Annotated in this window: 111 protein-coding genes, 1 tRNA gene and 1 pseudogene (2 of these 113 running past the window's edge); 58 read left to right on the top strand and 55 right to left on the bottom strand. The window is 68.4% G+C overall.

Annotated elements, in window-relative coordinates; all coding sequences use genetic code 11:
• The 8 genes from Q0V34_RS01360 to Q0V34_RS01325 all read right to left on the bottom strand — a co-directional run.
• A protein-coding gene (locus Q0V34_RS01360) for an alpha/beta hydrolase (RefSeq protein ID WP_297506720.1) crosses the window boundary here: on the bottom strand, nucleotides 1-768 show its 5' portion. It extends 78 nt beyond the left edge of the window; only the first 768 of its 846 coding nucleotides appear in the window; the start codon lies at nucleotides 766-768; its stop codon lies beyond the left edge, outside the window.
• 166 nt (nucleotides 769-934) lie between these two features.
• Nucleotides 935-1,837 (bottom strand): 5'-methylthioadenosine/S-adenosylhomocysteine nucleosidase, encoded by a 903-nt coding sequence (locus Q0V34_RS01355; protein ID WP_297506717.1) that lies wholly within the window; start codon nucleotides 1,835-1,837, stop codon nucleotides 935-937.
• 94 nt (nucleotides 1,838-1,931) lie between these two features.
• Nucleotides 1,932-2,579: a hypothetical protein gene (locus tag Q0V34_RS01350; RefSeq protein WP_297506715.1), complete on the bottom strand. Its 648-nt coding sequence runs from the start codon at nucleotides 2,577-2,579 to the stop codon at nucleotides 1,932-1,934.
• Nucleotides 2,576-3,853, bottom strand: coding sequence for an amidohydrolase family protein (locus tag Q0V34_RS01345; protein WP_297506713.1), 1,278 nt, complete (start codon nucleotides 3,851-3,853; stop codon nucleotides 2,576-2,578). Before Q0V34_RS01345 ends, Q0V34_RS01350 begins: the two co-directional genes overlap by 4 nt.
• 46 nt (nucleotides 3,854-3,899) lie before the next feature.
• Nucleotides 3,900-4,337 carry an acetyltransferase gene (locus tag Q0V34_RS01340; RefSeq protein WP_297506711.1) on the bottom strand — a complete coding sequence of 146 codons (438 nt, stop codon included), beginning with the start codon at nucleotides 4,335-4,337 and terminating at the stop codon, nucleotides 3,900-3,902.
• 113 nt (nucleotides 4,338-4,450) lie between these two features.
• Complete coding sequence (locus Q0V34_RS01335; protein WP_297506709.1) at nucleotides 4,451-5,947, bottom strand: phosphomannomutase/phosphoglucomutase; 1,497 nt, start codon at nucleotides 5,945-5,947, stop codon at nucleotides 4,451-4,453.
• A gap of 98 nt (nucleotides 5,948-6,045) precedes the next feature.
• Complete coding sequence (locus Q0V34_RS01330) at nucleotides 6,046-7,002, bottom strand: SIS domain-containing protein (protein WP_297506707.1); 957 nt, start codon at nucleotides 7,000-7,002, stop codon at nucleotides 6,046-6,048.
• Complete coding sequence (locus tag Q0V34_RS01325; RefSeq protein ID WP_297506980.1) at nucleotides 6,999-7,226, bottom strand: hypothetical protein; 228 nt, start codon at nucleotides 7,224-7,226, stop codon at nucleotides 6,999-7,001. Before Q0V34_RS01325 ends, Q0V34_RS01330 begins: the two co-directional genes overlap by 4 nt.
• A gap of 139 nt (nucleotides 7,227-7,365) precedes the next feature.
• On the opposite strand from Q0V34_RS01325, the gene gpmA reads away from it, so the two are divergent.
• From gpmA to Q0V34_RS01310, 3 genes are all read left to right on the top strand, one after another.
• Nucleotides 7,366-8,079, top strand: a complete 714-nt coding sequence (gene gpmA, locus Q0V34_RS01320; RefSeq protein WP_297506705.1) for a 2,3-diphosphoglycerate-dependent phosphoglycerate mutase — start codon at nucleotides 7,366-7,368, stop codon at nucleotides 8,077-8,079.
• Between the two features lie 91 nt (nucleotides 8,080-8,170).
• On the top strand, nucleotides 8,171-9,430 hold the full coding sequence (locus Q0V34_RS01315) for a pentapeptide repeat-containing protein (protein WP_297506703.1): 1,260 nt from the start codon (nucleotides 8,171-8,173) through the stop codon (nucleotides 9,428-9,430).
• A gap of 97 nt (nucleotides 9,431-9,527) precedes the next feature.
• Nucleotides 9,528-10,790, top strand: a complete 1,263-nt coding sequence (locus Q0V34_RS01310; protein WP_297506701.1) for a pentapeptide repeat-containing protein — start codon at nucleotides 9,528-9,530, stop codon at nucleotides 10,788-10,790.
• Nucleotides 10,791-10,861: 71 nt separating this feature from the next.
• On the opposite strand, the gene Q0V34_RS01305 is transcribed toward Q0V34_RS01310, so the two are convergent.
• A complete protein-coding gene (locus Q0V34_RS01305) occupies nucleotides 10,862-11,317 on the bottom strand; it encodes an Hsp20 family protein (protein WP_297506700.1) in 456 nt (151 codons plus the stop codon).
• A gap of 228 nt (nucleotides 11,318-11,545) precedes the next feature.
• Here Q0V34_RS01305 and Q0V34_RS01300 point away from each other — a divergent pair, with 228 nt between their 5' ends.
• From Q0V34_RS01300 to Q0V34_RS01280, 5 genes are all read left to right on the top strand, one after another.
• Entirely contained in the window at nucleotides 11,546-12,388 is an 843-nt protein-coding gene (locus tag Q0V34_RS01300) for a methyltransferase (protein WP_297506698.1), read from the top strand.
• Between the two features lie 59 nt (nucleotides 12,389-12,447).
• Complete coding sequence (locus Q0V34_RS01295) at nucleotides 12,448-13,326, top strand: methyltransferase (protein ID WP_297506696.1); 879 nt, start codon at nucleotides 12,448-12,450, stop codon at nucleotides 13,324-13,326.
• Entirely contained in the window at nucleotides 13,323-13,973 is a 651-nt protein-coding gene (locus tag Q0V34_RS01290) for a hypothetical protein (protein ID WP_297506694.1), read from the top strand. Before Q0V34_RS01295 ends, Q0V34_RS01290 begins: the two co-directional genes overlap by 4 nt.
• 90 nt (nucleotides 13,974-14,063) lie before the next feature.
• Nucleotides 14,064-14,372: an SCP2 sterol-binding domain-containing protein gene (locus tag Q0V34_RS01285; protein WP_297506692.1), complete on the top strand. Its 309-nt coding sequence runs from the start codon at nucleotides 14,064-14,066 to the stop codon at nucleotides 14,370-14,372.
• 7 nt (nucleotides 14,373-14,379) lie between these two features.
• Nucleotides 14,380-15,363: an alpha/beta fold hydrolase gene (locus Q0V34_RS01280; protein ID WP_297506690.1), complete on the top strand. Its 984-nt coding sequence runs from the start codon at nucleotides 14,380-14,382 to the stop codon at nucleotides 15,361-15,363.
• Here the strand turns inward: Q0V34_RS01280 and hisN are convergent.
• Both hisN and Q0V34_RS01270 read right to left on the bottom strand, forming a co-directional pair.
• Nucleotides 15,338-16,174 carry a histidinol-phosphatase gene (gene hisN / locus Q0V34_RS01275; protein WP_297506688.1) on the bottom strand — a complete coding sequence of 279 codons (837 nt, stop codon included), beginning with the start codon at nucleotides 16,172-16,174 and terminating at the stop codon, nucleotides 15,338-15,340. The two genes, Q0V34_RS01280 and hisN, sit on opposite strands and share 26 nt — an antisense overlap.
• A 44-nt stretch (nucleotides 16,175-16,218) precedes the next feature.
• Nucleotides 16,219-16,614 carry a helix-turn-helix domain-containing protein gene (locus tag Q0V34_RS01270; RefSeq protein ID WP_297506686.1) on the bottom strand — a complete coding sequence of 132 codons (396 nt, stop codon included), beginning with the start codon at nucleotides 16,612-16,614 and terminating at the stop codon, nucleotides 16,219-16,221.
• A 214-nt stretch (nucleotides 16,615-16,828) separates the two neighbouring features.
• Here Q0V34_RS01270 and Q0V34_RS01265 point away from each other — a divergent pair, with 214 nt between their 5' ends.
• Complete coding sequence (locus Q0V34_RS01265) at nucleotides 16,829-17,764, top strand: lysophospholipid acyltransferase family protein (protein ID WP_297506684.1); 936 nt, start codon at nucleotides 16,829-16,831, stop codon at nucleotides 17,762-17,764.
• Here the strand turns inward: Q0V34_RS01265 and Q0V34_RS01260 are convergent.
• The 5 genes from Q0V34_RS01260 to gcrA form a co-directional block, all read right to left on the bottom strand.
• Complete coding sequence (locus tag Q0V34_RS01260) at nucleotides 17,761-18,270, bottom strand: response regulator (protein WP_297506682.1); 510 nt, start codon at nucleotides 18,268-18,270, stop codon at nucleotides 17,761-17,763. The two genes, Q0V34_RS01265 and Q0V34_RS01260, sit on opposite strands and share 4 nt — an antisense overlap.
• 136 nt (nucleotides 18,271-18,406) lie before the next feature.
• Nucleotides 18,407-19,255: a M23 family metallopeptidase gene (locus tag Q0V34_RS01255; protein WP_297506680.1), complete on the bottom strand. Its 849-nt coding sequence runs from the start codon at nucleotides 19,253-19,255 to the stop codon at nucleotides 18,407-18,409.
• A complete protein-coding gene (locus Q0V34_RS01250) occupies nucleotides 19,240-19,452 on the bottom strand; it encodes a DUF2093 domain-containing protein (RefSeq protein ID WP_297506678.1) in 213 nt (70 codons plus the stop codon). Before Q0V34_RS01250 ends, Q0V34_RS01255 begins: the two co-directional genes overlap by 16 nt.
• Nucleotides 19,453-19,480: 28 nt before the next feature.
• Nucleotides 19,481-20,992, bottom strand: a complete 1,512-nt coding sequence (gene xseA / locus Q0V34_RS01245) for an exodeoxyribonuclease VII large subunit (protein ID WP_297506676.1) — start codon at nucleotides 20,990-20,992, stop codon at nucleotides 19,481-19,483.
• Nucleotides 20,993-21,244: 252 nt separating this feature from the next.
• Complete coding sequence (gene gcrA / locus Q0V34_RS01240) at nucleotides 21,245-21,766, bottom strand: cell cycle sigma 70 cofactor GcrA (RefSeq protein WP_297506674.1); 522 nt, start codon at nucleotides 21,764-21,766, stop codon at nucleotides 21,245-21,247.
• 233 nt (nucleotides 21,767-21,999) lie between these two features.
• Between gcrA and Q0V34_RS01235 the strand changes: the two genes are divergently transcribed.
• From Q0V34_RS01235 to Q0V34_RS01220, 4 genes are all read left to right on the top strand, one after another.
• Nucleotides 22,000-22,821, top strand: coding sequence for an ABC transporter permease (locus Q0V34_RS01235; protein WP_297506672.1), 822 nt, complete (start codon nucleotides 22,000-22,002; stop codon nucleotides 22,819-22,821).
• A 154-nt stretch (nucleotides 22,822-22,975) separates the two neighbouring features.
• Nucleotides 22,976-24,193 carry an aspartate aminotransferase family protein gene (locus tag Q0V34_RS01230; RefSeq protein ID WP_297506670.1) on the top strand — a complete coding sequence of 406 codons (1,218 nt, stop codon included), beginning with the start codon at nucleotides 22,976-22,978 and terminating at the stop codon, nucleotides 24,191-24,193.
• Nucleotides 24,194-24,307: 114 nt separating this feature from the next.
• A complete protein-coding gene (argF, locus tag Q0V34_RS01225; protein WP_297506668.1) occupies nucleotides 24,308-25,243 on the top strand; it encodes an ornithine carbamoyltransferase in 936 nt (311 codons plus the stop codon).
• 211 nt (nucleotides 25,244-25,454) lie between these two features.
• On the top strand, nucleotides 25,455-26,366 hold the full coding sequence (locus Q0V34_RS01220) for an Hsp33 family molecular chaperone (protein ID WP_297506665.1): 912 nt from the start codon (nucleotides 25,455-25,457) through the stop codon (nucleotides 26,364-26,366).
• A gap of 27 nt (nucleotides 26,367-26,393) precedes the next feature.
• On the opposite strand, the gene apaG is transcribed toward Q0V34_RS01220, so the two are convergent.
• Both apaG and metZ read right to left on the bottom strand, forming a co-directional pair.
• Nucleotides 26,394-26,858: a Co2+/Mg2+ efflux protein ApaG gene (gene apaG / locus Q0V34_RS01215; protein ID WP_297506663.1), complete on the bottom strand. Its 465-nt coding sequence runs from the start codon at nucleotides 26,856-26,858 to the stop codon at nucleotides 26,394-26,396.
• Nucleotides 26,839-28,023: an O-succinylhomoserine sulfhydrylase gene (gene metZ, locus Q0V34_RS01210; RefSeq protein ID WP_297506661.1), complete on the bottom strand. Its 1,185-nt coding sequence runs from the start codon at nucleotides 28,021-28,023 to the stop codon at nucleotides 26,839-26,841. The genes apaG and metZ overlap by 20 nt, the downstream gene beginning before the upstream one ends.
• A 175-nt stretch (nucleotides 28,024-28,198) precedes the next feature.
• On the opposite strand from metZ, the gene Q0V34_RS01205 reads away from it, so the two are divergent.
• From Q0V34_RS01205 to Q0V34_RS01175, 7 genes are all read left to right on the top strand, one after another.
• Nucleotides 28,199-29,224 (top strand): 2'-deoxycytidine 5'-triphosphate deaminase, encoded by a 1,026-nt coding sequence (locus Q0V34_RS01205; RefSeq protein ID WP_297506659.1) that lies wholly within the window; start codon nucleotides 28,199-28,201, stop codon nucleotides 29,222-29,224.
• 161 nt (nucleotides 29,225-29,385) lie between these two features.
• Entirely contained in the window at nucleotides 29,386-29,682 is a 297-nt protein-coding gene (locus Q0V34_RS01200) for a hypothetical protein (protein WP_297506657.1), read from the top strand.
• A 109-nt stretch (nucleotides 29,683-29,791) separates the two neighbouring features.
• On the top strand, nucleotides 29,792-30,367 hold the full coding sequence (locus Q0V34_RS01195; protein ID WP_297506654.1) for a hypothetical protein: 576 nt from the start codon (nucleotides 29,792-29,794) through the stop codon (nucleotides 30,365-30,367).
• Nucleotides 30,364-30,558 (top strand): helix-turn-helix transcriptional regulator, encoded by a 195-nt coding sequence (locus Q0V34_RS01190; protein ID WP_297506653.1) that lies wholly within the window; start codon nucleotides 30,364-30,366, stop codon nucleotides 30,556-30,558. The genes Q0V34_RS01195 and Q0V34_RS01190 overlap by 4 nt, the downstream gene beginning before the upstream one ends.
• Before the next feature lie 27 nt (nucleotides 30,559-30,585).
• Nucleotides 30,586-31,251: a hypothetical protein gene (locus tag Q0V34_RS01185; RefSeq protein ID WP_297506651.1), complete on the top strand. Its 666-nt coding sequence runs from the start codon at nucleotides 30,586-30,588 to the stop codon at nucleotides 31,249-31,251.
• Nucleotides 31,252-31,337: 86 nt separating this feature from the next.
• Nucleotides 31,338-32,225, top strand: coding sequence for an alpha/beta hydrolase (locus Q0V34_RS01180; protein ID WP_297506649.1), 888 nt, complete (start codon nucleotides 31,338-31,340; stop codon nucleotides 32,223-32,225).
• Between the two features lie 48 nt (nucleotides 32,226-32,273).
• Nucleotides 32,274-33,152 carry a TraB/GumN family protein gene (locus tag Q0V34_RS01175; protein WP_297506647.1) on the top strand — a complete coding sequence of 293 codons (879 nt, stop codon included), beginning with the start codon at nucleotides 32,274-32,276 and terminating at the stop codon, nucleotides 33,150-33,152.
• Nucleotides 33,153-33,287: 135 nt separating this feature from the next.
• On the opposite strand, the gene Q0V34_RS01170 is transcribed toward Q0V34_RS01175, so the two are convergent.
• From Q0V34_RS01170 to Q0V34_RS01160, 3 genes are all read right to left on the bottom strand, one after another.
• The gene (locus tag Q0V34_RS01170) at nucleotides 33,288-33,890 is read right to left on the bottom strand and encodes an HD domain-containing protein (RefSeq protein ID WP_297506645.1); all 603 of its coding nucleotides are present in this window, start codon (nucleotides 33,888-33,890) and stop codon (nucleotides 33,288-33,290) included.
• A 57-nt stretch (nucleotides 33,891-33,947) separates the two neighbouring features.
• On the bottom strand, nucleotides 33,948-34,610 hold the full coding sequence (locus tag Q0V34_RS01165; RefSeq protein WP_297506643.1) for a cyclopropane-fatty-acyl-phospholipid synthase family protein: 663 nt from the start codon (nucleotides 34,608-34,610) through the stop codon (nucleotides 33,948-33,950).
• Nucleotides 34,611-34,773: 163 nt separating this feature from the next.
• Nucleotides 34,774-34,848: transfer RNA gene (locus Q0V34_RS01160), tRNA-Gly, on the bottom strand.
• Nucleotides 34,849-35,436: 588 nt separating this feature from the next.
• Between Q0V34_RS01160 and Q0V34_RS01155 the strand changes: the two genes are divergently transcribed.
• From Q0V34_RS01155 to Q0V34_RS01140, 4 genes are all read left to right on the top strand, one after another.
• On the top strand, nucleotides 35,437-35,670 hold the full coding sequence (locus Q0V34_RS01155; protein WP_297506641.1) for a hypothetical protein: 234 nt from the start codon (nucleotides 35,437-35,439) through the stop codon (nucleotides 35,668-35,670).
• Between the two features lie 248 nt (nucleotides 35,671-35,918).
• A complete protein-coding gene (locus Q0V34_RS01150) occupies nucleotides 35,919-36,377 on the top strand; it encodes a recombinase family protein (protein WP_297506639.1) in 459 nt (152 codons plus the stop codon).
• 41 nt (nucleotides 36,378-36,418) lie between these two features.
• On the top strand, nucleotides 36,419-37,780 hold the full coding sequence (locus Q0V34_RS01145; RefSeq protein ID WP_297506637.1) for a S9 family peptidase: 1,362 nt from the start codon (nucleotides 36,419-36,421) through the stop codon (nucleotides 37,778-37,780).
• A gap of 83 nt (nucleotides 37,781-37,863) precedes the next feature.
• The gene (locus Q0V34_RS01140; RefSeq protein WP_297506635.1) at nucleotides 37,864-38,346 is read left to right on the top strand and encodes a winged helix-turn-helix domain-containing protein; all 483 of its coding nucleotides are present in this window, start codon (nucleotides 37,864-37,866) and stop codon (nucleotides 38,344-38,346) included.
• A 25-nt stretch (nucleotides 38,347-38,371) separates the two neighbouring features.
• On the opposite strand, the gene Q0V34_RS01135 is transcribed toward Q0V34_RS01140, so the two are convergent.
• From Q0V34_RS01135 to Q0V34_RS01095, 9 genes are all read right to left on the bottom strand, one after another.
• Nucleotides 38,372-40,129 (bottom strand): ATP-binding protein, encoded by a 1,758-nt coding sequence (locus Q0V34_RS01135; RefSeq protein WP_297506633.1) that lies wholly within the window; start codon nucleotides 40,127-40,129, stop codon nucleotides 38,372-38,374.
• A 323-nt stretch (nucleotides 40,130-40,452) separates the two neighbouring features.
• Entirely contained in the window at nucleotides 40,453-40,782 is a 330-nt protein-coding gene (locus Q0V34_RS01130) for an EF-hand domain-containing protein (protein ID WP_297506631.1), read from the bottom strand.
• A 99-nt stretch (nucleotides 40,783-40,881) separates the two neighbouring features.
• Nucleotides 40,882-42,135 carry a Xaa-Pro peptidase family protein gene (locus tag Q0V34_RS01125; RefSeq protein WP_297506629.1) on the bottom strand — a complete coding sequence of 418 codons (1,254 nt, stop codon included), beginning with the start codon at nucleotides 42,133-42,135 and terminating at the stop codon, nucleotides 40,882-40,884.
• A gap of 128 nt (nucleotides 42,136-42,263) precedes the next feature.
• Nucleotides 42,264-43,481 (bottom strand): RtcB family protein, encoded by a 1,218-nt coding sequence (locus Q0V34_RS01120; protein WP_297506627.1) that lies wholly within the window; start codon nucleotides 43,479-43,481, stop codon nucleotides 42,264-42,266.
• Between the two features lie 332 nt (nucleotides 43,482-43,813).
• Nucleotides 43,814-44,200 (bottom strand): biopolymer transporter ExbD, encoded by a 387-nt coding sequence (locus tag Q0V34_RS01115; RefSeq protein ID WP_297506624.1) that lies wholly within the window; start codon nucleotides 44,198-44,200, stop codon nucleotides 43,814-43,816.
• Nucleotides 44,201-44,203: 3 nt separating this feature from the next.
• Entirely contained in the window at nucleotides 44,204-45,142 is a 939-nt protein-coding gene (locus Q0V34_RS01110; RefSeq protein WP_297506622.1) for a prephenate/arogenate dehydrogenase family protein, read from the bottom strand.
• 162 nt (nucleotides 45,143-45,304) lie between these two features.
• Nucleotides 45,305-46,426: a histidinol-phosphate transaminase gene (hisC, locus tag Q0V34_RS01105; protein WP_297506620.1), complete on the bottom strand. Its 1,122-nt coding sequence runs from the start codon at nucleotides 46,424-46,426 to the stop codon at nucleotides 45,305-45,307.
• Between the two features lie 44 nt (nucleotides 46,427-46,470).
• A complete protein-coding gene (locus tag Q0V34_RS01100; protein ID WP_297506618.1) occupies nucleotides 46,471-47,271 on the bottom strand; it encodes a chorismate mutase in 801 nt (266 codons plus the stop codon).
• 102 nt (nucleotides 47,272-47,373) lie between these two features.
• The gene (locus tag Q0V34_RS01095; protein ID WP_297506616.1) at nucleotides 47,374-48,396 is read right to left on the bottom strand and encodes a DUF2125 domain-containing protein; all 1,023 of its coding nucleotides are present in this window, start codon (nucleotides 48,394-48,396) and stop codon (nucleotides 47,374-47,376) included.
• A 28-nt stretch (nucleotides 48,397-48,424) separates the two neighbouring features.
• Here Q0V34_RS01095 and Q0V34_RS01090 point away from each other — a divergent pair, with 28 nt between their 5' ends.
• Complete coding sequence (locus tag Q0V34_RS01090; protein ID WP_297506613.1) at nucleotides 48,425-48,973, top strand: gamma-glutamylcyclotransferase; 549 nt, start codon at nucleotides 48,425-48,427, stop codon at nucleotides 48,971-48,973.
• 126 nt (nucleotides 48,974-49,099) lie between these two features.
• On the opposite strand, the gene Q0V34_RS01085 is transcribed toward Q0V34_RS01090, so the two are convergent.
• The 4 genes from Q0V34_RS01085 to ftsE are packed head-to-tail and all read right to left on the bottom strand — an operon-like array spanning nucleotide 49,100 to nucleotide 52,047.
• Nucleotides 49,100-49,810, bottom strand: coding sequence for a 1-acyl-sn-glycerol-3-phosphate acyltransferase (locus Q0V34_RS01085; RefSeq protein WP_297506611.1), 711 nt, complete (start codon nucleotides 49,808-49,810; stop codon nucleotides 49,100-49,102).
• Nucleotides 49,807-50,424: a YdcF family protein gene (locus Q0V34_RS01080; protein WP_297506609.1), complete on the bottom strand. Its 618-nt coding sequence runs from the start codon at nucleotides 50,422-50,424 to the stop codon at nucleotides 49,807-49,809. The genes Q0V34_RS01085 and Q0V34_RS01080 overlap by 4 nt, the downstream gene beginning before the upstream one ends.
• A gap of 25 nt (nucleotides 50,425-50,449) precedes the next feature.
• Nucleotides 50,450-51,343 carry an FtsX-like permease family protein gene (locus Q0V34_RS01075; RefSeq protein WP_297506607.1) on the bottom strand — a complete coding sequence of 298 codons (894 nt, stop codon included), beginning with the start codon at nucleotides 51,341-51,343 and terminating at the stop codon, nucleotides 50,450-50,452.
• Nucleotides 51,340-52,047: a cell division ATP-binding protein FtsE gene (gene ftsE, locus Q0V34_RS01070; RefSeq protein WP_297506605.1), complete on the bottom strand. Its 708-nt coding sequence runs from the start codon at nucleotides 52,045-52,047 to the stop codon at nucleotides 51,340-51,342. Before ftsE ends, Q0V34_RS01075 begins: the two co-directional genes overlap by 4 nt.
• A 58-nt stretch (nucleotides 52,048-52,105) precedes the next feature.
• On the opposite strand from ftsE, the pseudogene Q0V34_RS01065 reads away from it, so the two are divergent.
• Together Q0V34_RS01065 and Q0V34_RS01060 are read left to right on the top strand one after the other, a co-directional pair.
• Nucleotides 52,106-53,057 (top strand): annotated as a pseudogene (locus Q0V34_RS01065) (MJ0042-type zinc finger domain-containing protein).
• Nucleotides 53,050-53,580, top strand: a complete 531-nt coding sequence (locus tag Q0V34_RS01060; protein WP_297506603.1) for a phosphoribosyltransferase — start codon at nucleotides 53,050-53,052, stop codon at nucleotides 53,578-53,580. Before Q0V34_RS01065 ends, Q0V34_RS01060 begins: the two are co-directional and overlap by 8 nt.
• A gap of 114 nt (nucleotides 53,581-53,694) precedes the next feature.
• Here the strand turns inward: Q0V34_RS01060 and Q0V34_RS01055 are convergent, their stop codons facing one another.
• The 4 genes from Q0V34_RS01055 to argH form a co-directional block, all read right to left on the bottom strand.
• Entirely contained in the window at nucleotides 53,695-55,302 is a 1,608-nt protein-coding gene (locus tag Q0V34_RS01055) for a methyl-accepting chemotaxis protein (protein ID WP_297506601.1), read from the bottom strand.
• A 122-nt stretch (nucleotides 55,303-55,424) separates the two neighbouring features.
• Nucleotides 55,425-56,690 carry a diaminopimelate decarboxylase gene (lysA, locus tag Q0V34_RS01050; RefSeq protein ID WP_297506599.1) on the bottom strand — a complete coding sequence of 422 codons (1,266 nt, stop codon included), beginning with the start codon at nucleotides 56,688-56,690 and terminating at the stop codon, nucleotides 55,425-55,427.
• 9 nt (nucleotides 56,691-56,699) lie between these two features.
• On the bottom strand, nucleotides 56,700-57,020 hold the full coding sequence (locus Q0V34_RS01045) for a hypothetical protein (protein WP_297506596.1): 321 nt from the start codon (nucleotides 57,018-57,020) through the stop codon (nucleotides 56,700-56,702).
• A complete protein-coding gene (argH, locus tag Q0V34_RS01040) occupies nucleotides 57,017-58,438 on the bottom strand; it encodes an argininosuccinate lyase (protein ID WP_297506594.1) in 1,422 nt (473 codons plus the stop codon). Before argH ends, Q0V34_RS01045 begins: the two co-directional genes overlap by 4 nt.
• Here argH and Q0V34_RS01035 point away from each other — a divergent pair, their 5' ends adjacent.
• From Q0V34_RS01035 to Q0V34_RS01000, 8 genes are all read left to right on the top strand, one after another.
• The gene (locus tag Q0V34_RS01035) at nucleotides 58,439-59,062 is read left to right on the top strand and encodes a TlpA disulfide reductase family protein (RefSeq protein ID WP_297506592.1); all 624 of its coding nucleotides are present in this window, start codon (nucleotides 58,439-58,441) and stop codon (nucleotides 59,060-59,062) included.
• Complete coding sequence (locus tag Q0V34_RS01030) at nucleotides 59,059-59,787, top strand: GNAT family N-acetyltransferase (RefSeq protein WP_297506589.1); 729 nt, start codon at nucleotides 59,059-59,061, stop codon at nucleotides 59,785-59,787. The genes Q0V34_RS01035 and Q0V34_RS01030 overlap by 4 nt, the downstream gene beginning before the upstream one ends.
• A gap of 154 nt (nucleotides 59,788-59,941) precedes the next feature.
• Nucleotides 59,942-60,250: a PepSY domain-containing protein gene (locus Q0V34_RS01025; protein ID WP_297506586.1), complete on the top strand. Its 309-nt coding sequence runs from the start codon at nucleotides 59,942-59,944 to the stop codon at nucleotides 60,248-60,250.
• A gap of 27 nt (nucleotides 60,251-60,277) precedes the next feature.
• A complete protein-coding gene (locus Q0V34_RS01020; protein ID WP_297506584.1) occupies nucleotides 60,278-60,955 on the top strand; it encodes a response regulator transcription factor in 678 nt (225 codons plus the stop codon).
• Nucleotides 60,955-62,274 carry a HAMP domain-containing sensor histidine kinase gene (locus Q0V34_RS01015; protein WP_297506582.1) on the top strand — a complete coding sequence of 440 codons (1,320 nt, stop codon included), beginning with the start codon at nucleotides 60,955-60,957 and terminating at the stop codon, nucleotides 62,272-62,274. The genes Q0V34_RS01020 and Q0V34_RS01015 overlap by 1 nt, the downstream gene beginning before the upstream one ends.
• A gap of 111 nt (nucleotides 62,275-62,385) precedes the next feature.
• Nucleotides 62,386-63,603: an acyltransferase gene (locus Q0V34_RS01010; protein ID WP_297506580.1), complete on the top strand. Its 1,218-nt coding sequence runs from the start codon at nucleotides 62,386-62,388 to the stop codon at nucleotides 63,601-63,603.
• A 17-nt stretch (nucleotides 63,604-63,620) separates the two neighbouring features.
• Nucleotides 63,621-64,268, top strand: coding sequence for a hypothetical protein (locus Q0V34_RS01005; RefSeq protein WP_297506978.1), 648 nt, complete (start codon nucleotides 63,621-63,623; stop codon nucleotides 64,266-64,268).
• 7 nt (nucleotides 64,269-64,275) lie between these two features.
• Complete coding sequence (locus Q0V34_RS01000) at nucleotides 64,276-64,590, top strand: transcriptional regulator (protein WP_297506578.1); 315 nt, start codon at nucleotides 64,276-64,278, stop codon at nucleotides 64,588-64,590.
• A 100-nt stretch (nucleotides 64,591-64,690) separates the two neighbouring features.
• Here Q0V34_RS01000 and gluQRS read toward each other — a convergent pair whose 3' ends face one another.
• Both gluQRS and Q0V34_RS00990 read right to left on the bottom strand, forming a co-directional pair.
• The gene (gene gluQRS, locus Q0V34_RS00995) at nucleotides 64,691-65,533 is read right to left on the bottom strand and encodes a tRNA glutamyl-Q(34) synthetase GluQRS (RefSeq protein WP_297506576.1); all 843 of its coding nucleotides are present in this window, start codon (nucleotides 65,531-65,533) and stop codon (nucleotides 64,691-64,693) included.
• 7 nt (nucleotides 65,534-65,540) lie between these two features.
• Nucleotides 65,541-66,161 carry a TetR/AcrR family transcriptional regulator gene (locus Q0V34_RS00990; RefSeq protein ID WP_297506574.1) on the bottom strand — a complete coding sequence of 207 codons (621 nt, stop codon included), beginning with the start codon at nucleotides 66,159-66,161 and terminating at the stop codon, nucleotides 65,541-65,543.
• Nucleotides 66,162-66,326: 165 nt separating this feature from the next.
• Between Q0V34_RS00990 and Q0V34_RS00985 the strand changes: the two genes are divergently transcribed.
• The 4 genes from Q0V34_RS00985 (at nucleotide 66,327) to Q0V34_RS00970 (ending at nucleotide 68,523) form a co-directional block, all read left to right on the top strand.
• Entirely contained in the window at nucleotides 66,327-66,437 is a 111-nt protein-coding gene (locus tag Q0V34_RS00985; RefSeq protein ID WP_082009412.1) for a hypothetical protein, read from the top strand.
• Between the two features lie 173 nt (nucleotides 66,438-66,610).
• Nucleotides 66,611-67,093, top strand: coding sequence for a transcription elongation factor GreA (gene greA / locus Q0V34_RS00980; protein ID WP_297506570.1), 483 nt, complete (start codon nucleotides 66,611-66,613; stop codon nucleotides 67,091-67,093).
• A 51-nt stretch (nucleotides 67,094-67,144) separates the two neighbouring features.
• A complete protein-coding gene (locus tag Q0V34_RS00975) occupies nucleotides 67,145-67,786 on the top strand; it encodes a DNA-3-methyladenine glycosylase (RefSeq protein WP_297506568.1) in 642 nt (213 codons plus the stop codon).
• Between the two features lie 173 nt (nucleotides 67,787-67,959).
• Nucleotides 67,960-68,523, top strand: coding sequence for an HNH endonuclease (locus Q0V34_RS00970; protein WP_297506976.1), 564 nt, complete (start codon nucleotides 67,960-67,962; stop codon nucleotides 68,521-68,523).
• Nucleotides 68,524-68,546: 23 nt separating this feature from the next.
• Here Q0V34_RS00970 and Q0V34_RS00965 read toward each other — a convergent pair whose 3' ends face one another.
• On the bottom strand, nucleotides 68,547-68,894 hold the full coding sequence (locus tag Q0V34_RS00965; protein ID WP_297506566.1) for a hypothetical protein: 348 nt from the start codon (nucleotides 68,892-68,894) through the stop codon (nucleotides 68,547-68,549).
• 217 nt (nucleotides 68,895-69,111) lie between these two features.
• On the opposite strand from Q0V34_RS00965, the gene Q0V34_RS00960 reads away from it, so the two are divergent.
• The gene (locus Q0V34_RS00960; RefSeq protein WP_297506564.1) at nucleotides 69,112-69,396 is read left to right on the top strand and encodes a hypothetical protein; all 285 of its coding nucleotides are present in this window, start codon (nucleotides 69,112-69,114) and stop codon (nucleotides 69,394-69,396) included.
• Here Q0V34_RS00960 and Q0V34_RS00955 read toward each other — a convergent pair.
• From Q0V34_RS00955 to Q0V34_RS00930, 6 genes are all read right to left on the bottom strand, one after another.
• Nucleotides 69,389-69,901: a VanZ family protein gene (locus Q0V34_RS00955; protein ID WP_297506563.1), complete on the bottom strand. Its 513-nt coding sequence runs from the start codon at nucleotides 69,899-69,901 to the stop codon at nucleotides 69,389-69,391. The genes Q0V34_RS00960 and Q0V34_RS00955 overlap by 8 nt on opposite strands.
• 77 nt (nucleotides 69,902-69,978) lie before the next feature.
• Nucleotides 69,979-71,736: a M1 family metallopeptidase gene (locus Q0V34_RS00950; RefSeq protein WP_297506561.1), complete on the bottom strand. Its 1,758-nt coding sequence runs from the start codon at nucleotides 71,734-71,736 to the stop codon at nucleotides 69,979-69,981.
• A gap of 72 nt (nucleotides 71,737-71,808) precedes the next feature.
• On the bottom strand, nucleotides 71,809-72,369 hold the full coding sequence (locus Q0V34_RS00945) for a demethoxyubiquinone hydroxylase family protein (protein ID WP_297506559.1): 561 nt from the start codon (nucleotides 72,367-72,369) through the stop codon (nucleotides 71,809-71,811).
• On the bottom strand, nucleotides 72,369-72,923 hold the full coding sequence (locus Q0V34_RS00940; RefSeq protein ID WP_367272018.1) for a disulfide bond formation protein B: 555 nt from the start codon (nucleotides 72,921-72,923) through the stop codon (nucleotides 72,369-72,371). The genes Q0V34_RS00945 and Q0V34_RS00940 overlap by 1 nt, the downstream gene beginning before the upstream one ends.
• Entirely contained in the window at nucleotides 72,920-73,528 is a 609-nt protein-coding gene (locus Q0V34_RS00935; protein WP_297506557.1) for a YqaA family protein, read from the bottom strand. Before Q0V34_RS00935 ends, Q0V34_RS00940 begins: the two co-directional genes overlap by 4 nt.
• A 104-nt stretch (nucleotides 73,529-73,632) precedes the next feature.
• Nucleotides 73,633-75,858 carry a TonB-dependent hemoglobin/transferrin/lactoferrin family receptor gene (locus Q0V34_RS00930; protein ID WP_297506555.1) on the bottom strand — a complete coding sequence of 742 codons (2,226 nt, stop codon included), beginning with the start codon at nucleotides 75,856-75,858 and terminating at the stop codon, nucleotides 73,633-73,635.
• A 157-nt stretch (nucleotides 75,859-76,015) separates the two neighbouring features.
• On the opposite strand from Q0V34_RS00930, the gene Q0V34_RS00925 reads away from it, so the two are divergent.
• Together Q0V34_RS00925 and Q0V34_RS00920 are read left to right on the top strand one after the other, a co-directional pair.
• Nucleotides 76,016-76,801 carry a DUF4198 domain-containing protein gene (locus Q0V34_RS00925; protein ID WP_297506553.1) on the top strand — a complete coding sequence of 262 codons (786 nt, stop codon included), beginning with the start codon at nucleotides 76,016-76,018 and terminating at the stop codon, nucleotides 76,799-76,801.
• A 174-nt stretch (nucleotides 76,802-76,975) separates the two neighbouring features.
• Entirely contained in the window at nucleotides 76,976-78,085 is a 1,110-nt protein-coding gene (locus Q0V34_RS00920; protein WP_297506551.1) for a PQQ-dependent sugar dehydrogenase, read from the top strand.
• A 10-nt stretch (nucleotides 78,086-78,095) separates the two neighbouring features.
• On the opposite strand, the gene Q0V34_RS00915 is transcribed toward Q0V34_RS00920, so the two are convergent.
• Nucleotides 78,096-78,743: a hemerythrin domain-containing protein gene (locus tag Q0V34_RS00915; protein ID WP_297506549.1), complete on the bottom strand. Its 648-nt coding sequence runs from the start codon at nucleotides 78,741-78,743 to the stop codon at nucleotides 78,096-78,098.
• Between the two features lie 190 nt (nucleotides 78,744-78,933).
• Here Q0V34_RS00915 and Q0V34_RS00910 point away from each other — a divergent pair, with 190 nt between their 5' ends.
• The 6 genes from Q0V34_RS00910 to Q0V34_RS00885 all read left to right on the top strand — a co-directional run bounded on the left by Q0V34_RS00910 (nucleotide 78,934) and on the right by Q0V34_RS00885 (nucleotide 87,965).
• A complete protein-coding gene (locus tag Q0V34_RS00910; protein WP_297506547.1) occupies nucleotides 78,934-79,887 on the top strand; it encodes a cation diffusion facilitator family transporter in 954 nt (317 codons plus the stop codon).
• 10 nt (nucleotides 79,888-79,897) lie between these two features.
• Entirely contained in the window at nucleotides 79,898-81,187 is a 1,290-nt protein-coding gene (locus Q0V34_RS00905) for an NRAMP family divalent metal transporter (RefSeq protein ID WP_297506545.1), read from the top strand.
• Between the two features lie 321 nt (nucleotides 81,188-81,508).
• Entirely contained in the window at nucleotides 81,509-84,607 is a 3,099-nt protein-coding gene (locus Q0V34_RS00900; RefSeq protein ID WP_297506544.1) for a TonB-dependent receptor, read from the top strand.
• Nucleotides 84,608-84,703: 96 nt separating this feature from the next.
• Nucleotides 84,704-85,423 carry a SapC family protein gene (locus tag Q0V34_RS00895; RefSeq protein WP_297506543.1) on the top strand — a complete coding sequence of 240 codons (720 nt, stop codon included), beginning with the start codon at nucleotides 84,704-84,706 and terminating at the stop codon, nucleotides 85,421-85,423.
• Complete coding sequence (locus tag Q0V34_RS00890; RefSeq protein ID WP_297506542.1) at nucleotides 85,420-86,454, top strand: cupin-like domain-containing protein; 1,035 nt, start codon at nucleotides 85,420-85,422, stop codon at nucleotides 86,452-86,454. The genes Q0V34_RS00895 and Q0V34_RS00890 overlap by 4 nt, the downstream gene beginning before the upstream one ends.
• 17 nt (nucleotides 86,455-86,471) lie before the next feature.
• Entirely contained in the window at nucleotides 86,472-87,965 is a 1,494-nt protein-coding gene (locus Q0V34_RS00885; RefSeq protein ID WP_297506541.1) for a tryptophan halogenase family protein, read from the top strand.
• 135 nt (nucleotides 87,966-88,100) lie between these two features.
• Here the strand turns inward: Q0V34_RS00885 and Q0V34_RS00880 are convergent, their stop codons facing one another.
• The 4 genes from Q0V34_RS00880 to Q0V34_RS00865 form a co-directional block, all read right to left on the bottom strand.
• Entirely contained in the window at nucleotides 88,101-89,405 is a 1,305-nt protein-coding gene (locus Q0V34_RS00880) for a glycosyltransferase family 4 protein (RefSeq protein ID WP_297506539.1), read from the bottom strand.
• Nucleotides 89,406-89,415: 10 nt separating this feature from the next.
• Complete coding sequence (locus tag Q0V34_RS00875) at nucleotides 89,416-90,756, bottom strand: FkbM family methyltransferase (protein WP_297506537.1); 1,341 nt, start codon at nucleotides 90,754-90,756, stop codon at nucleotides 89,416-89,418.
• Between the two features lie 88 nt (nucleotides 90,757-90,844).
• Complete coding sequence (locus Q0V34_RS00870; protein WP_297506535.1) at nucleotides 90,845-92,395, bottom strand: hypothetical protein; 1,551 nt, start codon at nucleotides 92,393-92,395, stop codon at nucleotides 90,845-90,847.
• A 68-nt stretch (nucleotides 92,396-92,463) separates the two neighbouring features.
• The gene (locus Q0V34_RS00865) at nucleotides 92,464-92,763 is read right to left on the bottom strand and encodes a helix-turn-helix transcriptional regulator (protein ID WP_297506533.1); all 300 of its coding nucleotides are present in this window, start codon (nucleotides 92,761-92,763) and stop codon (nucleotides 92,464-92,466) included.
• Nucleotides 92,764-93,024: 261 nt separating this feature from the next.
• Between Q0V34_RS00865 and Q0V34_RS00860 the strand changes: the two genes are divergently transcribed.
• The 9 genes from Q0V34_RS00860 (at nucleotide 93,025) to Q0V34_RS00820 (ending at nucleotide 106,036) form a co-directional block, all read left to right on the top strand.
• Complete coding sequence (locus Q0V34_RS00860) at nucleotides 93,025-96,087, top strand: S-layer protein (RefSeq protein ID WP_297506531.1); 3,063 nt, start codon at nucleotides 93,025-93,027, stop codon at nucleotides 96,085-96,087.
• A gap of 263 nt (nucleotides 96,088-96,350) precedes the next feature.
• A complete protein-coding gene (locus tag Q0V34_RS00855; protein ID WP_297506529.1) occupies nucleotides 96,351-98,078 on the top strand; it encodes a type I secretion system permease/ATPase in 1,728 nt (575 codons plus the stop codon).
• 61 nt (nucleotides 98,079-98,139) lie between these two features.
• Nucleotides 98,140-99,450, top strand: a complete 1,311-nt coding sequence (locus Q0V34_RS00850) for an HlyD family type I secretion periplasmic adaptor subunit (RefSeq protein WP_297506527.1) — start codon at nucleotides 98,140-98,142, stop codon at nucleotides 99,448-99,450.
• A gap of 138 nt (nucleotides 99,451-99,588) precedes the next feature.
• Nucleotides 99,589-100,566, top strand: coding sequence for a GDP-mannose 4,6-dehydratase (gene gmd, locus Q0V34_RS00845; RefSeq protein ID WP_297506525.1), 978 nt, complete (start codon nucleotides 99,589-99,591; stop codon nucleotides 100,564-100,566).
• Nucleotides 100,566-101,210, top strand: a complete 645-nt coding sequence (locus tag Q0V34_RS00840; protein ID WP_297506522.1) for an acetyltransferase — start codon at nucleotides 100,566-100,568, stop codon at nucleotides 101,208-101,210. Before gmd ends, Q0V34_RS00840 begins: the two co-directional genes overlap by 1 nt.
• On the top strand, nucleotides 101,207-102,322 hold the full coding sequence (locus Q0V34_RS00835; protein WP_297506520.1) for a DegT/DnrJ/EryC1/StrS aminotransferase family protein: 1,116 nt from the start codon (nucleotides 101,207-101,209) through the stop codon (nucleotides 102,320-102,322). Before Q0V34_RS00840 ends, Q0V34_RS00835 begins: the two co-directional genes overlap by 4 nt.
• 3 nt (nucleotides 102,323-102,325) lie before the next feature.
• Nucleotides 102,326-103,363, top strand: coding sequence for a glycosyltransferase family 4 protein (locus Q0V34_RS00830; RefSeq protein ID WP_297506517.1), 1,038 nt, complete (start codon nucleotides 102,326-102,328; stop codon nucleotides 103,361-103,363).
• On the top strand, nucleotides 103,360-104,397 hold the full coding sequence (locus Q0V34_RS00825) for a glycosyltransferase family 4 protein (protein WP_297506515.1): 1,038 nt from the start codon (nucleotides 103,360-103,362) through the stop codon (nucleotides 104,395-104,397). The genes Q0V34_RS00830 and Q0V34_RS00825 overlap by 4 nt, the downstream gene beginning before the upstream one ends.
• A 55-nt stretch (nucleotides 104,398-104,452) precedes the next feature.
• Nucleotides 104,453-106,036, top strand: coding sequence for a TolC family outer membrane protein (locus Q0V34_RS00820; protein WP_297506513.1), 1,584 nt, complete (start codon nucleotides 104,453-104,455; stop codon nucleotides 106,034-106,036).
• On the opposite strand, the gene Q0V34_RS00815 is transcribed toward Q0V34_RS00820, so the two are convergent.
• On the bottom strand, nucleotides 106,033-107,136 hold the full coding sequence (locus Q0V34_RS00815) for a glycosyltransferase (RefSeq protein ID WP_297506511.1): 1,104 nt from the start codon (nucleotides 107,134-107,136) through the stop codon (nucleotides 106,033-106,035). The genes Q0V34_RS00820 and Q0V34_RS00815 overlap by 4 nt on opposite strands.
• Nucleotides 107,137-107,495: 359 nt before the next feature.
• On the opposite strand from Q0V34_RS00815, the gene Q0V34_RS00810 reads away from it, so the two are divergent.
• Nucleotides 107,496-109,031 carry a class I SAM-dependent methyltransferase gene (locus Q0V34_RS00810; RefSeq protein ID WP_297506509.1) on the top strand — a complete coding sequence of 512 codons (1,536 nt, stop codon included), beginning with the start codon at nucleotides 107,496-107,498 and terminating at the stop codon, nucleotides 109,029-109,031.
• Between the two features lie 564 nt (nucleotides 109,032-109,595).
• Here the strand turns inward: Q0V34_RS00810 and Q0V34_RS00805 are convergent.
• Together Q0V34_RS00805 and Q0V34_RS00800 are read right to left on the bottom strand one after the other, a co-directional pair.
• Nucleotides 109,596-110,342, bottom strand: coding sequence for a DUF599 family protein (locus tag Q0V34_RS00805; RefSeq protein WP_297506507.1), 747 nt, complete (start codon nucleotides 110,340-110,342; stop codon nucleotides 109,596-109,598).
• Between the two features lie 41 nt (nucleotides 110,343-110,383).
• Nucleotides 110,384-111,047: the 3' end of an MFS transporter gene (locus Q0V34_RS00800; protein ID WP_297506505.1), read on the bottom strand. It continues 785 nt past the right edge of the window; the window shows 664 of its 1,449 coding nt (coding positions 786-1,449); the start codon falls outside the window, past its right edge — the gene reads right to left on this strand; its stop codon occupies nucleotides 110,384-110,386.

Below are 111,047 nucleotides of genomic sequence, written 5' to 3'. Positions count from 1 at the left end.
GCGCGCGTCGAGAATCTCCAGACGCGCGTTGGGCATGTGATCGGCAAGGAACCGCGCGGCCGTCAGCGGGACCACCGCGTCGACGCGGGTCTGCAGCAGCAGGGTCGGCAACGCGCACTCCCCCAGCCGCGCGCGGTGATCGGACATGAAGGTCGCCTTGGCGAACCGCCGACTGAGATCGGCGTTGGCCCTGCTGAAGCTGTAGACCAACTCCTCGACCAGTTCGGGCCTGTCGGGTTGGTCCATCACCTGGGGCGCCAGGGTCTTGGCCCAGCCCTGGAAGTCCAGTTCCATCATGCCCAGGAAGTCCTCGACGTCCTGAAGTTCGAAGCCGCCCTCGTAAGCGCCGTCATTGAGGTAGCGCGGCGACGCGCCGATCATGGCCAGCCTCGCGATGCGGTCGGTGCGCAGGCTGGCGAGCAGAGCGATCATGCCGCCGACCGAGTGCGCCACCACGGTGGCGTCGCGCAGGCGCAGCGCGTCGAGGATCTCGACCAGATCGTCCGCGTAGCCTTCGAGCGTGCGATAGCGTTCGGGGTCGTAGTGCGCGAGGTCCGACGCGCCGCATCCCATCTGATCATAGAGGATCACGCGCCGCGTCTCGGCGAAACGGTGCGTCAGTCGCCGCCAGATCGCCTGGTCGGCGCCGAAGCCGTGAAGCAGCACCAGGGCGGGCTCGCCAGAGCCGACTTCGCCGACCGCGTGGGCCTTGAGGATCGCGTCATCGGACGTCGACGATCTTTTTCGGCTGAAGACTGACTTCGGCATGTGAGCCTCCCCCTTTTTTCTTAAGCCTAGAAGGCTAGGGCCCGTCAGCTTCGCCTTGATCGACAACAAGGCGCGGCGACGTGCGACGCCATGTCACAGTCGTTATTGTCGATTCCGCAACCCCTGATCTTCAATGCCGGTCTCGCGAAGGACCGATTATGGCCGCTCAGTTCGGTAGCGCTTTGACGAAGGCGCGGACCACTGTGGCGGAATTGTCCGACGCCAGGGCCATGAAGGTGTGCATCTCGTTGGCCCCCGCGCCGCCGCCCGCCAGGTCCGACAGGCTGCGGAAGGCGATGAACGGGGTCTTGTTGACCAGCGCCACGTGGGCGACCGCCGCGCTCTCCATGTCGACCAGGCGGGCCTCGAACGTCGCGCGCAGATATTTGCGATAGGCCGCGTTGTCGAGGAAGACCGGGGCCGAGACGCCGTTGCCGCCCACCACCACCTTCGGCGCATGGACCAGGCACTTGTCCGCGGCGCAGCGTTGCAGAGGCACGGCGGCGGCGACCTTGCGCGCGGTGTCCAGCAGCGCCGGATCGGCCGGGAACCAGACGCGGGCCGGCGCGGACAGATCGGTCCCGGGCAGGATGATCCCTCGCGGATAGATCATGCCGTAATTGGCCAGCGGGCTGTTGCTGATGCTGGGCGAGACCTCGAAACCCTTGTCGGTTTCGCGGGCGAACGCGCTTTCCAGGTTCTGCGCCCATTGGTCGGCCACCACCACGTCGCCGATGTCCAGCCCCTCGTCGACGCCGCCGGCGATGCCGGAGAAGACGATGCGGGTGATGTTGAAGCGGTCCAGCGCCATCTGGGTGGTCATGGCCGCGTTGACCATCGACACGCCGCTCAGGAACACGACGACCGGCTTGCCCTCCATCTGGCCAGTGGTGAAGCGCACGCCATTGACCTCGTAGGTCTTGGTCAGGCTGGTCGCCGCGCTGAGCGCCCCGATCTCCGGCGGGAAGGCCGAGATCACCGCCACGCGCGGCGTCTCGTCCAGGCGCTGGGCCAGGGCGGGCGAGACGAACAGGGCCAGAAGGACAAGAACGAGGGCGGGCAGGCGCATGGCGACTCCTTGGCGAGGCGTTCGACTGCTTAGCGGCCAAGTCGCGCAGGCCCAAGGGCCGATGCGGGCTTCGGACGCGCCGCGCCGCGTCTGCTCACGCGCCGAGCTTGATCAGGCCTTTCAGCCAGGCCAGCAGATCACGCCACCACGCCAGGAAAGCCTCGACGACGCCGGTGGCCTTCGGCGGCGGGACCGGCTTGGTCTCGACCGGCACGAACCAGCTGGGCGCGGCGGGCGGGGCGCAGTTCATGCGCATGCCGACGCCCTTCAGATAGCCGCGCCGGACGCCGCCGGACTGGATGGCCTTGGCCACGGCCCGGTCGTGCTTGGCCGCTCCTGTCAGCCGGCGGATCCAGCCTCGGAACGGCAAGACGTGCTGGGTCGTGTCGCGGACCTCGGCCACGCCGGCGCCATAGGCGGCGTCGGCGACCTTCTTGCCGCGCGAGCGCTGGTCCGGCGGCGGGGCTTCGTCGAGGTCGGGTCCCAGCGCCGCGTCCAGCTTGCCGATCTCGGCGGCGATCGGCTCGCAGCGCGTCAGGCCGGTCAGGTCATAGGGATTGTCCACCGCCCTCTGCAGGACCGGCGGGATGGTCTTGCGCTTGAGGTTCAGGTCTTCAAGCGGCGCGGTCGCCGCGTCGCGGAAGGTGTCGTGCTCCTGCAAGGTCCCTGGATCACCGGCCAGGGCCGGACCGGCGAGGGCGAGCGCGACCAGGGCGGGAAGGGCGCCGCGCCGGGGCGTCATGGCCGCCGGACCACCTGGCCGCCCTTCATCACGAAGACGACGTCCCTGGTCGCCTCGATCGCCTGGGTCGGGTCGCCCTTCACCGCCACGATGTCGGCGAGATAGCCGGGCTTGAGCTGGCCCAGGTCGCCGGCGCGGCCCAGCACCTTGGCGTCAACGGCCGTCGCGGCCAGCAGGGCCTGGGCGGGGCTCATGCCCTCCTTGACCAGCCACACCAGTTCACGCGCGTTGTCGCCGTGCCGGAAGACGCCGACATCGCTGCCCAGGCCGATGGTCACGCCGTTCTTGACCGCCAGCTTGAAGGCCCGCTCCGCCGTCTGCATCGCTGGGGTCGGCGGCGTCTTGCCGGCGACATAGCCGCCGAAATAGGTCGAGGTGCTCTCGACCGCCGTCAGGGTGGGGAAGAATACCACGCCCTTCTCGGCCATCAGCTTGAAGGTCGCGTCGCTGCCGCCATAGCCGTGCTCGATGGTGTCGACGCCGGCCAGCACCGCCCGACGCATGCCCTCGTCGCTGGAGGCGTGGGCCGAGACCGGGCGGCCAGTCGAGTGGGCGGTCTCGACCAGGGCCTTCAGCTCCTCGAGGCTGAAGGTGGGCTGCGTGGAGCCTTCCGGCCCGACCCTGTAATCGGCGTAGACCTTGATCCAGTCGGCGCCGGCGCCGGCCTGCTCGCGCACGGCCTTGATCACCTCGGGAACGCCGCTGGCTTCCTGGGCGCCCTGTGGCAGCTCGGCCTCGGGATTGTAGTTGCGGCGGGCGGGGCCATAGGCGCCGGTCGCCACGATCGCCCGGGTCGCCACGAACAGGCGCGGACCGGGGATCAGGCCGTCATTGATCGCCTTCTTCAGCGGCACGTCGGCGGTCCCGACGCCCTCGGTGCCGAGGTCGCGCAGCGTGGTGAAGCCGGCCTCCAGCGTCGCCTTGGCCTGCACCGCCGCCCGCAGGGTGCGATAGGTCGGCGTCTCCTTCAGCACCTGATCGTCCCACAGGGTCTCGTTGTAGGGGTGCAGGAAGAGATGGCTGTGCAGGTCCATCATGCCCGGGATCACCGTCGCGCCGGGCAGGTCGATGACCTCCGCCCCAGCGACTTCCACCTGGGCGGCCGGGCCGACGGCGGCGATCTTGCCGTCCTTGACCAGCACGACCCAGCCCTCGCGTGGCGGCGCGGCGCTTTCGGCCGTCCAGACCTTGGCGGGCTTGAGCAGGACGGCGGGGCCGGCGGCCGCGAGGCCGGGGCTCAGGAGCAGGGCGAGGGCGGTAAGCAGGCGGCGCATGATCGACTCGCACGATGGGACCGCGCCAGCTAAGCCCAAAACCGTGTCAGACGCCAAAGCGTAGATGGATGAGCGGATAGGGACGCCCTTGGCCGTCGGTGGCCGACCAGCCCGTACGCTCGAAGCCCATATGCTCGTAGAAGCCGACGGCCTGAGCGTTTTGGGCGTTGACCTCGGTGGTCAGGATCGGGTGAACGGCGAGGGCGTATTCGATCAGCATCCGCCCGATCCCGGCGCCGCGATGCTCGGGATCGATGAACAGCGCCTCCATGTGGGCGTCGTTGATCAGCATGAAACCCACCGCGCGGTCGCGGCGGTCGACCGCCAGCATCAGCGGCGCGCCCGGCAGGAAGGCGGCGACCTCCCGCCCGATGGCGGCGCGGTCCTCGGGCGTTAGGAAGTCATGGGTGGCGTCCACCGCGGCGGCCCAGATTTCCACGACGCGATCGCCGTCCTCGGGACGGGAGGGGCGGAGCTTGATCATGACCGGCTTCTTGGCCCGAAAACCCCGCCCTTCGGCAGGCTCAGGGTGAGGTTTCTACCGCGGGCTCGCAACCGTCGTCACCCCGAGCCCGTCGAAGGGCGAAGACGCGGCGATCAGATTTCCTGATTGTACTTGCCGACCCGGTCGCCCAGGCGCGGCTTGACCTCTAGTCGGAACAGGGCGCGCATGTCGTCTTCCGACTGGGTGCTTTCGACCACCACCACGACCTCGGGCTTGTTCGACGAGGCGCGGACCAGGACCCACGAGCCGTCTTCCAGGTGGACGCGCACGCCGTTGACCGTGATCACCTCGGTGATCTTGCGGCCCAGGATCGAGCCCCCGGCGGCGAACAGGTCCTCGTATTCCTTCACCACCTCGGCGACGACGCCGTACTTCTTCTCGTCGTCGCAGTGGGGGCTCATGGTCAGGGAGGTGAAGGCCACCGGCAGGGCCTTGCGCAGATCGCTGAGCTTCTTGCCGGGATTGCGATCCAGCATGGCCAGGACGGCGGCGGCCGCCGTCAGGCCGCAGTCGTAGCCGTAGCCCAGTTCGCCGTTCATGAAGAAGTGGCCGCTCTTCTCGAAGCCGGCCAGGGCGCCCAGCTCGGCGCTCTTGCGCTTGATGTAGCTGTGGCCGGTCTTCCAGTAGACGACCTTGCAGCCGTGCCGCGCCAGGATCGGGTCGGTGGCGTAGAGACCGGTGGACTTGACGTCGACCACGAAGGTCGCGCCGGGATGCAGCGGCGCCAGGTCGCGAGCCAGCATCAGGCCGATCTTGTCGGCGAAGATCTCCTCGCCCTCGTCGTCGACCACGCCGCAGCGGTCGCCGTCGCCGTCGAAGCCGAAGGCCAGGTCCGCCCCGTGCTCGCGAACGGCGTGGGCCATCTCGTGCAGCATCTCGGCGTCTTCCGGGTTCGGATTGTACTTGGGGAAGGTGTAGTCGAGGTCCGTGTCCATCGGCACGAGGTCGGTGACGCCCATCTTCTTCAGGGCTTCGACCACGAAGGCGCCGGCCGTGCCGTTGCCGCAGGCGGCCACCACCTTCAGCGGACGCGAAACGCTGGCGCGCTTGGCGACGTCGTCAATGTAGCGCTGGGCCTCGCCCGCCACGCGGACCAGCTTGCCGCCGTCGCGCTCGACGAACTTGGCGCCCAGCACGATCTCCTTCAGGCGGCCCATCTCGTCCGGGCCGAAGGTCAGGGGACGCTGAGCGCCCATCTTGACGCCGGTCCAGCCGTTCTCGTTGTGGCTGGCCGTGACCATGGCCACGCAGGGGATGTCGAGGTCGAACTGGGCGAAATAGGCGGTCGGCGACAGGGCCAGGCCGATGTCATGCACCTCGCACCCGGCGCTCAGCAGGCCGAGGATCAGGGCGTTCTTGATCGAGCTGGAATAGGAGCGGAAGTCGTGGCCGACGACGATCCTCGACTGGCCCAGCTCGTGGATATAGGTCCCCAGCCCCAGGCCCAGCGCCTGGACGCCCAGCAGATTGATCTCGGGCCCGAACAGCCAGCGCGCGTCGTACTCGCGAAAGCCTGTCGCCTTGACCAGCGCCTCGTTTTCGTACGCGGCGGTATTCGGAACGAGATCGGCGCGGGGGGCGGAGAACATCGAAAGCTCGCTTCAGTTTTGAGGAGGCCGCTTTAGCCGTCTCTTGGCCGGACGGCTAGCACGATCACATGACAAGGTTCGGTAAATTCAGGAATGACCTAGATCACGCCGGCGCGGAGCAGGTCGTGGACATGAAGCACCCCGACCGGACGACCCGCGTCGACCACGAACAGCACGGTGATCCGCCGCTCGTTCATCAGCTTCAGCGCCTCGGCCGCCAGGGCGCCCGGGGCGACGGTCAGCGGACTTCGGGTCATGACCTCGCCCGCCGTGTGCCCGAGCAGCCCGTCCATGTGCCGTCGCAGATCCCCGTCGGTGATCAGGCCGACCAGCCGGCCCGAGGCGTCGACAACGCCGACCGCGCCGAAACGTTTCTCGCTCATGATCAAAAGCGCGTCGGGCATGGCGGCCTCGGCGCCGATCAGCGGCAGTTCGTCCGCGCCATGCATCAGGTCAGCGACCGTCCGCAGCATCGCGCCGAGCTTGCCGCCCGGGTGGAACACCCGGAAATCGCTGGCCGTGAAGCCGCGCCGCTCCAGCAGGGCCACGGCGATGGCGTCGCCCAGGGCCATCTGCAGGGTCGTGGAGGTGGTCGGCGCATTGACCTCGGCCGTGGCCTCGGGCGCGTCCGGCAGCAGCAGCACGATGTCGCCCCCGCGCCCCAGCTGGCTGTCCGCCACGGCGGTCATGGCGATCAGCGGGATCGAGAAGCGCTTGGCGTAGGCGATGATGTCCGACAGTTCCCGCGCCTCGCCGGACTTGGACAGCCCCAGGATCACGTCGTCCGGGCCGATCATGCCCAGATCGCCGTGCGAGGCCTCGGCGGGGTGGACGAACATCGCCTGGGCGCCGGTCGAGGCCAGGGTGGCGGCGATCTTGCGCGCCACGTGGCCGGATTTGCCGATGCCGGTGCAGACGATCCGGCCCTTGGCGTCGAACAGCGTCTCGACCGCCCGGGTGAAGGCCTCGCCCAGCGACTCCGACAGCGCCGCGAGGGCCTCGGCCTCGATGGTCAGGACGCGGCGACCCACCGCCACGGCGTCGAACGCGCTCATCGCGGCGCAGCGCTCGGCATCTGGCTGACGGCCTCGACCGCCTTCTTGGCGGCCTCGTCGCGGCGGGCGGCGGCGTCCTTTTCCCGCTGGATCTTGGCCTTCATCTCGGGCGTCTGCTGCACGGGCATGTGGCCGAAGGGGCCCCACGAACGGTCGCCTTGACCTTGCGGCCAGACGAGGGACAGGGCGATCAGCGCCGCGGCGATCAGGCCCATCAGCGGCATGAAGATGCGATCAGGCATGGTCCGCCTATAGCACGGGCGGCGGCGTGGGGGAGGGGCGATCGCGGCTTCGGCGCTTGACGCTTCGACCGGCTGGCCTTAGCCCGCGCCCTGACATTCGCCGACACGCCAAGGACGCCCGATGCCGACCCTCGTTCTGCTCCGCCACGGCCAGAGCCAGTGGAACCTTGAAAATCGCTTCACGGGCTGGGTCGATGTCGACCTGACCGCCGAGGGCGAGGCCCAGGCCAAGAAGGGCGGCGAACTGATCGCCGCGGCCGGTCTCCAGATCGACCATCTGTTCACCTCGGTGCAGACCCGCGCCATCCGCACCGGCAATCTGGCGCTGGACGCCGCCAAGCAGAGCTTCGTGCCGGTCACCAAGGACTGGCGCCTGAACGAACGCCACTACGGCGGGCTGACCGGTCTGAACAAGGCCGAGACCGCCGAGAAGCACGGCGCCGAACAGGTCACCATCTGGCGCCGGTCCTACGACATCCCGCCGCCGGAGCTGGCGCCGGGCGGCGAATACGACTTCAGCAAGGACCGCCGCTACAAGGGCGCGACCCTGCCGACGACCGAAAGCCTGGCGACGACCCTGGTGCGCGTGCTGCCCTATTGGCAGAGCGACATCGCTCCGCATCTGAAGGCCGGCGAGACGGTGCTGATCGCCGCCCACGGCAATTCGCTGCGCGCGATCGTCAAGCATCTGTTCGACGTCCCGAACGACAAGATCGTCGGCGTCGAGATCCCGACGGGCAATCCGCTGGTCATCACGCTCGACGACCAGCTCAAGCCGACCAGCGCGCGCTACCTGGACGAAAGTCGCGCCGAAGCGCTTCCCCAGGTGGCCTAAGCGCCGCAAGCTTCACCGGAAGCCCTTGGAAACACGGCGTTAATTTTGATCGGTGCATGGTCGTCCCTAATCTCGGGATTCCATGCCGGACATGAGCGCGGTCGCCACCCCTCCACAGGAATACAAGCGCCTGACGCAGCATGACGTTGACGTCATCTGCGCCAAGCACGATCGCCTGTGGTCGGCGCGGATGGGCGGGGCGCGCGCCGTCTTCGCGTTCTGCGACATTTCGGGGCTGGCTTTCCCGGGGCGCAATCTCTGCGACGCGGACTTCACCGGCGCGGTGATGGCCGGCTGCGACCTGCGCAAGGCCAAGCTGGACAACGCCAACTTCTACGGCGCGGACCTTCAGGGCGCGGACCTGACCGACGCTTCGCTGCGGCGCGCCGACCTACGCGGCTCCAGCCTGCGCGGCGCGAACCTGACCGGCGCCGACATGTTCGAGGCCGATCTGCGCGAGGGCACCATCGCGGCGGCGGATCGCAAGGAAGGCTATCGCGTCATCGAGCTGACTCAACGCGAGGCCTACGCCTCCGGGGCCAACCTCTCGGGGGCCAATCTGGAGCGCTCGCGGCTGTCGGGCATCGTCGCCACCAAGGCCGACTTCAGCGACGCGGTCCTGAAGGACGCCAAGCTTGTCCGCGCCAATCTGAAACAGGCCAATTTCAACGGCGCCAATCTGGCGGGGGCCGACCTGTCCGGCGCGAACCTCTCGGGGGCGGACCTCCGAAACACGGTGCTGATCGGCGTCAAGACGATGTCGTGGAACATCAGCGACACCAATCTGGACGGCGCCCTCACCGACAAGCCGTTGGGCAAGAGCGTCTCGGACCTGCCTTACGAGGAGATGATCGCCGACCACGCCCGCTGGATCGAGACCGGCGGCGCCGAGGGCAAGCCCTCGGTCTTCGACAATGCCGACCTGCGCAATCTGCGCTCGATCCGGGGCTTCAACCTCACCGCGCTCTCGGCCAAGTCGGCGGTGTTCTACGGCCTCGACATGGAGGGCGTGCAGATGCAGGGCGCTCAGCTGGAAGGCGCCGACCTGCGGGCCTGCAACCTGCGACGGGCCGACCTGCGCGGGGCGCGGTTGAAGGGGGCCAAGCTGTCCGGCTCGGATCTGCGCGACGCTCAGCTGGGGCCGCTGCTGATCGCCGCCGACCGCGTGCTGCCTTGCGACCTGACGGGCGCGATCCTGACCAACACCGATTTCGCGCGCGCCGATCTGCGCCAGGCCCGTATGGCCGGGGCCGACGTCTCGCGCGCCAACTTCACCGGAGCCTTGCTTCGCGATGTCGATCTGACGGGCGCGATCCGTCTGGCGGCGCGCGGGCTAAACGACGTCCTCTGAAGAAATCGCGACAAACGGCCGCAGGCTTAACGCTTCGCTCGTCCCTCGTTGCTACTGTCCGCGTAACTTAGAAAATAACCATCACGGGGAATACGTTATGGACGCCGCGCAAAGCGTGGCCGGGCGGCGGCGCCTGAGCCAGGCCGAGCTCGACATGATCGTAACGGCGCACGAGAAATTCGTCACCGGCAAGCAGGGCGGCAAGCGCGCCTCCCTCCGTTTCGTGCAGCTGTCGGGCCTTGATCTGTCGTTCCGGAACCTCGTCGACGCGGACCTCACCGCCTCGATCCTGGAAGGGTGCCGCCTGGTGCGCACCAAGCTGGACCGCGCCAGCCTGTTCGGCTGCGACCTGCGCAAGAGCGACATGCGTCAGGCCTCGCTCGTCCGGGCCGACCTGCGCGGCGCCTGCCTGCGCGGCGCGAACCTGGCCCAGGCCGACCTGACTCAGGCCGATTTCCGCGAGGGCCAGATCGCCATTCCCCACCCGCGCAAGGGCCTCGACACCCTGCGTCACGAGACACGCCAGGGCGAGGTCGACGAGGTGAACTTCTCGGGCGCCACCCTGGACGGCTCTCAGTTCGAGGGCGTGTCGGCGTTCAAGGCCGATTTCAGCGACTGCTCCCTGCGGGGCGCCAAGCTCTCCGGCGCCAATCTGAAGGAGGCCAACCTCGCGGGCGCCATTCTCGACAACGCCGACGTCAAGGGCGCCAATCTCGAAGGGGCCAACCTGTGCGGCGCCGTGATGGCCAATGTCGACACCTCCGCGGCCCGCGTCAGCGGCGCCAGCATGAACGGCGCCTTGGGGGCTTCGACGCGTGAAGCCGTGGCCAAGGCTCAGGAACTCTACAAGCGCGCCACCGATAATCAGCTGTGGTGCCAGACCGGCGGCAAGGAAGGTCAGGCCGCGCGCCTCGACGGCGAGGATCTGCGTCCGCTGGGCGACAAGCTGAAGGGCCTTCGCCTGACGGCGATGAGCGCCAAGGGCGCCTGCATGGTGGGCCTCGACCTGTCGGGCGCGCAGCTGCAGGGCGCGAACCTGACCGGAGCGGACCTGCGCGCGGCCAATCTTCGCGGGGCCGACCTGCGCGGGGCGCGGCTGGCGGGGGCGAACCTGACCAAGGCCGACCTGCGCCAGGCCTTCCTGTCGCCGCTGCCGCTGGGACCAGACCGCCGCACGCCGGCGACCCTGCAAGGCGCCCGGATCCGCTACGCCGCGGCGCAGACCGCCGATCTCAGCGAAGCGATCCTGGATGGCGCGGACCTGCGGGGCTCGGACCTGACCGGCGCGCGCGTCGCCAGGGCCAGTTTCCGGGACGTGGATCTGAACGCGGTTCAGGGTCTGGATCTCTCCATGCCCTGAACGAAAAAGGCGGCGCCCGAAGACGCCGCCCAAGTTCAGAGGGATTGGGGAGACAAGATATCGGGCCGCCCTTAGGCGGCCTTTTCGCCTTCGATCAGCGGCGAGGCGCTGGTCTTGATTTCGACGGTGCGCGGCTTCAGAGCCTCGGGCAGTTCGCGCTTCAGCGCGATCGACAGCAGGCCGTTCGAGAGATCGGCGTCGACCACCACCAGGTAGTCGGTCAGCTGGAACTTGCGCTCGAAGTTGCGCTCGGCCAGGCCGCGATGCAGGTACTGCCGCGCCTCGTCGTTGGCCGCCTTGCGGCCGGTGACGGTCAGCAGGTTTTCCTTCACCTCGACGTTCAGCTCTTCCGGCTTGAAGCCGGCCACGGCGATCTCGATGCGGTAGTCGTTCTCGCCGGTGCGTTCGATATTGTAGGGGGGATAGCCCGAGGCCGCTTCGTTACGGGCGGCGGCGTCCAGCTGGTCGGCGAGGCGGTCGAAGCCGACGAGCGAGCGGTACAGGGGCGTAAGGTCGAGCGTACGCATGGGGTCAGATCCTTCTCATCAAGCAAGGTCTTTGAATGTGCGTCCCGTCGGCGACCCGGGTTCGGCGTCGCCTGTGGTCCGGAAGGCCCGGTTGTCCAGCGCCTTCGTCCAGGTAGTTGGTGAGCGGTTTTCCAGGGTTCAAGGCCCCTCGTTTCGAAGAACCTGAATCGTTGACGCGTGCCGAGCCCCGGCTAAGGTCGCCGCGCCCACTTCGCCGGAGGACGCCCCATGCCGCTTCGTCGTCACGTTCTGCTGGTCGCCGCCGCGCTCAGCCTCGCCGCGCCCGCCGCCTTCGCCGCCGAGGACGCGGCCTTGAAGGCCGCCGTCGCCTCGCCCACGCGCCCGGCCGCCGACGTCGCTCGCGACGGCGCGCGCCACCCGGTCCAGAGCCTGACCTTCTGGGGCCTCAAGCCCGGCCAGACCGTGATCGAGATCTCGCCCGGCGGCGGCTACTGGACCGAGATCCTGGCCCCCTACGCCAAGGCCACGGGCGGGACCTACATCGCCGGCGTCGCCGACCTGTCGAACCCGAAGCTTTCCGAGGGGGCCAAGAAGGGCCGCGCCGACTTCGAGGCGCGCTTCGCCGATCCGGCCAAGTACGGGACGCCCCGGTTCGTGAACTTCGGTCCGGTGTCGGGTCCCCTGGGCGCGCCCGGTTCGGCGGATCTCGTGCTGACCGCCCGCAACGTCCACAACTGGACCGTGACGCCCGGCATGGCCGACAAGGTGTTCGCCGACTTCTTCGCGGTGCTGAAGCCGGGCGGCGTTCTCGCCGTCGAGGACCATCGCGCCGATCCGCGCTCGGAGAAGGCCGCCGGCGCCGACGGCTATCTGAACACCGCCACCGTGGTCGCCCTGGCGGAGAAGGCCGGCTTCAAGCTGGACGCCCAGTCGGAGATCAACGCCAACCCCAAGGACACCAAGGACCATCCGTTCGGCGTCTGGACGCTGCCGCCCACCCGGCGCACCGCCCCGGCGGGCCAGCCGGCCAATCCCAACTTCGACCGCTCCAAGTACGAGGCGATCGGCGAGAGCGACCGCATGACGCTGCGCTTCCGGAAGCCGGCCTGATCTTCGGCGGCCCGACTTTGGCCAAGGTCGGCGGCGAAGCTGGCGTGAGCGACGGGGGAATGATGGTTCGGTCACAGCAATGGTCGCGCCGCGGCGTGCTGGCGAGCGTTGGCGCGCTGGCCGCCTGCGGCCGCAAGCCGGCCCAGGGCCAAGCCAAGGCCGCCACGGGGCCCGAGACCATCGAGGCCGCCGTCGCGGGCGATTGGCGCCCGGCGGCGGATCGCGCGCGCGACGTCTGGCGCCACCCCGTCGAGACCCTGAAATTCTGGGGCCTGAAGCCCGGCCAGACGGTCGTCGAGTTCTGGCCCGGCGCGGGCTGGTACACCGACATCCTGGCCCCGTTCCTGGCCGACACCCACGGCAAGCTCTACGCCGCCGTGCTGCAGGCCAGCGACCCGTCCGATCCGGCCGCGACCGAGATCGTCGAGGGGTATCGCCGCAAGCTGACCGAAAAGAAGAAGATCTACGGCGACGTGACGTTCACCGCCTTTGGTCCCACCAGCGGAGCCGTGGCCCCGGCGGGGAGCGCCGATCTGGTGCTGTTCCTGCGCAATCTGCACAACTGGATGGCCGGGGGCATCGCGGAGAAGGCCTTCAAGGACGCCTTGGCGGCGCTGAAGCCCGGCGGGGTTCTCGGGATCGAGGAGCACCGGGGCGAGCCTGGCCGGGTGCAGGACGTGCTGGCCGCCGACGGCTATGTGCAGCAGGCCTATGTGATCCAGATGGCCAAGGAGGCGGGGTTCCTGCTGGCCGCGACCAGCGAGATCAACGCCAATCCCAAGGACACCAAGGATCACCCCTTCGGCGTCTGGACCCTGCCGCCCACCCGCCTGTCGGCGCCGCGCGGCGAGCCGGCCGAACCGGGCTTCGACCATTCCAAATACGATGCGATCGGGGAGAGCGACCGCATGACCCTCAAGTTCGTGAAGCCGAAATGAAGAAGACGCTGATCCTCGCGGCCGTGCTGACCGCCATCGTCGCCACGCCGGCCTGGGCGGAAAAGACCGCGCCGGCCGGCAAGGTGTTCATGTTCCTGGACAAGTTCCTGAAGGTGCCCTCGGCTGAACGCGCGCGGATGAAGCTGGCCTACGCGGTCCGGCGCGACGGGCGTCCGCTGCCGAACGTCACGGCGACCCTGGTCGAGAAGAACGGCGCGCGCACGCCGCTGCCGGTCAACGCCGACGGCTATTTCGAACGGCTGCCGACCCTGCCTCAATTGGCGGGCGAGGCCGACGTGGTCTTCGACGTGCCTTCGGACTGGAAATTGGGGACGGCCATCGACATCAGGCCTCAGCTCAACCCGGCCGCCGACTATGACGCGCGGGAGTTGGTCGCGACGGTGGATGAAAGCAACCGCGCGATCGGCAAGGCCGCTGGCGCGTTGTCGTTCATGGCCCCGAAGATGACGGGCTTGATCTTTCCCAAGGCCGAGAGCGGAACCGTGATCTTCGCCGACGGCCGGTCCGCGCCGCTGCCGCAGGTCAAGGACGCGCCCTACTTCCGACCCGCCGACCACCAGGGCGCCGTACGGGTAAAGTTGACAAAAACGCCGACTAAGGTCGGGTTCTACGACGGTAAGAAATAAGGGTCCGAGCCGTCTGAACGCTGTTTACTCATCGGCTCGGGCCGGTCTAGCTATTCGCAACTCAAATTCGCGCAGAGGGAGATCGCGCTCATGGCCACGCTTCAAGAAATCACCGATCGCATCAAGGCCGCCGTGGGCGACGACAGCGGTCTGGGCAAGAGCCTCAAGTTCGACCTGAAGGGCGAAGGCTTCATCCACATCGACGGCGGCTCGGTCACCAACGAGGACAGGCCCGCCGACCTGACCATGACGCTCAGCAAGGATGATCTGGAAGCCATCGGCGGCGGCTCGCTGGATCCGACCATGGCGGTCATGACCGGCAAGCTGAAGCTGTCGGACATGGGCACGGCCATGGCGCTGCAGCCCAAGATGGGCGCTCTGTTCGCCAAGATGCGCTAAGCCGAAGATGACGGAAGCGCCGGCGCGTCTGGTCTCGATCCCCGAGGCGCCGGTTCCCGATCACGGCACGGCCGAATGGTTTCGCGGCGCGGATGGGGCGACCCTCCGCGCCGCGACGTTTTTCCCGCCTGGCCCAGCGCGGGGCTCCGTGGTGGTCAGCCCTGGCCGCAGCGAGCCGCTCGAGAAATATTTCGAGGTGGTCGAGGACCTCCTGGCGCGCGGCTTCGCCGTATTGCTGCACGACTGGCGAGGGCAGGGGCTGTCGGCCCGCGCCTTGCCCGACCGCCTCAAGGGCCACGCCCGCGGCTTCAAGACCTTCGTCTCGGACTACAAGGCGTTGCTCGACACGTTCGAGGCGCGCCTGCCCAAGCCCTGGATCGCCGTGGGGCACTCGATGGGCGGCTGCCTGACCCTGATGGGTCTGGCTCATGGCGAGACACGGTTCGCCGCCGCCGTGCTGTCGGCGCCGATGTTGGGCCTGAACACCGCCGGCGTGCCGCCGTGGCTGGCCACGCCCCTGGCCTGGACCCTGTCGCGTTTCGGTCTGGCCGGCGGCTACGTGTCCGCGCCCTATGATCCGCTGGTCCAGACCTTCGTCGGCGACGCCCTCACCCATGACGAGGCGCGCTACGACCGCTATCACGCCCAACTTCGGGCCGATCCCGAGATCGCTCTGGGCGGCGTCACCTGGGGCTGGGCCGACTTCGCCATCTCCGCCTGCGCGTGGTTGCGGCGGAGCAAGAGCGTCGAGGCGATCGCCGTCCCGGTGACCTTGGTCGCCGCCGAGCTCGACCACCTGGTGCTCAATTCAAGCCAGAAGGCCATCGCCGGCCGCCTGCCCAAGGGACGCTATGTCGAGGTCCCGGGCGCCTTCCACGAGATCCTGATCGAGACCGATCCGCGCCGCGCCGTGTTCTGGAAGGCCTTCGACGAGACGGTCGATCCGATCGCCCCGCGTGAACCCCTTATTTCGCCGAACGCCTCAGACTGACCAGCGCCTCGTCCAACGGGCGGCGGTCGCCGGTGACGACCATCTGGCCGCCGTTCGGGCCGACGGGCTCGCCGCGCCAGTTGGTCACCAGGCCTCCGGCGCCTTCAAGCAGCGGAATAGCGGCCTCGATGTCCCAGGCCTTCAGCCCCGCCTCGATGACCATGTCCATCTTGCCCATCGCCACCATGGCGTAGGCGTAGGCGTCGCAGCCCAGGCGCGCCAGTTTCGACGCCGCGCGCACCTGCAGCCAGGCGCCGCGCTCGGCCCCGTCGAAGCAGGCGTCGGGATCGGTGGTGGCGATGACGGCGTCGGTCAGGGTCGCGCATTCACGCACGCGGATCGGCGTCTCGGTCCCACCCGCGACCAGGCGAGAGCCTTGGGCGGAGCCGACGAACACCTCGCCGACATAGGGCTGGCCGATCGAGCCCAGCACCGGCCGGCCCTGGTGGCGCAAGCCGATCAAGGTGGTCCACAGCGGCAGGCCGGAGATGAAGGCGCGCGTGCCGTCGATCGGATCCAGCACCCAGACGAACTCGGCGTCCGGGCGGTCCTCGCCATATTCCTCGCCGATCACGCCGTGCTCGGGAAACCGCTCGGCGATCAGCTGGCGGATCGCCGCCTCGGCGCCGCGATCGGCCTCGGTGACCGGGTCGAACCCCGCGTGGGTGTCGCGCGGAAGGTTCTTGCCCGCGGCCTTGTCCTCCAGCCCGTGCCCAGCCCGGAACAGCGGCAGGATCGCCGCCGCCGAGGCGCGGTTCAGGTCGAGAATGAAGGCGTCGAGCGCGGCGAGCCGGTCAGCGGAGAGCGTCATGGGCGGGGTTTAGCCTCCCCGCCGTCGCGACGCCACCAGCGACTTCAGGCGTCGACGTGCTCGGCGCCGCCGTTCAGCGACTTGGCCAGATCCAGCAGGCGACGGCGCGGACGCTCGCCCAGCAGGTAATAGGCGCGGATCAGGTCCAGCGTCTCCTTGCGGGCGAACATTTCGCCGCCCTCGGTCGACTCGCCGGCGCCCTCGCGACGCGTGTCGGACAGGCCGTCGTAGAAGTAGCCGACCGGCACTTCCAGCGCCTCGGACAGCTGCCACAGACGCGCGGCCGAGATCCGGTTGGCGCCGCACTCGTACTTCTGGATCTGCTGAAACCGCACGCCGACAGCGCCCGCCAGCTGCTGCTGGGTCAGGCCCAGCAGACGGCGGCGGCGACGCAGACGCTTGCCCAGGTGAACGTCGATGTCGTTACCCATGGAAGCCATGCCCCCTCGTTTTTCCCGACCCGTCCCAGAACGGAACGGCCTGACGTCACCGCCGCAAGTCGCGTGCCGGGCGAGCGCCAGGCGAAAACGCGTGCGGTTTCGCCGGCTGGCGCGCGCCCGATTATGGAATTCGTCCCCGTCTGGTTCAGATCTGAACAAGAAGGGGGGCGAGAGAACGTTGCGCGATGCGTGCGGGCTAACCTAGTAAGGACGCATGTCGGATAAGCGTCGGCCCGCGGTTCAAGATTTCCTGTGGCGGTTGGAGGCCTTCGGCTTCGATCTGTTCATCGGGGCGGTTCGCCTGATGGGCGTGGACCGGGCGTCGGACTTCGGGGGCTGGCTGGGACGGACCTTCGGCCCGATGAGCGGGGCGCACAAGGTCGCCGCGCGCAATCTGAAGCTGGCCTTTCCCGACAAGGACGCCGCCTGGCACGCGCGGATCCTGGACGAGCAGTGGGAGGGCCTGGGCCGCTCGTTCGCCGAATTCCCGTTGATGGACAAGATCCTGCCGTCCACCGGCCGGGTCGAGGTGGTGAACAAGGAGCGCCTCGCCGAGATCGCCGAGCGCAAGACGCCGGTGGTGTTCGTTTCCGGTCACCTGTCGAACTGGGAGGTGATGCCCGCCGCCATCGTCGACAGCGGCGTGGTATGCGAGATGACCTATCGGGCGGCCAACAACCCCTATGTCGACCAGCGTATCAAGGACAGCCGCTTCCGCTACGGGGTCCGTCTGTTCGCCCCGAAGGGCGGCGACGGCTCGCGCGAACTGCTGAAGGGGATGATGGAGGGGCGGTCGGTCGCCCTGATGAACGATCAGAAGTTCAACAACGGCGTGGCCGCGCCGTTCTTTGGCCATGACGCCCGCACCGCGCCGGCCCCGACGCGACTAGCGATCCGTTTTGGCACGGTGCTGCAGCCGATGTCGGTCCAGCGGTTGAAGGGCGCGCGCTTCCGGGCGGTGGTGCACGATCCCATCGTCCCTCCCAGCACCGGCGACCGAACCGCCGACATCGAGGCCGGGGTGCGGATGATCAACGCCTTCCTGGAAGAGCGCATCCGCGAGCGGCCGGCGGAGTGGTTCTGGGTCCACCGCCGTTGGCCCAACGAGGTCTATGCGGCCCTGGCCCGCCGAGAAGCCGAGGCCGGCTAGATCTCGACCGCCGCGTCCTTTTCGCCGGAACGGCGGAACGGGCCCGCATAGTGCGGATCGACGCGACGCCTGCGACAGGGGCCGAAATAGTCCGAAGACCGAATGAACGGCCGCGGATGGAAGATCACCGTGTTGATACGATCCAGTAGCGAGCGGGCCGTGACCGGCTTGACCACCACCTCGGTCACGCCGGCGTCGCGGGCTTCGAACACGCGGTGACGTTCCGCGAAGCCCGTCAGCATGATGATGGGCAGGAACGGATCGACGGCGTCGGGCGAATTACGAACCAGCTGCGTGAACTGAACCCCGTCCAGCGGGCTCATCTTGAAGTCGACGATGGCGATGTCGGTGCGCCAGTCGCGCAGGACCTGCAGGCCCTCGGCGCCGTCCATCGCCTCCCGGATGTGTTTGACGCCCACCCCCCTGAGGATCGTCGAGACGATCGAGCGGATATGCTGGTTGTCGTCCACCAGCAGAAAGCGCAGCTTGTCCAGCGCCACCGACATGCGGGAGCCGCCTCCTCGAGAGTCTTCGCGGAAAAAGAGGTATTGAGCGCCGCTCCCCCAGCGACCTCAAGGCCCGATAACGCCGGCATTGCTAGCGAATGATTTCCACTCGCGCCAGAGGCGAAATGTAACAATTTCAAACACGAAACGGGCCGGCGCCGACCATCAGCGACGGATCCAGGTTCCGGCCGCGCCACTTCATGCGCCAGCAAAGGTGAGGACCGGTGGCGCGTCCCTCCTTGCCGCTTTCGGCGATCAGCTGGCCCTTCGACACATAGGCGCCCGCCGGCGCGACGATCCTCGACAGGTGCAGATAGGCGCTCACCAAGCCCTGCCCATGATCGATCAGGACAAGGCCGCCCTCGTAGTGCAGACCGGTCTCGGCGAAGCAGACGAGACCCGAGGCGGGCGCGCGTACCGGCGTGCCGACGGGCACGGCGAGATCCATGCCATAGTGCGGGCGCTTGGGCTCGCCGTTCAGAATGCGCTGGCCGCCGAACCGCGCGGAGCGTCGCGCGTCGGCCACCGGCGGGACGAAGCCTTCGCGGAAGCCCTCCAGATCGGCCTGGCTGGCGAAGCCGGCCGACTTGCGGACGCCCTCGGCCTCCAGGCGCGCCAGCAGCGCCGGGTCGGTGGGCGTCACCTGTTCCGGCGGCAGGCCATCGATCCGCTGGATGTCGAAGTCGCCGACGGCGATCGCGCGCTCGTCGACGGCGGAGCCGTCCGGCGTCGTCACGGTCAGCTTGCTCACGGGCGGCGCGTCGCGGTCGAAGCCGACCACGAACCAGCCGTTCGCCGAGGCGGTGGTCAGGATCTGGCCGTCGACATCGATCACCGCGCGCGGGGCGGTGCGCCCGACCGCGAAGCCGCCCTGCACGAACTTGCCCGAGAGCGAAAGACCCGGCGCGCTGGCTTTGACGGTCCCGCCAAGCGCGGTGAGCGGCAGCGCGGCGAGGACCGCGCGCCGGTTCAGCCTTGCCGCCAACGCCGCAGCGCCTCGGCGGGACCGGCATAGGCTTCCTGATGCTCGGGGCTCCAGTAGCGCAGGGCTTCCAGCGGGATTTGCCGGTTGCTGACGGCGCACAGCACGAACCGCCCAGGGCTCAGCACGGCGTATTCGCCATCGCCATAGTGCAGAACGGCCAGGCCGTCCTTTCCGAGATCACGATCGAAAGCGTTCATGGATCACAGTCTACGCCATGCGGCGGCTTCAGAACAGGTCGCCTTGGCCGACCGGCGGCGTGGCGGGCCGGAGGCGAGGCTTGCCGGCCGGCGTGGGCGGGATGAGGCCGCCGTCGCCGTCAATCACCGCGTCGCGGTCGCCGCTCTTGAACTTCAGGTTCACGCGCTCGCCCGAGACCAGCTCGGCCGCAGAGCGGGCCAGGGACCCGTCGGCCTTGCGGACGAGGGCGAAGCCCAGCTCCAGCGGTCGTTCGGGGTTCAGCGACTGGCGCAGCTTGTCCAGGTTGGTCAGTTGGTCCTCGGCGCGGGTCAACCGGCGCCGGGCCGCCTCCCGCAGGCGGTCGCCCAGCGCGGGAAGGCGAGCGTGAGCGGCGGCGCGCTCCGGGGCTCTCGTCCCGCAGGCGTTCAGGCGGCGGGAGAGGTCCGCCAGGCGGTCGGCCTTGGCCGCATGCTGCCGGCGCAGGGCGTCCGGGGTCAGGCGAGCCGTAACCTTCAGCAGGTCCTGGGCGTGGACATTGGTGTTGCGCTGCAGGGCCGCGTCCAAACGTCCCGAGGCGATGTCGAACCTTTGCTGGGCCAGGGCCAGCAGGTCGGCAGGGCGCGGCAGGCCGCGCGCGGCGCTGACCAGGCGCGTGCGGCGCTCCTCGATCGTTCGCGACCCGCAGCGGTTCAGCCGGCGATCGAAGTCCGAGATCAAGGCCCGCAGCTCGGCCAGCACCGGCGTCGCCATCTCGGCGGCGGCGGTCGGGGTGGGGGCGCGGCGGTCCGAGACGAAGTCGATCAGGGTGGTGTCGGTCTCGTGGCCGACGGCCGAGATCAGCGGGATGGTCCCTTCGGCGACCGTGCGGGCCAGGGTCTCGTCGTTGAAGGCCCAGAGATCCTCGACCGAGCCGCCGCCGCGCGCCACGATCAGGATGTCGGGGCGCGGCACGGGGCCGTCGGGCTGAATGGCGTTGAAGCCCCGGATCGCGGCGCAGACCTGGCTGGCCGCCGCCTCGCCCTGGACGACGACCGGCCAGACTAGAACCCGGCAGGGCCAGCGGTCGCGGATGCGGTGAAGAATATCGCGGATCACCGCGCCGGTCGGGCTGGTGATCACCCCGACCACGGCGGGCATCGAGGGCAGGGGGCGCTTGCGCTCGGCGGCGAACAGGCCTTCGGCGGCCAGCTTGGCCTTCAGGCGCTCCAGTTGCGCGAGCAAGGCGCCGACGCCGGCGGCCTCCATGCTGTCGATGACGATCTGATAGCGGGAACCGGCCGGATAGGTGGTGATCTTGCCGGTGACGATGACCTCCAGCCCGTGCTCGGGCCGCACGCCGAGGCCCCGCACATTGCCCTTCCACACGACGCCGTCGATGGCGGCCTTGTCGTCCTTGATGGTCAGATAGACGTGGCCGTTCCCGTGGTGGGTGACCTTGGAGAGCTCGCCGCGCAGCCGCACGAAGCCGTAGCGGTCCTCCAGCGTCCGCTTCAGGGCGAAGGCCAGTTCGGAGACCGAATAGGGCGGGGCGTTGGAGTCGGTTGGCGGTAGGTCGCTCATGGGTCCTGTTTAAGAGGGAAGTCCGTGGAGGTCATCGGTGTTCTCGCTCGACCTCCACGTCGTCATCCCGCGCTTTATGCGCGGGACCCATGGTTCAGCTTTCGTGTGCGTGTGAACTTCCGCCCCGCCCTTGCGACGGACCAATGGGTCCCGCGAACACGTCGCGGGATGACGGTTGAAGGCCTTGAAACGCAAAAATCCCGGGAAGCCGCGCTTCCCGGGATCCGCCGCCCTGAGAGACTTTTGTTCTTCTTAGATGTAGCGGCGAAGCGAGCGGGCGAGTTCGGTGGCGCCGCCCTTCTTCTTGGTCTGCTGGGGCTGGTAGGCGACCCGGGCGTGTTCGACGCAGTAGGGCGCGCCTTCCGACGAGCGGCGGCCGCAGAAGGTGAAGCCTTCCGACGACGGATCGCCGATCGGCCACTTGCACATGTGCGCGCCCAGGGTCAGCACGGTGGCCGAGCCCGGCTCCTCGTGCCGGAACGCCGGCAGCGGCGCGGGCGCGGCGGCGACCACGGCGGTCGGCGCTTCCACCGGTGTCACGCGACGCGGCGCCGAGGGCATGGCCTGGGCGGCCGGACGCGCGGGACGCGGGGCCTTGAAGGCCGGACGGGCGGGCTGCGACGGCGCGGCGCGGCCCGACAGGCCGAGGCGGTGAACCTTGCCGATCACGGCGTTGCGGGTGACGCCGCCCAGCTGCTTGGCGATCTGACTGGCCGAGAGGCCGTCCAACCAGAGCTTCTTCAGGGTGGAAACCCGTTCGTCGGTCCAGCTCATGTCCCATCTCCGCCAATTGGCGGGGCAGGGCGCCCCAGCGCCCGACCCCATATATGGTGCCCCGACCGCCCCGCCGGCGGTCGTCCTACTAGATATCGTAAAGAATGCGTTAAAACACACAATGGGCGCCCACGACTCTGTCCACAGAAACAAGATGTTGATTCCGGCAAGCCCGCGCTTGCGAAACGGGGTTCCAAGGCGCACATGGCCAAGCAACACAACGGGTTGAGCCGATGAGAGACATGGCCGAGAGCGTCATTCCGCCGCAGCCGCGCGACTATCACGGCTGGAATTGGTCCGGGTTCGTCACGCTGTATCAGCGCGAGATCCGCCGGTTCTGGAAGGTGGGCACGCAGACCGTCGCCGCGCCCGTGGTCACCACGCTGCTCTACATGCTGGTCTTCGTGGTCGCGGTCGGCGCAAGCCGGCCGGCGGTGGGCGGCGTGACCTTCGGGCATTTCGTGGCCCCGGGCCTGATCATGATGGCCATCCTGAACAACGCCTTCGCCAATTCGTCGTCCTCGCTGATCCAGGCCAAGATGATGGGCCTGACGCCGGACTTCCTGACGCCGCCGCTGTCGGCCCTGGAGCAGGTGCTGGGCTTCACCCTGGGCGCGGCGACGCGGGGCGTCGTGGTCGGCGCGGTCACGGCCCTGGTCATCGGCGTGCTGCCCGGCGCGGGCCTGTCGGTCGCCCATCCCTGGGCGATCCTCTATTTCGGCCTCACCGCCTCGCTGATCCTCGGCCTGGCCGGCATCCTGGCGGGGCTGTGGTCGGAGAAGTTCGACCAGTTGGCGGCCGTGACCAACTTCCTGATCATGCCGATGACCTTCCTGTCGGGGACCTTCTATCTGGTCGACAAGCTGCCCGAGCCGTTCCGCTCGGCCAGCCACTTCAACCCGTTCTTCTATCTGATCGACGGCTTCCGATACGGCTTCATCGGCCACGCCGACGGTTCGATCCTGATAGGCGTCGTCAGCATGGGCGTTCTGACCGCGGGCATGTTCCTGTGGTGCTGGCGCCTGTTCGTCACCGGTTACCGTCTGAAGAGCTGACCGGCGCCTGTGGCGCGCGCGCCGAAATCGCCGAATTTCAGAGCGCTTTCATGGGCCTTCGATTGACACGACCTTGTTCCGCGGCGACAACCTGCGGCCTTCCGGTCCCCTCGCTCACGGCGTGGGGGCTTCTTTCCTTTTAGGAGGGCCGGTCTTGAGCACCGCGACGTCGTCCAACTCCTCGCAACAGCACATCATGGGCGTCTACAACCGCGCCCCGCTGGCGTTCGAGCGAGGCCGAGGCGCGCGCCTGTTCTCGACGGACGGCGGCGACTATCTGGACTGCGTCGCCGGCATCGCCACCAACGGCCTGGGCCACGCCCATCCCGCCCTCGTCGAGGTCCTCAAGACTCAGGGCGAGAAGCTGTGGCACGTCTCGAACATCTATCGGATCCCCGAACAGGAAGCCCTGGCCGACGCCATCTGCGCGGCGACCTTCGCCGACGTGGTGTTCTTCACCAACTCGGGCACCGAAGCCGTCGAGTGCGCGCTGAAGACCGCGCGCAAGTATCACTCGGCCAACGGCCAGCCCGAGCGGGTCGATATCTACGGCTTCGACGGCTCGTTCCACGGCCGCACCTACGCGGCCGTGAACGCCTCGGGCAATCCCAGCTATGTCGACGGCTTCGGGCCGCGGCTGCCGGGCTACCAGCAGCTGACCTTCGGCGACCACGAGGCGGTCAAGGCCGCCATCGCCCGCCCGACGACGGCGGCGATCATCATCGAGCCGGTGCAGGGCGAGGGCGGCGCCCGCGCGCTGCCGCCGCAGTGCCTGAAAGGCCTGCGCGAGCTGTGCGACGAGCACGGCGTGCTGCTGATCTATGACGAAGTGCAATGCGGCATGGGCCGCACCGGCAAGCTCTTCGCCTATGAGTGGGCCGAGGGCGGCGAGCCGCACATCATGTGCGTGGCCAAGGCCCTGGGCGGCGGCTTCCCGATCGGCGCGTGCCTGGCCACCACCGAGGCGGCCAAGGGCATGACCGTCGCGGCGCACGGCTCGACCTTCGGCGGCAACCCGCTGGCCATGGCCGTCGGCAAGGCGGCCTTCGACCTGATCAACTCCGAAGAGACGCTCGACAACGTCAAGACCGTCGGCGGCTTCTTCACCCAGCAGCTGAACGGCCTGAAGGACCGCTTCCCGGACGTCATCGTCGACATCCGCGGCAAGGGCCTGCTGATCGGGATCAAGCTGATCCCGAACAACCGCGAGTTCATGGTTCTGGCCCGCGACCAGCATCTGCTGATCGCCGGCGGCGGCGACAACTGCGTGCGCCTGCTGCCGCCGCTGAACCTGACCCTCGAGGAGGCCAGCGAAGCGATCGCCAAGCTCGAAAAGGCTTGCGAAGCCGCGCGCGCCAAGGCGGCCGCCTAAGGCTCTCTTTCTCCGTCTTCCCGGCGAATGCCGGGACCCAGATCAAGCCCGCTGACCTCCCGGATGTATCTGGGCCCCGGCCTTCGCCGGGGAGGCGGGAACAGGGATAGGCTGATGACCCAACCCCGCCACTTCATCGACCTGTGGAAGCTGGACGGCGCCACCCTGCGCCGGATGCTCGACGACGCCCACGCCCGCAAGGCCGCCCGCAAGGGCTGGCCCCAGGGCAAGGTCGACGCCGACGCGCCGGCCAGGGACCGCGTGCTGTCGATGATCTTCCAGAAGAACTCGACCCGCACCCGCTTCTCCTTCGACGCGGCCATGCGCCAGCTGGGCGGGGCGGCGATCATCTCCACCGCCTCCGACATGCAGCTGGGGCGGGGCGAGACGATCGAGGACACCGCCAAGGTGCTCTCGCGCATGGTCGACGCGGTGATGATCCGCGCCAACAGCCACGCCGACGTCGAGCGCTTCGCCCAGGTGGCGACGGTGCCGGTGATCAACGGCCTGACCGACAAGAGCCACCCCTGCCAGATCATGGCCGACATCCTCACCATCGAGGAGCATCGCGGTCCGATCGCCGGCAAGACCATCGCCTGGGTCGGCGACGGCAACAATGTCTGCTCCAGCTTCATCCACGCCGCGCCGCTGCTGGGCTTCGAGCTGAAGATCGCCTGCCCGGCGGTCTATCACGCCGACCTGCACGACCTGGCGCGGGCCGAGAGCCTGCGGGGAAAGGTCAGCATGACCACCGACGTCAAGGCCGCCGTCAGCGGCGCCGACGTCGTCGTGGCCGACACCTGGGTGTCGATGGGCGACACCGACCATGACGAGCGCCTGGCCGCGCTGGAGCCCTATCAGGTCGACGACAAGCTGATGGATCTGGCGGCGGCGAACGGCGTCTTCCTGCACTGCCTGCCGGCGCACCGGGGCGAGGAAGTCACCGACGCGGTGATGGACGGGCCGCGTTCGTTGGTCTGGGACGAAGCCGAGAACCGCATCCACGCCCAGAAGTCGGTCCTGGCCTGGTGCTTCGGCGCGATCGGCTGAGGGTTGCCGGCCGGCGCCCGGTTGGAAAGCGCCGGCCGACCGTCCCGCCGCGTATGGGCAAGAGCGGCGGAACGATCATGGCGTCGGGCGAATCGCCGGGGCCCGCAAGAACCCGGATGCCTGGGCGTACCCGATCTAGAGACCGCGCGTCGCGGCGCGGCGGCGACGAACGGGCTCGCAATTTCGCGCGGACCGCTTATCTAGCCACCCCATGACCGACATCGCCCCCAACACCCGCGTCCTCGACGACGTCGTTTCCGCGTTCCAGATCGAGGGGCTGCCCGTGCGCGGCCGCGTGGTCCGCCTCGGCGCCGCCGTCGACGAGGTGCTGACCCGCCACGCCTATCCCGAGCCCGTCGCCAACCTGCTGGGCGAGGCCTGCGCCCTGGCGGCGCTGGTCGGATCCAGCCTGAAGTTCGACGGCCGGCTGATCATCCAGGCCCAGGGCGACGGCCCGGTGCGCTATGTCGTGGTCGACTACGACACGTCCGGCGGCCTGCGCGGCTATTGCCGGTTCGATCCGGACGAGGTGGCGGCGGTTTCGGAGGGCTTCGCCCGTCCGGGGGCAAAGACCCTGCTGGGCGGCGGCGTGTTCATCATGACCCTCGACCAGGGGCCGGACATGGACCGCTATCAGGGCGTGACGCCGATCGAGGGCGAGACCCTGGCCCTGTGCGCCGAGCAGTACTTCGCCCAGTCGGAACAGACCCCGACCCGCATCCGCCTGGCCGTCGGCCAGGTCGACACGGGCGAGGGCGCCCAGTGGCGCGCCGGCGGCATCCTGATCCAGGTCATCGCCGGCGATCAGGCGCGCGGCGACACCCAGGACGCCTGGACCCACGTGCAGGCGCTGTTCGAGACCACCGGCGAGGACGAACTGATCGATCCCACGGTCTCGACCCCGACCCTGCTGTGGCGTCTGTTCAACGAGGACGGCGTGCGCCTGCTGGACGAAAAGCCGCTACGGGCCTTCTGCCGCTGCAACGAGGATCGCATCGGCGTGGTAATGGACTCGTTTTCGGCCGAGGAAGTGGCCGAAATGATCGAGCCCGACGGCAAGATCCATGTGACGTGCGAGTATTGCTCGCGGGTCTACAAGCTGGAGCCGCCTGAAGCCGCCTGAGGACGCCGCCCGGCGGAAAGGCGGCGCTCAGTTCAGCTTCAGCGCCGCGCCGGGCATGTGCAGCGAGAACTCGGGAATCTCGACGTCGAACAGGTCGCCCTCGTCGGTGACCATCTGATAGCTGCCCCGCATCGCGCCCGAGGGTGTCGGCAGGGGGCAGTTGGAGACGTAGCGGAAGGCCTCGCGCGGCTTCAGCTCCGGCTGTTCGCCCACGACGCCGCTGCCCTCGACCTCGTTCACGCGGTTGAAGCCGTCGGTGATGGTCCAGCGGCGCGCGATCAGGGTCACGGTCTCCTCGCCGTGGTTCTCGATCTCGACGGTGTAGGACCACAGATAGAGGCCCTGCTCGGGCGAGGACTCCTCGTGGGCGTAGGTCGGGAAGACCCGCACGAGGATGTCGCGCGTCCGCGCCTCGTAGGCCGAGGCGTCGTGGCCGCGACGCCGGCGCATCCGCTGCATCGGCGGGGAGGTCTCACGCCTGATCGAGCGCACGGGTCACGTCTCGGGTCAGATCGGCCAGGCTTTCCAGGCCCACGGACAGGCGCACGCCGCCTTCGGTCACGCCCAGCGACGGGCGGTCGGCTTCGGGGACCGAGCGGTGGGTCGTGGTCGGCGGGTGGGTCGCCATCGACTTGGCGTCGCCCAGATTGTTGGAGATGTCGACGATCTCCAGCGCGTTCAGGAACTTGAAGGCGGCCTCTCGCGTGCCGAGGTCCAGGGCGATCACCGTGCCGCCGCCGGTCATCTGGGTCTTGGCGACGTTGTAGCCCGGGTGGTCGGCGCGGAAGGGATAGAGGACCTTCTCCACCTTCCTGTGCTCGGCGATCACGTCGGCCAAGGCGGCGGCGGTGTCGGCCTGGCGGCGGACGCGCAGGTCGAGGGTTTCCAAGCCCTTCAGCAACACCCAGGCGTTGAACGGCGACAGCGAGGGGCCGGTGTGGCGCAGGCTGTCGCGATAGAACTCCTCGTTGATCGCCTCGCTGGTCAGGATGGCCCCGCCCAGCACGCGGCCCTGGCCGTCGATGTGCTTGGTGGCCGAATAGACGACCACGTCCGCGCCCAGCTCCAGCGGCTTCTGAAAGATCGGGGTGGCGAAGACATTGTCGACGATCACCTTGGCGCCGACCGCGTGGGCCAGTTCGGACACCGCGCGGATGTCAGTGATCTCCAGCACCGGGTTCGACGGCGTCTCGATCAGCACGGCCTTGGTGTTGGGCCGCATCGCCGCTTCCCATTCGCGAAGATCGGTGGCGTCGACGAAGGTCGTTTCGACGCCGAAGCGCGGCAGCCATTCGCTGACGATCCAGCGGCACGAGCCGAACAGCGCCCGCCCGGCCACCACGTGGTCGCCCGCGCGGACCAGGCCCATCAGGGACGCGTGGATCGAGGCCATGCCGGTCGCCTGGGCGCGGCAGACCTCGGCGCCTTCGAGCAGCGCCAGGCGGTCCTCGAACATCTTCACGGTCGGGTTGTTGAACCGCGAATAGACGAAGCCCGGGTCCTCGCCGGCGAAGCGGCGGTCGGCGCCCTCGGCGCTGTCATAGGTGAAGCCCTGGGTCAGGTAGAGCGCCTCGGCGGTCTCCATGAACTGCGAGCGCGCGATGCCGCCTCGGATGAGCTTCGTCGCGACGTCCCAGTCTTTCGGATCCTCGGCCACCGGCTGCTCCTACGCTTGAACCGCGGGCATAGAGGGCGGGGAGGGGGTCTGGGTCAAGCGCGAACGCCTCTTCCGCGACCGGAGAATTGTCACGGGCGAAAATCATATTGTCACGGGCGAGCCCGAGGTCCTTGCCGCCTTGCCTTTGCGGCCGGGTTTGGCGAGTGTCCCGCCGATGACCGACGCCCATGCCGCGGGGATTCTTCCCTGTCAGACCATCGAGGACCTGATCGCCCAGGACGCGATCACCTCGGCCACGCCATTCGACGCCGACCAGGTGCAGCCCGCCAGCCTCGATCTGCGGCTGGGCGCGCGCGCCTGGCGCATCCGCGCTTCGTTCCTCCCGGGCCTGACCCGCAAGGTGCCCGAGCGCCTGAAGGACGTGGCCATGCACGAGCTGGACCTGACCAAGGGCGCCGTGCTGGAGAAGGGCTGCGTCTACATCGCCGAGATCCAGGAGCGCCTGGCCCTGCCGATGACCGTGTCGGCGCGCGGCAATCCCAAGAGCTCGACCGGCCGCGTCGACGTGTTCGTGCGCCTGTTGACCGACCACTCGCGCGCCTTCGACGACGTCGACGCCGGCTATACGGGGCCGCTCTATATCGAGATCGCGCCGCAGACCTTCTCGGTGCTGGTCCGCGCCGGCACCCGCCTGAACCAGTTGCGCCTGAAGCGCGGCGAGCCCGCCAAGCTGGCCACCCGCAGCGTCGGCGTCGACCTGATGCCCGATACCGGCGTCGTCGGCTTCCGGGGACGCCGCCACGCCGGGGTCATCGACCTCGACCACGAGGACGGCCACGATCCCCGCGATTTCTGGGAGCCGCTGGAGGCGCGTCACGGCGAACTGCTGCTGGATCCGGGCGAGTTCTATATCCTGGCCTCCAAGGACGACATCGAGATCCCCGCCCTCGAGGCCGCCGAGATGACGCCGATCGACCCGTCGGTGGGCGAGTTCCGCGTCCATTATGCCGGCTTCTTCGATCCCGGCTTCGGCACGGAGGAAGCCGCCGCGGTCGGCTCGAAGGGCGTGCTGGAGGTGCGCAGCCACGAGACGCCGTTCCTTCTGGAGGACGGTCAGACGGTGGCCCGGCTGGTCTACGAACCGCTGACGGCCCGTCCGGAGCGCCTCTACGGCGAGGGCGGCTCGCACTATCAGCGTCAGGGGCTGAAACTGTCCAAGCACTTCAAGGCCTGGTCCTGACGGACCCGTCGGCGCCTGTCGCACCCGGCGCCGCGCGGCAACCCGCCGCACCACATCTAGTGGACACTGAGTGCTGATGCACAAATCCTGGGGCCGTTCTCGCGAGCCCGGCGACTCACCCGCGTGGCTTCGAGGACGCTGAACGCTCCCGGGAGGCCGCCATGCTCCGTCTTACTCAAGATCCCTTCGTGATCCTGCAAGGCCGCGTCGAGGCCTGGGAGCGGTGCGCCCGGATCCCCGGCTGCGACAAGGCCGTCTGGCGTCAGGACGGCGAGGGGCGGGTGATCCGCTGGTCCGACTTCGGCGACCGGTTCTCGCGCTATGGCTGGGAGGTGGTCACCCGCCGCGGTCCCCGCGCTTGGGGCCGCGGTCTCAAGCGGCTGGAGGCCGTCCACTGGCGCGGCGTGACGGGCGAGCGCCCGTCCGGCGATCCGTTCCTCGGGCGCGAGGCGGCCTAGAGGCGTCAGGCATGCCCGACAAAATGACAAACACGCTTGACACCTAGCGCGCTCTGAATGACAAGTATCCTTGTCAAATTGAGGAGGGTGCTTGTCAATGTCGGATGCCGTGAAGCCTACGTGGCCGAGATGGGCGCTGTTCTTCGCCGGCGCCGCCGCCCTGTCGGCCATCCCGTTCGGCCTCGCCTTCTCCCATGCGCTGAAGGGGGCCGCTATGCTGGTCGCCATGGGCGTCTGGTTCGTCGCCTACATGGCCTATGTCTTTGTCGGCTCCTCGCGCCTGAAGGCGGGGCGGATCGGACCGGCGATGCGGCGTTATCGGCGCAGGCTGGCCGGCGCGATGCTGGCCTATTGCGTGGCGCTGATGGGCTCCCTGGCCCTGCTGCGCGGCGGCGCGCTGACCGGTCCGCTGCTGTGGATCGTGGCCGCGGCGCCGGCCATCCCGATCCTGGGCGTGCTGGTCGTCATGGGTCTCTATCTGAAGGAGGAGCCCGACGAGTTCGAGCGGGCCGTGCACGTCGAGGCGATGCTGTGGGGGCTGGGCGTCGTCCTGGCGCTGACGACGGTCTGGGGCTTCCTGAGCAACGCCCAGGTCGTGCCCGCGCCGCCGCTCTTCCTGGTGTTCCCGTTGTTCTGCCTCGCCTGGGGCGTGAGCCAACCCCTGATCCGGCGGCGGTACCAATGAAGAACCGCCTGAAGGTCCTGCGCGCCGAGCGCGACTGGAGTCAGGCCGACCTCGCCGACAAGCTCCAGGTTTCCCGCCAGACCATCAACGCGCTCGAGACGGGCAAGTACGATCCCAGCCTGCCGCTGGCCTTCCGGATCGCCCGCCTGTTCGAGCAGCCGATCGAAGCCATCTTTCAGGACGAGGCCTGAGGGCCCGCCTGTTCGGAGGACATGTCCATGACCCTGATCTCGCGATTTTCGAAGGTCTATGGTTCCAGCCGCCTGCTGCGCGGCCTGCTGTTCGGCGTCATCGCCGCGCCCGTCGGGTATCTCCTCGGCCATTGGCTGGCGTCCCTGCCGACCCTTGGCGACTGGAAGCCGGACTGGTCCGACCTGCTGGCCGTGACCGTCGGGCTGTTGATGGTCGGCATGGGCGTCGGCATCCTGATCGTCTCCGCCAACCGAAAGGCGCTGGGCCGGCAGCTCGATCCCGAACGCGGCGTCCCGGCCACGCCGGCCCAGACCATCTACTATGTCCAGAACGCGGTCGTTCTGCTGCTGGCGGGCGTGATGATCGTCACGCCGGTGGCGGTCCGCGCGGCGTTCGACGGCCCGCCCGTGATCATCGCCTCGATCGCCATGACCGGCCTGATCGCGCTGTTCCTGCTGCAGAGCGCCGTGAACCTTTCGGTCTGGATGCGCAGCGACGAGCTGGTGCGTCGGGCGATGGTCGAGATCGCCGCCTTGGCCTTCATGATCCTGCAGGCCGCCCTGTTCCTGTGGGCCGCCGGGCAGAAGCTGGGCCTGCTGCCGGTGCTGACCCTGTGGGACGCCACGCCGGTGATGATGGCGGTCTATCTGCTGATCAGCTTCGTCGTCGCCTGGCGTCGCGGCCTGACCTAGCGGCCCAAGTCCTTTCCACGTCCTCGCCTTTGCCCGGCGCCCTGTCGCCGAACCCTTCCACGCGTCCATGCTTAAAGGAGAAAGCCATGCGCATGCCTCTGTTCCGCTCGCAAGTTCTCGCCATCCTCATCGGCGTCCTGACCGCCATCGGCGTCTTCGGCGGCCGCGCTCACGCCGCCGACCGGATGACCGTCACGGTCACCGGCAAGGGTCCCGACGTGGTCCTGATCCCCGGCCTGGCCTCGTCGGGCGCGGTGTGGGACGCCACCGTCAAGCAACTGTCGGCCACGCACCGGGTCCACGTCGTCCAGGTCGCGGGCTTCGCCGGCGCCCCGGTCGCCGGCAACGCCGAGGGGCCGGTGGTCGCGCCGCTGGTCGAGGCGGTCGACGCCTACATCAAGTCGGCCCATCTGAAGGCGCCGGCCGTGATCGGCCATTCCATGGGCGGCTTCACCGGGCTGCTTCTGGCTCAGCGCCATCCCGAGGACGTCAGCCGGCTGATGATCGTCGACAGCCTGCCGTTCTTCTCGGTGCTGTTCTCGCCCAGCGCCACGGCCGAAAGCATGAAGCCCCAGGCCGAAGCCATGCGCGACGGCATGACCGCCATGAGCGCGGACGCCTTCGCCAGCCAGCAGGCGATGACCGCCCCGCGGATGGTCAAGTCGCCGGAAGGGCAGAAGCTGATGATCGCCTGGTCGCTGGCCTCGTCGCGGTCGGTCGTCGGGCGGGCGATGTACGACCTCCTGACCACCGACGCCCGGGCTGGGCTGGCGGCGATCAAGACGCCGACGACGCTGCTCTATCCCTATGACGAGGCGATGGGCGCGCCGACGGCGGTGATCGACGCGACCTACGCCCAGGCCTATGCGGGCCTGCCGGGCGTGACGCTGAAGCGCATCGACGACAGCCGCCATTTCATCATGCTCGATCAGCCCAAGGCCTTCGCCGACGCGGTCGACGCTTTCTTGCGATAGGCCGCGACCCGGTCCAAGCTCAACGACAACGATCAAGTGGGGGATATCATGTTCAGCAAGCTTCGCCGCCTGGCGGTCGGTCTGGTTTCCGTCGTCGTCCTCGGCTTCGGCGGCGCGGCGCTGGCCGAGCCGGCCCTGTGGAAGATCTCGGACAAGGACTCGACCATCTATCTGTTCGGCACGATCCACGTGCTGCGGCCCGACACCCAGTGGCGCTCGCCCAAGATCGATAAGGCCCTGAGTTCGTCCGGCGATCTGACTCTGGAGATCATCGGCGCCGACGACCCCAGCGTGATGCAGCCCCTGGTGCTGAAGTACGGCCTGGATCAGGCCCACCCGCTGGCCGACAAGATCTCGCCCGCAGCCTATCAGCAGGCCACGGACCTGGCCAAGGCGGGCGGCATGCCGCCGCAGATGCTGAACGTGATGCGTCCCTGGCTGGCGGCGATCTCGCTGTCGCTCGTGCCCGTGGTCAAGGCCGGCTACGATCCCAAGAGCGGGGTCGAGCAGGTGCTGACCAAGGAGGCGCAGGCGGCGGGCAAGCCCAAGAACGCCTTCGAGACGCCGGAACAGCAGATCCGCTTCTTCGCGGACCTATCGCCCAAGGCCGAGGCCGACTTCCTGGCCTCGACCCTCAAGGACGCCGACGAGGGCGTGAACAAGATCGACAAGATGGTCGCCGCCTGGGCCGCCGGCGACACCGCCAGCCTGGAACAGCAGTTCGTCTCGGAGATGAAGGGCCAGTACCCCGAGCTCTACGAACTGCTGATCGTCAAGCGGAACCAGAACTGGGCCGATCAGCTGAAGACCAAGCTGGCCGGCTCGGGCGTCAGCTTCGTCGCCGTGGGCTCGGGCCACCTGGTCGGTCCCGACAGCGTGCAGGCGCAGCTCGCCAAGCTGGGGATCAAGGCCGAGCGGGTGGAGTAGTAACGATCTTCCCGGCGAACGCCGGGAGCCAGATCCTCGGGCGCCGAGGCTGACGGGAGGCGTACCGAGTTCCAGGCCTCCACCCTCGCGCCTTCCATCTGGGCCCCGGCGTTCGGCGGGAACGTCGGATAGGCGCTATTCCGCCGCCCGCAGATAGATCGAGCGCTTCGGCGTCGTCATCACCCGCCCCAGCATGGGAGCGAAGGCCTCCAACGGCATCGACTTGAAGTTCGGGTCGAAGGCCTCCTGGTCGTAGACATGGCAGAACTTGGCCGTGTGCTCGAAATCGGGATGCCCCCGGAACTGGTCGCGCATGTCGCGGTCCAGGCCCAGGTGGTGGAAGAAGTAGTAGCCCTGGAAGATTGCGTGGTGGGCCACCATCCAGTGGTTCCGCTCCGAGACGAACGGCTGCAGGATCGCCGCGGCGATGTCGGCGTGATTGCGCGGACCCAGGATGTCGCCGATGTCGTGCAGCAGCGCGCAGACGACATATTCCTCGTCCTCGCCGGCCTGGTGGGCGCGGGTGGCGGTCTGCAGGCTGTGCTCCAGCCGGTCGATGGCGAAGCCGCCGCAGTCGCCCTTCAGCAGGTTGAGGTGCGCGATCAGGCGGGTCGGCAGCTCACGGCCGAACTCCGCCGAGGCCTGGGCGATGATGCCCCAGTCCTCGGCCGTGCCCTCCGTCATGGCATGAAACTGGGCGCGCCTTTCAGCGTGCGGATGGTCCTCGCCGTCGGCCATGGCGCTTCTCTCCCAAACGTCTGTTTGAGGCGATCGTGCGCTCGAAGACGGGCAGCGTCAACGCGGCGACAGCACCGCCACGATCCAGGCGCCGCCCCAGGCGGTGCAGACCACGGCCTCGTCGTCCACCTGGGCTTGACGCTTCAGCAGCTCCCAGGTCGGCAACTGGCGGTTGGCCAGCCACATGGTCAGCCCGAACTTGCCGCCGGGGCGCAGGTTCTTCTGGTAGTGCTTCAGCACCTCGGCCATGTCGCCGAGGAACTCCGCGCACTCGGAGAAGACGATGGCGTCGAAGGTCTCGTCGGTCTCGTAGGCGCTGCCGTTGCCGACCTCGAAGCGGACCGGGCCGTCGATCGGCGTGACCTTGGCCCGCTCGCGCGCGCGCTCGATCGCCAGGTTCGAGATGTCGACGCCGTGATAGGCGGACGGCCGGTGCAGGGCCAGGGTGTGATAAAGCGCGCCTTCGCCGCAGCCGATGTCGAGAACGGCGGGGTTGGGCCGGGCGCTGGCCAGCAGCGAGGCCAGCAGCCGATGGTGGTGGCGCTGGTCGTTGCGCCACAGCCGGTCGAGCACGCCCGAGGCGTAGTCGGCGTCCCAGTCCCAGCCGGCCTGAGCGTCGCGCGGCGGGGTGCTCCCGCGTTTGCGGCCGAACACCCGTCCGACCCAGGGCCGATCCAGAGCCGACAGTTCGATAAATCGCCTCAGCTTGCCGTAAGCCATTCGCGCAGCGCCCCCCAGGTTCGACCGCCGATCCCCCGATCGGGCGGTGATGGTCGGGAGATAACCGTGTTCAGCGGTGCTTCCAAGCGCCGATCGCGCGGTCGCGCGCGGCGGACAACCACGATGGGGATTGGTCTAGACTTCCGGGCTGGATCGGCGGCCTTGGAGCGGGCGGGGGGAATCGAACCCCCGACATTCAGCTTGGGAAGCTGACGTTCTACCTCTGAACTACGCCCGCAAATCCTAGGAAGTTCAACTATTTACCAGTCAGTTGAAGTGCTGCTGCCAGCACGTTTTACAGACCGTTTTACAATTTCGTTCCGAGGACGTTCCCTCTAGCCGGTCTTTGCCGCTCCCTCAAGGCGCCTGATCAGCATTTCAGCCATCGTAGAAGGATCGACATAGTGCTTGCGGATGTTGCTCACCCGGTTGACGGTCGCGGTCTTATCCAGGCTGACAAAACTTGAACTGAAACCAACATTTCTGGACCACGTGAATTCAAGACGGGCTTATACCCCCTCCGACGACCACTTTGATTATTGTTTTCATTGATTTTTTTACGTTCGACTATGCCGCCGCCCTCAGAGCCGTCTTGACGAAACTTGACGCGCCTCAAGATGCGTTCGCCCAGCCGATGCGGTGGTTACGCCGGCTCCCTTATCGTCTCTAGGGCGGAGATGGCAGACCGCCTATTGCACCGGCGATTGAGGCGGACCATTTCCGGTATGGCGTCAAATTGAGGCACATGACGTCGGGAGACGGTCCGGAGACCAAGGATCGCCCCCGACCTATCCCGGAACTTCATTCGGTCTGCTATCCGGAGAGGATGAGCCAGGAAGCCCGAGTCCTTAGACGCATCGATAGCGCGGACGGTAAGCGCTATGCCGAGCTAACCGCGCGCGGCGGCTTCTATGTTTTTGAGGAGTACGCTGAAGACCGCGACGGCGAATACGTGTTCATGGCGCCAAGTCACTGCTCTGGTCTTTATGCGACCCAAGCGGAAGCTGAGCGCGACATGATCGCTCAGCTTTCTTGGATCAGAGACTCCGGCGCCTCTTAACCAACCTTCTCCGTCCCTCCCAACGTCAGCGTCGGAAGCTCCAGAACCGCCGGAACTCACCTCTGCTACCCCACCAGCGGACGACCTCGTTTCGCCCGCCAGTGACTCACTAATCGATTTCTCGACGCCCCCCCGGTAAGGGGATGTCGACCGCCCTCTAGCGCGGACAATACGCCGCAACAGGCGGTGACCGCCGTTGACTCCGGGCGCGCTCGATACGAGAACATATGGCGAACACGGAGAGCCCCATGACGCCCCCACGCGCCGGTCAGCGCGCGAGCCCGCACGCGCCTGTTAAAGACCGGATCAGGGGGAGCTCTAAGATCGGAGCTCGCGCGGCGACCAGTGACAACCAGGTCCGGGAGATCGAGGCCGCCGGCTTCAAGGTCGAGCCCAAGCGGATCATCAAGGAGACGATCTCAGGGTCTCACGCCGCCATGGAGCGTCCCGAGTTCGCAAAGCTGGTGGACCGCCTTGAGAGCGGGGACGTCCTGATCTTCACGAAGCTCGATCGCCTCGGTCGCAACGCGATGGACGTCCGCGCGACCGTGGAACGGCTGGCGAGCGACGGCGTGCGCGTTCACTGCCTCGCGCTCGGCGGCGTCGACCTCATCAGTCCCGCAGGAAAGATGACGATGGGGGCACCACCGGCACGCTGCTGGGCAACCAGCGCGAGGGCGTCGGCGTCGAGCGCGTCGACACCCTGACCCTGGCGCGCACGCCGGTCGAGCCGCCGCGCGGCGACGCGGTGGTCTACATCTCGGACCAGCACGGCGCGATCCGGGTGGTGGGGCAGCGGCTAAAGACCAATATCGGCTACAGCACCTCGCGCATGAACTATCTCTATCGCCCGGCGGGCGGTGGGGCCTGGACGCCGCTCAGCAGCTATGACGACGACGCCCACACCGGTTTCGCGCCGGTGTCCGTGGATCGCGAGCTGAACGCGGCCTACGGCTTCGAATGGATCGACGGCCGCATGGCGGTGGTGCGGCTGTCCCTGGACGGCGCGATGAAGCCCGAGGTGCTGGCCGCGCGCGACGATGTCGACGTCGACCGGCTGATCCGCATCGGCCGCGATCACAAGGTCGTCGGCGCCAGCTATGCGGTCGAGAAGCGCGAGGCGCTGTTCTTAGATCCGGCCCTCGAGGGCCTGGCTCGCGCGCTTTCGCGGGCCCTGCCGGGCCACCCGGGCGTCCACTTCGTCGACGCCAGCCAGGATGGATCGCGGCTGCTGCTGTGGGCCGGCAGCGACGTCGATCCCGGGCGCTACTACCTGTTCGATCGCACGGCCAAGAAACTCAGCGAAGTGATGGCGGACCGGCCGCAGCTGGACGGCATGAAGCTCTCGCCGGTCCAGCCGGTCAGCTACAAGGCGGCCGACGGGACGATGGTGCCGGCCTATCTCACGCTGCCGCCGGGTAGCGACGGCAAGAACCTGCCGGCGATCGTGATGCCCCACGGCGGACCCAGCGCGCGCGACGAGTGGGGCTTCGACTGGCTGGCGCAGTTCTTCGCGCATCAGGGCTACGCGGTTCTGCAGCCGAACTATCGCGGGTCCAGCGGCTACGGCCAGGCCTGGTTCCAGAAGAACGGCTTTCAGTCCTGGAAGACGGCGATCGGCGACGTCAACGACGCGGGGCGCTGGCTGCTGAGCCAGGGCGTCGCCGAGCCGGGCAAGCTGGCCATCGTCGGGTGGTCGTACGGCGGCTACGCGGCGCTGCAGTCGTCGGTGCTGGATCCCGAACTCTTCAAGGCCGTGGTGGCGATCGCCCCGGTCACCGACCTGGACGCCTTGCGCGAGGAGCGGCGTGAGTTCATGGACTTCAAGATCTACGACGCCTTCATCGGCCGGGGTCCGCACGTGCAGGAGGGCTCGCCCGCCCGCAACGCCGACAAGATCAAGGCGCCGGTGCTGCTGTTCCATGGCGACGAGGACTCCAATGTCCGGATCGGCGAGTCGCGCCTGATGCAGGCTCGGCTGAAGGCGGCCGGACGGCGGGTCGAGCTGATCGAGTTCAAGGGCCTCGACCACCAACTCGACGACGCCGCCGCGCGCGCGCGGATGCTGGACCAGGCCGACGCTTTCCTGAGGACTTCGCTCGGTTTCTAGCCTCGGCTCCGGCCAAGCTGACCCAATTGCGCCGCACCCTGCTCGCCTTATGCGATCGAGACAGGGACGGAGGCGATTGTCGCGTGACCATTCAGACACCCGCGCTGGGCGGCGAGGAGCGCGATCGCGAGCCGCGCCGCCTCAGGTTCGGCGCGGTGAGCATCGACCTGGAGACGCGTCTGGTGCGGACGCCGGGCGGCGGCGGGGTTCTGGAGCCGCGCGCCTTCGACGTGCTGCTGACGCTGTTGGAGCGCCCCGGCCTGACCGCCTCCCACGAGCATCTGATCGAGACCGTCTGGCGGGGGATCGACGGTTCCAGCCGGGCGCTTGGCCAGGCGGTCGCCGGGCTGCGCGGCGCTCTGGGCGACGACGCCCGCGCGCCGCGTTTCATCGAGACCGTGACGGGCCTGGGCTATCGCTGGATCTACGAGGAGCCGCCGCTGTCGCCGGTTTCGCGTTCGCCATTCTGGTCCGCCTGGATCGCGCGTAACGGCCGGTTGGCCACCATGATCGGCGGCCTTGGCGGCGACGTCGAGGCTTGGGGACGCGGAGCTCGCCGCCGCTAGAGCGCTATAGCCGAAAGTGCGGGCTCTAGACGGGGAGGGGGCCCAGGCAGCGGCCCAGCGTGTCGGCCAGGGCCGAGACCTCGATCGGCTTGGGCAGGATCTCGTCCATCCCGGCGGCGCGATAGCCTTCCATCTCCTCCTCCAGGAGGCTGGCGGTGACGGCGACGATCGGCACGCGGCCTTCGCCGCGCTCCTCTTCCTCGGCCCGGATCAGGCGGGCGGCCTGGACGCCGTCCATGACCGGCATGTGGACGTCCATGAAGATCGCGTCCCAGCGCCGCGCGCGCCAGGCCTCCAGGGCTTCGCGTCCGTCGGCGGCGAAGCCGCACTCGACCCCGAAAGGCTCCACCAGGGCCGCCACGATCCGGCGGTTGATGGCGTTGTCGTCGACCACCAGCAGGCTGCGGCTGTCCGAGGGCGACGAGACGGACGCGGAGCCCTCGATCGCGGCCGGCGCGACGCGGGGACAAGGCGCCACCAGGGTGAAGGTCGAGCCCGCGCCCAGGGCCGACTCGACCCGGATCTCGCCGTCCATGTGCCTGGCCAGGGCTCGGCACAGCGCCAGGCCGACCCCCAGCCCGCCGGCCTCCCGGGTCGAGGAGTCGTTGGCCTGGGCGAACTGTTCGAAGATTATCGCCAGCTTTTCGGGCGGGACGCCCTCGCCGGTGTCGGCGACCTCGATGCGCAGGCGGTCGGCCTCGCAGAGGATCCGACAGTCGATCCCGCCCTCGCGGGTGAACTTCAAGGCGTTCTCGATCAGCTCGCCGGCGATCTGGCGCAGGCGGGCGATGTCGCCCAGCCGCGTCTCGTCCGCGCCGGCTTCCAGCAGAACGGTCAGCCTGAGCTTCTTGGCCTCGGCGACCGGCCGATAGATGTCGTCCAGCAGCCAGGCCAGGGTGGCGGGGCGGAACGGCTGCGGATCGATGTCCAGCGACCCGTCCTGCAGGCGCGACAGGTCGACGATGTCGTCGACCATCTGCCGCAGCCGCCGCGCCGCGCTCTTGATCTCGGTGACCTGATCCTGCGCGGACGCGGGCAGGGGCGCGCGGGCCAGAACCTGGCCCAGGCCCAGGATGGCGTTGAGCGGCGTGCGCATCTCGTGGCTGACGGCGCCCAGGAAGCGGGACTTGGCTTCGTTGGCGGCGGTGGCGCGGCCCCGAGCCTCTTCCAGTTCGCGCGTGCGCAGCGCGACGCGGTGCTCCAGTTCGCGGTTCAGGCAGTCCAGATCGTGGCTTCGGCGCGCGATGTCGCGAAGCAGATCGCGGTTCTCGTCCCGCAGGCGGATGGCGTCCACCAGCAGGGCATGGTTGTTCCGGTGGCCGGCCAGCATCACCAGCCAGAAGATGACGCCCAAAACGCCCAGAACGCCGTCCTCCTGGCTCGCGAGGATCATGGTCAGGGACGCTGGCAACAGGATCAGCGTGATATAGAGCCGGCCGGTCATCTTGAGCGGGGCCAGCACGCCCGTCGCGCCGCCGGCCAGGGCGGACAGCACCACGATCACGACATAGCGCCCGCTCTGGCTCTCGATCGGGAAGCGGGCGCAGGCCAGATAGGCCCACAGCGCCGCGCTGACCAGCAGGCCCGCCGAAAACACCCCGGCGAGGACATCCAGGCGCTCGCTCAGAAACCGGCCTCGGAGCGAGGCCACCAGCAGGCGGTCGACGATCAGGCGCGCGGCCAGCACCGCCAGGGTGATGGCCAACCAGGGTCCATGGAAGCCGATTTCCCGCCCGCCCATGGCCAGGGTCACGCCGATCGCCGCCGCGGCCTGCACCGCCATGGTCGCCAAGCCGTTGCGCGAGGCCTGACCCAGGAGCGCCAGCGCTAGAGGCTGCTCCCTTATCCGCGATCGGGCGCGTGGCTGTTTCATCTTCGCGTCTAGGAAATCGTTTGCGCGACTATGCTCCTGTCAAGCTGCCAGGTCAGCCCGTCGGGTGCGCGACAAAGCGACACGCCGGACGGCTAACGGCCTGATAACCTTGCTGAATCGAGTCGACGCGCTGGATGTGCGCCCTCGCCGCGCGGTCATCGGCGCGGGCCAGAACGCGAAAACGCCGCCCGGAGGACCGGGCGGCGTCGAACCTGGGCTCGCGAGCGCGCGCCTTATTGCTGGGGCGGAGCGCCTTGCGGCGGGGGCGGCGGGGCGCCGCCGCCTTGTTGCTGCATGCGGTACTGACGCATCTTTTCCAGAGCGGCCTTCAGCTCGTCGAGCGTGATCTTGCCGTCGTTGTTGGCGTCGACCATCGCGAAGCGCTCTTCCGGACGGCCGGCGGCGGTCCATTCGGCCTTGTCGACGGCGCCGTCGCCGTTGGTGTCCCAACGCTTGAAGATGTCCTCCGGCGCCGGCATCTGGCGCGGGGCGTCCTGGGCCAGGGCGACGCCGGCGGCCAGGGTGGTGATCGAGGCAAGCGCGACGAGGAGCGTGCGGCGCATGGAGGGTGTTTCCTTCCCGGGTGAATGTCCCGACCGATTCCAATGCCCCGCTTTTGTTGCGGCCATGTTTCGAGATTGCGGCGCTCGCGGACGGGCGGCTCAGCCCATGGGCTTGTCCAGCGAGGTCGGCGGCTGGCTGAACCAGCGCGGGCCGTCGGCGGTCATGTGGATGCAGTCTTCCAGCCGCACGCCGAACTCGCCGGGGATGTAGATGCCCGGCTCGTCCGAGAAGCACATGCCCGGCGCCAGCTTGGTGGTCTCGGAGAGGACGAAGTTCACCGGCTCGTGGCCGTCCATGCCGATCCCATGGCCGGTGCGGTGCGACAGGCCCGGCAGCTTGTAGCGCGGACCCCAGCCCAGGCTGTCGTAATAGGCCCGCACGGCGCGGTCGACCGCGCCGGCCTCGACGCCGACCTGGGCCGCCTCGAACGCCACCTGCTGGCCGCGCGCCACGTCGTTCCAGACCTTGCGTTGGCGGGCCGTGGGCTGGCCGAACACGAAGGTGCGCGAGATGTCCGACTCATAGCCGCCGACATTGCAGCCGCAGTCCATCAGCACGACCTGGCCCTCGCTCAGCACCTGGGGCTGGCGCGAGCCGTGCGGATAGGCGCTGGCCTCGCCGATCAGGATCAGGTTGAAGCTGACCCGCGCGCCTTGCGCGACGGTGAAGTCGCTCATCAGGGCGGCGATGTCCTTGGGCCCCATGCCGGCGCGCACGTTCGCGTGGGTGTGGCGCAGGGCGGCGACCGTGATGTCGGCGGCGGCCTGCATCAGCGCGATCTCGGCCGGCGACTTGATCATCCGGCAGCCGCGAAACACCGCCGCGCCCGAGCCGATCTCCGCGCCCGGCATCGCGGCCTTCAGGCCATCGACGATGAACAGGCGGGTGGTCTCCTCGATGCCGATCTTGCCCGAGGCCAACTTGCGGTCGGCCAGCAGTCCCGCGGCGATCGCATAGGGGTTCTCGTCCTCTTCCCACGGACGCACCTCGGCCGGCACGCTCAGGCTCTGGCGGATCGAGGGCTCCTCGAACTTCGGCATCACCATGCCGACCGGGCCCTCGCGCGGGATGATCGCCAGCACCGGCCGCTCGCTGCGCCCCCACTGGGCGCCGGTGAAATAGTCCATCGACGAACCGGCCTCGGTGATGATCGCCGAGAGGCCGAGCTTGCTCATCAGCGCCTGGGCGCGCGCCAGCCGCGCTTGACGCTCGACCGGGCCGATCAGGGCGAGGCCGTCGGTCATCTTCTTGGCAGGCGCTTGGAGCGCCCAGGCCGGAGCGCCCGCGGCCACCGCGCCGGCTGCGACGCTTCCCAGAAAGCCGCGGCGATCGAGCGCCAGCGATGCGGTCATGTCGTATTCCCCTGAGACCCTATCGCCGACGAGGCGCGGCGTCGTTGGCTCCTTTTCGGCCGGGCGGGCCGAGACTGGCAAGCCCTCAACGCGAAACGCCGCCCGGTCTTTCGACCGGACGGCGTCCGCTAGCCCTTCACGCAAACGACTTGGCGCAGCGTGTGCACGATGTCGACCAGATCGCTCTGGGCGGTCATCACCGCGTCGATGTCCTTATAGGCCATCGGCGTTTCGTCGATCACGTCCGCGTCCTTCCGGCACTCGACGCCGGCGGTGGCCGCCACGTGGTCGGCGATGGTGAACCGGCGCTTGGCCTCGTTCCGGCTCATCGCCCGCCCGGCCCCGTGCGAGCACGTGCAGAACGAGTCCGGGTTGCCCCGGCCGCGCACGATGAACGACTTGGCGCCCATCGAGCCCGGGATGATGCCCAGCTCTCCGTCCTTGGCCGACACCGCGCCCTTCCGGGTCAGGTAGACGTCCTTGCCGAAGTGCTTTTCCCGCGACACGTAGTTGTGGTGGCAGTTCACCGCGTGCTCGGTCACGGTCAGGTCCGGGAACGTCTTCTTCAGCACGGTCAGGACCTGGTCCATCATCACCTCGCGGTTAGCCAGGGCGTACTTCTGCGCCCAGGCCACGGCCCGGACGTAGTCGTTGAAGCCCTCGCTGCCTTCGGCGAAGTAGGCCAGGTCCTCGTCCGGCAGGTTGATGAACCACCGGCGCATCTCGTGCTTGGCCCGTTCGATGAAGTAGGTCCCGAACCGGTTGCCGACGCCCCGCGAGCCCGAGTGCAGCATCACCCAGACGTCGCCGGCCTCGTCGACGCACAGTTCGACGAAGTGGTTGCCGGTGCCCAGCGTGCCCAGGTGGCCGTAGCCGCGCGGGTGAGCCGCCTTCGGGTTGCGGGCCACGATCTCGTCGTAGCCGTCCTTCAGGCCCGCCCACTTCTCGGCCGCGATGGCCGGCGGCTCGGACTGCCAGGCGCCCTTGTCGTTGCGCCCGCCGTTGTCGGTCCGGCCGTGCGGCACGGCGGCCTCGATGTCGGACCGGACGCCGAACAGGTTGTCCGGCAGGTGTTCGGCCCGGATCGAGGTGCGCGCCGCCATCATGCCGCAGCCGATGTCGACGCCCACCGCCGCCGGGATGATCGCCTTGTAGGTCGGGATTACCGAGCCCACGGTCGCGCCCATCCCCCAGTGCACGTCCGGCATCACCGCCACGTGCTTGTGGATGAACGGCAGGCTGGCGACGTTGCGCAGCTGCTTCAGGGCGGAGTCCTCGATCGGGACCCCTTGGGTCCACGCCTTGATCGGCGCGCCCTCGCTTTCGATATGCGTGAAGCCGCTCATCGGCTTCTCTCCTCTTGCTCCCCCTCCTGGCGTCAGGGCCGGCAAGTGTTTCCGCACAAACGAAAAACCCCTCCGGCTCAAGGCCAGGAGGGGCTTTTTCGGACTTCCCGAGTTCCGTCGAACCCTAGACCGTGATCCCCTCCAACGCGCGCGCGTTCGCATACTCGACCTGGCGGTCGAGCATGGTGAACAGCGGCGAATTGGTCCGGGCTTTGTGCGCCATGGTCCTCATCCTTCGGGAGCCGGCCGATTACGCTGTTATGCAACGCGCCGCCAGATGGCGTTTCACGAGGCTGACGCGGAAGTTGAGGGGTGTGGCGAAAAGGTCGCGTTCAGGGCCGCGGCGCGGGTGGGGCTTCATTGATGAGGCCGACCTTGCTCCAGCCGTGGCCCTGCAGGCGATTGAGGACCGCCATGAAGTCTTCGTACTTCACGTTGCCGGGTGCTCGGATCATGACGCGCTGCTGATCCGCCGGCACGCCGGCGAAGCGAGCCGCCACATCTTGGGTCAGGGAGTTGAGCGTCGACGGCTTGCCGTCGACCATCAGATGACCGTCGGGCTGGATGTTGACGAAGACCGGGCCGTTTTTTACGGCCGCGACGGGCTCGGCCGGTGGAAGGTCGATCTTGATGCGAACCACGTGGGTACCGAGCAACGCGGCGATTACCGCCACGAGGCCGACCAGAACGCCGACCGCGATCTTGATCCCCCGCTCCATCGCCTAGCTCTTCCCGCGATCGCGCCCGAAGTTGGGCTCCGCGCTCTCCTGGCCCGCCGCCACGATGCCCCGGCGGATCGCGCGCGTGCGGGTGAAGTGGGCGTGCAGGGTGTCGGCGTCGCCCCAGCGGATGGCGCGGCTCATGGCCTGCAGGTCCTCGGTGAAGCGGCCCAGCATCTCCAGCACCGCGTCCTTGTTGGCCACGAAGATGTCGCGCCACATGGTCGGGTCGCTGGCGGCGATGCGGGTGAAGTCGCGGAAGCCCGAGGCCGAGTACTTGATGACCTCGTTCTCGGTGACGTTCTCCAGGTCCGCGGCGCTGCCGACGATCGTGTAGGCGATCAGGTGGGGCAGGTGGGAGACGACGGCCAGCACGAGGTCATGGTGCTTCTCGTCCATCAGCTCGACCTGGGCCCCGAAGGCGCGCCAGAAGGCCGACAGCTTGGCGACGGCGGCGGCGTAGGCCTCGGCCTCGCTGTCGAGCGGGGTCAGGATCGTCCAGCGGTTCTCGAACAGCTCGGCGAAACCGGCGTCGGGACCCGACCGCTCGGTGCCGGCGATCGGGTGGCCCGGGATGGCGTGGATTTTCGAGAGATCCTGGGCGCGGAAGGCCTCGCCGACATTGCCCTTGGTCGAGCCGACGTCGGTCAGGGTGGCGCCGGGCTTCATGGCCGGGATCACCTGGGCGGCGAGTTCGGGGATCGACAGCACGGGCGTGGCGATGACGACCAGGTCGGCGTCCTTGACCGCCTCGGCGATGTCGCCGGTCACATGATCGGCGATGCCCAGTTCGGCGACGCGGGCGCGGTGGGTCTCGCTGGCGTCGGTCACGGTGACCTCGCCGACGACGCCATGCTGGCGCGCCGCGCGAATGATCGAGCCGCCGATCAGGCCGCAGCCGATGACGGTGAGCTTGGGGTAGAGGATACCGGGGTTAGACATGGATAAGGCTCACTCTCATCCGTTCTTCCCGGCGAATGCCGGGACCCAGATTCATCCCGGGCGTTTGGGGTGAACGCGCCATGCGGCCGCGCTGGCCAGATAGGCATTGGGGGGCTCGATCTGGGCCCCGGCATTCGCCGGGGAAATCGGGGAGTCGGAAGGTCATTGCCCCAGAAACTCGCCGAGCAACGCCACCACGGCCCGGTTCTGCTCTTCCAGGCCCACCGTGATCCGGATCGAGTCCGGCAGGCCGTAATTGGCGACGGCGCGGACCAGATAGCCTTTCGACGCCAGGAAGGCCTCGGCCTCCTTGGCGGTCTTGCCCGGCGTGGTCGGGAAGGTCGCCAGCACGAAATTGGCCGCCGACGGCGTCACCTCCAGCCCAAGTCCGCCCAGCTGCTGGGCCAGCCACGGCCGCCACTGCTCCACCAGCGCCAGCGAGCGGGCCTGGAAGTCGTCGTCGAACAGGGCCGCCACGGCCGCTTCCTGGCCGGGGATCGAGGTGTTGAACGGCGGGCGGATGTGCTCGATCGGCGCGATGATGTGCTCGGGCGCGTAGCCCCAGCCCACCCGAAGCGCGGCCAGGCCGTGCAGCTTCGAGAAGGTGCGCGTGACGATCACGTTCTCGGCCGCGCGGGCCAGATCCAGACCGTCCTCGAAGCGCGGGTCGCTACAGAACTCGGCATAGGCGCCGTCCAGGACCAGCACCACCGACGGCGGCAGGGCCGCGTGCAGGGCGCGGATCTCCTCGCCCGTCAGCCAGGTGCCGGTCGGGTTGGCGGGGTTGGCGATGAAGACCAGGCGCGTGCGCTCGTCGACGCACTTGACCACCTCGTCGATGTCGATGCGGTGGTTGATCTCCTTGGCCATCCGCACCTCGCCCTGACAGGCGCGGGCGCCGATGGCGTAGGCGGCGAAGCCGTGCTCGCCCTGGACGATGTTGTCGCCGGGCTCCAGATAGACCTGGCACAGCAGGGCGAAGATCTCGTCGCTGCCGTCGCCGAAGGTCAGGCGCTCGGGCTCCAGATTGAAGCGCTTGGCGACGGCGTCGCGCAGGATATTGGCCTTGCCGTCCGGATAGATGTGCAGCCGATCGACGGCGTCGCGATAGGCCGCCTTGGCCTTGTCGCTGCTGCCCAGGATGTTCTCGTTGCTCGACAGCTTGACCGGATGGGCGATGCCTTCGACCTTCGACTTGCCGCCGACATAGGCGTGGATGTCCAGGATCCCGGCCTTGGGCACGGGACGGGGCGCGGCGAAGCGATCGGTGGTCGGGGCGGTCATCGGCTTACTCGGTGTTCGGACGTCCAAGTGAGGACGCGCGTCTCTTACACGTCGAACTGTTCCGGCGCAGCCCCGATGACCCCCGTAAGTTGGCCGGGCGCGCGGGCCAGGCGCGCATCGTGCGGCTGGAAGAAGCCGGACAGGGTGAAGAGCTTCAGGCCCCCGGCCTCGGCGATCAGCTCGGCGGCGACGTCGGTCTGGCTCAGCGCCTCGACGATGGCGGCGGCGCTCTTGGGGGAATCGGTGACCCAGAAGGTCTGGTCGCCGCCGGTGGGCTCGACCTCGACCTCCGCCACGGCCAGCGCCGCCTGCGGACCCCAGGCGGCCAGGCAGGGCAGGGCGGCGAACACCTTCAGCTTCGGTTCGGCCAGCAGCCGGCCCCACCAGGGCGTGTCGGCGGCCAGCGGCAACACCGCCACGCCCCACGGCGCGCGGGCGATGGCCAAGGCGTCCTGCGCCGTGGCGGCCACCGACAGGCGCGGGGCGGTCCCGAACCTCAGGCGGGCCAGCTCGACCGCGCGGGCCGGATCGCGCCCGCCAAAGACGCCCAGGTGATAAGGACCCTGGCGCGCCAGATTGTCGGCCATGATCTCGCGCCAGACGCGGATCACCAGCGCGTCGCTGGCCGCCCCGCGCGGCGCGCCGAGGAGCTTGCGGACGATCTGAGCCTCGCGGCCAGGACGCAGGCCGAACCCCGTGTCGCCCGATGCGCGCTTGGCCGCGGCGACGGCGCCGGCCAGGCTGGCGCGCTCGTCGAGCAGTTTCAGCAGTTCACCGTCGATGGCGTCGAGCCGCCATCGAACCTCTTCGAGAGACGGCGTGGCTTCCGTCGCGTCGCTGCCCATGTTCTTCCCCGAAATTGGAGGGCGGACCATAGTCTTTGCCGCCGAACACGCAATAGCCAGCCTTATCGGCAAGAAAATTGCGTTTCGGCGCGCGGCGCTCGATCAATAGACTTTCGGGGCTGGTCCGGTGTCGAGCACGCCCAGCAGCGTGCGGCCGTCGCGGAATTTAAGGTCCGCCTCGATGACCGGCTCGGCCCCGATGGCCTGGGCGGCGGCGGCCACGGCCTGCTCCGGGGTCTCGGGCGGACGCGACGGGTCGGCGCGCTCCTTGATCGCGACGCTCAGCGCGCCCGTCACCCGGCCGTCGGCGTCGACCGAGAGCACGCCGGACTTGGCCTTGCCCTCGGCGTCGCCGGCCAGGATCTGGCTCTGCTGGACGGTGATCTGCCCGCCGGCCTGGCTCCACCGCTGAACCGCCGCCGCCCAGTTGCGACCGCGTAGCGCCGAAACGTGCGACAGCCGGGTCTCCAGCAGCAGCGACGCCTGCTTGTCCTGGGCGATGCGGCCGAGCAGGCCGGTGAACGCCGTCCGCGCCCCGTCTGCCTTGAAGAAGATCGCGCCCTGGTCGTCGGGACCGGCCCGCAGATGCAGCTGCACGTGCTCGGTCGAGACCAGCTGAAAGCGCGCGGCGCCCGGCGCGGGGACGAAGTTCAGCTTCGCGCCCTCGACCGAGATGCGCGGCGGGTATTCGCCAAGGTGCGAAATGCTGGCCCGGATCGCCTCGCCCCGGATGACCACGTCGCCGTTTTCGGGGCGGGTCAGGATCACGCCCTCGGGCGCGACCAGCACCCAGTGGGTCAGGTCGAAGATCTCGGCCTCGCCCTTCAACGTCGGCACGCGCAGCGCCCAGCCGGTGGGCTCGGCGATGCGGGCGTCGGTCAGGTCGACGTTCATCCGGAACGGAAAGCCGTGGAAGGTCCGGGCGCTCCAGGCCAGGTCATAGCCGCGCGATTTCAGGTCGGCGGCGGCGGCGTCCATCCGCTGCTCGGCCTGCCCGCGCAGCCAGAACCAACCATAGCTCCAGCCGCCGGCGACCAGGGCCGCGAGAATGAACGGCGCGAACAGACGGCTCCGCCGAGCCTTCGCGGGGGCTTTGCGGGACGGGGCGGCGTCGTTATGGGTCATGAAGGGGCGCGTCCAGTCGGGATCGGTGATGGCTTTGGCAGGCGGCGGCGAGGATCGCTGGGTGTTCGGTTACGGATCGCTGATGTGGCGGCCCGGGTTCCCGTTCATAGACCGAAGACCGGCCGTGCTCCACGGTCGCCGCCGCGCCTTCTGCATCTATTCGGTCCACCATCGCGGCACCTATGAGCGGCCGGGCCTGGTGCTGGGCCTTGCGCCCGGCGGCGCGGCGCGTGGCGTCGCCTACCGCGTGGCGGCCTCGGAATGGGCGGCGGTCTACGCCTATCTGCGCGAACGCGAACAGCCGACCGAGACCTATTTCGAGACCTGGCGCGAGGTTAAGATCGACGCCGGCAGGGTTCCGGCGCTGGTGTTCCTGTCCGATACCAAACATAGCCAGTGGGCCGGCGCCCTGACCCTGGAGCAACAGGCGGCGCTGATCGCCGGCGCCAAGGGCCTGTCGGGCCGCAACATCGACTATCTGCGCGATCTAGTTCTGCACCTCCGGGAGGACGGGGTGCGGGATCACGCGATGGAGACGCTGCTGAAGATGGTGGAGGCCATTGAGGGGGCGGCCTAGAGACCCATCGGTGCGAAGCGAAATCCTCTTCCTTCGACAAGCTCAGGATGAGGGTTTCGACTGACGCGACGCCGAACTTAGCCCTCATCCTGAGCCTGTCGAAGGACGAGGGCGGCCCGCTGACGGCTAGAGCCCCTCATCCTCCAGCGCCTTGGTCGCGCCGTCGATGCGGGTCTGCAGTTCGCGCATGAACTCCGCCCGCTTCAGGCCGGCTGGAATGGGCTCCAGATATTCGAACACGATCGTCCCGGGCTCGCGCAGGAAGCCCTTGTTCCAATGGCTGCCGCAGTTAAGGGCCAGCGGCGTCACCGGCATGTCGAGCTCGCGATAGAGAGCGGCGATGCCGGGCTTGTAGTCGCCGGGCTGGCCCGGCTCGCCGCGCGTGCCTTCGGGGAAGATCACCACCTGGCGAGTCTCCTTCATCCGGTCGACGGCGTCGCGGACCAGCTTCTTCAGCGCCGCCGAGTGGCCGCTTCTGTCGACCACGACCATCCCAGCCTTCAGGCCGTGCCAGCCGAACAGCGGCACCATCAGCAGCTCCTTCTTCATGACGAAGCAGGCGTCGGGCAGCAGGGCGAACTGGCTGAAGACGTCGAACATCGACTGGTGCTTGGCGGCGACCAGGGCCGGCCCCGTCGGGCGATACCGCTCGCCGCGCACCTCGACCCGGATGTCGGCCAGCCAGCGCAGGGCCCAGATCAGGCCCCGGGCCCAACCCCGCAGGCACCAGGTATTGGCGCGGCGGGGCAGGGGGAAGGTGACGATCATGCCGATCGCCCAGACCGCCGACCACAGCCAGAAGAACAGCTGAAACAGGAACGAACGCAGATAGATCAAGACGCTTCCTTCGCCGCCGGGGCGGGCTTGTCCTTGGGCCCCAGGCCGAGAAACGCTTCGCGGCCCAGGATCGCCAGGTACTTGCAGTATTCGACGATCATGCGGCGGGCGCTCAGACTCGTCTTCCACCAACGGTGGGCGTTGAGGTCGGTCTTGACCGGGTAGGGGTAGAGCTTGACGCCCGGCATGGCCGCCGACAGCTCCAGCATCGAGCGCGGCATATGGTAGTCGGCCGTCACCACGATCAGGCTCTTGTAGCCCTTCGATTGGGCCCAGTCAGCCGTCTCGCGGGCGTTGCCGACGGTGTTGGCGGCGGAAAAGCCGAGGTCCACACAGCAGTCGTAGATCGGCTTGACGGCCTTGGTCACCGTCTGGACGTCGGCGCGCGTGGCCTCGCGATTGACGCCGGAGATCAGCAGGCGGCGGCCCTTGCCGTCCTCCAGCAGCTTGGTGGCGGCTTCCAGTCGCAGGGTCGAGGCGCCGGTCAGGGCGACCACCCCGTCGGCGACCGGCGGCTCGGGCGCCGGGGTCGAATGGTCCACCCGGCCGGTGAAGGCCAGCAGGCCCAGGCCCCAGATCATCAGAGCGATCAGCAGCGCGGCCAGCGTCTTCATGGCGCCCGCGTCGTCTTCAGAGTCTTCACGGCATCTCCCCCACGATGCGCGACGCCGCCAGGCGCGCCGACAGGCCGGCGATCAGCGCCGCCAGGACCGGCGCCGGCGCGGCGGCCAACAGATCGCTCCAGGCCAGCGGCAGGACGGGCGCGATCCCCGCGCCGCCCCCGACCGACCGCGCGAGCGCGCCGATGATGGCCGCCCCGGCGCCGCCCAGCAAGCCCGCCAGCGCGCCCATGGCCGCGAAGCGCGCCTGGAACAGCCCCGCGATGAAGCGCTGCTCGGCGCCGGAGAAATGCAGCACCTCGATCACCTCGCGGCGAGCGGCCAGGCCCGCGCGGGTGGCGAAGGCGATGACCGCGGCGGTCGCGGCGGCGATCAGGGCGAAGACGCCGATGGCCGCCCAGCGCGCCAGGTTGGCGGCCCGCTCGATATCGGCGATCCAGCGGCGGTGATCGTCGACCGTGGCGTCTATGCCGGCGGTCTTGAGAGCCGCGTCGAGGGCCTGGGCGCTGGCCGGGACCTTGGGATCGAGGTCCAGGGTCACCAGCCTCGGCGTGGGCAGATCATCGACCAGGGCCTCGCGCCCGATCCACGGCGCCAGCAGGGCTTCGGCCTTCTCGCGCGGCAGGGCCTGGGCCTCGACCACGCCCTTGACCCCCGACAGGGTCTCGGCGGCGCGCGCGGCGGCGCTGTCGGGCGTCTCGCCGGCGCGCGCCCGCACCACCACCGTCGCCGAGCCGGTCAGCTGGGCCGTCCAGCCCTGGGCGGCGCGGTTCGAGGCCAGGGCCGCGAAGGCCGTGAGGCAGGCCAGGAAGCACAGGACCGCCACCACGAAGACCAGCGCCCCGTCGCGCGCGTCGCTGGGCGGCAGCAGCGGGCCGGGCTTCCAGCGCGAGACCTGGAACAGCGCGCTCATGCCGCGCCTCCCGGAACGGCCAGCCGGCCGTTTTCCAGGTGCAGGGTCGGCCGGCCGGCGCGCGCCACCAGATCCTCGTCGTGCGTGGCGATCAAGACCGTCGTGCCCAGGCGGTTGAGCTCGACGAACAGGCGCAGCAGGCGCAGCGACATGGCCGGATCGACATTGCCGGTCGGCTCGTCGGCCAGCAGCACGTCGGGCCGGTCGACCACGGCGCGGGCGATGGCCAGGCGTTGCTTCTCGCCGCCCGACAAGGTGGCCGGCAGGGCGTGCATCCGCTCTCCCAGACCGACCCAGGTCAAAAGCTCGGCGACGTCGTCGCGATAGGTCGTCGGCTTGCGCTTGAGAATCCGCAACGGCAGGGCGGCGTTGTCGAACACCGACAGGTGCTCCAGCAGGCGGAATTCCTGGAACACCACGCCGATCCGGCGGCGCAGGAACGGCAGGTCGGCGGTGTGGGTCAGGCTGACGTCACGGCCGAACAGCTCGACGCGACCCCGTGACGCACGATGCGCCAGATAGATCAGTTTCAGCAGCGAGCTCTTGCCCGCGCCCGACGCGCCGGTCAGGAAATGGAACGAGCCGGGGTCCAGGGAAAAGCTGATATCGCGGAGCGTTTCCGGCGCTCGCCCATACCGCATCGAGACGCCTTCGAAGCGGACCACCGGAAGGGCGTCATCGCCCTGTTCTGTGTCGATCCGCAAGGCGCGTCACTGGGCTTTCTGGACATCAGGGTTAAAATCGGCGACCCCGTTAAGACATGTGGGGTTCGTTCGATTCGCGGCCATGATACTGACCTGCCCGGAGTGCGCCAGCCGCTATTTCGTCGACGACTCCAAGGTCGGATCGGCGGGTCGCGTCGTGCGTTGCGCCTCGTGCGGGCACCGCTGGACCGCGCGTAACGAAGAGGCGCTGGACCTCTTCGACGAGCCCGAAGCGCCGACCCTGGCCAGGCAGATCGAGAGCGTCGAAGAGAACCCGGAACCGCCGGCCGCCGAGGTCGAGGAGCCGCCGGTCAGCGCCTTGCCCGGCGAAGAGCTTCCCAAGGTCTTTCGCGCCCGCGCCGACGCCGAGCGCCGGCTGCGAGAGGCGACCACCACCGGCGTCATCTGGGCCGGCATGGCCGCGGCCATGGCCGTGATCGTCGTCGCGGCGCTGATCTTCCGCATCGACGTGGTCAAGATCCTGCCCGGCTCGGCCGGGGCCTACGCGGCGGTCGGCTTGCCGGTGAACACCGTCGGCCTGGTCATCGACCGCGACAGCATCAAGGCCCAACCCTTGATGCGGGATGGCCACGCGGCCGTCACCATCACCGGCACGATCCGCAACATCACCGAGCACGACGTCGTCGCGCCGCCGCTTCGGGTCGAACTGCTGAACAAGGAAGACAAGCGCGTGGCCGGCCAGCTGGCCGCCGCCGCCGACGCCAAGATCCCGCCCGGCGAGGTGCGGCACTTCTCGATCACCTTCCTCAATCCGCCACGCACGGCCAAGGACCTGCAGATCGCCTTCGCCACCGAGCCCGGCGCCGCCAAGGCGGTGAAGGCGGCGCTGAAGACGCCGCAAGCGCATGGCCAAGAGCCTGAATTGTCGCTGCGCGGCGCCCAGGACGCGCCGGCGGGCGCCGAACCGGCTGGACAGGCGCCCCCGGGACATGAGAGCGGGGGGGGGAACCCTCCCCACCGACTCTCACGAACCCGCGCCCCATGAATGATACTCAGAAACCGGAAGTCCTGATCTCGGAAGCCGAGATCGCCGAGCGGGTTCAGGCGCTGGCCGACCAGATCGCGCCCCGCATCGACGACGACACCGTGGTGGTCTGCCTGTTGACCGGCGGTCTGTGGTTCGCCGCCGACCTGACACGGGCCCTCTACAAGGCCGGCCGCGACGTGCGCTTCGACGCCCTGTGGCTGGCTTCCTATCACGACGAGCGCAAGAGCTCGGGCCGTTGCGAGGTCCGCGCCGACCTGCAGCGGCCGCTGGTCGGTCGCCGCGCCCTGGTCGTCGACGACGTCTTCGACACCGGCCTGTCGCTGTCCGAGGCCGCGCGCCTGGTCAAGGACGCCGGCGCCAGCGAGGTGCTGACCGCCGTCTTCGCCCGCAAGCCCTGGCCGACCTCGCGCGGCATGGAGCCCGATTTCGTGGCCTGGGAAGCGCCCGCCCGTTATCTTGTCGGCTACGGCCTCGACGACGAGGGCAAGAGCCGGGGCCTGCCCTATATCGGCGCCATGGATTAGGTCCAGAGCCTGTCTGTTTCGAATGGGACCATTCGGAACAGATAAACAGGCTCGATTTCAAACCTTTAGAGCGTGCTAGCCGCCGAAACCGCCCACACTTTCGGCTAGCACGCCCTAGGCGGCCCTTCGGGCGGCCGACGGCGTATTGTCGCCGATGTCGAACAGGTTGACCCGGTTGACCAGTTCCTTGGATTCCGAGTGCAGGGCGTGCGCTGCGGCGGTGGTCTCCTCGACCATGGCCGCGTTCTGCTGCACCACCTGATCCAGCTGGCCCATCGTCGTGTTCATCTCGCGCAAGCTGGTGGCCTGCTCGTGCGCCGAGGCGGCGATGGCCTTCACCTGGGCGTCGATCTCGGCCACGCGCGCGACGATGCGGCCGAGGGCCTCGCGGGTGCGGCCGACGCGCTCGACGCCGGCGGCGACCTGGTCGCCCGAGACGGTGATCAGCGTCTTGATCTCCTGGGCCGCATTGGCCGAGCGCTGCGCCAGGGCGCGCACTTCCTGGGCCACGACCGCGAAGCCACGCCCGGCCTCGCCGGCCCGGGCGGCCTCCACGCCGGCGTTCAAGGCCAGCAGGTTGGTCTGGAACGCGATCTCGTCGATGACGCCGATGATCATGCCGATCTGACCGGACGAGGTCTCGATCCGCGTCATGGCCTCGACCGCCTCGCTGACGACGGGATCCGAGCGTTCGGCCTCCTCGCGGGCGCCGTGCGCGGCGGAATTGGCCTGTTTGGCGCTCTCGGCGGTGTTCTGGACCGCCGCGGTGATCTCATCGAGGGTGGCGGCGATCTGGATCAGGCTGGCGGCCTGGTGTTCGGTGCGGCGGGCGAGCTCGTCCGAGGCCCGCGACATGTCGGTGACCCCGGCGGTCATGCTCGAGGCGTTGCCGGCGATCTCGCGCATGGCCGCCTGCAGCCTACCGAGCGCCTCGTTGAAGTCCTCGCGCAGGCCCTCGTAGCGGGCGGCGAAGGGCTGCCGCAGCCGCCAGGTCAGGTCGCCGCGCGACAGATGGGCGAGGGCCTCGGCCAATTCCTCCACGACATGGGTCTGTTCGGCTTCCAGGGCGGCCTTCAGCTTGGCCTGTTCGGCGTTGGCGCTGTCGCGCGCGGCCCGCTGGGCCTCGGCCTCGGCGTTGGCCGCGTCGGCGCGGGCCGCGGCGTCCAGCGCCTTGTCGGTGCGCGCGTTGACGGTGACGAAGAGGCGCGAGACGCCGGCGGTCAGCCAGATCAGCGACCAGGCGGTGGCCAGGGTGACCCCGGCGTTCATCGCCAGGCGCAACAGGCTGATCTTGCCCGGAAGCAGCAGGCCCGGCGCGACGAGGGCGGCCGTGGCGTCCACGACGACGACGCCGACAGCGCCGACGGCGACGGCTCGCCAATCGCCATAGGCCACCAGCAGGGCAAGGGCGGCCAGATAGGCCATGCGGGCGTCGGCCTGAAAGGCGTGGCCGGAAAAGGCGGAGATGAACAGGCTGACCTGGCCCACCAGCATCAGGGCGGTCGAGAGGCGCTGGGCGGCGCTGTCGCGCCAGACGGCCCAGCCGCCCCAGGCCAGGGCCGCCAACACCGCCGAGCCTCCGGCCAGCGGCAGGAGCGGTCGGCCCGTGAACAGGCCCGCCGCCGGCGCGATCAGCATCATCGCCGCCACGCAGGCCAGGACCAGCTGGCCGCCGACGCGGCGTTGCTGCTCGATGCTTTCGAATTCGACGAAGTTACGCACGTCACCCCCCGCACCGCTGGACGCAGGGAGGATCGACTTTAACGGTTAATGACTGGTCACGATCGCTCAGGTGCAGATGTAAAAAGTGGCCGTCAAAAGTAAAGAAATCTAGGGATGAATACCTAGATCCACTCGGGTATCACATCCCGCGCCAGGATCTCGTCGTAGGTCGGACGCTGGCGGATCACCGCGTAGCGGTCGCCGTCGACCAGGACTTCCGGGACCAGCGGGCGCGTATTGTACTCGCTGGCCATCGCCGCGCCGTAGGCTCCGGCGGACATGAAGGCCACCAGATCGCCGGCGGCGAACGGCGGCAGCACGCGGTCGCGGGTGAAGGTGTCGCCGGTCTCGCAGACCGGGCCCACGACGTCGTAGACGGCCTCGCCGGTCCGGGGGATCACAGGGCGGATGTCGTGGAAGGCGTCGTACATCGCCGGGCGGACGAGGTCGTTCATCGCCGCGTCCAGGACCAGGAACTTCCGGCCTTCCGGGCGCTCGTGCACGTGGATGACCTCGGAGACCAGAACGCCGGCGTTGGCGGCGATCACGCGGCCGGGCTCGAACGCCAGTTTCACCGGCAGGCCCTTGGTCACCTCGCCGACCATGGCCGCGAAATCGGCGGGCGAGGGCGGTTCGGGGTTGTTGAAATAGGGCACGCCGAGGCCGCCGCCCAGATCCAGGCGCTCGACCGACAGGCCTTCGGCCAGCAGCTGCTCGACCAGACCCCGCATCTTGGCGAACGCCGCGCGCATGGGGGCCAGGTCGGTGATCTGGCTGCCGATGTGGCAGGCGACGCCGACGGGCTCGAGATTGGCGTTGTTGCTGGCGTTGGCGTAGAGCCGCGCGGCCTCGGCGAAAGAGACGCCGAACTTGTTCTCGGACTTGCCGGTGGCGATCTTGGCGTGGCCGCCGGCCGCGACGTCCGGATTGACCCGGAAGGCGACCTTGGCGCGCAGGCCAAGCGCGCCGGCCACGCGCGCGATCAGGTCCAGCTCCGGCTCGGACTCGACATTGATTTCGGCCACGCCGGCCCTCAGCGCGAATTCGATCTCCCGCCGGGTCTTGCCGACGCCGGAGAAGACGATGCGCTCGGCCGGAATGCCCGCGGCCAGCGCGCGGCGGACCTCGCCTTCCGAGACGGTGTCGGCCCCTGCGCCCAGGTCGCCCAGCACCTTCAGCACCGCGACATTCGAATTGGCCTTCACCGCGTAGGCGACCAGCGGATCGACGATCCCGGCGGCGACCAGGGCGTCGCGGAACACGGTGAAGTGCCGCGCCAGCGTGGCGCGGGAATAGACATAGACCGGCGTGCCGACCTCGGCGGCGATCCTCGCCAGCGGCGCGCCCTCGCAGGCCAGCCCTTCCGGGCCGTACTCGAAATGGTTCAACGGACGGTCCTAGTTCGGAGAGCTCGGGAAGCCCTTGCCGGTCGGGCCGCTGAAGGGGTTGTTGGTGCCCGCGATCGGCGCCTGCTTGATCGTGCGGCTGCTGGAGGCCGGGTCGCGGATCTCCTGGTCGCCGCCCGCCCGGGCGGGCTGGTTGGCCTGAGCGGACGCCGCGCGACGCTCGGCGGCCCAGGCGGCCTTCTTCTGGGCGTCCCACAGCGGGGCGGGGCGCTCCAGAGGGCCTTGCTTGCCGCAGGCCGCGGCCGAGACGGCCAGGGCCGCCAGAATCAGCAGGGTGACGGGACGCCCGGTCTTGTTCTTCGGGGGAGTCATGCGAGCACTTCCTTCCAACGCGCGATCTGGGCGCGGACCTGGGCGGGGGCGGTCCCGCCATAGCTCATGCGGCTGGCCGCCGAGGCGGCCGGGGTCAGGACGGCGTAGACGTCCTGGGTGATGCGCGGCTCGATCGCCTGGAACTGCTCCAGCGAAAGATCCGCCAGGTCGACGCCCAGGCCCTCGGCCATCTTTACAGCCGAGCCTGTCACGTGGTGCGCGTCGCGGAAAGGCATGTTCAGCGTCCGCACCAGCCAATCGGCCAAGTCGGTGGCCGTCGAGAAGCCCGCGCCGGCGGCCTTGGCCATGGTTTCGGTGTTCGGCGTCAGGTCCGAGACCATGCCGGCCATGGCCAGCAGGCTCAGTTCGAGCGCGTCGAAGGCCTCGAAGGTGGGGACCTTGTCCTCCTGCATGTCCTTCGAATAGGCCAGCGGCAGGCCCTTCATCACGACGGTCAGGGTGGTCAGCGAACCGAGAATGCGCCCGACCTTGGCGCGGATCAGCTCGGCCGCGTCGGGGTTCTTCTTCTGCGGCATGATCGAGCTGCCGGTCGTGAAGGCGTCGGTCAGCTTGATGAAGCCGAACATCGGGGTCGTCCACAGCACGATCTCCTCGGCCAGGCGCGACAGGTGCGTGGCGGTGATCGCGGCGGCCGACAGGGCCTCCAGCGCGAAGTCGCGGGCCGAGACGCTGTCCAGCGAGTTGGCGGTCGGCCGGTCGAAGCCCAGGGCCGCGGCGGTCTGGTGACGGTCGATCGGGAACGGCGAGCCGGCAAGGGCGGCCGCGCCCAGCGGGCATTCGTTCATCCGGGCGCGCGCGTCGCGGAAGCGGCCGGCGTCGCGGCCGAACATCTCGACATAGGCCATCAGGTGGTGGCCGAACGTCACCGGCTGGGCCGGCTGCAGGTGGGTGAAGCCGGGCATCAGGGCGTCTGCGTGGGCCTCGGCCTGGGCCAGCAGCGCCTTTTGCAGCGCTTCCAGCTGGGCGGCCGAGCGGTCGCAGGCGTCCCGCACCCACAGGCGGAAGTCAACGGCCACCTGATCGTTGCGCGAGCGCGCGGTGTGCAGCCGGCCGGCGGTGGCGCCGATCAGCTCGCGCAGGCGAGCCTCGACATTCATGTGGATGTCTTCGTACTCGTCGCGGAACGGGAAGGTCCCGGTGGCGATCTCGTCCTCGATCCGGGCGAGGCCGCCGAGGATTTCCTCGCCGTCGCTGCTTGAAATCACGCCCTGGTTCATCAACATCCGCGCGTGGGCGCGGGAGCCCGCCAGGTCCTGCGCCCACAGGCGCTTGTCGAAGCCGATGGAGACGTTGATCGCCTGCATCAGTTCCGCCGGCTTGGCCGAGAACCGACCGCCCCACATGGCTTGGCCCTGGCCCATACCGGCCTTGGGCGTATCGGAGGCGTTGTCGGTCATATGAGCGAAGTCCAATCGGAAGCGGGTGCCAAGAAGCGCGGTCCGCTGAGGATGCTGCTTGCGGGCGTCATCCTCGTCGGCGTGGCGGCGGTTCTATACGTCATCGCATCGGCTTCGTTCAAACCCTCTGGCCCCGCCGATCTGCGAGAATTCAAGAAGGGCACGCTGGAAAAGCTCGACGTGCCCGCCACGCCGCGCCCGGCGCCGGACACCGCCTTCACGAGCCTCGACGGCAAGTCCGCGACCCTGGCCGACTTCAAGGGGCGCGTGGTGGTCATGAACCTTTGGGCCACCTGGTGCGCGCCGTGCAAGGCCGAGATGCCGACGCTGGCCAAGCTGCAGGCCGCCTACGCCACCCAGCCGGTCACCGTACTGCCGATCAGCGTCGACCGCGACGGCGACCTGAACCTGGTCAACGAGGAGATGGCGGCCAACGCGCCGCTGAAGACCTGGCGTGACCCGTCGTACAAGATGTCGTTCTCGCTGGAGCCCAAGGCCGGCGGATTCCCGACCACGGTGATCTACGACAAGCAGGGTCGCGAGCGCGCGCGCCTGAGCGGCCCGGCCGACTGGTCCAGTCCCGAGGCGCGGGGTCTGGTCGAGAAGCTGCTGGCCGAGAAGTGATCGACGCCGCCACGCTCGAGGCCCTGGCCGACGACGCCTGGCCGGCTCGGGAACGGGCGCGGCTGGGCGGCTGGCGGCTGAACGCGTCCTCCGGCCGGTCTCTGCGGATCAACGCCTGCTGGCCGCTGGACGCGCCCGATCGGGACCCCGAAGCGGCGCTCGAAGCGGTCGAGGCGTGGTTCGCCGCGCGGAGCCTGCCGGCGCGCTTCAAGTTGACGGATGGGGTGACCGCGCCGGTCAATCTGCCCGAGCGCCTGGCCGCGCGCGGTTACGCCCCGGCCAAGGAAACGCTCGTCATGCTGGGGCCCACGGGCGGAGAAGGGGACGCCGCCGTGCGCCTGACCGCCGCGCCCGACGCGACCTTCGAGACGGTGTTCACCGCCACGGCCGGCGATCCCGAGGACGGCCGTGAGCGCCTGGAGGCCCTGGCGCGCATTCCGGCGCCGGCCCGCTTCGCGCGATTGGACATCAATGGCGTCCCGGCCGCCATCGGCGCCAGCGCGATCGGCGGCGGCCATGTCGGCGTCTTCGGCATGCGTACGTCCCCGAACCATCGCCGCCGAGGCCTGGCCCGCCGCGTGCTCCGCGCCCTTCTGGCCGAGGCCGCGACCCTGGGCGCCGCCCGCGCCTGGCTGCAGGTCGAGGACGACAACGCCCCGGCGATCGCGCTGTACGCCGACGAAGGGTTCGAGGCGGCCTATCGGTATCGATACTGGACGCGATAGCGCCTGTCGGCCTCGCGGGACTTCTCCGCATGCCGATCGCGAGGCGCTCGGTTGGGAATCGGTAATGTCATGGTCATCGCCCGCGAAGGCGAGGTCGCCGATACCGGTCAGGCCAGCGGCCTCCCGAGGGGTCGCGATTTGAGAGAGACGCCACATGAAGAAGTTGATTCTGGCCGCCGCGCTCGCTTTGGGCGTCACGCCGGCGCTGGCCCAAGGGGGCAAGCCCTATGCCGGCCACGAGCTCGCGAAATTGGCGAAGGTGTCGATGGAGCAAGCCGAGGCCATCGCCTTGAAGGCTCGCCCCGGAACGATCAAGGATCGCGAACTGGAGAAGGAAAAGGGCGGCAGCGGGCTGCGCTACACCTTCGACGTGGTGGGCGCCGACGGCAAGAAGTACGAGGTCGGGGTCGACGCGGCGGACGGTAAGGTGCTCGAGAACGGACTCGATAACGACAAAGACTGACGCGCGGCGGGAGAGCACGATACCGGCATGAAGATTCTGCTGGTCGAGGACGACAAGGAAGCCGCCGCCTATTTGCGGCGCGCCTTGTCCGAAGTGGGTCATACCCTGGACCATGCCGCCGATGGCCGGTCGGGCCTGATGCTGGCCGCCGGGGAGCCTTATGACGTTATCGTGCTCGACCGCATGCTGCCGCAGATCGATGGTCTGGCCATCCTGCGGACCATCCGGTCGGCGGGCGTCAAGACGCCTGTGCTTCTGCTGACCGCCCTCGGCGGCATAGACGATCGGGTCGAGGGGCTGGAAGCCGGCGGCGACGACTATCTGGTCAAGCCGTTTGCGTTCGCCGAGTTGCTGGCGCGCGTGAACGCGCTGGCGCGCCGGCCGCCGCCGCAAGACGTCGTCCTGGCTCTGCAGGTCGCGGACCTCCGCCTGGATCTGCTGAAGCGGTCCGTCACTCGCGCGAGCCGGCGCATCGACCTGCAGCCGCGCGAATATCAGCTGCTGGAATACCTGATGCGCAACGCTGGCCGGGTGGTCACGCGCACCATGCTTCTGGAGAGCGTCTGGGGATTCCACTTCGACCCCCGCACCAACATCGTCGAGAGCCATATGAGCCGGCTGCGGGGCAAGGTTGATCGGAACCACGACCAGGAACTGATCCACACGATACGGGGGGCGGGCTATTGTCTGCGCGAGCCCGACTAGTGTTCCGCTCCACCAGTCTTCGCCTCGCGATCGTCTACACCGCCGGTTTCGCGCTTTCGGTGGTGCTGCTCGGCGTTCTCACGCTCTACAGCACACGCGCGGCTCTGTTGGAGCAGTTCGAAACGCGCATCCGCTCGGAGGCGGCCGCGCTCAAGCAGGAGTTCGCGACGGAGGGTCTTCAGGGCGGGCTGGACGCCTTGCGCGAGCGCGACAGAACACCCGGGGCGCTCGACTATGGGCTGATCGGCCCGGACGGCCGCGCTCTGGTCGGTCCCTTCTCCGGGGCCGTCGCCGCCCCCGGATGGGCGACGATCAGCGCCACGCAAACCGACGGCGAGGTTGAGCCGGTCCGCGTGCTGACGACGGTCCTGCCCGGCGGCTATCGTCTGGTCGTCGGGGACGACGAGGAACAGATCGAGACGCTCGACGCCGTCGTCTTGCGAGGTTTCGCGGCGGCCTTGATCGGCGTCGTGCTCTTGGGTGTCGTGGGCGGTCTGGCCTTCAGCCGCGACGTCCATCGCCGCCTGTCGGCCATTTCCGGCACGGCGGAAGCCATCATCGACGGTGACCTGACCCGCCGCGTGCCGGCGCGCGGCGAGAGCGACGAGATTGATCGCCTGGCCCACACGTTCAACCGCATGCTCGATCGCATCGGCGGATTGATGGAGAGCCTGAAACAGGTCTCCAACGACATCGCCCATGATCTTCGCACGCCCCTGACGCGTCTGCGCCAACGCCTCGAGGCCCTGCAGACGTCCGAGCGCGAAAGCGCCGAATCGATCAACGGCGCCTTGCGCGACCTCGACGCCATCCTGGAGACCTTCGCCGCGCTGCTGAGGATCTCCCAGATCGAGAGCAGGGCGCGGCGCGCGGGCTTTCGTACGGTTCGGCTTCGCGACCTGGCCGCGGTGGTGGTGGACGCCTTCACGCCGTCGGCGGAGGAGGCGGGCCAGTCCCTCAGGCTGGTGGGCGATGCCGATCCCGTCATCGAGGGCGACGTCGAGCTGCTGACCCAGATGCTGGTCAACCTCGTCGAGAACGCGCTTCGCCACGCGGGCGAGGGCGCGGACATTCGGGTGGAAATCGGTGGTGTCGGCGACGCCGCGGCGCTTTGGGTTGTCGACAACGGGCCCGGGGTCCCCGCGGGCGAACACGCTCGCCTGTTTGATCGCTTCTACCGCTTGGAAACGAGCCGCTCGGCGCCGGGCAGCGGCCTGGGCTTGGCCTTGGTCGAGGCCGTCGTGAAGCTGCACGACGCGAGGATCACGTTGTCCGACGCCAAGCCCGGCCTGCGCGCCGAGGTCATCTTCGTCAACTGACTCCCGCGCGGCCACGCTCGCGAACGCTTCAGGCCGTAGGGTCATCGGAGACTAGTTTACAAAATAAACTAGTTGATCCATACCTGCGGCAACCAAGCCGGAGCACACCCCATGCACGCGCCGCTCAGCGCCACCGAAAGATCCGCCGTCGCCCGCTCGGGCGAACGGAACGCCCCGATCGGCGCCCTGCGCGCTTTCGTCACCCTGCTGGTGATCGCGCACCACGCGGTGCTGACCTATCACCCGTACGCGCCGACCCCGAAGGCGTTCGACGCCCAGCCGATCCTGTGGACGGCCTTCCCGGTCGTGGACCCTCAAAAGTTCGGCGGCTGGGGGCTGCTGACCCTGGTCAACGACCTCTTCTTCATGTCGCTTATGTTCTTCATCTCCGGGCTGTTCGTCGCGGAGGGCCTGAAGGCCAGGGGCGGGGGCGGGTTCCTGCGCGCGCGGGCGATCCGGCTGGGCGTCCCGTTCGTGTTCGCCGTCGGCCTGCTGGCGCCGCTGGCCTATTATCCGGCCTGGCTGCAGTCCGGCGGCGCGCCGTCGGCGCTCGCCTATGCCCAGGCCTGGCTCCATCTGCCGTTCTGGCCCAGCGGGCCGGCCTGGTTCCTGTGGGTGTTGCTGGCCTTCGGCGCGGTCATCGCGGCGGTCCACGCCCTGTTTCCCGGGATCACCGACGATCTGGGACGGCTTGCCCAGGGCGCGGACGCCAAGCCCGGCCGGTTCTTCGTCGGCCTGGTCGCGGCCAGCCTGTTGACCTATCTGCCGCTGGTGATGACCACGCCGTTCGGCCACTGGACGATGGTCGGACCCTTCCTGGTCCAGACCGCGCGGGTTGGGCACTATTTCGTCTATTTCCTGGCCGGCGTCGCCGTCGGCGCGGTGGGCGTGGGCCAAGGGCTGACCGACCCCGAGGGCAAGCTCGCCAGGCGCTGGTGGCTGTGGCAGCTGGCGCCGACCCTGCCGGTGATCGGCGTCGTCGCGACCATGATCGTCGCCTTCTCGCCCCACCCGCCGTCGCTGACGTTGCTGAACGCGGTCGGCGGCGTGATGTTCTGCCTGTCGTGCGCGACCCTGTCGTATGCCGCGCTGGCCTTCTTCCTGCGCTTCGTCCATCGGACCGGCGCCGTGGGCAAGAGCCTGCAAGCCAACGCCTACGGCATGTATCTGACCCACTATGTCTTCGTCGCCTGGCTGGGCTGGCTGCTGTTGCCGCAAGCCTGGGGCGGCCTGGCCAAGGGCTGCGCGGTGTTCGGCGGCGCGGTGGTCCTGAGCTGGTTGACGAGCATGGCCCTGCGCCGCGCGCCGCTGTTGGGACGAATCCTGTGACCGTCCATGATGCGGCGCTGAAAGGGACTGGCATGAACGACGACCTGAAGACCGTCCAAGAGGATCTGGCCTTCCTGCGCGGCTTGGCCGAGGGCGGCGCCGAGCGCGGCGGCCTGGGCGTGGCCGGCGGGGCCCTATACGGCGCGGCGGGCGTGCTCTACGGCGTCCAGACCCTGGTCTATTTCGCCCAGGAACGCGGCGTGTTCAGCCTTGGCGCGGTCGGCGGCGCGGTGATGGCCTGGGCGCCGACCGCCGTCTTTCTGGTGCTGATGACCATCGTCATCATCCTCGATCGCAAGAACGCGCGGCGCGGCGTCGCAAACCGCGCCGTCAACGCCGCCTTCTCGGCCGCCGGCATCGCCAATCTGGCGCTTGTGATCGTGTTCGCCGCCGCCGCCGGCCGTCACGGGGACTTCCACTACTGGCTGTTCCATCCGGCGGTGGTGTTCATCCTGCAGGGCGCGGTCTGGCAGGTGACCTTCATGCTGCGTCGGCGGATCTGGATGCTGGCGGTGGCCATCGGATGGATCGTCTCGGGGGTGGCCATGGGCCTTCTGATCGAGCGCGCCGACCTCTATCTGCTGATCGCCGGCTTCGGCCTGTTCGCGTTCATGGCCGCGCCGGGCTTCTACATGATGCGCCAGGCCCTGCGGCCGGCGTCCTGAGATCATCGTGGCGCCCCCGTTCGACATCAGCGGGCTCGACGACGTCATCCATGGCCGGGTGCGGCTGGGGATCGTCGCCTATCTCGCCACGGCCGAGGTCGCCGACTTCACCGAGCTGAAAGACCTGCTGGACGTGACCCAGGGCAACCTCTCGGTCCACCTGCGCAAGCTGGAGGAGGCCGGCTATGTCGCCATCGACAAGAGTTTCGTCGGTCGCAAGCCGCTGACCCGCGCGCGCCTGACGGAGGCCGGGCGGGCGGCGTTCGCGCGCTATCTGAAGGCCATGGGCCAACTGGTGGAGCAGGCGGGGGGCGCGGGCTGACCTTTCACCGATTTCCCCGCGAAAGCGGGGATCCAAGCGGTGTTTCCGAGGTCGCCTTGATCGTCCGCTTGGGTGCCCGCTTTCGCGGGGAAATCCGGTTTCAAGGAAATCCGAGCTCCGCTCGCAGTTCGCCCGCGCTCACTCCCGCCGTCCGCAGCTCGCGCAGCGTCTGAGCCTTGTCCCGCTTGGCGTAGCGCTTGCCGTCCGGCCCCACCAGAAGGCCGTGGTGCCGATAGGTCGGGGTCGGCAAATCCAGCAACGCCTGTAGCAGGCGCTGGATATGGGCGGCCTCGAAGAGGTCGCGCCCCCGGATCACGTGGGTGACCCCCTGCAGGGCGTCGTCATGCACCACGGCCAGGTGATAGGCGACGCCGACGTCCTTGCGCGCCAGGACAATGTCGCCGGCGGTCTCGGGTCGGGCCTGGATGAGGCCGGTTTCGCCGTCGGGGCCGGCGCCCTCTTCCACGAAGGTCAGGCCCTCGAAGCCGTCCAGCGCCGCCCGCGCCGCCGCCAGCGAGAGCCGCCAGGCGAACGGCTCGCCGCGCGCCAGGCGCTCGGCCTCCTCATCGGCGGCGAGCGGCGCGCCGACATAGGGAGCCGCCGGCTCGTGCGGCGCGCGACCGATGTCGATCTCCTTCCGCGTCTTGAAGCAGCGATAGACCAGGCCGCGCTCGCGCAGGGTCTCGATGGCGGCGTGGTATTCGGCCAGATGCCGCGACTGTCGGCGGACCGGCGTTTCCCAGGCAAGGCCCAGCCAGGCCAGGTCCTCGCCGATCGCCGCGTCGTAGTCGGGCCGGCAGCGCGTGGCGTCGATGTCCTCGATGCGCAGCAGGAAGCGACCGCCGACCTCGCGCGCGGCCGCGAAAGCCGTGAGCGCCGAGAAGGCGTGGCCGCGATGCAGAAGGCCCGTGGGCGAAGGGGCGAACCGGGTGACGAAGGTCACGCCAGGCTCAGCCCTGGTTGAACTTCGCGAACATGCCCAGGTGCTCGAACACGGCGCGCAGGAACGCCTCCTCGCCACCCAGCTGCGCCTTCAGCGGCGCGAACTGTTTGAAGCCGATCATCTCGGCCAGACCGTGACCCGCGCACCAGGCGGCGATGGTGGCCAGCTCCAGGTCGATGTCGCTCACATGACCGCCGGCGTTCTCGTTGATGGTTTCGCGCACCTGACAATAGGCGCCGTCTTCCCTCAGGCGTTCAGGCAAGGCGACCTTGTCGCGCGAGCGATCGTACATGACCCGATAGAGGGCCGGGTTATCGCGGGCGAAGCAGACATAGGCGACGCCCAGATTGCTCATCCGCGCGCGCGGTTCGGCGGTCTCGGCGCGGGCCTTGGCCAGCGCCTCGTCCAACTCGTGCCACCCCTCGTGGGCGACGGCCTCCAGGAGCTCGGCCTTATCCTTGAAATGGTGATACGGCGCGGCGGGGCTGACCCCGGCCTCGCGAGCGACGGCGCGCAACGACAGGGCCGCCGGACCCTCCGTCTCCAGGATCTTGCGGGCGGCGTCGACCAGGGCGCGGCTCAGGTCGCCATGGTGGTAGGGGCGGGATTCGGCGGTCGCGTTGCTCATCGGGCTCACTGTAACAGCACCTTTCTAAATTTTCATCCAAGCACTGTAAAGATTGATCTTGACGCCGTTCAGATTGCTGCTATCTAAGCACCGTCCAGATTGGTTCGCCGCCTTGGCGGGCTAAGGGCCCATCGGGGGCTTGGACACGAACTTGAGGGACTGGATATGCAACGCACCCTGAACGCCTTCGAAAACGCCTTCGACCGTCTGGCCGCCGGCTATTTCCTGGTCATCGCCCTGGGCGTCGCCGCCGCTGTCGCCGGCGTCGTTCTGTAAGACCGATTGAGCTGTGAAACGGCGGGCCGGTCGCTCCGAATTCTCGGGCGCCGCCCGCCGATCGCTTGAACCGTCGCGTCCGGGGAGCTAATCGGCTCGAAGACGCGTTAGGCTTCCGACGCCGTTTCATCCGTACGCGTCGCAGGCTTTCCCATGATCCGAGACCTTTTCCGATGAGCGTCGCCTTCACCAAGGAAGGCGACAGCGAAGCCTTCGCGGCCGATCTGCCCGATCGCCCGGTCTCGCCGCATCCCAATCTGGTCACGCCCGAGGGCCTGGCCCAGATCGAGGCCGAGCTGACCGCCGCCCGCGTGGCCTATGCGGCCGCCCAGGCGGCCGGCGGCGCCGCCGATGGCGACCGCACGGCCATGGCGCGCGCCACCCGCGACCTGCGCTACTGGTCCTCGCGCCGCGCCACGGCTCAGCTGATGGAGCGCGATCCGGACCGCACCCTGGTTCAGTTCGGCGATCGCGTGACCTTCGAGCGGGAGGACGGCCGGGTGCAGACCTTCCGCATCGTCGGCGAGGACGAGGCGGACCCCGCGCAGGGCACGGTGTCCTATGTCGCGCCGATCGCCCGCGCTCTGCTGGGCAGGGCCGTCGGCGAGGTCTCGCCGGCGCCGGGCGGCGAGATCGAGATCACCGCGATCGGATAGTTCAGCAAGAACCGGATTGTCAGGGCGCGAGCGGCGCCCCACCTGCGGCTCATGTTCGTCCCGCCCACCGCTGAAGCGATCCTCCAGGCCCGCCGACACCTCGCCGCGGTCGACCCGGCGCTGGCGGCGCTCGAGGCCGTGACCCCGCCGTTCGCGTGGCGGGTGGGAGAGGGCGGCTTCCCGGGCCTGGTGAAGATGGTGGTCCAGCAGCAGGTCTCCGTGGCCTCGGCCGCCGCCATCTGGGCGCGGGTCGAGGCGGGGCTGCCCGAGATGACGCCCGAGGCGGTAATGGGCTACGGGACCGACCATCTGCTCTCGCTTGGCCTCTCGCGACCGAAGGCCCGCTATGTCCGCGCCATCGCCGAGGCCCACCTGACCGGCGCCTGCGACTTCGCCGCTCTGCCTGACCTCTCCGACGACGACGCCGTGGCCGCGCTTACGGCGATCACCGGCGTGGGCCGCTGGACCGCCGAGGTCTATCTGATGTTCACCCAGGGCCGCCTGGACATATTCCCCGGCGGCGACGTCGCCTTGCAGGAGGCGATGCGCTGGGTCGATCGGGCCGACAAGCGCCCGAACGAGAAGGAGGCCTATCGCCGCGCGGAGCTCTGGCGGCCGTATCGCGGCGTCGCCGCGCATCTGCTGTGGGCCTGCTACGGCGCGGTGAAGCGGCGGGAGATCGCCCCTTTCTGATTGGTGGCGACAGATGTCTTGGTTCTGTCGCGGACTTGGCCCATGCTTTCCCTGCGTTCGGGAATGAATGCCGATTCCCTGAATTGCGTAGGAAGGAGGCCCGTCTTCAGTCCTGTCGCGTCTTTGATCAGCCGGAGCCCTGGGCGTTTCGCCGCGTGCTCCGTGGGGGGATTCTGATGCAGGTCCTCACCCGTCCGCCCTCGGGCATGCCGGCCCTCGTGCTCAACGCCGATTTCCGGCCGCTCAGCTACTATCCGCTGTCCCTCTGGCCTTGGCAGGAGGTGATCAAGGCGGTGTTCCTGGATCGCGTCGACGTCGTGGCCAGCTACGACCAGGTGGTCCATTCGCCGTCGTTCGAGATGAAGCTGCCCAGCGTCGTGGCGCTGAAGCAGTACGTCCCGCAAGAGCGCCCGCCGGCCTTCACCCGCTTCAACCTGTTCCTGCGCGACAGCTTCAGCTGTCAGTATTGCGGCTCGGTCGAGGACCTGACCTTCGACCACGTCATCCCGCGCTCGCGCGGCGGCCGCACCACCTGGGAAAACATCGTCACCGCCTGCGCGCCCTGCAACCTGACCAAGGGCGGCCGCACGCCGCGCGAGGCGGGCATGCAGCCGTTCCACAACGCGCGCCGGCCTTCGATGCACGAACTGCAGGAGCGCGGTCGCAAGTTCCCGCCTGGCCGGCTGCACGTGAGTTGGCTGGACTATCTGTACTGGGACATCGAACTGGAGGCGTAGACGGCGCTCGCCGAACGCGAGCGTTACCTCAAGCCGAAGAGCTTGGCGATCGAGGGGCCGAACACCTGTATCGCGCCCAGAACAGTCGCGCTGCCGACGACGACCTTCACGACGAACTCTTTGGACGGCAGGTTCTCGATCTTGACCTTGGTCGCGGCCATATCGGTCTTCAGGGTTCCGACATCAGAGCGGATGAGCGAAACGTCTTGCAAGACGTGCTCCATGTGCGCTTCCAGCTTGGCGACGCGAGCTTCCATACCGCCGAATGTGCCGTCGCCGCCGCCGGTTTTCAAGCGCGCGGACCCTGTTGACCCGGCGGCCGATTCTTCCTCGGTGTCGTTCAGCGGCGTCGGCTTGGGTTTGGCGGTCATGTTGTCCCAAGGGTAAGCGTTGCTTCCCTATCGCGTATACTGAGCTAGAATGCAACCCTGAAACGTATATACCTTATTGGGCATATTGGTGATTGCATTCGTTTCGGCGGCGCTTGGAGCGGCGGAACCGAGGATATCGGCCCCGACGTCTTGAGAATGCAACCTTAGCCTGGCGCAAAGGGTTTCACTCCCGAGGCTGAGGCCACGGGAGACCGCCATGAACCAACAGGACACCGATCAAGACAAGCAGCGCCACTTCACCCACGGCGCCTCGGCCGCGACCGCCGACGCGGCCGTCGAGGGGCAGGTCCGGCCCGAGGATCGCCACGTCGATGCGCCCCACGCGCGCGAGGCCGACCAGCCGCTCGAGCCGGGCGAAAAGCACGACCAACTGGCCGAGAAGGTCGCGACGTCGGAAAATCGTCAGGAAGCGCTGCTCGACGAGGGCCTGGAAGAGAGCTTCCCAGGCAGCGACCCGGTCAGCGTCAAGCGGATCACCTGATCCGCGCACCCACCGGAAAACGACGCGCGGCGCGCTCGGCGAAGCTGGGCGCGCCGTTCGCGCGTCCGGGGTCGAACGCCAAAGCCGCGCGGCGGCCGCGACGGCGATCCCGGGCGGCGATCTGGGCGAACGTCAGTTGGCCCTGCTGCCGCGCCAGGCTCCGCACGGTCTCGATCATGCTGGCGCCGTAGACGGTCAGGATCCCCGCCGCGTCGGCCAACCAATCGGGCAGGTTGCCGTCGCGATGCGCGAAGATCTGAGCCACCTCCACGGCTGCGCCCATCACCAGGGCGGCGACGGCGAGGTCGTGGCGGCGCATGCGCGGAAAGGCCAGGAACGACACCGCCAGCAGGCCGCCGAACGCGATGGCGTGGGCGGCCTTGTCGCTGAGTCCGAAGATCGCTTCCGCCCCCTGGAAGGGGCCCAAGGTCAGCACGGCCACCGTCAACGAACCGCCCAGCAAGGTCAGGCGCGCGGCGGCGACGAAGTGGACGGGCTTGAGCATGCGACGCGGACTCCGAAAGGCGCCTCCGTCGTACCCGCCAAGTTCGCGCCAGCGGGTAAACAGGCGGGGTTAGCGGACTATTTCTTCGCGGCTTCCGCCTTTTTCTTGGCTTCGGCGGCGGCCCGGTCGGCGTCGTCCTTGGCCTTCTTCCAAGCTTGGTACTGTTCGAGATAGGGCGCGCGGCGCAGGATCTTCGAGGCCGGATCGACGATCACCGGAACCGTATCCCCAACGGCGACGCGGCCGGTTCCGTCGGCCATGGCCACGGTGACGAGCTTGTCGCCGACCTTCACCTCGACCGGCATCGGGAAGGGCTTGTCCTTGGGCGTCTTCCATTTCAGCACGAGATCGCCGCCCTCGCGGGTCTGGATCAGGTCCGGCAACTGGGGCTCGTAGAAATAGACGTCGAAGAACCAGCCGTAGTCCTTGCCGGTCACCTGGTTGACGATCTTGATGTAGTCCTTGGTGCCCAGATAACGGGTCGTGAAATTGCCGGGCTTCGGGTCGTCGCGGCCATAGACGGCGATGCGGGTGATCTTGAAGAAGGCCTCGTCGCCGAGCAGCTGGCGTAAGGTGTGCAGCACGTTGGCCGCCTTGAAGTAGATGTCGTTCCCCGGCCCGCGATCGCCGTTATAGACGTCATCTTCCTTGAGCTGCTTGCCGGAGACGATCGGCGACTTGTTCCGGGTGTCGACGCGCATCTGGTTCAGCCGCGCCATGTATTCCATGTCGCCGTGCAGCCACTGCGAGAACAGCGGCTGCATGTAGCTGCCATAGCCCTCGTGCAGCCACATGTCGTCGTTGTCGAGGTCGGTCAGCTGGTTGCCGAACCACTCGTGGGCGAACTCGTGCTGCAGCAGCCAGTCGAAGCCGTAGACGTCCTTGCGGTAGTCGTTGCCGTAGGCGTTGATCGTCTGGTGCTCCATGCCCAGGTGCGGCGTCTCGACCACGCCCATCTTCTCGTCGCGGAACGGGTAGGGGCCGATCATCTGCTCGTAGAAGTCCAGCATCGGCCCGAACTCGGCGAACAGGGCCTTGGCCTTCTCGGTCCGGCTCTTCAGGTGCCAGAACGACATGGGGAAGCTGTCGCCGAACCGGCTCTTGTAGGTGGCGGTCAGCTCCTCGTAGGGGCCGACGTCGAGAGCGATGGCGTAGGTGTTCGGGTTCTTGGCTTGCCAGTTGTAGGTCCGCCAGCCGTCCTTCTCGGTCATGCCCTTGAACACGCCGTTGGCCGGGGCGACCAGCGGGGCAGGGACAGTGATGTGCAGGTCGACCAGCTTCGGCTCGCCGGTCGGATAGTCGATGCAGGGCCAGAATAGGTCGCAGCCCTCGCCCTGGACGGCGGTGGCGATCCACGGCTCGCCGGTCTCGGTCTTGCTCCAGACGAAGCCGCCGTCCCAGGGCGCGCGCTTGGCCTCCAGGGGGACCCCGTCATAGGTGATGGCGACGGTGACCTGCTTGCCCTGGGCCACCTTGCGGGGCAGGGCGATCGTCATGCGGCCTTCGGGATTGGTCCAGGCGGTCGGCTTCAGGGCCTTGCCGTCGATGGTCAGCTTGCGGATCGCGAAGACGCGGTCGAAGTCCAGCACCAGCTTGTCCAGCGGCGCCTTGGCGGTGAAGGTCAGGGTCGCCTCGCCCTCGATCGCCTTCTTGTCGGGCAGGATCTTGAACTTCAGGTCGGCGTGCTCGAAGCCCAGCGCCTGTTGCTCGACCGGCATCGGCCCGCCGGTGTCCAGGGACAGCGCGCTGGTCTTCAGCGGTTCGGCGGCGTGGGCCGAGGCGGTCGCGAGCGCGAGCAGCGACGCCGCGCGGATGGCGAAAGAACGAAAGGACAAGAGCGATTCCCCAACGCGATATCGTGTCGAGGCGTATCGGTAGGCCCGCGCGACGGCGGCGCCAAGGTCTGGCTAGATCTTCTCGCTGATCTTGATCGCGGCGCGGCAACCGGCCTGGATAACCGCCGTCAGCAGCGGATAGGCGGTCGCTTCGCGGGCGCCTTCCTCGACGGCGATGTCGCGGTGGGAGAGCTCGTCGTCGCGGAACTGGGACAGCTCGGCGGCCAGTTCCGGATCGCGGTCCTTCAGTTCCTCGATCTGGCCGGCATAGTGCTTCTCGATCACCGTCTCGACGGCCTCGGTGCAGGCATGGGCGGCCTTGTCGCCCAGCAGCGCGGTGCCCGCGCCCAGGGCGAAGGCCGCCGCCCGCCAGATCGGGGACATCAGGGTCGGGCGCACTCCGCGCTCGGTCAGCAGCTGGTTGAAGCGCGTCAGGTGGACCTGCTCGTGGCCCTCCATCTCCCGCAGCTGGCCGGCGATGCGTTCGCGGCCGGGCGCGGCGCGCATCACCGCCGCCTGGCCGCGGTAGATATGGACGGCCGCCAGCTCGCCTGCCTGGTCGACGCGCAGGATCTCGCTGAGCCGCGCGCGGGCGGCGCCGGGGCCGGGGCGGAGCGGAACGGGACGCGCCATCACAGGGTCTCCGATTTGCGCAGGCCGGACAGGACCGACCAGACGGTCAACTTCAGCGAGACGAGGGCGTTCCAGCCGGCCATCGACAGGCCCAGGAACACCCAGGCCGGCTTGTCGCAGGCCGGCGCCTTCAGCTTGGCCGAGCCCTTCAGCATGGCCTCCAGGTTGGCGACGCTGGCCGAGCCGACGCCCGAGCACGACTGCGGGCCTGGCCAGAACTTCCACTCGGCCCCGGCGTGATAGACGGCCAGCCCGACGCCGTAGAGAAAGATCGCGCCCAGCAGCAGGTTCACCGGCTGGCGCAGGCGGCTCCAATAGGGCGTGCGCCGCAGGACGACGCCGATCAGGCCCACGGTTCCGGCGATCCAGTAGATCTCCCGCGCCTTCAGGCAGAGATGGCACGGGGCCAGGCCGCCGAAGGTCTCGAAGGCGTGGGCGATGGCCAGCATCAGCGCGCTGGAGAGCAGCGCCACCAGCGGCCAGTCGCGGGTCACCAGGTCGTAGACGACTCCGACAAAGCCCTGCGTCGCGACCTTCGGCGTCTCATCCGTCATGCGGCGCAAGCTCCACCATGTCCGCTTCCTCCCAGCAGGTGGCTCGCGGCCAGGCCGATGACAAGGAGGCCGATCAAAATCGCCGCGAAAAGGGCCAGGCGCCGCTCGATCACCGGCATCATGGCCGGGCCGAACTTCTTGACGACGAAGGCGACCAGAAAGAACCGCGCGCCGCGCGTGAGGGTCGAGGCGGCGATGAACATCGGGAAGCTGAACGCCGCCAGACCCGAGGCGATGGTCACCAGCTTGTAGGGAATGGGCGTCAGGCCCTTGGCCAGGATCACCCAGACGCCGTACTTGCCGTACCAGCACTGGAACTGCTCCAGCCCGCCGGCGTGACCCGTGGCCGCCATCATCCAGAGGCCGAAGTCGCGCAGGAAATAGCCGATCGCGTAGCCCAGCATGCCTCCCAGCACCGAGGCGATCGTGCAGAGGATCGCGTAGCGCCAGGCCTTGTCGGGCTTGGCCAGCACCATCGGCGCCAGCATCACGTCCGGCGGGATGGGAAAGAACGAGCTCTCGGCGAACGAGACGGCGAACAGACCGAGCGGGGCGCGGCGCGAGGCCGCCAGACCCATGACCCAGTCGTACATACGGCGCAGCATGCGGACTCCGGTGAGATGACGGCCGTTGCTAGCAGGGCGCGGCCGACTTGTCCGCAAGGATGTCGGCGCGCGCGGCTTCCCGCCCGCGCGCGCCGCCCAGCCGGTTAGAACTTCAGCGCCAGGGAGATGCTGTAGTTGCGGCCGGGCTGGGTGTAGCCGTCCTTGACCGCGGAGTTGTCGGCCAGGCCGCGCGCGTCGCTCCACCAACAGTACTTCTGGTCGGTCAGGTTGAAGACCCCGCCGCGCACGGTCACGGTCTTGGTGACCGCCCACCAGGCGGTCAGGTCGGCGACGGTGAACGACGGCGGCATGAAGCAGTTGTAGGGCGAGCTGCCCGCGATCGCGCCCGTGCACGACACGCCCGCGCGCCCGGCCGACTTGCGGTCCGAGTGGATCACGCCGAGGTCTCCGCCGAACCTGCCCGACGGGGCGCGATAGCCGACACCGCCCGTCAGCTTGACCGGGTCGATCGACGCCAGGGGCGTATTGACGCCGTTGGCGCGCGAGGCGCCGCGAGCATAGGAGACGGCCGCCCGCGCCGTGAAGCCCGCGCCGAGGTTCACCGAGCCCTTGGCTTCGGCGCCGCTGATCTTCACCCCCGAGAGGTTCACATATTGGTAGACGGCCGGGTTGGCGGCGGTGAAGGCGCCGCTGACCTGCACCTGCTCGATGAAGTCGTTGTATTCGCCGGTGAAGCCCGTCACCGCCACCCGCCAGCCGGGTCGGTGGAGACGGAAGCCGGCCTCCAGCGTGCGGCTGGTCTCGGGCTTGAGGTTCGGATTCGAGATCGACCGGTAGTTCGAGACCAGGTTGGCGAAGCCGGTGTTGACCTGGCTGGGGGAGGGGGCCTTGAAGCCCGCCGCCGCGTTGGCGAACAGGGTGACGAGCTCGGTGGCGTCCCACACCAGGCCCAGCTTGGGCGACAGGTGGGTGTCGCTCTGGCCCGAGGCGGCGGTCGTGAACAGCGGATCGCTCTTGGGATCAAGCCTGTAATAGTCGAAGCGGACCGCCGGATAGAGCGTGACCGGGCCCGCCGTGATCTCGTCCTGCGCGTAGAGGCCCGCCAGGGTGAAGTCGGTGGTCGGGAAGGCCTTGGCCGGGAAGGTTTCACCCACCGGAGGCGTGGTCCCGTCGCGCGTGCCCTGCTGGCGGGTGATCGAGGCGTCCGCGCCCCAGACGATTTCGTGCTTCAGCGCGCCGGTCTCGAAGACGCTGTGCAACTCGACGGCCGCGCCGAGCACGCGGTTGTCGAAGGTGGCGTCGCGCGTGCGGTCGGCGGCGGTGTTGCGGTCCTCGGCCGAGAACTGGCGCGTCGTGCTCTTCTGCCAATAGAGCGACGTGCGTGCCGCGCTGATCAAGCCCGCGCCGCCGTCATAGCGATGGTCCAGGGTGACGCGGTCGCGCTTGTCCTTGTCGAAGGCGGTCAGGCCGATGACGCTGGTCGAGGCCAGCGGCGGCTTGGCGATCGCCGACAGGACCGTCCAGTCGACCTGACGGTCCATGTGGTCCAGCGTCAGGCGGAAGCGGTTCTGGTCGTTCGGACTGTAGATCAACTTGCCCAGGAACGCGTTGGACGTGTTGTCCTCGGGATTGGCGGTGGTGCGGTCGGTATTGGCCGCGTCGTTGGTCCCCGCCGTCTTCCGCCCCTTGCCGTCGCGGCGCGTATAGGCCGCCAGCGCTTCCCAGCGGTCGGAGCGACCGGCCAGGACCAGGCTTTCGGTCCAGCTATCGTCGGCCGAGGCGTATCCGACGCGGGCCCGGCCCGCGAAGCCCTGGCCAGGCTTGAGAATATCGGACGGATCCTTGGTGATAAAGCTGACCGAGCCGGCCAGACCGTCGGCGCCGTAGAGGGCCGAGGCCGGGCCGCGCACGATCTCGACGGACTTCAGAATGTCGAGGTCGACATAGTCGCCGCGACCGGTCGACTGGGCGCCGAAGGCGAAGCCGTCCGGCACGCGCACGCCGTCGACGGCGATCAGCACGCGGTTGCCTTCGAGCCCTCGAATATTGAAGCCGGCGTTGCCGTCGCGCCCGGTCGAGGCGCCGGCGGCGGTGAAGCGGGCCGGCACCGCGCGGACCGAGACGCCCGGCTCGTCGCGGACCAGGTCCTTGATGTCCTTGACCAGGCCGTCCTCGATTTCGTCGGACGAGATGACGCTGACGGTCACCGGCGCCTGGGAGATCGTCCGTTCCGAGCGGGTGGCGGTGACCGTCACCTTGTCGACCTCGACGGCGTCGGCTGGCGGTGTGGAGTCCGCGGCGTGAGCGGTCGTGGCCAGCAGGGCGGCGGTCGAGGCGGCCGTCAGGGCGGCGAGCTTCAGGCGAGACATCGATATCCCTCGATAGTTTTTGCGACTTATTCGCAACTTGATGGCGTCGGCCTAAAGAGGGCCGTCGACGCGGTCAAGCTATTTGCAATTGATTCTCAGAACTAATCGCAATATCTCGAGGGGCGCCGCGGTTGGAGCGGCGACTGGGGTATGCTCGATGATCCGTTCTCTTCGCGCCGGCCTGCTGGGCGGCGCCTTGCTGTTGGCCCTGGCGGTCCCCGCCGCCCAGGCTCACTCGCCGTACTTGCTGCCCACCGTCTTCGACGTCACCGACCGCAAGGTCGTCACAGTGCAAGGCGCGTTCACCGAGGACTTCTTCACGCCCGAAGTGGTGATGAAGTCCGACGGCTACGCGGTGATCGGCCCCGACGGCGCCCGCGCGCCGCTGCGCCCGACCTATCTGAGCGAAGTCGCCGTCTTCGAGGCGCCGGTCGACAAGCCCGGGACCTACCGCATCACCACCGGCCAGCGCGCTGGCCGCACGGCCAAGGCCGCGCTGGTCAATGGCGAGTGGAAGTTCTTCGAGGTCGACAAGGCTCCGCCTGACGCCGTCGACATGCAAAGCCTGACCCTGGCCGAGGTCTATGTGACGCAAGGTGCGCCCAGCGACGCGGCCCTGGCGCCGATCGGCAAGGGGCTGGAATTCCACCCCATCACCCACCCGAGCAAGATCGTCGCCGGACGGGACGCCGTCTTCGAGGTGCTGTTCGACGGCAAGCCCCTGGCCCATCAGCCCGTCACCCTCAGCGCCGCCGTCGATCCCTATGCGGACGCCAAGCCCGCGCCGAGCACCGTCGCCAGCGACGTCAGGGGCCGCTTCACGATCAAGGTCGATCGACCCGGCGCCTATCACCTCCAGACCCGCTATCGCGTGGCGCCCGCCGGCGCGGGACAGCCGGGTCAAAGCTTCACCTACGCCCTGACCATCGAATCTCTCCGGTAGGACATCCCATGAAGACTCGCTCGATCCTCGCCGCGCTCTGCATCGCCGCCCTGGCCGGTTCGGCCCAGGCCGCTTCGCACGACCGGGACACTTTCATCAAGGAGCAGGACCAGAACGGCGACGGCGTCGTCACCAAGGACGAATTCGCCGCGACCCGCGAGCCTGCCGTTCGTCTTGACCAAGGTCGCGACGCTGAACACGCCGTGGCGCATCGCCTTCCTGCCGGACGGCCGCATGCTGATCACCGAGAAGCCGGGCGATCTGTGGCTGGTCACGCAAGGCGGCGAGAAGACCAAGATCGCCAATGTCCCGGCGGTGGCGGCGCGCGGGCAGGGCGGCCTGCTCGGGGTCTATCTGTCGCCGCGCTACGCGACGGACCATGCCGTCTATCTGACCTATGCCGAACCGGGCGAGGGCGGATCGGGCCTGGCCCTGGCGCGGGCCAAGCTGACCCTGGCCAAGGACGGCGCCAGCCTGGACGGGCTGAAGGTCATCTGGCGCGACGGCGCGGGCGGCAAGGGCGGCCAGTTCGGAGCGCAGGTGGCGTTTTCGCCCGACGGCAAGTTTCTGTTCCTGACCGTCGGCGAGCGCCAGCGGATGACGCCGGCCCAGGATCCGAACCAGCCGCTGGGCAAGATCCTGCGGCTCACTCTCGACGGCAAGCCCGCGCCTGGCAATCCAATGGCCGGCAAGACCGGCGCGGCCAGCGTTCCGATCATCGACCCGCCGTCCGACACCGAGAAGGCCAAGTCCGCCCCGGTCGTCAGGACCTACGCCTTTCCGGGCCCGAACCAGACGCCCGCCGAGACCTGGAGCACTGGCCACAGGACGCCCTATGGCCTGGCCTTCGCGCCGGACGGGCGTCTGTGGGAGGTCGAGCATGGCCCGCGCGGCGGCGACGAGCTGAACCTGATCGAGCCCGGCAAGAACTATGGCTGGCCGCTGGTCGCCTATGCGGTGAACTACAACGGCGTGCCGATCCCCAGCCCCGACACGCGGCCGGATCTGCGCAAGCCGGCGCTGTACTGGACCCCGGTGATCGCGCCGGGGAACCTGATCTTCTACGGCGGCAAGATGTTCCCGCAATGGAAGGGTTCGGCCCTGATCAGCGGGCTGGGCAGCAAGACCTTGAACCGCGTGATCGTGAAGGGCGCCAGCGCGGAGGGCGCCGAACGCTGGAACGTCGGCTTCCGCGTCCGCGACGTCGAGGTCGCCCCCGACGGCGCGCTGTGGATGCTGGAGGACGACGCGTCCGGCGGGCTCTACCGGGTCACGCCGAAATAGCTTCTCCGGATCAGAAGGCGGGACGGTCGGCCTCGTCCCGCGTCTGGTCGCCCAGCTGAAGCGGTCCGGCGTCGTTGCGGCCGACCTCTTCGAGATCGTTCTCGGCCGCGGGCGCGGCGGGGCTCTCCGCGACGCCGAAGACGTAGCGCCTGTATTCCTCCGAGAAGCGGCGGCTGAGGAAGTCCTGATCCTCGGCCTTCTCCTTCAGCTCCAGGAACCAGCTTCCTTCTTCCTCGAACATGTGGTGCAGCACCGCGCCGCGAATGTGTTCGAGCTTGTCGCCCCAGGCCTCGCCGGCGGGGTCGATGCGCTCCAGCTCGGCCATCTGCATCTTGGCGGTGGTCTGCTCGGTATAGGCCATGCCGGCGTGCGCCTTCTCGCCGACCTTGGCCAGGGCCGGATAGAGGACGACTTCCTCGGCCAGGCTGTGGCCGTTGAGCACGGTGGCCAGGGCGCGCATCGCCGCCACGCGGCTCTCGCCGGGACTGGCCGCGCGGGCGGCCTCGAAGGCCGCGCGTATCTGGCCGTGATGCTCCAGAGCCAGCGACAGCCAATCGCCGGGCGTCGCCGCGGCGCGGGCCTTGGCGGTGGCCTCGGCGCGGGCTTCGTCGGATTCCGGCGGCGTGACCGCGCCGATGACCTTGTCGATGATGGACATGGCAGGCTCCCTGTCGATGGCGGCGCCGACGGCGCGCTCTTCCTCGCCTCGAAGGCAACGTGGCGGGCGGGGTCAGGTCGCGCGGAATGTCCAATGTTGCGCGCGACGGCCTGGCCACCCGCGCGCCTGGCCACGGCGCCGATTTGCAAGCTTCGCGGAACGCCGAGCCGTAAGGCCACGTTCAGGCCCCATGGCCGCCACCGGACCCCGCAACAGCTCCGCGACCGTCGTCTACGCGGCGCTGGCCGGCAACCTGGCCATCGCGGCGACCAAGCTCGTCGCCTTCCTGCTGACCGGCTCGTCGGCCATGCTGACCGAGGCGATCCACTCGACCGTCGACACCGGCAACCAGGGCTTGCTGCTGCTGGGCCTGCGTCGCGCGGCGCGGCCGCCCAGTCCGACCCATCCGTTCGGCTACGGCATGGAGCTCTATTTCTGGGCCTTCGTGGTGGCGCTGCTGATCTTCGCCCTGGGCGGCGCCTTCTCGATCTATGAGGGCTGGCTGAAGGTCCGCCATCCCGAGCCGATGGCCCGCCCCTGGATCAATTTCCTGGTCATTGGCCTGGCGGCGCTGTTCGAGGGCGGCTCGTTCGTCGTCGCCTGGAAGGAGTTCAAGGTCTCGCGCGGCGACGCGCCGTTCCTGACCGCCCTGCGGCGCAGCAAGGACCCCTCGGTCTTCGCGGTGTTGCTGGAGGACGGCGCGGCTCTGGCGGGCCTGGCCGTGGCCGCGCTGGGCGTCGCCGGCTCGTCCGTCGGGCTGGCCTGGGCCGACGGCGCGGCGTCGATGGCCATTGGCCTGCTGCTGGTGGTGGTGGCGATCTTCCTGGCCAACGAGACCCGCAGCCTGCTGACCGGCGAGGCCGCCTCGCCCCGGATCGTCTCGGCCGTGCGCCAGGTGATCGCGGAGGATCCGCGCGTCGAGACCGTCATCGAGGTGCTGTCGATGCACCTGGGGCCGCGCGAGATCCTGCTGGGCGTGACGCTCGACTTCAAGGACGCCCTGACCGCCGGCGAGATCGAGAACGCCGCCGACGAGTTCGCCGCCGCCATCCGCGCGGTCGACGCCCGCATCACCCGGGTCTTCGTCCGCTCCGGCCGGGCGCGCGACGCCTACGCCCGATCCCTCGAAACTCAGACCGCCTAGCGAGCTTCGCATGACCAGCCTGCGCCGCCGGATCCGATCGATCGCGCTGTTCGAGCAACTGGGACCGGGCCTGGTCACCGGCGCGGCCGACGACGATCCCAGCGGCATCGCCACCTATTCGCAGACCGGGGCGCGGTTCGGCTACGGCCTGCTCTGGACGCTTCTGCTGACCTATCCGCTGATGAGCGCGATCCAGCTGGTCAGCGGCCAGATCGGTCGAGTGACCGGCCAGGGCCTGGCGCGGAACATGGCCGCGGTGATCCCGCCTTGGGCGGTGACGGGGCTGGTCGCGCTGCTGTTCGCGGCCAATACGATCAATATCGGCGCGGACCTCGCGGCGATGGGCGCGGCCGGCCAGTTGCTGGCGGGCGGGGGCGCGCACCTGTTCACCATCGGCTTCGCCTTGGCTTCGCTGCTGCTGCAGATGTTCGTGCCCTACAAGAAATACGTCCGTATCCTGAAGTGGCTGACCCTGGTGCTGTTCGCCTATGTCGCCGTGGCCCTGGTCGTGAAGCTGGACTGGACCGCGGTCGCGCGCGGACTGTTCATCCCCGATCCGCGCCTGTTCGGGTCGAAGGAGGCGATCACCACGATCGTCGCGGTCTTCGGCACCACGATCAGTCCGTATCTGTTCTTCTGGCAGTCGGCCCAGGAGGTCGAGGAGGTCGCCCACGATCCGAAGGCCAAGCCGTTGAAACAGGCGCCGAGCCAGGCCCGACCGGAGCTCAAGCGCCTGCGCCTGGACACCTTCTTCGGCATGGCGGTGTCGAACCTGATCGCCCTGGCCATCATGATCGCGACCGCCGCCACCCTGCACGCCAGCGGCCAGCACCAGATCGGCACGGCGGCCGACGCGGCCCGAGCGCTTGAGCCCGCCGCCGGCAAGTTCGCCTTCCTGCTGTTCGCGCTCGGCATCGTCGGGACCGGTCTGCTGTCGGTGCCTGTCCTGGCCGGTTCGGCCGCCTATGCGGTGGGCGAGACACGGGGCTGGTCCTGCGGCCTCGACCACAAGCCTTGGGAGGCGGTCGGCTTCTATGCCGTGATCGGAGCGGCCACGGTGCTGGGCGTGGCGATCGACCTCCTTCGAATCGATCCGATCAAGGCGCTGTTCTGGAGCGCCGTGATCAACGGGGTCATCGCCGCCCCGATGATGGTGGTGCTGATGCTGGTGGTCTCGCGGCGCGATCAGATGGGACGGTTCATCGCCGGGCCGTTGATGAAGACCTTCGGCTGGCTGGCGACGGCCGTGATGGCCGCGGCGACCCTGGCGATGGTGGTGGTGCTGGCGACCGGGGACTGACGCCAGGTCGACCTCGGTTACACCCGCGCAATCCCCGACAACTTCGCCGCGACCCTTGGAAGGCGGCGATTTCGCGGCGTCGCGCCCCGATCGTCCCTGGCGGTCAAATTTCAGGACCAGTTGCCGAAAAAAGCGCTTGAAAAAAGATTGCTAGCGCTGTCAATTTGCCATTGCGGCGGTCCGTGACCGATGTTACCGCTAACTAGCCTCTCTTGCCCTGGTTGTTTCCGGGGACCGGGAGTTCGAAAGATCGGTCGGAAATGTTTCCGGCTTGAAACAAAAACACCGCCCTAGAGAAGGGCTAGATTAGGGGGAACGGCTATGAAGCGGCTTCGTCGCTTGCACGCGTCTGCCTCTTGCGTCGCCATCACGGCGGCCATGTTCGCCAGCCCGGTGCTGGCGCGGCAATCGCAGGACACTACGGTCGATCAGGTCATCATCACCGGCATTCGCGCTTCGCTGGAACGGTCGATCCAGATCAAGCGCGCCAACAGCGGGGTGGTCGACGCCATCTCGGCCGAGGACATCGGCAAGTTCCCGGACACCAACCTCGCCGAATCCCTGCAGCGGATCACCGGCGTGTCCATCGACCGCACCAACGGCGAAGGCTCCCAGGTCACGGTCCGCGGCTTTGGTCCCAGCTTCAACCTGGTGACCCTGAACGGTCGCTCCATGCCGACCGCCCGGGTGTCCGTGATCGGCGGCGACCAGTCGGCGGACGTCACGGCGGGCACCAGCCGCTCGTTCGACTTCTCCAATCTCGCCTCGGAAGGCGTGACCACGCTGGAGGTCTACAAGACCGGCCGCGCGGCCGTGCCGTCGGGCGGCATCGGCGCCGCCATCAACGTCAAGACGCGCCGGCCCCTGGACGGCAAGCCGGGCCTGACCGGCAGCGTCGGCGTCAAGGGCGTCTACGACACCAGCATGGACAAGAAGGTCGACAGCTTCGGCGGCAAGTTCACGCCGGAAGTCTCGGGCCTGGTGAACTGGGTCGATGACGGCGAGAAGTTCGGCGTCACCCTGTTCGGCAGCTATCAGAAGCGCGATTTCACCAGCCGCTCGGCCACGTCCAACGACTGGAACATCCGCACCTTCGCCCAGTTCAACGACCCGGCGAACGGCTTCGTCCGCGCCGGCGGCGCGACCCAGATCACCAACGCGCCCAGCAATCCCAACACCCTGGTGGCGATCCCGAACGACAGCCGCTACCACTTCGCCCAGGGCGAACGTGAGCGGATCAACGGCCAGGGCTCGGTGCAGTATCGTCCGACCGAGAACCTGACGGTGACGCTGGACGGCCTCTACGCCGAGAACAAGCAGTTCGAGCGTCGCAACGACAGCACCAACTGGTTCAACCGTCCGTTCAACAGGGTCGTCTTCGACACGAACCCGGTCATCGCGACGTCGGTCCTGACCCAGGAAACGCTCAGCGGCACCAAGGACATGGGCTTCGAGCAGCAGTATCGGGGGACCAAGGACACGCTGAAGTCGGTCGGCCTGAACGCCGACTGGAACGTCACCGACAAGTTCAAGCTGACCCTGGACGGCCACATCTCGAAGGCCGACAGCCGGCCGAACGCGCCGAACGGCGCCAGCACGACCGCCGTCTCGATCGGCGCGCCGGTCATCGCGTCGCACCAGGTGGACTACAGCGGCGCGATCCCGATCCAGACCTTCACGATCAATGACGCCGCCCCTCGCGGAAACGGCAACGGCAAGCTCGACGCCGGCGATCTGGGCAGCCAGGTGGCCCGCACCTGGGCCGAGCGTCAGCGGCAGGATCTGAAGGAAATCCGCCTCGACGGCCGCTGGGACCTCGACGACAACGGCAGCCGCTTCGATTTCGGGGTCGACTACCGCACGTCCACGATGATCCAGACCGCCACGTCGACGCAGCAGGACCTGGGCACCTGGGGCATTTCCTCGCCGGGCGACGTGCAGAAGTACGCGGGCAGCCTGATCCAGCAGTTCTGCCTGGCCTGCCAGTTCAAGGACTTCAATCCCAACCAGAGCGGCCCGGGCCTGGTGTCGTTCCGCGCCAACGCCCTGGATCTCTACAACGCGCTGTCGGCGGCCTATAAGGCCACGAACCCGATCAACGTCACCGGTCAGGACGACAATCGGGTCAAGGAAAACATCGCGGCGGCCTATGCGCAGGTCACCTGGAAGTCCGAGCTGGCGGGCATGCCGACCGAACTGGTCACCGGCCTCCGCTACGAGACCACCAAGACCACCTCGACCTCGCTGGTCCGCGTTCCCGCCAACATCCTCTGGACGGCGGACAACGACTTCAGCGTTCTCACCGGCAACACCTATCAGCCGGTCTCGGGCAAGGGCAGCTACCACAACCTGCTGCCGTCGATGGACTTCCGCGTCGATCTGCGGAGCAACCTGACGGGCCGCTTCTCGTTCAGCCGCACCATCGCGCGGCCCGAGTACGGCAACCTCTTCGCCTCGGCGTCGGTGGATCAGCCGAACCGTCCGACCGCCAACGGCGGCATTCCGCTGGGCAAGAGCGGCAACCCCAGCCTGGCGCCCCTGATCTCGGACAACGTCGACGTCTCGCTGGAGTGGTACTACAAGCCCGGCAGCTACATCTCGGTCGGCTTCTTCGACAAGCAGGTGAGCAACTTCGTCGGCACCGGCACGCAGATGCAGAACCTGTTCGGTCTGCGCGACGCCAGCGCCGCCGGGCCGGGCAGCCGTTCGGCGGCGGCCAAGGCGGCCCTGGCGACGATCGGCGCCAGCCAGACCGACGTGAACCTGTTCACCATGACGGCGCTGATCCAGCAGACCGGCTCGGTGGCGGCGGCGACGGCTCAGTACCAAGCCAACCGCATCGCCGGCGGCGACCTGAACCAGGCCTTCGCCGACCAGATCCTGGCGGCGGTGGACATCACGCCCAACAGCAGCGACGCCCTGTATAACTTCCAGGTCTCCAAGCCGATCAACAACAAGACCGGCAAGATCCACGGCTTCGAAATCGCCGCGCAGCACTTCTTCGGCGATACGGGTCTTGGCGTCGCGGGGGCCTATACGCTGGTGCGCGGGGATATCGGCTTCGACAACGCGGCCAATCCCGACGAGGACCAGTTCGCGCTGCTGGGCCTGTCGGACACGGCCAACGCCACGCTGATCTACGACAAGCACGGGATCTCCGCGCGTCTGGCCTACAACTGGCGTGACCGGTTCCTGCAAGCCACCAACCGCGGCGGCGGGCACAATCCGGTCAATGTCGAGCCGTTCGGCCAGGTCGACTTCAGCGTCTCGTACGACGTGACGCCGAAGCTGGCCATCTCGCTGGAAGGCATCAACCTGACCAACGAACACCTGCGCACCTATGCTCGCGACGAAAACGAGCTGTGGTTCGCTCAGGAACTCGACCGCCGCTTCCTGCTCGGCGCCCGCTACCGCTTCTAGGACCGGAAGTCTCCTAAGGCGTAGCGTTTGGGGGTCGCCGCTTGCGGCGGCCCCTTTCTTCCTTTGAAGTGCGTGGCTCCCAGCGAGCGAGAAGCGATGAACCGAGTGCTCCTGAACAATGTCGACCACGCCGATCTGCGGGTGATCGCGGGCCACGGCGTGGCGCTCGGCGACGGGGTGAACCAGACGCTGGTGCTGCCGACCGAGTTCGATGCCGTGCAGCGCGAATACCCGATCCTGATCCGCAAGGACGCGGCGGGCGCCTACCAGGCCGTGGCCCTGCTGGGCCTGGATCGCGACGAAAACCTCTTCCTCGACGAGACCGGCTGGAACGCGCGGTACGTCCCGGCGGTGCAGCGGCGCGGACCGTTCTCCATCGCCCTGCAACGCGACGATCGCGGCGGCGAGCCCCGGCCGATGATCCATGTCGATCTCGACCATCCGCGCGTCAGCCGCGACGCCGGCGAGCGCCTGTTCCTGCCGGCCGGCGGCGCTACCCCTTACCTGCAGAGCGTCAATCGCGCCCTGGGCGTCATCCACGAGGGCCTGGAGGTGGCCGGTCCGATGTTCGCCGCCTTCGAGGACCTGGGCCTGATCGAGCCGATCGACATCGAGATCAAGCTGGACGACCAGACCAGCTACGACCTTCCCGACGTCTTCAGCCTGGCGCCCGACCGTCTGGCGGCCGTGAGCGGCGCCGACCTGGAGCGCCTACACCAGTCCGGCCTGCTGCGCGCGGCCTGGGCCCTGATCGCGTCGATGGGCAATATCGAGGACCTGATCGCCCGCAAGAACCGCCGCCGGGCGCTGGCATGACCGCGCTGACGGCCCGCCGGACGCTGGAGACCACGGTCGGCTCGCCGGCCGAGATCCCGTTCGACGCGGTGCTGAGCGGTCAGACCCCCATGGTGTTCCGGGGTCTTGCGCGCGACTGGCCGCTCGTCCAGGCGGGCCTGACCTCCAGCCAGGCGGCGCGCGACTACATTCGCGCCCACGATCGCGGCGGGCGGGTCGTGGGCTATCTCGGCGACCCTGCGATCAAGGGCCGGTTCTTCTACGACGAAACGCGCGCCGCGATGAACTTCAAGGCCGAGCGCGCGCCGCTGGCGGACTTCCTGGCGCGCCTGGAGGCGGTCGAGGACGACGATGATCCGCCGTCTGTCTATGTCGGCTCGACGGATCTCGACGCCTTTTTCCCGACCCTCAAGGCGGAAAACGACCTTGGTCTCGGCCCCGAGGTCTTCGGCCCCGAGGCGCCGATGGCGGGGATCTGGATCGGCAACCGCACCGTGGCCTCGGCCCACTGGGACATGTCGAACAACATCGCCGTCTGCGCGGTCGGCCGTCGGCGCTTCACCCTGTTCCCGCCGGACCAGGGCGCCAACCTCTATCCGGGTCCGCTGGAGCCGACGCCGGGCGGCCAGGTGGTCAGCCTCGTGGATTTCGACGCGCCCGATTTCGAGCGTCACCCCGGCTTTCTCCACGCGCTGGCCAGCGCCCAGGTCGCCGAGCTCGAGCCGGGCGACGTGCTGGTCTATCCGGCGCTCTGGTGGCACCAGGTCGAGGCCCTGGCCCCGTTCAACGTGCTGGTGAACTACTGGTGGAACCGCGCGCCGGCCTTCATGGACACGCCGATGACCACGCTGCTGCACGGCCTGCTCAGCCTGCGCGACCGGCCCGATTTCGAGAAACAGGCCTGGAGGGCCTTGTTCGACTACTACGTGTTCGGCCCCGCCGACCGCGCCGGGGCGCACCTGCCCGAGGCGGCGCGGGGGCCGCTCGGGCCAATGGATGAGATCAAGGCCCGGCGGCTGCGAGCGTACCTGCTCGACCGGCTGAACCGATAACAACAGGGGAGGAAAGCATGACCCAGCAGACGATCCGCAAGGTGGTGATCGCGGGCGGCGGCACCGCCGGCTGGATGGCCGCGGCGGCCCTGGCTCGACAGCTTGGCCCGCTGCTGGACATCACCCTGGTCGAGTCCGAGGACATCGGCACGGTGGGGGTAGGGGAGTCGACCATCCCGACCGCCCGCACCTTCAACGCGCTGCTGGGCATCGACGAGGCCGAGTTCATGCGCGCCACCCAGGCGACCTTCAAGCTGGGCATCTCGTTCGAGCACTGGGGCGAGATCGGCGACCGCTACATCCACTCGTTCGGCCAGGTGGGGAAGTCCACCTGGATGGGCGGCTTCCATCACTTCTGGTTGCAGGCGCGTGACCAGGGCTTCGGCGGCGATCTCGGCGACTACTGCCTGGAGCTGAAGGCGGCCGAGCAGAACCGGTTCTTCACCGGCCAGGACGGCCCGCTGAACTATGCCTACCACCTGGACGCCGGTCTCTATGGCCGGTTCCTGCGCGGCATGGCCGAGCGCGACGGGGCCCGGCGGGTCGAGGGCAAGATCGCCTCGGTGCGTCAGAACGCCGAGAGCGGCTTCATCGAGGCGCTGGTGATGGAGAGCGGCGAGGTGGTCGAGGGCGACCTCTTCGTCGACTGCACCGGCTTCCGGGGGCTGCTGATCGAACAGACCCTGAAGGCGGGCTTCGAGGACTGGGGCCACTGGCTGCCGACCGACAGCGCCCTGGCCGTGCAGACCCGCTCGACCGAGCCGGCCGTGCCCTACACCCGCGCCATCGCCCACCGCGCCGGCTGGCGCTGGAAGATCCCGCTGCAGCACCGCGTCGGCAACGGCCTCGTCTACTGCAGCGCCTTCATGGGCGACGACGAGGCGCGGGAGATGCTGCTGGGCCAGATCGAGGGCGAGACCCTGATCGAGCCGCGCCTGATCCGCTACCGCACCGGCCGCCGCCGCAAGACCTGGGACAAGAACGTCGTGGCGCTGGGCCTGGCCAGCGGCTTCGTCGAGCCTCTGGAATCGACCTCGATCCACCTGATCATGATCGGGATCACGCGTCTGATGCAGCTTTTCCCGTTCGGCGGGATCAGCCCGGCGGCGGTGGATCGCTACAACCGCCAGGCCGACGACGAACTGGCCAAGATCCGCGACTTCATCATCCTGCACTACAAGGCCACTGAGCGTTCCGACAGCCCGTTCTGGGACCGCGTGCGCGAGATGGAGATTCCCGACACCCTGGCGCAGCGCATCGAACTCTTCCGCGAGAGCGCCCAGGTCTATCAGGCCCCCGGCGAGCTCTTCCAGGTCGACTCCTGGCTTCAGGTGCTGCTCGGCCAGCGCGTCGCGCCCAAGACCTACCACCAGATGGGCCGGCTGATGCCGCCGCAGCAGCTGAGGCAGGCGCTGGACGACCTGAAGCGCAACATCGCGGGCGCGGTGGCGCGGCTGCCGCAGCATCAGGCGTTCCTGGACAGCTATTGCGCGCTGAGCAAGTCGGCTTAGCGGCTTTTCACCGCGTCATCGCGCGCTTCATGCGCGGGGCCCATTTGTCGGCCGCACGGTCGGAGCGAGCATGCGCTGACCCGCCACGCTAGCTGAACCATGGGTCCCGCGAACACGTCGCGGGATGACGGCGGACTATGCCTCGATCGGCGCGAACAGCTTTTGCAGCGTCGCGCCGATCCGCGCCGTCGCCGGATCGCCCTCGGCCAGCCCCATGGCCTTCAGCTCGCCGCCCAGGCGGCCGCCGATCGCCAACAGCGGGCGGCTGGTGATCTGGGCCTGAACCAAGGTCTCGACCGCCTCGGCGTAGCGCGCGCCGTTCAGGGTCTCGAGCGCCCAGGCGCGCGCGGCGGCGCCCGTCCGGCGGCGCAGGGCGGCGTCGCCCGCCAGGCGCTCGAGGACCGCGCGCAATTCGTCCACCGCGACCTCGCCGCCGATCTTGAAGACCAGGTCGTCGGGCAGTTCGCCATAGAAGCCGGCGTTCGCCACCACGGTTGGCCGCCCGCTGAGCATGCCCTCGCAGGCCGAGCCCGAGGCGCCTTCCAGCACGGGCCTCCGCAGGGCGCAGATGATGTCGGCCTCGTCCAGCCGCTGGTCCAGCGTGCCGTCGTCGACGGCGCCGTCGATGGTCAGGCCCTTAAAGCCGACCTCCGCGGCGACGCCCTCCAGCCTGGCGCGTTCCTCGTCCGAGATCGGACCCACCAGGCGGTAGACGCAGGCGTTCAGGACGTCCGAGCCGCCCATCGCGCGGATTACGTCCTCGGCGCGCTTGTTGGGGTTCATCACCCCGACCGTGGTGATGGTCAGCGGGCTCTCGGTCTTCGGCGGGCCGGGCGGCGTCGCGCGATCGGGGCAGCACAGCGGCGTCACGGCCACGGGGCCGGGGCAGGCGGCCTCGATCCGGGGCGCGTAGAAGTTGGCGTGAGCCAGGGCGGCCTCGCAGCGGCCGGCCAGCCATTCGGTCATCGGCGCGTGACGGGCGATCTCGCCCATGTCCGGCATCTGACCCGAGCGAATGGCCACGGCGACCGGCTCGGCCTGGGACCCGTAGGTCGCCACGATCTCGGCGTCGTGCCGACGGTAGTCCAGGCCGTTATAATAGAGCCAGCCCGAGAACAGGTTGTAGAGATAGAAGTCGTGGAAGATCCCGAGGCAGGGCGCGGCCTCCAGGATCGCGAACACGCCGCCGTGGAACAGGTAGTTGTCGCCGATATTGACGATGACCGCGTCGAAGTCCGTCCGTAGCCGCGCCAGATCGTAGGATCGCCAGTGGCGGACCGGCAGGACGGTCGGATGCAGCGCCTCGCCCGGCTCTTCCTGGTCCTCGCAGCGCAGGATCTCCACCTGATGGCCGCGCAGGGCCAGCTGGCGGGCGACTTCGACGCCGACGCGGCCGATCGAGGAGCGCATGACGAGCGGCGTCACCCAGCAGATCTTCATCGGGCGGGTCCTAGCGGCTGAGCAGGCGCTTTTCGGCGTCGCCGCCGGCGCGCACGAAGGCGATGTTGGCCGAGACCACCTTGGCGGCCGCCTTGGCGCCGGTCGGCTCGGCCGCGCCGGTCGCCTCGTCGATCAGATAGGGCTTGAAGCCGGCGTCGGCGAATGCCTTGAACCATTGGGCCGGGGTCTGGCCGACCCGCTTCAGGTGCTCGGGGCCGAACTCGGCGACGATCGCCAGGTCGGGGTTCTTGGCGATCACGCCCCGCATGCCGGCCAGCACGTCCAGCTCGGCGCCCTCGACGTCGATCTTGACCACGTCCATGCGCCCCTTCGGCGCGACGTCGTCGAGGCGCACGACCTCTACCTCCACCGTCCGGGCTTCCTCGGCCTCGGGCAGGGCATAGAGCGAGCTGTGGCCGATGATGTCGCTGACGTGGAAGGTCAGGCGGCCCGGCGCCTGGCCCACGGCCTGATCCCGCACCTCGACCCAGGACAGGCCGTTGAGGTACTTCATCTTCTCGAGGTTCGACCGCGGGACGGCCTCGGGCTCGAAGGCGATGACCTTGCCGCCGGGGCCCGTGGCCCAGGCCAGGATCAGGGTTAGGAGGCCGATATTGGCGCCGACGTCGGCGACGACCATGCCCGGCTGGACTAGGCGGCGCAGCGCGTCGCCGGTGCCGGGCTCCAGGCCCTTGCTCGTCGCGTTCGCCAGCATCGTGACGAAGGTCGGCAGGGCGGTCGGCGCCAGGATATAGCCGTCGCGCATACGGATCGCGGTCGACTCGGCGTCGTAGTGGATCAGCGGCCGCGCCTTGATCTCCAGTTCGTCGAAGCGCGGACCGAACAGGCCCGGCAACCCGGCGAGCTCGGTGCGCAGGCCGTGGGCGAGACCCTCGATGCGGACGCCATGGTCATGGGCGCTGGCGGCGTGCTCCCGCCCGCGCACCGCCTCTCCCTCGATCCGGCTCAGCTGCTGGCCGACGCGCTCCAGCTGCTGGCCCATGAAGACCGTCGACTGTTGCTGCTGCTGCAAGATCAGATGCAGCAGGGCCTGGGTGTCGTCTAGGCGGGCCTGGACCGCGTTGATCTGGGCCTGGGCCTGACGAAGCTCGTGCTCCACGCTGGCCTGCAGATAGCGACGCGCGTAGTGGGCGATCGGCGACAGCAGCGGCGCCAGGAGGCGGCGCGCTAAAGCGAAGCGGCGGCGCGGCGGCGGGCCCACGGGCGCGGGCGGCGCCGTCGAGAGCGTGGGCGCCCCGGGCGGCGAGTCGAGGCTCTCGGCCGCGTCGGCCGCGGCGGCGGGAGCGCGCATGGCGGCGTCTATCGCCATGTCCAGGCGTACGGGCCTCAAGTCAGTCCTTCCCGAGCGCGACCGCCAAGGCGCGGCGCGCTTCTCTGATCACGCGGTGTCCGGAGCGAGCGACCCCAGGGGGTGTCGTCTAGACCAGAATCCCGTCTTTCAGGAAGGACGATTGATTCCCGACCAGGCTGATCGACCCCCCGTCCGCGAACGCGAAGTGCATGCTGGTCAGGTGGGTCGCCGCGCTGGCGTCGCGCAGGATGCTGGCGTCGAACATGACGATGTCGGCGCCGCGCACCATCACCTCGACCCCGCGCGTGTGCGAAACGAAGTACTCGACGAACTGCTTGACGAGGTCCGGCGAAGCGAAGGGCGAGGGGGCCGGACTGGCGTCGACGACCGGCGGCTTCACGACGGGGTCGGCCGGAGTCTCCGGGGTCGCGTGGGCGTCCGTCGCCGCCTCCGGCGTGACCGGCGTGGTGACGGGCGGCGAGACGATGGCGTCATGCGGCGCGGGGGGCGTGACGACCGGCTCCGACGTGGTCGGCGCGGGCGAAAGCGTCGGCGGCGTTCCGACGGTCATGTGATCGCCGCGGGCGATCAGGTCCGCCAGCACGTCGGGCAGCTTCGAGACCTCGATCACCGTGATGTTCTGGGCGCCGCTCTCGCCGAGCAGGCCGCGAACCAGCTGGACCGCCTCCAACGAGGGCAGGCCGCCGAGCTTCAAGCCGATGCGCACGTCGATGGTCCACGTGGCCGCGTCGGTGTGGGCCTGCAGCGCCGCCAGGGCGCTGTCCTGACGATCGGCGTGGTCGCTGACGCCCAGCGGGCCGGCGACCGCGGCGGGCGTCTCGCTGGGAGGGGGCAGCGAGGCCAGCACCGCGACCAGGGAGAGCACCGTCGAGACGGTTTGCGCCGGCGTGTTGTCCACGACGGTGGCGTGGGTCGCGGCGGGCGCGAAGACGGCCGTGTCGGACGGCGCGGACGGCGCGCCGATGGTTCCGAAGTCCAGCGCGGCGGCGGCGGCGGCGATCGCCGTCTGCGAGGCCGCGCTGACGCTGGCCGTATCGACGGCGTAGTTCGACGCGAACATCGCCGCGGCCATGATCAGGACGGCTTGGCTGACCGGCAGTTGAACCGTTTCCGACGCGGGCAGCGGCGCCGCCATCGGCGCGGCCAAGTTCGTCAGGCCCGCGCTGGAGCTCGACGCCAGCAGCGCCGGGCGGCCATGGCCGGAGTGGTTGTTCGAGGCGCCGGTTTCGGCCGCCCGCGCTTCGCCGGTCTTGAAGAAGGCGGTGCCGACCACGGCCACCAGCAGGGCGGCCGGGTGCACGGAGATGTTGCCGCCGTTGTCCGCGCGGCGGATCAGCGGATGGCGCGCGACCATGTTGCGCACGAGGCCCGAGAAATCGAAGCCGCGGGCGATCTCTTCGTAGGCCGGACCCGCGATGACGTATTCGCCGTCGATTCGCGCGAAGTGGATCACAACCTCGCCGTCATCGGCGCGGTAGAAGACGAACCAGGGCTCGCGCTCGTCGCTGAGGCCGCGATCGGTGCCCACCCGGATGCCGGCGCGGATCAGGGCGCTCTCGACGCGATAGAATTCCGCGAGTTCCTGCTGGCTCCAATCGGCGGGCGCCGGAGCGTGGCGCGGCGAGCGCTGGAAGAAAGAAAGGACCTGAGCGGTCATGCGGTGGAAGCTTCCCCACGCCTAAAACGAGCGCCGGCTCCCCCGCCGACGACGGGACACTAACCGAACTAGTCTTCGCTGAACAGGATTTCGTAGGTGATCGGATCGTAGAAGCGGAGCAGTTCACGCACGAAGGTCTTTTCGGAGACCTCAAGGGCCTGCGCCCAGTCGCGGTAACGATCCGGCGGAATGCGTCCGCGGCCGGTCTCCAGCTGGGAGATGAAGGTGTAGTAGTCGGCGCCGACCTTGGCCGCCAGCTGACGCTGCGACAGGCCGACGGCCTCGCGCATCTCCTTCAGCCAGCGACCGCCTTCGCGGCGGAGGTCTTGAACCTCCGAGGCGCTGCGGCGTTGTGGGTTGCCATACATTATAATGCCTCGCGGTCGCCTGCCGCGAGGGGCGCGGGCGCGCGCTCACTCATCCGACGGGCGAAATCCCAACCGATATAGCGCTTTCGGGGCGGGGGTTCAAGAAACGCTATATAGGAATTTGCTGTACGGTTAGAAAAATGCTGTACGGCTCGATTTCGGCTATTGTCGACGTATGACGTTTGCTCTATAGCCATCGCTGCTCCCATGCGCGCCATTCGGTCGCAGGGGGTGTGGGATTTTTTTTGGGAGACAATCCTCATGGCCTATACGACGGCCCAGTTGGTGACTGCGTACACCAACGCCAACCTCGGTAAGGCGCCCGACGCCGCCACCACCCTGACGCTCGACGCGTACGCGACCCAGTCGCAAACCGGCGGCATCACCGACGCCACCGCCCTGACCAACACCCTGAAGCTGGTCAACAGCACGACGGCCGTCGCCGTCGAGACCTACCAGTTCTTCACGAACGCCGCTCCGTCGGCCGCTGGTCTGGCCTACCTGGTCAACTCGACCACCAACGCCACCGACCTGAACGACGCGTACTACTCGAAGTTCGCTCAAGAAAATCGCTTCATCAACTTCTCGATCAACCTCGCCACGGGTAGCGGCGCCGGCGCGACCGCCTTCGCCAGCAACTACGGCTCGGTTACGGTCCAGCAAGCCGTCGCTTCGGCTTACGACAAGATCATCGGCAACGCCGCGGCCCAAGCCGCTGGCGTCGATCCGGCCGCCGCCGTCGCCTATCTGACGCGCGCCGACAACGTCAATTACCTGAACGCCTTCGTGAAGGCGAACACGGGCCTGACCGCCGCCGCCGACATCGATCTGGCCGTCAAGGCCGCGCTGATCGGTCAAATCCTGAACGCCGCGACGGTGTCGGGCATCGGCGGCTACGCCAAGGCCACCGCCGCTCTGATCAACGACCTCTCGGACGGCGTCCTGTCGACCGACAACGCGGCCGGCGTCAACATCCTGACGGCCTATCCGGGCGCGGGCGCTGTCGGCCAAAGCTTCGCGCTGACGGCTGGCATCGACACCCTGGTCGGCACCGCCGGCAACGACACCTTCGTCGGCAGCTCGAGCGCGGGCGCTTCGCTGCTGTCCACTCTCGACTCGATCGACGGCGGCGCGGGCAACGACACCCTGACCTTCGCGATCGTCGGCAACCTCGACACGACCACCGCGGCCAGCACGACCGTGAAGAACGTCGAGACGGTCAACATCCTGGCCACGGGCACGGTCACGGCCGACAGCAGCAGCTGGGCCGGCACGACCGCGCTGAACGTGAACGGCGCCGTTGGCGCTGCCTCCGCTACCGCCGCCTCCAGCACGGCCGTGTCGGTGGTCACTGCTCAAACCACGGGCGCCGTGGTGGTGAACGGCGGTTCGTCGGCCACCGTGACCGCGTCGGGCCTGGATAACGCCGGCGGTGGTTCGTCGGGTTCGGTCAACGTTGGTGGCGGCACCGCTGTCGCCGGCAACATCACGGTCACCGCCGCCGTCGCCGCGAACAAGAACGCGGGTACGGTCGCCGCGACCACCAAGGGCGGCGCCAGCATCTCGCTGACCGAAACCCTGGGCACGGGCTCCGCGGGCGGTGCGCTGAACGCCACGGACGGCGCCGCCGCCGCTGGTAAGCTCGGCACGCTGTCGACGGTCATCCTGAGCGGCTACGGCTTGGGCTCGACCGTGACGTCGAACGCCCTGACCAGCCTGACGCTGGCCAACGGCAACGCCAACGTGGCCGTGACCAACAACTTCGGCAGCGGCAACGCCACGACGACGCTGGCCCTGGCGGTCAACAACGTCTCGACCGGCCTCATCGACACGAACAACGCCTATTCGACCGTCAACGTCACGACGTCGGGTAAGGCCTCGACCCTGGGCCTCAGCGGCTCGAACATCAAGACCTTGAGCGTCGCTGGCGACCAGGTTCTGTCCCTGTTCCCGGCGAGCCCGATCGCCACGTTCTCGGAATCGGGCACGGGTTCTGTCGTCGCTACCTTCGGCAACACCCTGAAGACCTACACCTCGACCGCGACGGGCGGCGACACGGTCACGCTGAACACGACCGCTCTGACCAGCGCGACGTTCGGCGCCGGCAACGACGTCGTCACCCTTTCGACGGCGGCCGGTCCGTCCACGACGGTTGATCTGGGCAACGGCGACAACAAGCTGATCCTGGCGGCCGCTCCGACCGCCGGCGTCACGCTGAAGGCCGGTTCGGGCGTCAACGACGCTCTGAGCATCTCCGACGCCAACTGGGCGACCCTGGCCTCGACCTTCGTGGCCGCGGACATCGCCAAGATCACCGGCTTCGAGATCCTGTCGATCAGCGACTCGGGTTCGTTCAACGGCAAGACCTACAACCTCGGCGTTCTGCCGAGCCTGACCGGTCTGACCCTGGAAACCGGCGTCGCCACCGGCGGCAACGACACGGTCACCAACTTCGTCAGCGGTTCGACCCTCACGCTGGCTGGCAACCTGGCCACCAACAACGGCGGCGTCGTGGTCAACGTCACCGGCGCGGCCGCTGGCACCAACGACACGGTCAACGTGGTCGCCAACACGACGATCACGCAGAACAACGACGCCACTGTCGATACCACCGCCGCCACCGTGGCCGTGACGGTCGACAACGTCGAAAACGTGACCTTCAAGAGCACCGGTAAGCTCTCGACGGCCGTGACGACGGGCAACAAGACCGACGTCGCCTTGAACACGCTGTCGATCGCCGCCACCGACACGGCGCTGAAGACCGTCGCGATCACGGGCGATCAAGCGGCTTCGTTCACCTCGAACGCCGCCTTCACCGCCCTGACCTCGGTCAACGGTTCGGGCAACACCGCGGGCGTGTCGATCGACGTTTCGGCCGCGACTTCGACCTCGCCGGCGATCGTCGTCACGGGCTCGGCCGCGAACGATACGATCACCATCGGGAACAAGGCGGTTGTGGCCGGTAACGGCGGCAACGACACGTTCGTGCTGGCGGCCCCGTCCAGCGGCAACAGCTACAGCACCATCGTCGACGCCAACAAGGGTGACATCATCACGAACGCCAACGCCGCCAGCTTCGGCGCGACGGCGATCACCCTGGCCGGCACGGCTGTGTTCCAGGACTTCCTGGACAACGCCGCCGCGGGCAACGCGACCAACAAGGTCTCGTGGTTCCAGTACGGTGGTGACACCTACATCGTGCAAGACGTCGCCGCCGGCGCGACCTTCCAGAACGGCAGCGACATCGTCGTGAAGCTGACCGGTCTGGTCGACCTCAGCAAGGCCACCTTCTCGGCCGGCGCTCACACGCTGACGCTGGGCTAAGGCGCTTCGGAGGAAGCCGGTTCTTGAGCCGGCTTCCAACGAAACCCTAGAATACTGACCCCCATCACCTCTGGTGATGGGGGTTTTGTTTTGAGGGGAATGACATCCAAAGCGGGCGCCGTTCCGCGGCTTGGCTTGCGCGCGCGACGACGACGTGCTCTAGCGGCGCAATGCTCATTTTCCGCCACAATTTCGTGGTCGAGACGCGACCTAAGTTGTTACTGTATACGACCGCGCCAGCCGCGGGGTTCTGAAGGCTAGACATGTCCACCCGTACTGGCGCGAAGCCGACCATCCTCAATCAGGCCGTGCTGGTCGCCCGTCCGGCGGTGATCACCGCCATGGTCTTCAGCTTCTTCATCAACATCCTGGCGCTGGTCAGCCCGCTGTATATGCTGCAGGTCTATGACCGCGTGCTGTCCAGCCGCAATGTCGCGACGCTGGTGGTGCTGACGCTGATCTGCGTCTTTCTGTTCGTCGTCTACGGCTTGCTGGAGGCGCTGCGGACCCAGGTTCTGGTGCGGGGCGGGCTGAAGTTCGACGGCGTCGCGCGCGATCCGATCTTCAAGACCGTCCTGGACTCGACCCTGAACCGCCGCGGCGCCGGCGGCCAGGCCTTCCGCGACATGGACCAGGTGCGCGAGTTCATGACCGGGGGCCTGATCGCGTTCTGCGACGCCCCCTGGACGCCGGTGTTCATCATCGTGTCGTGGATCCTGCACCCCTTCTTCGGTGTGCTGGCGATCATCAGTTGCCTCATCATCTTTGGCCTCGCGGTGATGAACGACAACGCCACCAAGAACCCCATCCAGATGGCCACCATGGCTTCGATCGCGGCTCAGAATGACGCGAGCTCGACCCTGCGCAACGCCGAGGTCATGAAGGCCATGGGCATGTGGGGCGGGCTTCAGGCGCGCTGGCGCGTGCGTCGCGACGAGCAGGTGGCCTGGCAGGCCGCCGCCAGCGACGCCGGCGGCGCGGTGATGTCCGGCATCAAGGTCTTCCGCCAGGTCGTTCAGACCTTGATCCTGGGCGGCGGCGCCTATCTGGCCATTCACGGAAAGATTTCCGCCGGCTCGATGATCGCCGGCTCCATCCTGGTCGGCCGCGCGCTGGCGCCGATCGAGGGCGCCGTGGGTCAATGGAAGGGCCTGATCGGCGCCCGCGGCGCCTGGGATCGGCTCCAAGCCATGCTGCGCCAGGAAACGAACGCCGACGACCACATGCCGCTGCCCGAACCGCGCGGCGTGCTTTCGGCCGAGGCCGCCTCGATCCTCCCCCCGGGCGGGCAGGTCCCGACCGTCCGCCAGGCCAGCTTCCGGATCGACGCCGGCACCTCGGTGGGCATCGTGGGGCCCAGCGCCGCGGGCAAGTCGTCGCTGTTGCGCGGGATCGTGGGCGTCTGGCCCTGCGCCGCCGGCGTGATCCGGCTGGACGGCTACGACATCAAGCAATGGGACCCCGAGAAACTGGGACGCCACATCGGCTATCTGCCCCAGGATATCGAGCTCTTCCAGGGCACGGTGGCCCAGAACATCGCCCGCTTCACCGAGTTCGAGTCGCAAGAGGTGATCGAAGCCGCCACCTTGGCCGGCGTCCACGAGATGATCCAGGGCCTGCCGCTCGGCTATGACACGCCGATCGGCGATGGCGGGGCGTCGCTGTCCGGCGGCCAGCGCCAGCGCCTGGGCCTCGCGCGCGCGGTGTTCCGCATGCCGGCGCTGCTGGTGCTGGACGAGCCCAACGCCAGCCTCGACCAGGTCGGCGAAGTCGCCCTGATGGAAGCGATGAACCGCCTGAAGGCGGCCAAGCGGACCGTGATCTTCGCGACCCACAAGGTCAATCTGCTGGTCCAGGCCGACTACATCATGGTGATCAACCAGGGCGTCATCGCCGACTTCGGCGATCGCGACAACATGCTGGCCAAGCTGACGGGCGCCGCGCCGCAGGTGCCGCCGCCCAACGCGCCAGCCCCGGCGCGCGCCCAGTAATCCTCCGTCCGAACACATCGTCATGGCCGCCCCTGGGGCGCGCCCTTCAGGCTGAAGAAAAATGAAGCCCCCCAAGATCCAGCGTCCGACGGACAATTTCAAAGGCGTGGCCCGCATCGGCTACGCGGTCATCGCCTTCACCTTCGTGGGCCTGTTAGGCTGGGCGGCGTTCGCGCCCCTGGACAGCGCCGTGATCGCTAACGGCGTGATCTCGGCCGAGGGCAATCGCAAGACGATCCAGCACCTGGAAGGCGGCATGCTCCGCAAGATCCTGGTGCGCGAAGGCCAGAAGGTGAAGGCCGGCCAGCTGCTGTTCGAACTGGACCCGACCCAGGCCAACGCCGCGGCGGGCATCACCAAGAGCCAGTATGTCACCCTCAAGGCCATGGAAGCGCGGCTTCTGGCCGAGCGCGACCAGCGCGCGACGATCAGCTTCCCGGCCGAGCTGACCTCGCAGCGGGGCGACCCCATGGTCTCGCGCGCCATCGCCGACGAAGAGGCCCAGTTCATTGAGCGCCGTCAGACCATCCAAGGCCAGACGGACCTGATGAACGCCCAGCGCGATCAATATCAGAGCGAGATCGACGGCATCGATCGCCAGACCCAGGGCCTGAAAGACCAGCTGGGCTATATCCAGGACGAGCTGAACGATCTTCGCAAGATCTACGACAAGGGCCTGGTGCCGCGGCCGCGCCTGCTGGCGCTGGAGCGCGAGCAGGCGTCGCTGTCGGGCTCGATCGGCCGCCTGACCGCCGACCGCGCCAAGGCGGTGCAGGGCATCGGCGAAACCCAGCTGAAGATCCGTCAGATCAAGCAGCAGTTCTACCAAGAGGTCAGCCAGAGCATCGCCGAGACCCGCGTGAAGCTCGCCGAGGTGAGCGAGAAGGAGGTCGTGGCCTCGGATCAGCAGCGCCGCATCAATGTGGTCTCGCCGGTCAACGGCACGGCCCAGAACCTGCGCTTCTTCACCGAGGGCGCTGTCGTTCGCCCGGCCGAACCGATGGTCGAAATCGCGCCCGACGACGAGGCCTTCGTGATCCAGGCGCACTTCGCGCCGACCGACGTCGACAACGTGCGCCCCGGCATGGCCACCGAGGTGCGCCTTCCGTCTTTCCATTCGCGCCGCATCCCGATCCTGAACGGCAAGATCGAGTCGCTCTCGCGCGATCGTCTGAGCGATCCGGAGGGCAAGGTCGTCTACTTCCTCGGGATCGTCCGCGTCGACCTCAAGCAGCTGCCGCCGGAATTCCGCTCGAAGGTCACCGCCGGCATGCCGGCTCAGGTGATCGTGCCGACGGGCGAGCGCACCGTTCTGCAGTACCTGTTCTCGCCGCTGCGCGACACGCTGCGCACGACCATGCGCGAGGAATAGCCGAGGCGATTCAACAGTCTGATTTCCCACGCTTTTCGGAAAGCGGTCGCCGCCGGTCGAAATGTCGCCGGCGCCGCTTTCCAATCGCCTTCAATAGTGTAGTCAGACACCTTCATTGTTACTGGAGTCGACCCGCGCGTGGCTAAGACGGCTTTGATCACCGGCATCACCGGCCAGGATGGCGCGTATCTCGCCAAGCTGCTGCTGGAGAAGGGCTATACCGTCCACGGCATGCTGCGCCGCTCGGCCTCGGCCGACGTGATCGGCGACCGGCTGCGCTGGATCGGCGTCTATGACGACATCCGGTTCGAGCTCGGCGACCTGCTGGACGCGGGCGGCCTGTCGCGCCTGATCCGCCGCCTCCAGCCGGACGAGGTCTACAACCTGGCCGCCCAGAGCTTCGTCGGCGCCTCGTGGGACCAGCCGCACCTGACCGGATCGGTCACCGGCCTTGGAACCACCAACATGCTGGAGGCCGTGCGGCTGGAGTGCCCGGGCGCCCGCTTCTATCAGGCGTCGTCGTCCGAGATGTACGGCCTGGTGCAGCACCCGATCCAGTCGGAAGCCACGCCGTTCTACCCGCGTTCGCCCTACGCGGTGGCCAAGCTCTATGCCCACTGGATGACGGTGAACTATCGCGAGAGCTTCGGCCTGCACGCCTCGGCCGGCATCCTGTTCAACCACGAAAGCCCGCTGCGCGGCATCGAGTTCGTGACCCGCAAGGTCACCGACGCGGTGGCGGCCATCAAGCTGGGCCAGCAGAAGACCGTCGAGCTCGGCAATCTGGACGCCAAGCGCGACTGGGGTCACGCCCGTGACTATGTCGAGGCCATGTGGCTGATGCTGCAGCAGGAGACGCCGGACGACTATGTGGTCGCCACGGGCAGGACCTGGACCGTGCGCGAGATGTGCGAGGTGGCCTTCGCCAGCGTGGGCCTGAACTACCAGGACCACGTGACGATCAATCCGAAGTTCCTGCGTCCGGCCGAGGTGGAACTGCTGCTGGGCGATCCGGCCAAGGCCAAGGCCAAGCTGGGCTGGGAGCCGAAGACGACGATGCAGGAGATGATCTCCGAGATGGTCGAGGCCGACATCGCGCGGCGGTCGCGGAACTGATGACGGCCGGCGTCGTCATCATCGGCGGCGGCGGCCACGCCAAGGTGGTCATCGAGAGCCTGCGGGCGACGGGGGAGTCGGTCGCGGCGATCGTCGACGCCGATCCCACCCCGCGCGCGGTGCTGGGCGTTCCGGTGGTGGGCGACGACCTGGCCCTGGGCGATCTGCGCGGGCAGGGGCTCTCGAAGCTGTTCGTGGCGATCGGCGATAACCGGCTGCGCCAGAAGCTGGCGGGGAAGGCGCGGGAACAGGGCTTTAGCCTGGTCAACGCGGTGCATCCCTCGGCGGTGATTTCGCCGAGCGCGCGGCTGGGCGTGGGCGTGGCGGTGATGGCTGGCGTGGCGATCAACGCCAAGACGCGCGTCGAGGACCTGGCCATCATCAATACCGGGGCGGTTGTCGACCATGACTGCCGTCTCGGCGAGGCCTGCCATGTGGGACCCGCCTCGGCCTTGGCGGGCGGCGTAAGCGTCGGCGCGCGCGCCTTCCTGGGCGTCGGCGCGCGGGCCATTCCGGGCGTCGCCATCGGCGCCGATGCGATCGTCGGCGCCGGCGGCGTCGTGGTGCGAGACCTGCCGGACGGCGTGCTCGCGGTCGGCGTGCCGGCCCGGATCAAGGGCCAGATCAAAGGAGAGCGTTCGTGACCAGCCCGCAGCGGATTTCCGTCGCCGCGCCCAGCCTCGACGGCAACGAGCGCGACTACGTGCTGGAGTGCCTGGACTCGACGTGGATCTCGTCGGCCGGCCGCTTCATCACCGACTTCGAGAAGGCCTTCGCCGACTATTGCGGCGTCAAGCACGCGATCACCTGCAACAACGGCACGACGGCGCTGCACCTGGCCCTGGTGGCCATGGGGGTCGGCCCGGGCGACGAGGTGATCGTCCCCAGCCTGACCTATATCGCCTCGTGCAACGCCGTGACCTATTGCGGCGCGACCGTCGTGCTCGTCGACAACGACCCGCGCACCTTCAATGTCGACCCCGCCCTGATCGAGGCCAAGATCACGCCGCGCACCAAGGCGATCATGCCGGTCCACCTGTACGGCCAGGTCGCCGACATGGATCCGATCCTGGAAATCGCCAAAAAGCACGGCCTGATGGTCATCGAGGACGCGGCCGAGGCCGTGGGCGCGACCTATAAGGGCCGGATGTCCGGCAGTCTGGGCGACTGCGCCACGTTCAGCTTCTTTGGCAACAAGATCATCACCACCGGCGAGGGCGGGATGATCACCACCAACGACGACGACCTGGCCAAGACCATGCGGCTCTATCGCAGCCAGGGCATGGACCCGAACCGCCGCTACTGGTTCCCGGTCGTCGGCTTCAACTACCGCATGACCAACATCCAGGCCGCCATCGGCCTGGCCCAGCTGGAGCGGATCGAGCATCACCTGGCCGCCCGCGAGCGGGTGGTGGCCTGGTACGAGGACAAGCTGGCGCGCCTGGGCAACCGGGTGATCAAGCCCCATGTCGCCGACACCGGCCGTCACGTGTTCTGGATGTACACCGTGCGCCTGGGCGAGGGCCTTTCGATCTCGCGCGACGCGGCGATCCAGGCCCTGGACGCCCTGGGCGTCGAGAGCCGTCCGGTGTTCCACCCGATGCATGTGATGCCGCCCTACGCCCACCTGGCGACGGGCGACCTGACCCAGGCCGAGGCCTGCGGCGCGGACGGCCTGAACCTGCCCACCCACGCCGGCCTGACCGAGGCCGACATCGACCGCGTCGTCGCCGCGCTCGACCAGGTGCTGGTCTAGCCGATGCGCATCGTCCTGCTGTCCTCGATCGTGCCGTTCATCAACGGCGGGGCGCGCTTCATCGTCGAGTGGCTCGAGGAGAAGCTGGTCGAGGCCGGCCATCAGGTCGAGCGGTTCTATCTGCCATTCGTCGACGACCCGAACGAGATCCTGCATCAGATCGCCGCCTGGCGGCTGATGGACCTGACCCAGTCGTGCGACCGGGTGATCTGTTTCCGGCCGCCGGCCTATGTGGTGGACCATCCGAACAAGGTGCTGTGGTTCATCCACCACATCCGCGCCTTCTACGATCTGTGGGACACGCCCTATCGCGGCATGCCCGACGACGCCCATCACCGCGCGGTTCGCGACAATCTGCGGGCGCTGGACACGCGGTCCATCGCCGAAAGCCGGGCGGTGTTCACCAATTCCCAGGTGGTCGCCGATCGCCTGAAGGCGTTCAACGGCCTGGACGCCACGCCCCTCTATCCGCCGATCTACCAGCCCGAGCGCTTCACCCACACCGGCTATGGCGACGAGATCGTCGCCATCTCGCGCCTGGAGCCGCACAAGCGCCAGGCGCTGATGATCGAGGCGATGCAGCACGTGAAGACCGGCGTGAAGCTGCGTCTGGCGGGCACGGCCTCCAGCCCCGACTACGGCCGCCAACTGGTCCAGATGACCAAGGATCTGGGCGTGCAGGATCGGGTCATTCTCGAGGATCGCTGGATCAGCGAGGACGAGAAGGCCGACATGCTGAAAGAGGCCCTGGCCGTCGCCTATCTGCCCAAGGACGAGGACAGCTACGGCTATCCGTCGCTGGAAGGCGCCCACGCCCGCAAGGCCATCGTCACCACGACCGACAGCGGCGGCGTGCTGGAGTTGGTCGAGCACGGCCGCAACGGCCTGATCAGCGAACCCGACCCGCGGGCCCTGGCCGAGCAGTTCGATCGCCTGCACGCCGACAAGACCCGCGTCACCAAGATGGGAACCGCCTCGCTGAACCGACTGGCCGAGATGAAGATCGACTGGAGCACCGTCGTGGAGCGCCTCACGGCATGAAGGTCCTGGTCGTCAACAACGCGGCCCCGTTCCAGCGCGGCGGCGCCGAGGAGCTGGCCGATCACCTGGTCCGCCGGCTGAACGCCACGCCCGGCGTCCAGTCCGAGCTGGTGCGCGTGCCCTTCGCCTGGGAGCCGGCCGAGCGGCTGATCGAGGAGATGCTGATCGCCAAGGGGCTGCGGCTCTATAATGTCGATCGGGTCATTGGCCTGAAGTTCCCCGCCTATCTGATCCCGCATCCTCAGAAGGTGCTGTGGCTGCTGCACCAGTTCCGCCAGGCCTATGACCTGTCCGAGGCGGGGCAGAGCCATCTCGACTTCGACGAGACGGGGCTGGCCGTGAAGGCGGCGATCCGGGCCGCGGATAACGACTGCTTCGCCCAGTGCCGCAAGATCTACTGCAACTCGCCCGTCACCCAGAACCGCCTGATGCGGTTCAACGGCGTGCCCAGCGAGGTGCTTTATCCGCCGCTCAACGACGGCGAGCTGTTCACCGGCGGCGAGCATGGCGACTACGTTTTCGCCGGCGGTCGGGTCGCGGCCGGCAAGCGCCAGCACCTCTTGATCGAGGCCCTGGCCCTGCTGCCGCGCGGGCCGCGCCTGGTCATCGCCGGTCCCCCCGAGAACGAGGCCTATGCCGAGCGCCTGCGCAAGCTGGTCGAGGACCTGGACCTGAAGGACCGCGTCGATCTGCGGTTCGGCTTCCATCCGCGCGAGGACATCGCCCGCTGGGCCAATGGCGCGCTGATCTGCGCCTATCTGCCGTTCGACGAGGACAGCGTCGGCTATGTGACGATGGAGGCCTTCGCCGCGGGCAAGGCCGTCCTGACGGTCAGCGACAGCGGCGGGCTGCTGGAAATCGTCAGCCAGGAGACCGGGGCGGTCGCCGAGCCGACGCCGACGGCGCTGGCCGAGGCGCTGGAGCGCCTGACCTCGGATCGCGCGAAAGCGATCGCGCTGGGCCGCGCCGCGCGCGATCTCTGGCGCGACAAGAATGTCACATGGGAGGAGACGGTTCGCCGTCTTCTTGATTAAGCCACAAAATTTCGGTTGAAGCCGCCTAAACGGCGGGGGCCGTTAAGTCTGGGAATTGCGAGTGCTGTCGAAAACCTTCTCCGTTCGGAGTTCCGTCATCGCCGTGGCCGTCGCCATGGTCGTGGCCGGGCGCGCCGAGCTCGCGCACGCCGAGACCTTGGCCGACGCGATCACCGCCGCGTATCAGAGCAACCCCAATATCCAGGCTCAACGCGCCGCGATGCGCGCGCTCGACGAGAACTACACCCAGGCCCGATCCGCCTACGGCCTGCAGGCCAGCGCGTCGACCTCGGAAAGCTACAACTGGATCAAGGGCGTGCGGGACAAGACGAGCCTCGACGCGACCACGCCGTCCAGCCAGCTGACGGTCAGCCAAGCGCTCTACACGAACGGCCGTTACGCCGCGCGGCTGGCCGCCGTCGAAGCCCAGATCAAGGCCTCGCGCGAGAACCTGCGTCGTATCGAGATGGACCTGCTGACGCGGGTGACCAACGCCTACGTCTCGGTCCGTCGCGATCGCGAGATCGTCCGGATCAGCCAAGGGGGCGAGGCCTGGCTGCGCCAGCAGCTGAAGGACACCGAGGACAAGTACAGCGTCCGCCAGGTCACGCTGACCGACGTCCAGCAGGCGCGGGCGCGCCTGGCCTCGGCCAGCACCCAGGTGGCCAACGCCCAGGCGCAGCTCAATATCAGCGCGGCCTTCTACGCGTCCCTGGTCGGGCATATGCCCGACGCGCTCGAGCCGGAACCCGACATCGACGATCTGCCCGCCAATCTGGACGAGGCGTTCAATCAGGCGGAACAGGCCAACCCGTCGCTGCTGGCGGCGGCCTATACCGAGAAGGCCTCGCGAGAAAGCGTCGCCGAGGCGCGCGCCGAGCGGCTGTTCAGCGTCTCCGCCCGCGCGAACTACCAGAACGCGCCCATCAGCGCTTACAACGCCGCCAGCGCGCGGCGCGAGAACGCCCTGACGGCCAGCGTCACCCTGACCCAGCCGTTGTTCAGCGGCGGCCAGCTCAATTCCTCGGTCCGCCAGTCGATCGAGGAGAACAACCGCGACAAGCTGCTGATCGAAGACGCGCGGCGCAACATGGTGCTCGGCGTGTCGCAGTATTGGGACCAGCTGGTCGCCGCGCGCAAGTCGCTGGTTTCGCTCGAACAAGAGATGAAGGCCGACACCATCGCCTTCTACGGCGTGCGCGAGGAGGAGCGTTTCGCGCTCCGCAGCACGATCGAGGTGCTGAACGCCCAGGCCGAACTGCAGAGCGCCCAGATCGGCTTCGTCCGCGGCCGGGCCAATGAATATGTCGGCCGCGTGCAGCTGCTGGCTCAGGTCGGCACGCTGGAGGTGGGCAACCTGGCGCCGGGCGTCCAGCCCTACGATCCCGAGCGGCACTTCAAGAAGGTTCGTTACAAGGGCATGCTGCCGACGGACCTGATCGTCCAGACCCTGGACCGGATCGCGGTGCCGCTAGAGGCGCGTAAGCCTGTGGCCGGCGACACCACGCCGATCCGTCCGCCGTCCTCCGACCTGCCGGCCAAGCCGATCCCGGCGGCGCAGGTGGCGCCGCCGCCGTCGATCAACGACCTTCCGGCCTTGACCGACGACGCGCCGGTGAAAACAGCACCCAAGGGCTAGCCTTTCTGGCCTTTCGCGAGAGAGGGCAGAAGCCGGGCGATCATGCCCAGCCAGGCGTCCCGGTCGAACGAGACATGGCCGTTGCGCGCCGTCGCGCCGGCCAAGCCCTCGCGCCAGGCGTCGTCGGACAGCAGGCGCGCGAGCTTCTCGGCGGCGTCGTCGACATCGGGGTTCGCCCATCGTCCAGCGCGATAGATGGCGCCGTCGCCCTCGACGGGGATCAGCGTGAAGTCCACGAACTGGCTGGACGCGGCGTCCATGAATTCCACGTTGGCGGACCACCCGGTGGCCAGGGTCGGCTTGCCCTGCCAGATCGCCTCGGCCAGGAGCAGGCCGTAGCCTTCCGACCGGTGGAGGGACAGGACGATATCGCAGCTGGCCGTCAGCGCGGCCATGTCCGAAGCCGAGAGCGTCTCGGTCATCAGGCGGATCGATGGATCGTCGCCTATCCGCGCTCGCAGCTCGGCCAAGGTCTCGGGATAGAGATCCGCCCCCACGACCTTGCAGACGAGATAACCCTTGCCCCCCGTCTTGGCCTGCGCCCTTTGGAAGGCGTCCAGAGCGGCCCAAGGGTTCTTGCGTTGCGCGGTCGAGCGCAGGTCGAAGGCCATCAGCGCCGCCACCCGGTCCTTGGGCAGGTCGAACCGATCGCGGTCTGGAGCCGCGCGCGCGTTCAGATACAGGGGATAGGGTGCTGGCGAGACCTTGACCCGCGGCGGAGCCAGCTTGCGCAAGGCGTCGGCGGCGAAGGCCGACGGGGTCCAGACCTCGTCCACCAGGTCGAACGCGGGGACCCAATCGGCTGGCGCGTCCTCCAACTCCCAGGCCCAATAGCCGATGTGTCGACGACCCTCGAGCGGGCGGCCCTCGGTGTCGCGGGCCCAGGCCAGCAGTTCCGGCGGATTGATATGCGAAACCACGACGCCCCGCTCGCCCTCCTCCGGGGCCGGGAAGGGGATCGGCAGTTCGACGGGGAAGCCGACGCTCGCCGAAAGATCGATGGCGCGTGTTTCGAGGCCGGCATCGGCGAAACCGCGCGCCAGCATGCGCGCGCCCTCGCCAAGCCCGTGAACCGCCCCGTGGAAGCCGACGACCGTCACGGGAGACGTCGGGGGTAGATTCCGGCGCCTGGCTCGACGACGCACGCGCGCCTGGGCCGATCGTTCGACGCGCTCGCTCTTGGCCCGCGCCCAAGCCTCCGTGATCGCGCCGGCAATCGTCCGAGGCGCGCCGACGGTCAGGTGGGCCGCGCGCCGAAGCGGCGTCGGTAGGCGTCGCCAGAGAGCGAGGAGGCGGGATGTCATGCGCTGAGACTTAGACCCGGAATCGGCGGAACGCGATCCATAGCGGCTGGCGCGACCCGGGGGCTACCGAGCAGGGGCGCGTCGTGCCGCGGACGAGCTTGTCACGCCTAGTCTTTCGATGCAGCAATGCGCCTCCAGCCAAAAAGGGGATACCTGTGTCGACCGAGTGGAGCGCGGGCTACGTCACGGACGTAAATTATACTTTTGGCTACTATGGAGAGCTGAATCCGCTCCGCTGCCGACTGCCGCTTCTGCTTTCAGGATGGCACGCGCCGAAGGTCGAGAACGCCTGCGAACTCGGTTTTGGTCAGGGGCTGTCCGTCTCCATTCACGCGGCCGCCCAGCCAAGCGTCAACTGGTACGGAACGGATTTCAACCCGTCGCAAGCGGCCTTCGCCTCGGAAATGGTCGGGCTGGCGGGCGCCGACGCCAAGCTCTACGACGAGGCCTTCGCCGAGTTCTGCCATCGTGCCGATCTGCCGGACTTCGACTTCATCGGGCTGCACGGCATCTGGACGTGGATCTCGGATGAGAACCGCGCGGTGCTGGTCGACTTCGTCCGCCGCAAGCTGAAGCCGGGCGGCGTGCTCTATGTCTCCTACAACACGCTGCCGGGATGGTCGGCGACCGCGCCGCTCCGTCACCTGATGAAGCGGCACGCCGAGGTGATGGGCGCGCCTGGCCAGGGGATCATCGGTCGGACCGACGCCGCCCTCGGCTTCATGGATCGGTTTCTCGCGCTGGAGCCGCTCTACGCCAAGGCTAACCCGGTCGCCGTCGAGCGCCTGAAGCAGATCAAGGATCAGGACCGCAAGTATCTCGCGCACGAGTACATGAACCGGGACTGGAGCCCGATGTACTTTTCCGATATGGAGGCCTGGCTGAGAGAAGCCAAGGTCAGCTTCGGAAGCTCGGCGTTCACGCTCGACAATATCCACGAACTGAACATGACCCCCGCGCAGGTGGAGTTCATGCGGTCGGCGCCTGACGCCTCCTTGCGCGAGACGATACGGGACTTTTGTGTAAACCAGCAATTCCGTAGGGACTATTGGGTGCGGGGGCTGCGGGCGGTCGCCGGACACGAGCAGGTGACCACCCTGCGGGAGGAGCGGGTGGTCTTGACCACCGGCAAGGAGGAGCTGCCCAAGACGGTGCGTGGCGCGACCGGCGAGGCGCTACTGCTCGACCAGATCTACCAACCGATTTTCGAACTGTTGCTGGATCATAGGCCGCACACGATTCAGGAGTTGGAAAGCCATCTGGGCGCGAAGGGGGTGAACTTCGTCCAGCTGTCATCCGCTTTGATGATTTTGCTGGGCCTGGGCGCCATCCACCCTGCCGGCCCCGGTCAAGACATCAGCAAGGCCAAGACGCGGACGACGGCGTTGAACAAGGCCATCGCGCGCCGGTCCGTGTCGGTCGGCGACATTGGCACCTTCGCCTCGCCCGTGATCGCTGGCGGAGTCGCCGCGCCCCGGTTCCAGCAGCTGTTCTGGATGAGCAAGCAGAACGGCGCGAAGACTCCCGACGAGTGGGCCGCTTTCGTCTGGTCGCTTCTGCAAAGCCAGGGGCAGGCGATTATCAAGGACGGCGCGACGCTGCAGGGCGACGCCAACCTCGCCGAACTGAAGGCGCAGGCCGAGGCCTGGGGGGCGAAAGTCCTGCCTCTGTGGACCGCGCTTGGCCTTTGACCGCGCGCTTAGCGCGAATCCGGATCGCGTGAACAACACAACGGCGTTCGTCCGGGCGGATGAGCGCCGGCGCGGCTTGGCGCGATGTTGGGCGGGGCGCCAGTGCTTTGGATGGATTTCAGCTTATTCGAAGTGCCGACGGCCGTGTCCGCTCGCCGTCCAGAAATCTCGTCAAAAAATCCCTGTTTGCATTGAAGCTTCGTACCGCGGCGTCATGCATCAATATTGGAATCTAGAAAATCATGAGTTGAGAGTAGGGTAGTGGCCGAGATCTAAATGGACACTGTCCATTGATCGTCCATTCAGCTTTTCGGCAATCTGAAACGGGAATCACGATATCATAAGTTGTGTATCGAATTCACGACGAAATGTCGGATTCTCGTACCAGAGCGGTTGCGAAGCGCGGCCGGTTAAGGTATGTAAGAGAGGTCTACCCACAAGACTTCCCATTAGCCCCGCCGGTGACCGTGTCGCCGGCGGGGCTTATCGCATCTGGGGTCTTTTTCATCCGAGTACGCGCGTAGAAACGCGGGGTCGCGCCGGCTGTTCCCAAGGCGACGCTGGCTAAATGCGGTCTTCGGGCGGCGTGTCGGCCCGCGCGAGATGGGGGCCGGGGACGACGGGCTGGCGTTCCAGGATCTGGCGCACCTTGCGCACGGCGGCGGAGGCGCGGCTGCGGCGTTGGCGCCAGAGCAGCAGGCTCATCGCGCCGAGCGTCGCGACCAGGAAGGGCAGGGGGCCCAGCAGCCACACGGCCGCCGCCAGGGCGAAATAGTAGGCTCGAACCCCCGCGTTGAACGCCGACAAGGCGGGGTTCAGGATGCCGCCGGCCGCCTCGGCGTACTCGGCCAGCACGGCGGGCGAGGCCCACATCGGCGCGGCGCCGATCGCCGCCAGGCAGTAGTTCATCTGCCGGATCGCCCAGATGAAGTCGAGCAGACCCCGCGCCAGCGCGATCAGCACCAGGCCGAGCTTGATCTGGAACATCATGGGCGTGGTCTTGGCCAGCAGGGGCAAGGCCTCGACGCTCTTCAGCGCGGTGTCGCCGCCGAACAGCACGCCCGCGGCCGCGGCGATCAGGATCAGGTTCGACGAGGCGAAGAAGCTGGCCGAATTGATCGCGTGGCCCAGCAACTGGCCATCCAGGAGCGCCACTTCGCGCACCGCCATCTCCTGCATCCAGCGGGCGCGGATCACGGTCATGTCGGTGTTGAGCACGCCGCCGCCCTCGCCCAGGGTCTTGAGCAGGCGCTCGTAGAACAGCCAGCAGGCGGCGAAGATCGTCAGAACCAGGATGTCGAGCAGCGGCATGTCGGGCTTCTAGATCGGCGCGGAGAGTCTGGGAACCACGGTCAGTCCTCGTGGATCAGGCTGTGTCGGCTCGTGTCCTTCAGGACGATCGAACAGACCAGCCCGACCGCCATCACCGCCGCCACGTAGAGATAGAAGGCGCTCTCCATCGTCGCGTGCTTGAAGGCCAGGGCGACCATCTCGGCCGTCCCGCCGAACAGCACATTGGCCAGGGCGTAGGGCAGGGCCACGCCCAGGGCCCGCACCTCGGCCGGGAACATCTCGGCCTTCACCACGGCGCTGATCGCGGTGTAGCAGGACTGGAAGGCCACGCCGGCCAGGATCAGGACGAGCGCCATCGAGACCGAGGTCGTCTGGCTGATCCCGGTCATGATCGGCCAGATCGTCAGGGCGCCGCCGCCGAACGCGACGATCAGCATCGGCTTGCGCCCGACCTTGTCCGACAGCCAGCCGGCCACGGGCTGCATCAGCATGAAGCCGATCAGGCTGAGCGCGCTGATCTCGGAGGCCTGGCCCTTGCCGAAGCCGGCCGTGTTGACCAGGAACTTCTGCATATAAGTCGTGTAGACATAGAAGGTCAGCGAGCCGCCGGCGGTCAGGCCCATGATCAGCAAGCTCTCGCGCGGGTGGCGGCGGACCAGCGGCACGACCAGCGACACGAAGAACAGCACCAGGAAGGCGGCGGCCGCATATTGGCCGGGCTTG

It is taken from the genome of uncultured Caulobacter sp., from assembly GCF_947036865.1.
In the GTDB taxonomy this organism is placed as follows: domain Bacteria; phylum Pseudomonadota; class Alphaproteobacteria; order Caulobacterales; family Caulobacteraceae; genus Caulobacter.
The sequence above is the reverse complement of the archived record's forward strand: the minus strand, read 5'-3'. Positions and strand labels throughout refer to the sequence as shown.

Bases quoted from the DNA above. Each gene is read 5' to 3' on its own strand.
- Q0V34_RS01200 (WP_297506657.1), top strand. From the start codon at position 29,386: ATGCTCCGTCTTACTCAAGATCCCTTCGTGATCCTGCAAGGCCGCGTC.
- Q0V34_RS01125 (WP_297506629.1), bottom strand. From the start codon at position 42,135: ATGACCGCATCGCTGGCGCTCGATCGCCGCGGCTTTCTGGGAAGCGTC.
- Q0V34_RS00870 (WP_297506535.1), bottom strand. From the start codon at position 92,395: ATGACCGCTCAGGTCCTTTCTTTCTTCCAGCGCTCGCCGCGCCACGCT.
- gcrA (WP_297506674.1), bottom strand. From the start codon at position 21,766: ATGAGCTGGACCGACGAACGGGTTTCCACCCTGAAGAAGCTCTGGTTG.
- Q0V34_RS01205 (WP_297506659.1), top strand. From the start codon at position 28,199: ATGACCGACGCCCATGCCGCGGGGATTCTTCCCTGTCAGACCATCGAG.
- Q0V34_RS00965 (WP_297506566.1), bottom strand. From the start codon at position 68,894: ATGACCGCCAAACCCAAGCCGACGCCGCTGAACGACACCGAGGAAGAA.
- Q0V34_RS01170 (WP_297506645.1), bottom strand. From the start codon at position 33,890: ATGGCCGACGGCGAGGACCATCCGCACGCTGAAAGGCGCGCCCAGTTT.
- Q0V34_RS01355 (WP_297506717.1), bottom strand. From the start codon at position 1,837: ATGCGCCTGCCCGCCCTCGTTCTTGTCCTTCTGGCCCTGTTCGTCTCG.
- Q0V34_RS01325 (WP_297506980.1), bottom strand. From the start codon at position 7,226: ATGCCGCTGATGGGCCTGATCGCCGCGGCGCTGATCGCCCTGTCCCTC.
- Q0V34_RS01180 (WP_297506649.1), top strand. From the start codon at position 31,338: ATGCGCATGCCTCTGTTCCGCTCGCAAGTTCTCGCCATCCTCATCGGC.
- Q0V34_RS00860 (WP_297506531.1), top strand. From the start codon at position 93,025: ATGGCCTATACGACGGCCCAGTTGGTGACTGCGTACACCAACGCCAAC.
- Q0V34_RS01265 (WP_297506684.1), top strand. From the start codon at position 16,829: ATGTCGGATAAGCGTCGGCCCGCGGTTCAAGATTTCCTGTGGCGGTTG.
- Q0V34_RS00840 (WP_297506522.1), top strand. From the start codon at position 100,566: ATGACGGCCGGCGTCGTCATCATCGGCGGCGGCGGCCACGCCAAGGTG.
- Q0V34_RS00905 (WP_297506545.1), top strand. From the start codon at position 79,898: ATGACCAGCCTGCGCCGCCGGATCCGATCGATCGCGCTGTTCGAGCAA.
- Q0V34_RS01310 (WP_297506701.1), top strand. From the start codon at position 9,528: ATGGACGCCGCGCAAAGCGTGGCCGGGCGGCGGCGCCTGAGCCAGGCC.
- Q0V34_RS01315 (WP_297506703.1), top strand. From the start codon at position 8,171: ATGAGCGCGGTCGCCACCCCTCCACAGGAATACAAGCGCCTGACGCAG.
- Q0V34_RS01035 (WP_297506592.1), top strand. From the start codon at position 58,439: ATGAGCGAAGTCCAATCGGAAGCGGGTGCCAAGAAGCGCGGTCCGCTG.
- Q0V34_RS01080 (WP_297506609.1), bottom strand. From the start codon at position 50,424: ATGAAGACGCTGGCCGCGCTGCTGATCGCTCTGATGATCTGGGGCCTG.
- Q0V34_RS01025 (WP_297506586.1), top strand. From the start codon at position 59,942: ATGAAGAAGTTGATTCTGGCCGCCGCGCTCGCTTTGGGCGTCACGCCG.
- Q0V34_RS01095 (WP_297506616.1), bottom strand. From the start codon at position 48,396: ATGACCCATAACGACGCCGCCCCGTCCCGCAAAGCCCCCGCGAAGGCT.
- Q0V34_RS00880 (WP_297506539.1), bottom strand. From the start codon at position 89,405: ATGAAGATCTGCTGGGTGACGCCGCTCGTCATGCGCTCCTCGATCGGC.
- Q0V34_RS01100 (WP_297506618.1), bottom strand. From the start codon at position 47,271: ATGGGCAGCGACGCGACGGAAGCCACGCCGTCTCTCGAAGAGGTTCGA.
- Q0V34_RS01045 (WP_297506596.1), bottom strand. From the start codon at position 57,020: ATGACTCCCCCGAAGAACAAGACCGGGCGTCCCGTCACCCTGCTGATT.
- Q0V34_RS01135 (WP_297506633.1), bottom strand. From the start codon at position 40,129: ATGGCGGTGCAGGCCGCGGCGGCGATCGGCGTGACCCTGGCCATGGGC.
- Q0V34_RS00940 (WP_367272018.1), bottom strand. From the start codon at position 72,923: ATGACGGATGAGACGCCGAAGGTCGCGACGCAGGGCTTTGTCGGAGTC.
- Q0V34_RS01110 (WP_297506622.1), bottom strand. From the start codon at position 45,142: ATGTCTAACCCCGGTATCCTCTACCCCAAGCTCACCGTCATCGGCTGC.
- Q0V34_RS01130 (WP_297506631.1), bottom strand. From the start codon at position 40,782: ATGCGCCGCACGCTCCTCGTCGCGCTTGCCTCGATCACCACCCTGGCC.
- Q0V34_RS01150 (WP_297506639.1), top strand. From the start codon at position 35,919: ATGACGCCCCCACGCGCCGGTCAGCGCGCGAGCCCGCACGCGCCTGTT.
- Q0V34_RS00925 (WP_297506553.1), top strand. From the start codon at position 76,016: ATGATCCGTTCTCTTCGCGCCGGCCTGCTGGGCGGCGCCTTGCTGTTG.
- Q0V34_RS00990 (WP_297506574.1), bottom strand. From the start codon at position 66,161: ATGAGCAACGCGACCGCCGAATCCCGCCCCTACCACCATGGCGACCTG.
- Q0V34_RS01020 (WP_297506584.1), top strand. From the start codon at position 60,278: ATGAAGATTCTGCTGGTCGAGGACGACAAGGAAGCCGCCGCCTATTTG.
- Q0V34_RS01220 (WP_297506665.1), top strand. From the start codon at position 25,455: ATGACCGACATCGCCCCCAACACCCGCGTCCTCGACGACGTCGTTTCC.
- Q0V34_RS00910 (WP_297506547.1), top strand. From the start codon at position 78,934: ATGGCCGCCACCGGACCCCGCAACAGCTCCGCGACCGTCGTCTACGCG.
- Q0V34_RS01250 (WP_297506678.1), bottom strand. From the start codon at position 19,452: ATGAACGCTTTCGATCGTGATCTCGGAAAGGACGGCCTGGCCGTTCTG.
- Q0V34_RS01290 (WP_297506694.1), top strand. From the start codon at position 13,323: ATGAAGAAGACGCTGATCCTCGCGGCCGTGCTGACCGCCATCGTCGCC.
- Q0V34_RS01010 (WP_297506580.1), top strand. From the start codon at position 62,386: ATGCACGCGCCGCTCAGCGCCACCGAAAGATCCGCCGTCGCCCGCTCG.
- Q0V34_RS01270 (WP_297506686.1), bottom strand. From the start codon at position 16,614: ATGGCTTCCATGGGTAACGACATCGACGTTCACCTGGGCAAGCGTCTG.
- Q0V34_RS00985 (WP_082009412.1), top strand. From the start codon at position 66,327: ATGCAACGCACCCTGAACGCCTTCGAAAACGCCTTCGACCGTCTGGCC.
- Q0V34_RS01185 (WP_297506651.1), top strand. From the start codon at position 30,586: ATGACCCTGATCTCGCGATTTTCGAAGGTCTATGGTTCCAGCCGCCTG.
- Q0V34_RS01165 (WP_297506643.1), bottom strand. From the start codon at position 34,610: ATGGCTTACGGCAAGCTGAGGCGATTTATCGAACTGTCGGCTCTGGAT.
- Q0V34_RS01285 (WP_297506692.1), top strand. From the start codon at position 14,064: ATGGCCACGCTTCAAGAAATCACCGATCGCATCAAGGCCGCCGTGGGC.
- Q0V34_RS00955 (WP_297506563.1), bottom strand. From the start codon at position 69,901: ATGCTCAAGCCCGTCCACTTCGTCGCCGCCGCGCGCCTGACCTTGCTG.
- Q0V34_RS01190 (WP_297506653.1), top strand. From the start codon at position 30,364: ATGAAGAACCGCCTGAAGGTCCTGCGCGCCGAGCGCGACTGGAGTCAG.
- Q0V34_RS01335 (WP_297506709.1), bottom strand. From the start codon at position 5,947: ATGTTCTCCGCCCCCCGCGCCGATCTCGTTCCGAATACCGCCGCGTAC.
- Q0V34_RS01060 (WP_297506603.1), top strand. From the start codon at position 53,050: ATGAATGATACTCAGAAACCGGAAGTCCTGATCTCGGAAGCCGAGATC.
- Q0V34_RS01350 (WP_297506715.1), bottom strand. From the start codon at position 2,579: ATGACGCCCCGGCGCGGCGCCCTTCCCGCCCTGGTCGCGCTCGCCCTC.
- Q0V34_RS01115 (WP_297506624.1), bottom strand. From the start codon at position 44,200: ATGGAGCGGGGGATCAAGATCGCGGTCGGCGTTCTGGTCGGCCTCGTG.
- Q0V34_RS00865 (WP_297506533.1), bottom strand. From the start codon at position 92,763: ATGTATGGCAACCCACAACGCCGCAGCGCCTCGGAGGTTCAAGACCTC.
- Q0V34_RS01155 (WP_297506641.1), top strand. From the start codon at position 35,437: ATGAGCCAGGAAGCCCGAGTCCTTAGACGCATCGATAGCGCGGACGGT.
- Q0V34_RS00930 (WP_297506555.1), bottom strand. From the start codon at position 75,858: ATGTCTCGCCTGAAGCTCGCCGCCCTGACGGCCGCCTCGACCGCCGCC.
- gpmA (WP_297506705.1), top strand. From the start codon at position 7,366: ATGCCGACCCTCGTTCTGCTCCGCCACGGCCAGAGCCAGTGGAACCTT.
- Q0V34_RS00900 (WP_297506544.1), top strand. From the start codon at position 81,509: ATGAAGCGGCTTCGTCGCTTGCACGCGTCTGCCTCTTGCGTCGCCATC.
- Q0V34_RS01345 (WP_297506713.1), bottom strand. From the start codon at position 3,853: ATGCGCCGCCTGCTTACCGCCCTCGCCCTGCTCCTGAGCCCCGGCCTC.
- Q0V34_RS00935 (WP_297506557.1), bottom strand. From the start codon at position 73,528: ATGCTGCGCCGTATGTACGACTGGGTCATGGGTCTGGCGGCCTCGCGC.
- Q0V34_RS00825 (WP_297506515.1), top strand. From the start codon at position 103,360: ATGAAGGTCCTGGTCGTCAACAACGCGGCCCCGTTCCAGCGCGGCGGC.
- Q0V34_RS00975 (WP_297506568.1), top strand. From the start codon at position 67,145: ATGTTCGTCCCGCCCACCGCTGAAGCGATCCTCCAGGCCCGCCGACAC.
- hisN (WP_297506688.1), bottom strand. From the start codon at position 16,174: ATGACGCTCTCCGCTGACCGGCTCGCCGCGCTCGACGCCTTCATTCTC.
- Q0V34_RS01120 (WP_297506627.1), bottom strand. From the start codon at position 43,481: ATGAGCGGCTTCACGCATATCGAAAGCGAGGGCGCGCCGATCAAGGCG.
- Q0V34_RS00915 (WP_297506549.1), bottom strand. From the start codon at position 78,743: ATGTCCATCATCGACAAGGTCATCGGCGCGGTCACGCCGCCGGAATCC.
- argH (WP_297506594.1), bottom strand. From the start codon at position 58,438: ATGACCGACAACGCCTCCGATACGCCCAAGGCCGGTATGGGCCAGGGC.
- Q0V34_RS00830 (WP_297506517.1), top strand. From the start codon at position 102,326: ATGCGCATCGTCCTGCTGTCCTCGATCGTGCCGTTCATCAACGGCGGG.
- Q0V34_RS00855 (WP_297506529.1), top strand. From the start codon at position 96,351: ATGTCCACCCGTACTGGCGCGAAGCCGACCATCCTCAATCAGGCCGTG.
- Q0V34_RS00885 (WP_297506541.1), top strand. From the start codon at position 86,472: ATGACCCAGCAGACGATCCGCAAGGTGGTGATCGCGGGCGGCGGCACC.
- Q0V34_RS01340 (WP_297506711.1), bottom strand. From the start codon at position 4,337: ATGATCAAGCTCCGCCCCTCCCGTCCCGAGGACGGCGATCGCGTCGTG.
- Q0V34_RS01075 (WP_297506607.1), bottom strand. From the start codon at position 51,343: ATGAGCGCGCTGTTCCAGGTCTCGCGCTGGAAGCCCGGCCCGCTGCTG.
- greA (WP_297506570.1), top strand. From the start codon at position 66,611: ATGAGCGTCGCCTTCACCAAGGAAGGCGACAGCGAAGCCTTCGCGGCC.
- Q0V34_RS00805 (WP_297506507.1), bottom strand. From the start codon at position 110,342: ATGCCGCTGCTCGACATCCTGGTTCTGACGATCTTCGCCGCCTGCTGG.
- Q0V34_RS01295 (WP_297506696.1), top strand. From the start codon at position 12,448: ATGATGGTTCGGTCACAGCAATGGTCGCGCCGCGGCGTGCTGGCGAGC.
- Q0V34_RS01175 (WP_297506647.1), top strand. From the start codon at position 32,274: ATGTTCAGCAAGCTTCGCCGCCTGGCGGTCGGTCTGGTTTCCGTCGTC.
- Q0V34_RS01300 (WP_297506698.1), top strand. From the start codon at position 11,546: ATGCCGCTTCGTCGTCACGTTCTGCTGGTCGCCGCCGCGCTCAGCCTC.
- Q0V34_RS00895 (WP_297506543.1), top strand. From the start codon at position 84,704: ATGAACCGAGTGCTCCTGAACAATGTCGACCACGCCGATCTGCGGGTG.
- Q0V34_RS00960 (WP_297506564.1), top strand. From the start codon at position 69,112: ATGAACCAACAGGACACCGATCAAGACAAGCAGCGCCACTTCACCCAC.
- Q0V34_RS01235 (WP_297506672.1), top strand. From the start codon at position 22,000: ATGAGAGACATGGCCGAGAGCGTCATTCCGCCGCAGCCGCGCGACTAT.
- Q0V34_RS01090 (WP_297506613.1), top strand. From the start codon at position 48,425: ATGGCTTTGGCAGGCGGCGGCGAGGATCGCTGGGTGTTCGGTTACGGA.
- Q0V34_RS01260 (WP_297506682.1), bottom strand. From the start codon at position 18,270: ATGTCGGTGGCGCTGGACAAGCTGCGCTTTCTGCTGGTGGACGACAAC.
- Q0V34_RS00890 (WP_297506542.1), top strand. From the start codon at position 85,420: ATGACCGCGCTGACGGCCCGCCGGACGCTGGAGACCACGGTCGGCTCG.
- Q0V34_RS00850 (WP_297506527.1), top strand. From the start codon at position 98,140: ATGAAGCCCCCCAAGATCCAGCGTCCGACGGACAATTTCAAAGGCGTG.
- Q0V34_RS01305 (WP_297506700.1), bottom strand. From the start codon at position 11,317: ATGCGTACGCTCGACCTTACGCCCCTGTACCGCTCGCTCGTCGGCTTC.
- Q0V34_RS00945 (WP_297506559.1), bottom strand. From the start codon at position 72,369: ATGGCGCGTCCCGTTCCGCTCCGCCCCGGCCCCGGCGCCGCCCGCGCG.
- argF (WP_297506668.1), top strand. From the start codon at position 24,308: ATGACCCAACCCCGCCACTTCATCGACCTGTGGAAGCTGGACGGCGCC.
- Q0V34_RS01280 (WP_297506690.1), top strand. From the start codon at position 14,380: ATGACGGAAGCGCCGGCGCGTCTGGTCTCGATCCCCGAGGCGCCGGTT.
- Q0V34_RS01330 (WP_297506707.1), bottom strand. From the start codon at position 7,002: ATGAGCGCGTTCGACGCCGTGGCGGTGGGTCGCCGCGTCCTGACCATC.
- hisC (WP_297506620.1), bottom strand. From the start codon at position 46,426: ATGACCGCCCCGACCACCGATCGCTTCGCCGCGCCCCGTCCCGTGCCC.
- xseA (WP_297506676.1), bottom strand. From the start codon at position 20,992: ATGAGCGACCTACCGCCAACCGACTCCAACGCCCCGCCCTATTCGGTC.